Raw genomic sequence first — 100090 nt, forward strand, 5'->3', positions numbered from 1 at the left:
GCTGGCCCAGCTTGCGGTTGTAGAGCCGGATGACCAGCCGGAGGCGGGGGTTGAGGCGGCGGGCGGTCAGCGCGGCGCGGATGTTGCGCTCGTCGTCGTCGTACACCAGGGCCAGGGCTGCGGCCGAGGCGACGCCCGCCTCCTGGAACGCCTCGTCGGACGGCTCCGCCGCCGCCAGGATGCGGACCGGGTCGACCCCGGCGTTGGTGTCGTCCCCCAGCGAGTCGGCCCCGCCGCTGCCCCCGTTGCGGGTCATCGCCGACGACATCCGGCCGAACAGCGCGGACGCCAGGCCTCGTCCCGTCAGCGGGAGTTCGGGCGCGCGGTCGGCACGGCCGGGCGGCAGGACGAGGGTGACCCGCTCCCCGTACACATAACGCAGCTCGACGGCGAGCCGGCGGGCCAGCGCGTCGTCGCCGCAGACGACCATGTGTCCGCTGAACGGGGAACGTTGGGGCTGCTGGGGAAGTGGGGGCACATGACCCAGCATGCCTTGCTCCTCTTCTCGGTGGGCGTCCGGTCAGTGATCTTCGGCCGGTCCGGCGGACGGGGAAGCCGCGTGCCGGGCCGACGGCTTGGTGAGCACATGGCGGGGGTCGGCCACCCGGACGATCGCCGACTCGACCGCGGCGATCCGGTCCGCGAGCAGCCCCAGCGCGGCGACGGCCCGGGTCATCGGGTCGCCGTCCGGGCCGCCGAGGGCCTGCGTACGGACGTAGGAGGCGGTGATCGCGGACCAGCGCGCGGACTGTTCGGGGGTGAGCCGGCCGCGCAGCGCGGCCAGCTTCAGCAGGTTCGACTCCGCGCCGTTGGTCAGCGTCTGGGCCTCGCCCGTGTAGTGGTCGTCGATGACGTCGGACAGCTCCGCCTCGTTCATCACCGGCACGATCCGTTCGGCGATCTTGTTCATGTTGCGGTACGAGCCCTGGAGCCGGAACGGCGGCTCGGTGCGTGTCGCGTCCGTCTGCGCGGCCGACGCGATGTACGCGGCGTTCACGGCCAGGACGGTGTCGCGGGCGGTCAGCAGATGGCGCAGCACCGCGACGATCCGGTCCACCTCGGCGGGTGGGTACGGGTGCTCCAGCCGGTCCGCGCGGGCCGCGCTGTCGCCGGAGGCCAGCCGTACGAACAGGGCGAGATCCGCGCGGGAGCGCCCGGCGAGCGGTGCCAGCACCGGGTTGGCGGTCAGCGCGTTCTCGACGAAGCTCAGCGCGAAGACGTCCTCGCGGCCGCTCAGCACCTCGCCGAGGTTCCACACGTCGGCCCGGTTGGCGAGCATGTCGGGGATCCGGAACCGCTCGCCCGACTCCGTGTACGGATTGCCGGCCATGCACACTGCGAACCGCTTGCCCCGCAGGTCGTGGCTGCGCGGCTCGCCGTCCCGCACGCCCTCGATACGGCGGGTGGCGTCGCAGAGCGGGATGAACTTCTGGAGCAGTTCCGGCGAGGTGTGCTGGATGTCGTCGAGGTGGAGAAGCGTGTTGTTGCCGGACTCCAGCGCGAAGTTGATCTTTTCGATCTCCTGGCGGGCGGTCGCGGTGCGGGCCTGGGCCGGGTCGAGCGAGGTCACGTCGTGGCCGAGGTTCGGGCCGCTGATCTTGACGAGGACCAGGCCGAGCCGGTCGGCGACGTACTCCATCAGCGTCGTCTTGCCGTAGCCGGGCGGCGACACCAGCAGCAGCAGGCCCTGCGAGTCGGTGCGCCGGTCGGCGTCGGCGGTGCCGAGCTGCTTGGCGAGGCTGTCCCCGATCAGCGGCAGGTACACCTCGTCCAGCAGCCGGTTGCGGACGAACGCCGACATGACGCGCGGCCGGTGGTCGTCCAGCCGCAGCCGGGCCCGCTCGGCGTTCACCAGGGCGGTGCGCCGGTGCTGGTAGGCGCGGAACCCGGGGACGGTGGTGGTGCGGAAGGAGGCGGTGCGGGCCAGGAGTTCGTCGATCCGGACGGTCAGCGTGCCCCGTTCGACGCGCGGGTGGCTGCCGAGCAGCCCTTCCACCCGTGCGGTCAGCGGCGCCTCGCAGTCGTACCGGCCGAGCACCGGTTCCGGGCAGAGCTCCACGGCCACGGCCTCCGCGAGATCGCCCGGGTCGATCCCGCCACCGTTCGCGGCGGCGTACGAGGCGAGCCAGCCCTCGACGAGCTGACGGCGGGCCGGCAGGTCGTCGCCCAGCGCGGCGAGATCCTCGTCGTACGCCGAAGTGCCGGGGGTGCGACGGAACTTGTCCAGGAAGGTGCGGGTGGCGGCGCTGGTGACGAATCCCTCCGGGCCGCTGGTCAGCTCCTCGAAGAGGTACCCGGCGACGGCGGCCGGGTCCTCGCCCCCGATGACGGCCGCCCACTCCTCCTGGAGGGCGTCGACGGCCGGGGCCAGGCCGAAGGTCTCGCGGGCGCGGGCCAGCGAGCGGGCCCGCCGGGTCCATGAGGTGCGCCGGGCCTCGTCCGCGCCGTACGCCCAGAAGAGTTGAGCGGTTGCCCGGACGGCGGGCGGGCGGCGCAGCAGGCCGGCCCCGGCGTGCAGCCGCAGCAGGGCGGCGAGGATCGCGGTGGCGTCCTCGTCGTGGACGCCGCGCTGATAGCCCTCGTCGTACGCGGCTGCCGCCGACTCCCGCACGAGTGCGGCGAGTTCGGCCGGGTCCAGGGCGGCCAGGGTGTCCGCGCCCCGCTCGTCCAGGAGCCGGGCGGCCAGGTGCTCGCCCCGGTAGACCTGCGGGGACTCCGAGGGAAGGGTCTGCTCCCAGTACGGGCGGGTCGCCCCGAACTCCGGGTCGGTGACCGGCGCCCGGTAGTCCGTGCCGGTGAGGGCGAACGCGAGCCGGTCCCCGTGCGGGACGAGCGTCAGGTCGAAGGGCTGGGTGTTCACGGCGAACCGGTGCCGGCCCAGCCGGATCGTGGCGCCGCCGTCCGCGTACAGCTCACTGCGGTCCCGCAGCGCCCGCCCGGCCTCCTGGCGGGCGGCCAGCAGCTGCCCGTCGAGCTCCTCGGCCCGCACCGGATCACCGAGTCCGCGCAGCTCGTCGGCGGTGCGACGGAACTTGGCGGCCATCGGGTCGGAGGCCAGGAAGGTGTTCACGGCGTCCAGGTCGTCCAGCGCGGACAGCCGCCGGGAGACCGTCTCCAGGACCCGGGCGGCCGACTGGGCCAGCCGTTCGGCGCGCCGGGCCCGGTCGTCCTGGAGGGTCTGCTTGCGGGCCGAGAACGCCTCGTACACCTCCGACCGGCGCTCGGCCAGCTCGGCGAGGAAGTCGTCGAACTCCGCGAACCGCGACTCCAGGTTTTCCAGCTGGAGCAGCAGCCTGGAAAGTTGATCGTCGCAGGCGTCCGGGGTGTCGGCGGCGGCGATCGCCCCGGTGACGGCCTGCCCGAGCAGGGCGAACTCGGCGGCGAACTCTGCGCGGCCCTCGTGGTCGAGGAGTTCGCGGCGGCGGGCTTCGAGGGTGGCGCGGGCCCGGTTGACCCCGCCGAGCACCTCGGCGATCCGCTCCAGGATCGACGTGCGCACCGTCGTGTCCCCGATGTCGAGACCGGTGACGACCTCGGTGACGGTGCTCAGCCCGTCCGTCATTCCGGTCAGCCGGTCGCCGAGCGCCGCCGCGTCCGCGACGGTGGCGAGCCCGGACGCCTCGGCGGTGAGCCGGGCGATGTCTTCGTGGTAGCCGGCGAAGGAGTCGTCCCGGCCGAGGAACGCGACGGCGCGCTGACCGGCCGATTCGAGGTCGGCGGCGGTCGCGGCGGAGAGTTCGTCGATGCGCCCGGTGTCCGCGTACCGCATCTCGGCCAGGGTCGCCAAGTGGCCGTGGGCGCGGCGCAGTTCGGTGAGCTGGCCGACCCATGCGGCGGCCGAGCGGGGGGCCTCGCCCCGGATGCGGCGGACGAGTGCGGTGAGCCGGTCCGCCGTCTCGGTGAGCGCGTCGGCGGCCTGCCGGGTCAGCTCCCGTACGGTCTCGAACTCGGTCAGCACCTGCTCGGCGGTGGCCTTCAACTCGGCGAGCGGAGACGCGAGTTCACCGAGTTCGGAATCGGTCAGCCAGTGGTAGCGGTCGGTGGCCCGGGTGCAGTCCGCGACCAGTTGCGCGTACACGGCGGCGGTCGGCGTGGTCTCGGCGACGCTGTGCGCCAGCGCCAGGCAGTCGGAGATCCCGCGCACCAGATCGGCGTTGCCGACCCGGGCGAGCGGGCCGGTCCCGGCGGGGCGGGCGGCCGCGTGGGTGTCGGAGACGTACGGGGTCCGCCAGCGCTGAAGGGGGTGGACCCTGGCCGGTTCGTCGCCGGTGGCGGTGGTGCGCAGCAGTACGAGGGTGCCGTCGTCGAGCAGGGCGTGGCCACGGCCCTGGAGCGGGGTGGCGACCTCCTGCCGGATCAGGTTGTAGGGCAGCAGCAGACCGCGTCCGTCGTCGGGGGAGCGGAAGACGTAGAGGACGTCCTCGCCGTTCGGGGAGCGGACCGCGCCCTCGAAGACCGGGTCGGTGAGCGGCTCGGCGATGTCGAAGGTCTTGGCGGTGCCGGTGGTGAGGTAGTAGCCGCCGGGGAAGATGATTCCCTGGTCCTCCGGCAGCCGGTGGCAGGCCGGCCCGATGCCGTCGAGCCGCAGCACGGTGCCGAGCAGTGTGTTGAAGACCAGGTACCGCCAGGACTCCTCGTTGTACGGGCGTACCCGGAGCAGGACCAGTGGCCCGATCGTGGCGTGCTCGACCTCCGCGTCGGCCAGCGACTGGAGGGGCTCGGCGACCGGCTCCCGGTAGATCCCGTCCGGGGTGTCGGTGTCGTTGACCGTCTTGACGGTGAGGGTGCCGCCGAGGGTGTCGACGTAGAGCGCGGCGCTGTCCGGGCCGTCCCCGCCCACCGCGATGTGCGGATGCCGCCCCAGCACGTGCGACTCGCGGCCGGCGGCGGTCCAGGTGAAGTCGTGCGAGGGCGGGAAGACGTGGTCGCGGTCGCCGCGCGCGTCGAGGAACGCGCCCGGTGAGCCGTCCGGGGCGAGCGCCCAGCGCAGTACCCGGATGCCGTCCGCGCTCTCGCCGGTACGGAAGACGGCGAGCAGCTTCCCGTCCACCCGGCGCAGCCGCAGCAGCCGGGCGTCGCGGTAGTAGCGGTGCAGCGCGGTGAACTCGCGTACGAAGTCCTCGTCGGCGATCGGCCCGCCCTGGACCGGCTCCGCCAACTCCGGCCCGTACAGGGCGAGTACGTCGCCCACCTCGGCCGGGTCCGGTGCCCCCGGGCCGCGTTCGAAGCCGAACAGCAACTGCCCGCCGACGGCCACCAGGTCGCGGGGGACGGCCGGCTGCCCGGTGCGGATCCGCTCGGTGCCGGTGAGCCGGAGCTCGGTCGAGCCGAACTCCTCGGTGCGGCGGGCGTTCAGCTCCTCGGCCCGGCGCGCCAGCTCGGCGGCCCGGTCGCCGAGCCGGCGGCGCAGCACGTCGTACGTCCCCGCGTCCACGGGGCCGCCGGTGGACGCTGCGGTCGTGGTGTCGGTGTCCATGCGTACGACTCTCCCTGCGAGCTGTTGCGAGCTTTTGCGAGGTGTTGCGAGCAGTGTGGTCAGGGGGTGCGGAGGCGCGGGGGCGCGGGGGCGCGTCAGGCTGTCGGGTTGCGCGGCCTCCGGCCGCGCTCTGCCCTCGATCGCCGGACGGGCCGGACTCGCCCCGCCCATCCGGCAATTGACGTTCTCCCCAGGTGCCTACGTGCCCCGCGTGCCCCACGTGCCCCGCATCTTCTGCCTGCCTATGCGACCGGCGTGGATCCGTTCCGCGAGACGGGCACCGCGGAGGTGTCCACCGCCCCGGCGACCGCGGAGACATCGGCTCCCGTCACCGCGGAGACCGGCATGTCGGCGAGGCCCAGTTCCTTGGCGGCGGCCAGGAGTTGCTGTACCTGTCCCGGTGCGACCCCGGCGCCCGGTGCCCGCATCATCCGCATCAGCAGCGCGGACACCGTCAGGTTCTGCACATCGCCGGTGGACACCGGGCCGAGCACCCGGGTCAGGTCCTCGGTGAACGACGACGTGCCGTTCAGCCACGGACCCGCGAGGGCCTTCGCGGTGTCCGAGTTCTCCACGAACCCGTCGAAGCTCTTGCCCATCGACACGGCCGAGACCAGCCGGTCGAAGAAGACCGATTCCCCGCCGACGATGTCGATGTCGGCGTTCTCCAGGCCCGTGGCCAGCACCGTGGCCTGCGCCTCGGCGACCTGACGCTGCACGTCAAGGCCGGCCAGCCGGATCTCCTTCTCCGCGGCGAGCCGCAGCCGGTACTCCTCGTGACCGCGCGAGGCGTCGTCCAGCGCCGCCATCGCGGCCGCCTTCTCGGTGAGGCCCGCCGCCTCGGCCTTCAGCTTCTCGCCGATCATCGCCGCGTCGGCCGTCGCCTGGGCCTGGGTGCCCTCGGCCGCCGCGAGCGCCTTGAGCCTGGCCCCCTCGGCCTCGGCCCGGAGCCGGGCGGACGTGGCCTCGGCCTCGGCGAGACCGGCCTTCTCGATGACATCGGCCTCCGCCTCACGCACCTGGATCTCGGCGAGGCCGGGCGCCGCGGACTCCGCCTGGATGCCCTCGGCCAGCCGCAGCTTCGCCTGGGCGTCCAGGTCCGCGGTCTTCAGCCGGGCCTCGGCGAGCGTCAGCTGCTCGGCGGCCACGTGGGTGGCCGCGGCCTCGGCCGCCTCGGCGGCCTTGATGTCCTTGACCAGCTTCTCCTGGGCCTCCGCCTCGGCGGCGATGATGACCGACCTGCGGGTGCGCTCCGACTCCTCGACGGCCCGCAGCGTCTTGATGGACTCCTCCTGCTCGGCGACCGTGCGGTCCACCGCGATCCGCTCCCGGATCACATCGGCGACGTCGCGGCGCTCGGCCTCGACCTCCTTCGTCGCGGCGATCCGGTCCAGCTCGGTCTGCCGCTCGCGCCCGATGACCTCGATCAGCCGGTCCTTCTCGATGCGCTCGTTCTCCACCGCGATGACCCGCTCACGGTTCTTCTGCGCGACGGCGATCTCCCGCGCCTGGTTCTCCCGCTGGATGCCGAGCTGCTCCTCGGTGCGGATGAACGCGGCCTGGGCGCCGAGCCGTTCCTCCTCCTGGACCTTGGCGGTCGCGGCCTCCTCGCGGGCCCGCAGCGTCTCGACCTCGCGGCGCTGCTTGATCTCGGCCTCGGCCTGCCGGCGCTCCAGTTCCAGGATGGTCTCCCGGGCGTCGACGTCCTGCCGGGTGATCTCCTTCTGCTCGGTGCGCTGGAACTCGTTGGTGCGCACGTGCTCGATCGCCGTCAGCTCGGTGATCTTGCGGATGCCCTGCGCGTCCAGGATGTTGGCGCCGTCGAGCTGCGTCATCGGCGTCTGCTCAAGGAAGTCGATCGCGGCGTCGTCGAGGTGGTAGCCGTTCAGGTCGGTGCCGATGACCCGGATGATCCGGTCCCGGAACTCCTCGCGCTTGGTGTACAGGTCGACGAAGTCCAGCTGCTTGCCGACCGTCTTGAGCGCTTCGGCGAACTTCGCGCCGAAGAACTCCTGGATCGCCACCTTGTCGCTGGCCCGCTCCGTACCGATGGACTGGGCGACCTTGATGACGTCCTCGACGGTCTTGTTGACCCGCACGAAGAAGTTGATGTGGATGTCGGCGCGGATGTTGTCCTGGCAGATCAGGCCCTCGCGCCCGGTGCGGCGGATCTCGATGGTCTTCACCGAGATGTCCATGGTCTCGGCCTTGTGCAGCACCGGCAGGACGACGGCGCCGGTGAAGGTGACGTCGACCTTCTTGGTCTTGGAGATGATCAGCGCCTTGCCCTGCTCGACCTTGCGGAAGAGCCGGCTGATGACGAGGAGCAGGGCTACGGCGATGAGCAGAACGACGGCTACGAGCACACCGAAGCCCAGGGTGATGGCATCCATGACAGTCCTTGCGGCTGGTGAGGAAGGTGGTGAAGGAAGAGGAGGGGTGCGGCGGTCCCGGCGGCGAACGGCCCGACGACGGGCGTCCCGACTGGCGTCCCGGCGGCGGGCGACCGGTCGTACGACGGCGACCCGACGGACGGTCCGGGCGGCCTTCGCCGGCCTGTGCGACCGGGACGGTCAGCCGGTGCGGCGCGGGGGGCGGCGCGCACCCGTGCGTGGTCGCGGCGCCGGCGGGCCCGGGTCCAGGGCCTTGTCGTAGGGCGAGACCCAGAAGAACTCGCCCTCGTCGTCGTACGCGTACAGAAGTCCCGCACTGCCTGCGGCGAGGACCGGGCCGTCCGCCGGAGCGAGCAGCCTGACCTGGACGATCGCGGTGGAGCCGTCGTCCGCGGTGACCTCGGCCTGGCCGAAGTCGGAGCTGACGGAACCGGTACGGACCGTGCAGACCCGGCCCAGGAAGTCCTGCCGCGATGGAGGGGGTTCGTCCGGGAAGCCGCGGCGGAAGCAGCGCACCAGGATCCGCAGCACGGACCGGCCGAGCAGCAGCGCTCCGGCGAACACGGCACAGGCGAGCGCGGCCCGGGTGAGGCCGGTGGTACCGCTGCGGTGCACCAGGACCGTACCGGTGAGGGCGGCGAACCAGCCGACGACGACCATCACGGACACCGAGACGGTGACCGGCACCCCGCCGATCCCGGCAAGGTCGGTGTCGAGGTCGCCGTCGAAGGAGTGGTGGTCGGCCGCACCGGCCAGCACCAGGAGCCAGAAGAGGACGACGACGGCCAGCGCGGCGCCGAAGAGAACGGCGGGAAAGGCGGTCGCTGCGCTCAGGAACTCCTGCATCCGTCCACCCCTTCTCCTGCCGGGCGGCCGGTGGTGACTCCGGTGCTGCGGCACCGCGTGGCGCGGTGCCGCAGCAGCCGGGCCGTTTCCCCCGTGTCCCCCCGTGTTCCCCCGGTTGGTGCTGACCGGATCGTGTCATTCGCGGGCATGACGTCGCACTGCCGGAATCCGGCAATCTTTGCTCGTCCTTGATGCCGGGCACCGGCACCGGGCGGTATGCGTTGAGCGAGTGTCAACGTCGCGACAGAATTGTGAGGAGAAGGCGTGCCGGAGCCGGAGATCCCCGATGACCTTCTGGCGGGATATGACCGCATCCTGGCCGATGTGGCCGCCACCGGACGCCGGCTCACCCGGGACGAGCTGGACGACCGCCGCCTTCTGGGCAGGGAGGCCGCCGAGTCCGGATTCCAGCTGCGCGCCCTGGTCGTCCGTCACATCGCGGCGACCCGCACCGCCTGGCCGCTCACCTCCGCGGCCGACGGCGGGGCCACGGATTCGGTGCTGGCCGCCGTCGAGCAGGCCGTGGACGCCTTCGCGGACGGCTTCGAGCGGGCCCAGCGGATCACCGTGCGGCGCGAGGAGGCGGCGCGGCGCGAGTTCATCGACGATCTGCTGTACGGGCGCAGCGATCTGGGCCGGCTCGCCGAGCGGGCCACCCGGTTCGGGCTGCGGCTCTCCCGTGCGCACGCGGTGGCGGTGGCGACGGGCCCGGAGGCGTACACGGAGACCGACTCCGTGCCGCGCACGGTCGAGGCGGCGCTGCTCGCCCGGTTCGGCGGCCGGAAGATCCTGCTCACGACGAAGGACGGGCGGCTGGTCTGTATCGCCCCCGGCAGCCAGCCCGACGTCCTGCGGTACTTCGCCAAGCAGTCGCACGCGGCGACGGACGGCGGCCGGGTCGCGGTGGGCCGCCCGCACCACGGGCCCGGTGGCGTGGTCCACTCCTACGACGAGGCGCTGGACGCGCTGGATCTCGCGGAGCGGCTGGACCTGGACGATCCGGTGCTGTACGCCGCCGATCTGCTGGTCTATCCGGTGCTGACCCGCGACCGGCAGGCGATGGCCGATCTGGTCCGCAGCGAGCTGGGCCCGCTCCAGCAGGCCCGCGGCGGTGCCGAACCCCTGCTGAAGACGCTCACCGTCTACTTCGACGCGGGCTGTGTGGCCGCGGAGACGGCCCGCCGGCTTTCGCTGAGCGTACGGGCGTTGACCTACCGGCTGGAGCGGATCCACCAGCTGACCGGTTCGGATCCGTCCGACCCGATGCACCGCTACACCCTGCAGACGGCGGTCATCGGCGCACGGCTGCTGGACTGGCCGGCCAAGGAGGTATGACCCGGCGGCGGGCCCTGACGGGATCCGGCAGCGGGGCCCGGCGAGATCCGGCGGCGACTGCTGGGATCCGGTAGCAGGCCCCGGCGAGATCCGGGCGGCGGCACTGCTGGGATCCGGCGGCGGGACTCCGGCGGGATCCGATGGCAGGACCCCGGCGGGATCCGATGGCAGGACCCCGGCGGGATCCGACGGCAGGGCCCGGAGAAAAGGGTGGCCGGGGATGCGCAAAGGGGGAGTAGCGCATCCCCGGCCTGCCGGGCACCGGCCGGTGGTCAGCCGGCGGTGCTTGTTCCGGCGGTCCGGGACGCCGGACCGGGCGGTGCCGGTCCGGCGGACAGGGGGAGACCTACAGGTCGAACTCGTGCGGCGGGAGGTCGAGCGCGAAGCACGCCTCGCGGACGACGGCCTGCTCCGACTTGTCGAAGTCGCCGTCGGCGCCGCCGATGACGATGCCGATCTGGATGACGGCACGGGCCTCGGCGGGCTTCTTCTTCGCCTTGCCGATCTCCTGGAGCACGCTGACCTTGCCGAAGGCGAAGTCGGCGGTGAGCTTGTTCACGTAGTCGTTGAAGCGGCGCTGGAGGTCGTCCGCCGGGAAGTTCTGCAGGACCTCGTTGGAAGCGATCAGCGAGGCGACGCGCTGGCGCTCGGAGGGGTCGATGGAACCGTCGGCAGCGGCGACAAGGGCACACATCGCCATGCTCGCGTCGCGGAACGCCCCGCTCTTCAGGTCGTTCTTCTTGGCTTCCAGCTGCGACTGCATCGACGAGGCGGATTCCTTGATCCGATCCCACAGTGCCATGACGTCTCCATACGTTGCTTGCGTTGCGTTGCCGGATGAAGTCCAACTCTACAGACGTGTAGAAGTTAGCAGCAGGGGCGGTTGCTGTGTTCCGGAAACGGCGGTAAGTAGGATGCTGCGACGTCGCGGCCGACGCGGCATCGCAGAAGGGCGGACCCCTGATGGACCCGGCCAGGCCCGGCCACCACCCGGTCAACGAACCACCACGCGACGGAGTGCCCGCCGACGCGGATCCGCTGCCCGACGCGGATCTGCTGCCCGGCGCGGATTCGCTGCCCGGCGCGGCGTGCCCCGGCGGTGAACGTCCCGGAAGCCGGCGGCTGCGCAGGCGCGGGCAGGGCGAACTGGAGGCCCAGGTCCTCGCCGTGCTGCACTCGGCGAACGGCCCCGCGACGGCCGGCTGGGTCCAGGAGCACCTCGAAGGCGACCTCGCGTACACCACCGTCATCACGATCCTCTCCCGCCTCTACGAGAAGAAGGCCGTGACCCGGTCCCGCGAGGGCCGCTCCTACACCTGGACGTCCGCCTCCGACGAGGCCGGTCTCGCCGCCCTGCGGATGCGCCGGGTGCTGGACGGCGAACGCGACCGCGAGGCCGTGCTCGCCCGCTTCATCTCGGCCCTCTCCCCCGGCGACGAGGAACGCCTGCGCGCCCTGCTCGCGCGGGCGGCCGCCCCGGACGATCCGGTCGGCCCCCGTGACACGGAAGGCCTGTAGCCCGCCGATGGGTGTCTTCGTCTGTCTGCCGCTCGTACTGCCGTTGACCGCGCTGCCGATCGCGCGCCTGGCCGAGCAGCATCTGCATCCCCGCAGCGCGACCCGGCTGCTCGCCGTGGTCGGCGCGCTGCTGGCCCTGTGCAGCACGCTCTGCCTGGGCCTGCTGATGGTGGTGGGCACCGCGCAGCTCCCGGGCAACCCGCTGCCGGACAGCTGGTCGGACCCGGAGGTACGGGACGCGGTGCCGTACGAGGAGAAGGCGGGCATTGTCGCGATCGGGGCACTGGTGGCGGTGCTCGCGGCGTGCGGGTGGACGGTGCTGCGCCATGTCCGGCTGCGGGTCCGGGCGGGCCGTGCGCTGGCCGCCGCGCCCTCCGTCGTCTCCGACGGTGTCGCGCTGCTCCCGGACCCGGAGCCGTACGCCTACGCGCTGCCCGGAAGGCCGGGCCGGGTCGTCGTCTCGACCGCGATGGCCGAGTGCCTGGACGCCCATGAGCGGCGGGCCCTGATCGCCCATGAGCGGGCCCATCTGGCCGGCCGGCACCACCGCTATCTGCTGGCCGCCCAACTCGCGGCGCGCGCCAACCCGTTCCTGCTGCCGCTGCGTACCGCGGTGTCGTTCAGCACCGAGCGGTGGGCGGACGAGGAGGCCGCGTGCGCGGTCGGCGACCGGCGGGTGGTGGCGGTCGCGGTCGGCAAGGCGGCGCTGTACTCGCACCGGGCGCCGGACGTCTCGGCGGGCCTCGCGGCCTTCGCGGCCCCGGCGGGCCCCGTGCCGCGGCGGGTGGCGGCGCTGCTCGCCCCGGTGCCGCCGGTCCGGCTGTGGCCGCCGTCGTCCGCGTACGTCGCCCTCGCGGCGCTGGTCGCGGCGGTCGGCACGGCGGCCTCGGCGCTGTCCTCGCTCAACGCGGCCGTGACGCTGGTGGGGATCCTGCGCGCGGCGACCCCGCTATGAGCCGTACGAAGGGGATGGACTCGCCGGCCCGCCGGTAGCCGTCCGCGCTCCCGTCGGGCCCGTACCCCAGGTAGGCGCAGAGCCGGCGCGCGAGTGCGGGGTGCCGTGCCGCGTACCGCGCCATCAGCTCGCCGCCCTCCTCGGCCGGTACGAACTGCGCGGTCACCACATGGAACCGGCGGCCCACCTGCACGGTGGCCTGCGGGGTACGGACCAGATTCCGGTACCAGTCGGCGCCGGGCCCGAATCCGGACGCGACGGTCCAGCAGCGCCGCCCGTCCGTCTCCGTCGACTCGACGACCTCGATCGTGGTGCGCCGGGCGAGACCGGAGACCCGGCCGGTGTGGACGAGCAGCAGCAACCGCCCCCGGAACAGCGGTCCGAGCCCCATCCGGAAGAGATGTGACGGGAGCCGGGCGACCGTGCGCCGCCGGCCGGTCGGCAGGGGCGGACGGTGCGGTTCGGCGGGGTCGGGGAGCTGAGGCGTCACTATGCAAACGTTGCATAGTCCAAAGGTTTCTGCCACTGTCCGGTGACCCCTGTCCCGCACCGGGGGCCCAGGTCCCGTAACCGATTCGAGTACTGCGGACCGGCACGGTACAAAGGGGCATGGCCGCGCGCGAACAGGCACCCGAGGAACGGTCCCCGGACCGGGGCAGGGACGACGTCGATGAGGTGACCCGTGCCGTGCTGACGGCCTCCAGGCTGCTCGTCGCCGTCTCCGCCCGCTCGCTGGCCGCGGTGGAGGACCGGGTGACACTGCCCCAGTTCCGGCTCCTGGTAGTGCTTTCCACACATGACGAGGCCAAACTCGTGACGCTCGCCGAACGGCTCGGGGTGAACCCGTCGACCGCGATGCGGATGCTGGACCGGCTGATCGCCGCGGGCCTGGCCGAGCGGCGGGTGAACCCCGCCAGCCGCCGGGAGACCGTGCTGCGAGTCACCCCCGGGGGCCGGCGGCTGGTCGAGGACGTCACGGCGGGCCGGCGGCGGGAGATCGCGGGGATCGTCGAGCGCCTCGCCCCGGAGCAGCGCGCCGCCCTGGTCGACGCGCTGACCGCGTTCACCGTGGCGGGCGGCGAGCCGTCCGTGCCGGGGGACGGCACGGACACGTACCCGCTGGGCTGGACCTCCGGCCTGCCCGCCCGCCACGACGACTGAACTCAGAGCCTGTCGGGCGCGAGTTCCTCCTGGGCGGTGGGCGCCGGACGCGCCGCGGGGACCTCGCTGCCGTCCTTGCCGGTGCCGGCGTCCTTGGCGGTGCTGGCGTCCTTGGCGGTGCTGCCGCTCTTGGCGGTGCCGCTGCCCTTGCCGGCTCCGCCGTCCCGGCCGCGCCACGCCTGGATCTTCGCCACGACCGGCTGGGTCCAGCGGGCGGTGAGCGGTCCGACGATGACGAGGATGAGGACGTACGCGGTGGCGATGGGCCCGATCCGGGGCTCGGTCGCCACGGCCAGCCCGGCGATGACGATGGAGAACTCGCCGCGGGCGACGAGCGTGCCACCGGCCCGCCACCGCCCGCGCGAACCGATTCCGGCCCGCCGGGCCGCGTACCACCCGGTGGCGATCTTGGTGAGTACGGTGACGACCGCCAGCAGCGCCGCGGGGAGCAGCACCGGCGGGATCTCGGCCGGGTTGGTGGAGAGCCCGAAGAACACGAAGAAGACGGCGGCGAACAGGTCGCGCAGCGGCGTCAGCAGCTTGCGCGCGCCCTCGGCGACCTCGCCCGAGAGCGCGATGCCGACCAGGAACGCGCCGACCGCGGCGGACACCTGCAACTCCTGTGCCACCCCGGCCACCAGGACGGTCAGCCCGAGGACGACCAGCAGCAGCATCTCCGGGTTGTCGGAGGACACGGCCCGGCTGATCAGCCGGCCGTGCCGCAGCGCCAGATAGAGCACGAACCCGACGGTGCCGAGCGCGATGAGCAGGGCGATGCTGCCCCCGGCGAGGCCGACGCCCGCGAGCATCGCGGTGAGCAGCGGCAGATAGACGGCCATCGACAGGTCCTCGATGACCAGGACACCGAGGATGACGGGCGTCTCCCGGTTCCCCAGCCGCCCCAGATCGGTGAGCACCTTCGCGATGACTCCGGACGAGGAGATCCAGGTGACCCCGGCCAGCGCGACCGCGCCCACCGGCCCCCAGCCGAGCAGCAGCGCGGCCACGGCTCCCGGGGTCGCGTTGAGTACGAAGTCCACGGCCCCGGACGGGTATTGCGTCTTGAGACTGGTCACCAGCTCCGAGGCGCTGTACTCCAGGCCGAGCAGGAGCAGCAGCAGAATGACGCCGATCTCGGCGCCGACGGCGGTGAATTCCTCACTGGCCCCGAGCGGCAGCAGCCCGCCCTCGCCGAACGCCAGCCCCGCCAGCAGATACAGCGGGATCGGCGAGAGTCCTATCCGCCCGGCGAACCGTCCGATGAGTCCGAGGCCCAGAATGACGGAGCCGAGCTCCACCAGCAGTGCGGTCGTGTCGTGCACGGTCAGCCCTCCGCGATGATCTCGGAGAGCGTGTCGACGCCCTCACGCGTACCGACGGCGACCAGGGTGTCGCCGATTGCCAGCCGGAAGTCCGGCCCCGGGGACGGATGCGCACTGTGCGTCCGCAGCACCGCCACGATCGAGGCCCCCGTCCGGGTCCGGGCCTTCGTGTCCCCGAGCAGCCGCCCGCCGTACGGCGAGCGCGTCCCGAGCGGGATGTGCTCGGTCACCAGGTCGATGCCCTCGGTGCGGACCGCGTCGATGGGCGCGGCGTCGATGAGGTGCGCGAGGCCGGTGGCCTCCTGCGGTGTCAGGGGTACCGAGAGCAGGCACGAATCAGGGTCGTCCTGGTCGTAGAAGCCGATGAACCGCCGCCCGTCGTGGTGGACGACGACGGAGATGTGCTGTCCCGACTCGGTCGTGTAGTCGTACTGCACACCGACTCCGGGCAGCGTGGTGCGGTGGGTTCCCATGGCTTCCTCCCGAGGGTGCGGCGGCTCTTGACGCACTTGGTGATCTCTTTATCCGCCCATTACCTTATCCGGAGGGTTACTCCGTCCCGGGGGCGTGGGCTTCCGGGCTCGGAGCGCGTGCCCGACTCCCGTCGCCCGCGCCACGAAGAAGCCCCGGGCCAGTGGCCCGGGGCTTCTTCGTCCAGCCCGCGCTGGAGAGCCGTCATATGGGTGGACGGCATGGGTGGACGGCGCCGTCAGGAGATGCGGATGTCCGTCCAGTTCGTGGCCTTGCCGGCCTGTGAGCGGTTGTCGAAGCCGCCGAGGCCGTTGCCCCGGTTCAGCCAGGCGCGGCCGGTCTTGTCGAGCGAGATCAGGTCGGCCCGGCCGTCACCGGACAGGTCGAGTCCGCCGACCACGTCCTTGTAGGAGGTGCCCCAGTCCTTGAAGACCAGCGACCGGGGCTTGAAGGCGCCGGTGCCGGTCCCCCGGAAGCGCCACAGCTCGTTCGACGCGTCGAGGGCCAGCAGGTCGTTCTTGCCGTCGCCGTCGAGGTCCCCGGCGGCGATCAGCCTCTTGTAGCCGCCGAAGCCCGATCCGGCGAGCGTGCGGGCCTTGAAGCCGCCCGCGCCGTTGTTCGCGTACACGTACAGCTTCCCGGTCGAGCGGGACCGGGTCAGGAGGTCGGCCCGGCCGTCGCCCGTCAGGTCGCCGGGTGAGACGACCGTGTCGTACCCGCTCCAGTCCGAGGAGACCTTGACGCGGAACGACTGCTGGTCGGGCAGCCCGCCGCAGACCGTCGGGTAGACGAATGCCTCGCCCTTCGGGTAGCGGACGAACACGTCGTCGCAGCGGTCGCCGTCGAGGTCGCCGTACGGCAGCACGAGCGTGCCGCTCGGCCAGCTGCTCACGCGCTTCCCCGCGGACAGCTTCGTCGCGGTGCCCGCGTACACCTTCAGTCCGGTGCGGTCCCGGCCGAACAGGTCGGACTTGCCGTCGTCCGTGTAGTCGCCCCACACGGGCAGCGCGCGGCTGGTTGTGGTGGCCTGCTGGACGCCGTCCAGGACGATGCTGTTCGTGTCGGTCAGCCTGTACTCGTCCCACAGCACGACGGGCCGGCCGAGCGCGTCGGCAGCCACCTGGGGTCCCCCGGTGGACCGGGCGCTCGTCGGGCTCAGCCGCCGCGCGGCGGACCAGGTGCCGCCCTTGAAGACGGCGGCCATCGTGTACTCCTCGCCCGAGTACCCCTCCCGCCACGTGACCGTGGCCGTGCCGCCCGAGGTGGCGGCCGCGTCGACCGCGCGCACCTTCTTGTGCGTGGAGAAGGGCTGCGTGTACGGCTGCCAGGCGCCGGTGGCCGCCGAGCGCACCGCGTACCAGGGGCCGGTCGCGTAGCCGGGCCCGCCGGCGACGAAGAGGTCGCCGTTGGGCAGGCGGACGGGCGCCGACATCCCGTACGTGCTGCCGTAGTTTGCGGCGGACCGCGGGGTGCTCCACTGAGTGGCGCCGGCCGCACGGCGCGTGTGCATGAGGTGCGCGTTGTCGTCGTAGAACACGTCGAAGCCGCCCTGCGGGCCGGCGAACACCTTCGGGCGCGCCAGGTCCACGCCCGGGACCGGGAAGTCCTCGACCGCGGTCCAGGCGGACGCGCCCGGGGCCTTCTCCAGGGCGACGACTGCCTTGCTCGCCTGCCACTGCCACACCAGCAGGGCGGTGCCGTCCTCGGCCATTGCCAGGTCCATGGCAGAAATGTCCCGGCTGCCGGACGACGGCTGTTCGTTGAGGTCGGCCGGAGTGCTCCACGCGGCCTGCGGGCCGGTTTTCCCGGCGGTCTTCACCACGCCGGAGACCGACCACACGGCGACCAGCCGGCCGTTGGGGGCCGCCGCCAGGTGGTGGTAGCCCTTCTCGGGGACCGGGGCGACGTACTCGGGCTCGGAGAAGGCGGTCGCGCCGGGCGCGAGGGTGGCCACCTTCAGCCAGTAGTTGTTGTGGTCGTCGGCGCGCGCGGCCCGCCAGGCCAGGCGTACCGTGCCGTCGCCGAGCGGGACGAGCTCGGTGTTGTACCCGCCGGCGTCCGGCCAGGTCTGCGGGGCGAGCCAACGGGTGCTGCCGGCGGGCCGGATCCGGGTGGAACGGGAGCGCCCGTCGCCGGTGAGGGAGACGAGGGCGCCGTTCCCGGCCGACTCCAGGACGTTCAGCCCGCCCGACGCGGAGGCGGGGTCGGGGTTCGGGGTGTGCGCGGTGCGGGTGCCCCACGGGCCCGGCGCACGCGTCTCGACGGTGGCCGCGGTGGTGGCCGCGCCCGCGCCCGCGGCTGCGGTGGCGGTGGGGTGCGCGGCGGCCGGGGCCGCGGCCGCCAGGGCGAGGACGGGAGTGAGCGCGATGCCGAGCACCACGCGGTACTGCGAAGTCATGGGAATGCCCCCCGGCAGGCGTATCCGGTGGCACGTCGGCCCGGTGGCACGTCGGCACGGATTCGCTGAATTGTTCGATCAAATCAGGCGCAGCGTATATCAGCCAAGATCGGCCCGTGCGGGGGGATCCACCGCCTTTGCCCAGAGGAATTCGGCCGACGCGCGCGGCACCGGCGGGTCAGCAGCCAGGGGCTTGCTCGCCGCAGGGAACGGGCGGGTGGGCCCGGTCGCCCGGATCTCCGGGCTCTTCCAGGAGGGAGGCGACGCCGAGCAGAAGGTCCTCCCGGTGGTGCGGCGCCACGAGTTGTACGGCCCGGGGCAGGCCGTCGGGCGCCAGTCCGGCCGGGACGCTGATCGCGGGATTGCCGGTGTCGTTGAAGACGGCGGTGAAGGCGATGGGGATGGTCCGCTCCCGCACGGCGGTCGCCACGTCCGGCCCTTCGGCGGGCCAGGCCGTGGTGGGCACGGTCGGCATGAGGAGCATGTCGTAACGGGTGAAGAGATCCGCGGCCCACTGGTTGAGGCGCGCCCGGTGTTCCCAGTAGCGGGTGAAGTCCTCGGTGGTGAGGGCACTGCCGCGGGCCAGGACGTCGGCGAACCAGGGCTCGAAGTCTTCCCTCCGGGTGGTGAAGGCGTCGAGCCGGCTCGTGAGCCGATAGTGGGCCAGGACCTGCTGGCGGAGCAGGATCGATGCGGGAAAGCGCTCGTGCTCCGGCAACGCGCTTTCGTCGTCCGTCACTTGGTGACCGTGGCCTCGCAGGACGTCCGCGGCGCGGTCGACGGCTTCCAGGATCTCCGACCGGGGATCGGCCACCCCGAGGGTGCGGAGCACCCCGACGCGCAGCCGCGGTACGGCGCCGTCGACGCACGCCTGGTACGAGAGTCCCGGCGCGGGCAGCGAGTCCGGGTCGGCGGGGTGGTGCCCGGCGGCGATGTCGAGGTGGAGCGCGGCGTCCCGGACGGTGCGGGTGATCGCGCCGAGGACCGTGTGCCGGGGCCAGACCGGGAAGCGGGAGGGGCCCTGCGGGATACGGCCGCGGCTGGGCTTGAGGCCGACGACTCCGCACAGGGCGGCGGGGATGCGGGTGGAGCCTCCCCCGTCGCCGGCGGTGGCCAGGGCGACGAGGCCCGCGGCCACGGCCGCGGCGGCTCCGCCGCTGGAGCCGCCGGGGGACCTTTCGGTGTTCCAGGGGTTTCGGGTGATGCCGAACGCGTCGTTCGCGGTGTGGATCCCCGCGCCCATGGGCGGCATATTGGTTTTGCCGATCACGATGGCGCCGGCTTCGCGCAGTCGGCCCACGTGAATGGTGTCGTGGGTGGCCGGCGGAGCGTCGCGGAAGGCGCGGGTGCCGTGGCTGGTGGGGAAACCCGCGGCGTCCTCGGCGTCCTTGACGAGCAGGGGAAGCCCGGTGAGCGGACCGGTGCCGGCGCCGCGTGCGATGCGTTCGGTGGCCTCGGCGGCCTCGGCGAGGGCCCGTTCGGCGTCCAGCCGGACCACGGAGTTGATGGCGCCGTCGAGCTTGCCGATGCGGTCGAGGGTGTGGTGCATGAGTTCGGTCGGCGACAGCTCGCGCCGCCGCATCAGGGCGAGGAGGCCGGCGGCCGACGCGTAGGAGAGATCGGTCGGTGCGGTGGGGGCGAGGGGGTCGGTCATGAGGAGGACTTCTCCTTTTCGGTGACGGACTGGTGGGCCGGTGTGGTGGCGTCTTCCAGGCTCATGCCGGTGGTGCGCGGGCCGAAGGCGACGGCGACGCAGCCTCCGACGAGGCTCAGGGCGGCCAGGAACACGAAGACGGCGGTGTAGCCGAGTCCGGCGAAAAGCGCGGCGACCAGGGTAGGCGCGGCGAAGTTGAAGATGCGGGAGAGGGCGTTCGCGGTGCCCGAACCGAGGGCCCGGATGCGCGTGGGGAAGACCTCGGCCGAGTAGACCTGTAGGAAGGGAACGGCCATCTGGAAGAGAAGGCTGGCGACACAGCCCAGGACGACGATGGCCGCCTGGGAGCGGACGAGGCCGAACAGAACCAGTGTGACCGCGGTGAGCAGGCCGAGGACGAGTTGGGCCGTGCGGCGGTCCCACCGGTCGATGACCGGCACGGCGAAGAGGGCGCCGACGGGTGCGGCGGTGGCCAGGACGGCGGACAGGAAGAGCGTGTCGTCGAGTACGAGCCCGTTCTCCGAAAGGAGCGTGGGCGTCCAGGTGTTGTAGGCCGAGTAGGCCAGCAGTCCGGTCACCCACATCGTCGAGACGATCAGGAATGTGCGGCGGTCCGCTCCGGCCAGCAGGTGCCTGATCCGGGCCCGGGGCACCGTCCGCGCGGTGACTTCCGCGCCGTGCCCGGTGTCCGTGCTGTGCCCGGCATCTGTGCTGTGCCCGGTATCCGTGCTGTGCTCGGTTTCCGTGCCGTGCCCAACATCCACGCCCTGCCCAACACCCGTACCGCGCCCAACACCCGTGCCGTCGATCCGGACTTCGGTTTCGGGGCTTGTCACGCCGCACTGCCGCTCGATCTCCCGGACGACCGCCTCGGCCTGTTCCGTACGGCCGCGCGAGGCGAGCCAGCGCGGACTCTCGGGTACCCAGCGGCGGATCAGCCAGGCGAAGACGACTCCGAACAGCCCCAGCCCGAAGACCAGCCGCCAGCCCCACGTCCAGTGCGGTACGAGGAAGTAGCCCGCCCAGGCGGCGATCGGGATGCCGAGGGAGCCCACGGCGACCTTGTACGTCTGCAGCCGCCCACGGGCCGCGGCCGGAACGAACTCGGTCAGGACGACGATGGCGACGACTGCCATGCCCTGCGCCCCGAGGTGGGCGGCGAAGCGGGCGACCATGAGCTGCAAGGGGTTCTGCACCGCGATGCACAGTGCCGTGGCCGAGCAATAGACGGTGACAAACGCGAGCATGGTGCGGCGGCGGCCGATCCGGTCGGCCAGATAACCGCCGGCGATTCCACCGGTGAAGGCGCCGAGCTGGCTGATGCCCACGATCGCGGCGACGCCGGGCAGGGAGAGGCCCCACTGGCTGCGGAGCACGGGGGCCACGAAGGCGAAGGAGTACGTCTCGACCCATTCGAAGAGGATCATTCCGGCCAGGGCGAGGACGAGTCTGCGGTGGAACGGACCGAGCGGGAGCCGGTCGAGGCGGGCTCCGAGCGCGGAGGCGCCGGTGGTGGTCATGGTGCGGGACCTCCCGGGTGAGCAGGAAACACGGGCAGGGGGCGGTGCGGTCCGCCGGGCTCCCGGGGCTCCGGGTTCCCGGGAGCTCCGGAGGCTCCGGGGGCTCCGGGGGCTCCGGGTTCGGATGCCGGGGCGGCGGTGCGCGGGAAGCGCGGGGTCAGATGACGCCGTCGCCCCGCAGAGAGGCGAGCTGCTCCGCGTCGATGCCCAGCAGCCCCTGATAGACCTCGGCGTTGTGCTCGCCGAGCGCGGGACCGGTGGTGCGGATGCTGCCGGGGGTCTCGGACAGGTGCGGGACAGGTGCCGCCATGGGAAGTTCGCCGAACTCGGGGTCCTGGACGGTGACGAGAGTGCCGCGCTCGCGGTAGTGCGGGTCGGCGGCGATGTCGGCGATGTTCATCAGGGGCGAGGCGGGGATGCCGGCCTCGTTGAGCCGCTCGGCCAGGTCGTCGGCGGTGTACGCGGCGACCCAGTCGGCTATGGCCGCGTACAGGGGGTCGGCGTTCTCGGCGCGGGCGGCGCGGGTGGCGTACTCGGGGGCGTCGGCGATTTCCGGGGTGCCCATGAGCGCCGCGAGCCTGCGAAAGAGCGGGTCGGTGCCCGCGTGGAGGGAGAGGCGCCGCCCGTCGGAGGTCGTGAAGTCGCTGGCCGGCACGATCTTCGGGTTGCGGTTGCCGAGGCGCTCACGGACCTGGCCGGTGGTCGCGTACGAGGCGAGCGCGTCCTCGGAGGCGCGGAAGCCCGCCTCGTACAGCGCCAGGTCCACCACCTGTCCGCCCCCGCCCGCCGTGTCCCGGTGGTAGAGCGCCGTCACGACGGAGAAGGCCCCGAGATAGGCCGCCATGTAGTCGATGGTCGAGTACCCGCTGCGGACCGGCGGCCGGTCGGGGTCACCGGTCACATGGGTGAGCCCGGCGAAGGCGCTGGCGATGCGGTCGAACGACCCCCGGTCCCGGTAGGGGCCCGTCAGGCCGTAACCGGTGACGTACACGAGGATCGCGTCCGGCGCGAGGGCGCGCAGGGAGTCCGGGTCCAGCCCCCACTTCGCCAGGGTCGGCGGCCGGTAGTTGGTGATCACCACGTCGAAGTGCGGGACGAGATCGCGCACCAGGCTCCGGCCGCGCTCCGTACGCAGGTCGAGCGTCACGGACTTCTTGTTCCGGGCCTCCTGCGCCCAGTACGGGGAGCGGGCGCCTGTCGGCGTTCCACGGGTGAAGTCGCCGCGTCCGGGCTCCTCGACCTTGACCACCTCGGCTCCGAAGTCGCCCAGGAAGGTGGCGGTGACCGGCGCCGCCAGGACGGTGGAGAGGTCGAGGACACGGATGCCCTCCAGAGGAAGTGTCGCCATGGGGTGCTGCCCTTCGAACCGTAGTAACATTTCGTTATTAACGAAACGTTGTTAGCGGGACCATAGGCTGGCCACCGCACGTGGGCAAGACCCTGGGAAGGGAAAGTCGATGGACGGGGAGCCGAAGGTGAGCGAGACCGGCAGGACGCGCCGAAGGCGTCGCAGTCGCCAGGAGACCGAGGCCGATCTCCTCGACGCGGCGCGCCGGCTGCTCCAGCGGGACGGTGTGCTCGCCGGGGTCAACCTGCGGGAGATCGCCACCGAAGCCGGCGTCAACCACGGCCAGATCTACCAGTACTTCGGCACTCGGCAGGCACTGCTGCGGGCATCGGTCGCCGACCTGGTGGAGCACCAGACCGCCGACCGGGAGGGGCACTGGGAGCTAGCGTTCACCGAGCGGCGGGCGGCCATGTTCCGCCACCGGCTCACCGAGCCCGAACTCGTCAAGCTGGAGGCACTCCTGGCCCTGGACGGCGACGAGGACTTCAGCGCGCTGCCCCGCTTCGCTCAGACCAGGCGTAGCCTGGCCCGGGACCAGGAGCAGGGCGCACTGCCCGCCGACGCGGACACGGTCGCGGCGCACGTGATGACGGCCGCGGCACAGATGGGCTATGTCATCTTCCGGGAGGTCTACGCACGGGACACCGGGATCCCGCTCGCCGAGCTCGACGAACGGGCGGAACGCGTGTACGCCCGGATGGTCGCCGGTATCGCCGGACAGACGCCGGACACCGGCAGGGACGCCGGTCAAGCCGGCTGATGTGTCCCCGTGGGACTGGTCAGCCGCGCGTCGCGACGGTGTAGACGTACAGGGCGATCACACCGGCGACGCAGACGAGGATCACCCATGAGCTGAAACTGGTATGTCTCCCACGGCCTTTGGGCCGCGCGGCCTGGCCGGCCCGCTTGGATCCCCTGGACCGCCCGGCCCGCCCGGCCCGCCCGGCCCGCTCGGACCCCTTGGACCGCCCGGACGCCGACCGTCCCGGCGCGACCGGCGCCACATCGGCAGCCGCCTCGGAGAGCAGGCGGCGGCAGGTCTCGGCGAGCACGCCCGTGCCGGCGGAGAGGGGCACCACGGCCTCCAGGCGCGCCGGAGCGGTGGTGCCGCCGTCCAGAATGCGCCCTACGCGTACGAGGGTCTCGTCCCGGCCGCCGGTCGGAGCGAGGCTGATCCACCGCCGTACATGCTCACCCCGGATGACCACACCGCCGGACCGTTCCCGGTACACGGTGTGTTCCCGCCACAACAGCTTCGCCAACTCTCCGGCGATGTCCCTCAGTTGCGCGCTCACGGCTCCCCATTCCCTCCGCCCCCGGCGAATCGAACAAGCATCGCATCTGTGCCGGACCCGCCTGTCCATCCGGTTCGGCATCCGCGACCCCGATCACCAGGCGATCAGCCGCCGTCATCCCTCTGGACCGCACGGACTTCGTGCCCGGGCGGAGCCCCTTGGTTCTGCAGGCGATACGTGAGCACTTGCTTGTCGGCCGCTTGTGAAGCCTCAGCGCGCGAACTCGGGAGCCTTTTCCCCGGGCAGTCTGCGCATCGTTCGGAGCGGTGACAGGAAGTTGGGGAGGAAGCTCAGCGTCATACCGCCTGCACCGATCCACAAGGTGGTTGTTGCTCCGAACACAGAGCCCGAGGCTCCACCCAAGAGCCCGCCCACAGGAATGCCACCCCAGGACACGAATCGGGTTGTCGCGCTCATCCGGCCAAGAAGCCGATCCGGTGTCAGGCTCTGCTGGAAGCTCGATTGAGAGACGACGCGAACGACTCCACCCAGTGAAAGAGCCGCAAGTCCGACCGCGGCCGCATACAGGCTCCAGCCCGGTCGCGCCAATGGCATGAGGGCGGTCAACGGGCAGGTGAACAGCGTCGCGAGCCAGATGACCGGCCCCTGTCCGATCCACTTCGAGATCGTGGTTGCCGCCAGTGCTCCGAGCAGGGCACCACACCCCATCCCGGACAGAATGAGGCCGATGGCGAAGGGCTGGAGACCCATCTCCCGCTCCAGGAAGATCAGCAGCATGGTTTGATACATGACCAGGAAAAGGTTGAATATCGCATCCCCCAGCATGATTGAGCGCAGGGCGGGGTGCTTGAGGACGAACCCGAGTCCATCCTTGATCTCCTGCCACAGCTGAGGATTAACACTCCGCTCCGGCTTTGGTTCGCGTCTGCGGATAGTGATTGCGAGCAGCCCCGACAGAGCCATCCCGGCCGAACTCACCAAGAGCGTCGCAGGAGCTCCGACCAGGCCGATCAGCGGTCCCGCCACCGTCGGCCCGCTGATACTGGTCACCGAACGTATTGCCGAAAGCTTTGAGTTGCCTTCCACGAGGTTGCTGCGGCCCACCAGGTGCGGGAGATAGCTGACGTACGCGACATCGAAGAAGACGGTCAGCACTCCATGAAGCAGGGCGACTGTGCAGAGCCACCAGATGGTGAGCAGTCCGGCCCACCACGCGACAGGTATCGTCACGAGGGCCAGCGCGCGAACCAGATCAGTGCTGATCATTACCGATCGCTTTCGCATGCGGTCCACCCACGCGCCCGCCGGCAGACCGACCAGGAGCGAGCCTGCGGTGGTCATCGCGGCCAATAACCCGACCTGGAATTCGTCAGCATTCAATGCCACGACGGCAACCAGAGGCAACGCCAGAAAGATGATGCGGTCGCCCAGTTGCCCGAGCGCGGTGGCAGCAAACAAACGCCCGAAATCCCGATCTCTCAGGAGTCCGAGCCGGGAGGTTTTTGACATTTCTGTCCTCTGCTCTCGGAAGTGAAAGGCGCGCTACCGATTTCAAGGGCTACGGGTGGTCGACTCCGAACTCGTAGACCACTTCCCGACGCATATCCGGGATGACCATGTCGGCGGTCTCCACCGGGCGTCCGTCGGTGGCGTAGATGGTGCGCTCGATCTGGAGCACGAGGTCCCCCACGCTGATCCCCAGCAGGTTCGCCTGTGCCTGGGTGGCACGAGCGGGGCGCGGAACCTCCACAACGGTCGAGATGACCACGCCGATGGACCGCATGCGCTCGACCACCCCTTTTCCCGCCAGGGGTCCCATCTCGGGCAGCACGATCGGCGTTCCGTCCGTGATGGCCATCGGCTCCCAGGAATCGGAGAGCTGGACCGGTTGCCCGTCGGCGAGGAACTCGTAATGCGTGTTGACGCAAAGGCCTCCAGGCCTGATGCCGAGCCGCACGGCGACTTCTTCAGGGGCAGGGACGCGCACCTTGCTGTGTGAATCCCAGGCGTCGGCGCTGCCCGGTTGCCTTGCCCCGGGGCCGGGGGAGGAACCGAACCCGCGATCCCGGTGCCGCGAGCGGACCAGCCGCAGGCGCTCGCGCGGGGTACGGACGTAGGTGCCCGAGCCGGCGCGTCCTTCGAGGAGACCGTCGGTGATCAAACGGTCCATGGCCCTCTGCATGACGTTGCGCCCAACCCCGTACTCCTCGGAGAGCCGTGCCCGGGACGGCAGGCGCTCGCCGATCTGCCACTCTCCCGCGAGAATCCGCGTGCGCAGGACGTCGGCTACTGCGAGGTACGGAGCTTCTCGGGGCATGCACGGTCCTCCGGTTGTTCTGCTCTGCGGCAGCTGGCTGTTCCCAGGGGGCGTTGGCAAGTTACTGCACCCGGGGAAAGCTGCTGGAGTAGAAATACGATCGGCGCTCATGCGCCTGCGGAGGCCCACGGCATCGTGCCGGTGATCCCGATTTCGAGCCCCGGCGCGGAGTCGCGCCGGGCATCCGTCACCGAGTTCGAGAGCGCCTCGCTGCACGGGCCAACGATCAAGCTAGCGGTGCAGGTATGCGAGGCGTACGGTTTGAGGAGCGATCTGGACGGATAACGTCCTGCAACAGGGTGAAACTGCATCCGGCCAGCGAGGTAGCCATGCTTCTGAGGTTCCGCGTCACCAACCACAAGTCCATTCGTGACACCACTGAACTCGTGCTCACCAAGTCACGCTTCGAAGGGATGCGCCCCAAGGGCGGTGACTGGGGCTCGGTGACGAACCGTGTCATCGGCCTCTTCGGACCGAATGCGTCAGGCAAAACCACACTGCTGGACGCAATGGATTTCGCCGCGAAAGCCATTAACCGTTCCGCCGCATGGAGCGATCGGGACTTTTTTCCCCACGCCCCTTTCCTGCTTGACGAGGACTCAAAAAAGGAAACCTCTGCTTACGAATTCGACTTCACGGTCGAGGGGACGCGTCACGCATACGGATTCGAAAGCAGCTCCAAGGGGATCGCTTCCGAGTGGCTCTATTCGTTTCCAGAGGGGCGACGCCGTACCCTTTTTGAGAGGAGTGGGCCGAACCCGGAAGACTTGACTTTCAGTAGGAATCTAAAGGGTGAGAACGTTCGGATTTCCCGCCTGATGGGAGCCCGTAACCTGTACCTCTCCACGGCGAGCATGGCCAATCATGTGCAATTGAAAGGGATTTACCACTACCTGACCAGGCATTTGCATTATGCCGCATTCTCCGAATACTACAAACAGAGCAGAATCAGGTCGGTGAAGAAGTGGATTGAAGAAGAGGAGGCTCTGGGGCAGGCTCAGACGTTGCTGCGTTTCGCCGACCTGGGGATTCAACGCCTCTCTCTGGAAGAAATTGAGATCGACGAGAAGACTCAGTCGAACATGCGCAGGGCAATGAAGGTCGTCCTGGAGGATGGGGATGATGAAGAAAAGTTCTTCGCCGACTTCCTGGAAGAGCAAAGGAAGGTGATCAGTTTTTGGCATCGAGGATCATCCGGCGGTGACGACTCTCATAACCTGGACCTGAGCGACGAGAGTAGCGGTACGGTCGCATGGCTTTCTCTTGCGCTGCCTGCACTGCGCGAGATCAGGTACGGCGGGGTGCTACTCGTGGACGAGCTCGACTCCAGCTTGCACCCAAGGCTTGCATCAGCACTCATCGCCATGTTCAAGTCCCCCGAGATCAACCCGCTCGGGGCTCAGCTTGTATTCACTTCGCACGACACTTCACTGATGGGGCACCTCTCGGGCGATGGCCTGGACAGGGAGGAGATGTGGTTTGCCGAAAAATCGCCAGCTGGAGTCACGGAGCTGTATCCCCTGACGGATTTTCCCGTCAAGAAGGACCATAACGTGGAGCGCCGGTATCTCGGCGGAAGATACGGAGCGGTCCCCACACTCGCCTGGGAAGAGCTGCTTGCCTCGCTGCAGATGGAGAAGCAAGCATGAGCCGTCGCCAATTACGGGGACCCCAACGAATTTCAAAGTCGAAGAACAGGAGAATCGAGCACGCGAAGATTCTCGTCGCAGCTGAAGGCGTCAACACGGAGCCGCAGTATTTCGAAAAGTTTTCCGCATTAATAAAAGCAAAAGCCGTCCGGGTGGTCAGTATCAAACCGGTCGGAGTCGGTCGTGATCCTTTGAGTGTGGTAAACGAAGCGATAAGACTTCGAGATCTCGAAGGGAAGAGCGGAGACCCCTTCGACGCAGTCTGGTGTGTGGTTGATGTGGACGAACACGCCAGTCTTGAGAGGGCATGTATCGAAGCGGGCCGCGCGGGCATCGAAACGGCTGTCAGCTCGCCGTGCTTTGAAATTTGGCTACTATGGCATTTCGAGAACCGCACGTCATGGGTGAACGCGAGCACACTTTCTAAACTGTTGCGAAAAAAATGGCTTCTCCGGAAAAGATATGCCGAGTGGATTTCCCTACGAGGCATACCGGAAAGCCATGGATAATGCCTCCAGGTGCGAGAAGGTCAAGATGAAGCACGCACCGCCAAATCCACATAGTTCAGTCCCGGATCTGATCTCTGCTTTGCTCGACGCACATGGCAAGAAGTCTTGCAGCGGCTAACAGAATGAGGCGGATGACTCCTGGTATGAGCAACCGAGGAGCGAGTTGTGCGTTCGGCAGGGAGTGAGGGGCGCCGCCTGCCGGGAGGGGAGTGCTACCTCTCCTGCGTGCTCTGCGGTCTACCTCGCTCGGCGCGGAACTCGTCCAAGAGGGAGAAGAACATCTCCATCGGTGGCGTACCCGCCGACTCAGCTGCCCGTTCGATTTCGACAGCCCAGCCCAGGTTGCTGGGGTACGCCATGTTCATCCGCTTTCACAACCACTGTGAGAAGGGGCCGCTGTTCCAGAAGTCGAAACTCTCATCGCTGTCGTGGATCTCGCAGGCCACTGCGTAGCCGACAAGCATGGAGTCCAGATGCTGAAGAGAGCCGCGGCGAACCCACATTCCCGGGCGGAGCCGCACCTGGTCCAGGAACTCGTGGACATCGTGCAACTCTCGCGGCTTGCGCGGCCCGGGCCTGCCGGCCGCCAGCTCAGTCATACCTGCAGCCTACTGACAACAGCTAACACAGGAAGCGAATCTGTCGGTGAGTGATGAGGCAGCAGGCGAGTTTGAGGAACGCTTTGTGGACGTCGGCTTTTCGTTCCCAGCGGATGCGTAAGCGGCGCTACTGAACTTGAATGTGTGATGTCGGCCTGATCGTGTCAGCTGGTCAAGGTCAGGCCGGTGCCTATGAGGCAGCCGTCGATGAGGTGCGGTCGGTACTGGGTCTTCTTGAGGCTGCGCTTCACGGCGGCGGTGAGCTGGTCGAGGTTTGCGGCGGCGAGGTTGCCGATCGCCCGTTTCACCAGGGACCAGATGCCTTCCTGTGGGTTGAGGTCGGGTGCGTAGGACGGGATGTGGAAGACGGTCAGCCAGTCCTCGTTCGCAGCGATGAAGTCCTTCATCTGCGGCATGAGATGGGTGCGCAGGTTGTCCCAGACCAGGACGATGGGGCCTTTGAGCTGGTTGTGCGCCCGCACGATGAGGTCGCGGTAGTCCTGCCAGGTGAATCCCTTGGGTTCGCCCTTGCGGCCCCAGTGGACGCGAAAGCTGTAGATCAGCCTCGACCGGTCTCCGCGTCGGAAACAGACCATTCCCGCCATCGAAACCCGTCCTGAACCCCTGCCCCGGACGCGGGCGACCGGCGTCTGGCCGATGCGGCCCCAGGACCTCGCGCGTGGCGGCCTCAGCGACTGGCTGGCCTCGTCCTCATAGACGATCCAGGCCCCGCGGGCCGCCGTCGTACTTTTACCTGCGGCCACACCTCCTTCTTCCACAACTCCACAGCTCCGTCGTCACGTTCGATCGCCCGCGGGCCGGCTGCTGCCACGACCAGCCATGGCGCTTCACCAGCCGCCATGTCCCCTCCACCGTGTAGCCGACGTGGAACAAGCGTCCGATCAGAGTCTTCACCCGGGCCAGTGTCCACCGCTGGTCAGCCCAGCCATGGGCGAGCGGACCGCGCTCCAACTCCCGCTCCAGTCTGGCAATTTGGTCTGCCGAAAGCCTCGGACGCCCTGGCGATCCCTTCGACCGGACACCCTCTTCACCTCGCTCGCGCCACTGACGGCGCCAGCGCTCCACCGACCGCTCGCTCACCCGCAGCGCGGCCGCGATCTCCCGGTTCTTCGCGCCGCTCTCGAAGCGACCGACCGCTTCCAGCCGGATCCGCCGCCCTCTTGGCATCGGTCAAACCGCCGCCCTGCGCGTATCTCACACCCCGCAGCTACCGACCCGACCCAGCCGATGTCAGGCGAACGGCCCGACATCACCCAATCAAGTTCAGCAGCGCCCCAGTTTCTCCGCCCCAGTAGCCCCCTCTTCAGGAGCGCGCACTCGCAGCAACTGCGATGCACCGGAGATCCGAACGACTCACAACTGTAAACGGCAAACGCCTGCTTGCACTCACTCCAAGACGCGGGGCGGTCGCCTGAAACCAGCCAAACTGTGAATGAACCGATTCCTTGAACTCGAATTCAAATTTGAAAGGAGTCAGTGATTCCACAGATGCAAAATAGGGCAAATACGACACGCAGGCGCGCCACTCGCACGCGAAATCAACCCCTTAACCCGAAAATCCACATTGGCACATCAACAACAAGCCAAAAAATACGCACCCCGCAGCCCGATGAATGCGAGCCTTGATAGCATCTACCACCACCGAAATCGAGGAGCATTATGAGAAAATCCCTTTGGGTATCAGGGGCGGCTCTCACCGCCACGGCTCTATCTCTTTCCGTCTCCACGGCCAGCGCCGCCCCGCCCCCCGAGGCCAAGGCGTGCGCAAGCACCCAGGCGATCCAGTCCGTGCAAGCGCAGAGCAAGGCCAGCGTAAAGAAGGCAATTCGAGACGTATTCGAGAAAAGCTTTGAAACCCAGGCGATCAACGTAGCCATTTGCGAGTCCAATCTCAACCCGAAGGCGTTCAAAAAGACGCGATACACCTCCTACTACGGAATATTCCAAATCAGCATTGGCGACTGGAGGAAATGGAGCAAGAAGGGGGAGGATAAATTCAACGCAAAGGACAACGCAAAAGTCGCCCATCGAATAGTGAAGAACGAGAAGAATAAGCTCAAGTTCAGAACTTGGGGTGCGTGCGCCTATTGGCCCCATAAGGTTAATTGCAACCCCGTGATTTGCCCCTGACTCGATCGGGGCCGGGTCTGAATTCAGATTCGGCCCCAGGCGGCCCCAAAGAGCATTACACATGGGTTCGCACGTATCGCACGGTGGCACCGTCTGCCCTTTTTGGGCGAAGTTAAGATCTTTATTTCATCGTTCAGGGTAGAGTGTCGTCCAACCCGATGAACCTCTCTCTATTTGTTGGTTGAGGAGTTGACATGCCTGAGCGACCAACCATGCCGCAGTACCACGGCTTCCCTGTTGCCGGAGGGCTGGACCCGGCTTGCCCGTGTTAGCGCGAACAATGCGGCGGCATTGCGGGACCCAACATGCTTGACGAATGCCCACTGCTTGCCCGAGCCCTAAACCCTGTTCGTGCGTGGGCTCCCGTTTCTCAGTGCTGCCCGGATCTCGACTAGAGAACGATTTTGACCTTTGTGACGCGCTGGAAATTACCAGAGAGGCGAATGGTCGACAAGGATTACGCTACTGTCGAATATTGATGGCCCTCCTCTCGGCAAATTTCACGTCAACGGCATTCTTGGGCCATCCCCTCACCCCCTTCCGCTCTGGGCGGGAGGGGGTGGAATTGTGCGTCTGGGGCCGAATCCATCTGGCCGAGTAGAGATTTGGGCGGAGCTGTGTGACCTGGTTACTGAACTTGAATGTGTGATGTCGGCCTGATCGTGTCAGCTGGTCAAGGTCAGGCCGGTGCCTATGAGGCAGCCGTCGATGAGGTGCGGTCGGTACTGGGTCTTCTTGAGGCTGCGCTTCACGGCGGCGGCGAGCTGGTCGAGGTTCGGTAGACGTCGTGGTCGTAGCCGCGGTCGGCGAAATGACGTGGTGTTTCGAGCCGGCCCGGCCCCGGTCGACCGGTGAGGGGCCCGCGCAGTGCCCCCTCCACAGCGCCCTGACGTGGGAGGGGTCGACCACGCAACGGGACCAGTCCAGGCGCGCGACCACCGCCGGCCGTCTCGCGCAGGTCATGACCACCAGTGATCTCCGTCGCCTTCTCGCACTGCATGAGGCCCGGCTACGAGCGGGGCAGCAGAGTGAGGCAGCGTCGCGACAGGAGACGGATTCCGGCATCGACCAGGTCAGAACAGGCAACTTCCGGTTGTGGCGCGGCACGACGATGCGGTGGAGAAGAAGGTGCTCCTGCCGCGCGACATCCTGCCGTCCCACGTAGTCAAAGGGGTATGCACGGGGATCGCGGAAGAAGAGAGCAGGCGGGGGCCGAGTGAAATCAGCGCAGGAGGATCAGTACCTGGAGTTCGTGGCCGAGAGGGCGAAGGCGCTGTACCGGTCGGCGTACGTCCTCGCGGCCGGTGACACGCATCTTGCCGAGGACCTGGTCCAGGAGACCCTCAGCCGGGTGTACGTGCACTGGAAGCGGGTGGCCAGGGCGGACAGCCCGGCGGCCTACGCCCAGACGGTCCTGGTCCGTACTTCCCTCACGCTGCGGCGTCGGCGCAGCACCGGAGAGCGCCCCACCGGGAACATGCCCGACAGTGCGGCGGCCGGCCCGGACGCCGCGCTGCGGCTCACCCTGCTGGACGCGCTCGGTCAACTCCCGCCCCGGGACCGGGCGGTGCTGCTGCTGCGCTACTGGGAGGACCGCAGCATCGAGGAGACCGCCGGGATGCTCAAGCTGAGCAGCAGCGCGGTCCGCTCCCGGGGCACCCGGGCACTCAACAAGGTGCGTGCGTTGCTCGGCGACAGCCTGTCCGACCTGGTCCCGCACTGAACAACGGTGCACACCGGTCGAACCCGTCGCAGAACCCCCGTCAGAGACAGAGAAGGTGACGCCAGCATGCCGTTCGAAGCAGACCTCGCACACGCCCTGGACCGCACGACCGACTCCCTCGAACCCGATCTCACCACGCTCACGGACCGGGCCGTCGAGCGCGGTCGGAGCCGCAGCCGTCGTCGGCGCGGCGCCGGTGCCGTCGCCGGGGTCGGTGCCTGCGCCGCGATCGCGGCAGCCGGCCTGGTGCTTCCCGGCGTGCTCGCCGGGGCTCGCTCCGCAGGATCCGACATGGAAACGGTGGCGCTGGCGATGCCCCGTTCCGCGATCACCGGCACCCAGATGATCGACGCCGTGAAGAAGACGTTTCCCGGGAGCCGGTTCGGCCAGGAACACGGGCAGAGCAACGACCCCTCGAATCCGAACGGCGGATGGGTCGCCAACGGCGAAGTGGACGTCAACGACGGTCGCGGCGCCGCCGGCATCGGTGTCTCGGCCCTGCGGCTCAAATTGCCGCTCAGGGACGGCGACGGGCTGAACTGCGACAACATGGCCGGGCGCGCTGACGCCGGTGACACCTGCGAGCTGAGCGAGCTGCCGAGCAGCGCCGCGCTTCCCGGCGGCGCCCTGGTGGTGTCGGAGAAGATCGCGGAAAGGCAGCCGATGGGTGCCGACTCCGTCCCCGAATCCGAGATCGCGCACCGCTGGACGACGACGGTGACCCTGAAGTCGACCGGCGCCCAGCTTCAGATGGTGCAGTGGAACACCGCCGGCGATTTCAGTGACGGAAACACTCCGAAGCCGACCCGTGACGCCCCTCCGCTCTCCCAGAAGCAAGCGGTGGCCGCGCTCACCGGTCCCGCCTGGGCCCCGATCCTCGGCGCCGTCGGCTGACCCGTTGCTTTGCTCGGAGTGGCACGGTCAGTGGCTCGCGGGCGGCTTGCCGGGAAGGGGCAAGTCGCCCTGGAGCGGGTTGTTTTGGGTCGCCCGGACGGGTTGGGGCGGGGATTTCCGTTTGTGGCGCAGGGGGTCGATTTCATGCGGTACCGTGATCGCGTCATCACGCTCCGTGCGCCCCTGTGCATGGAGCGGCCCCCGGGGGTGTTACGAGCACCGCACCGAGGGCCTTCACCGCGAGTGGAAAAAGGGTCCACCGGGATGCTCTGGCATGCTATCGCGCCCTCTCGGCGCTACACGAAGGCTTCGCACGATGTCGTGCGCCATCCGCGTTTGAACAGTGACGCGAAGATGCTTCTCCTGTACGTGCAGGGGCTTCCCGAACGCCACGCCGACAAGGCGCTCAGTGAGCACGCGAAGAAGTTCGGGATCACCGGCCGGGCCTACCAGAAGGCCAAGGGGCAGCTGATCGCGAACGGGTTCGTGCATGAGTGGAAGCGGCAGGGGGAGCGCGGGTTCTGGGTGACCGACCAGCTCTTCGCCAATGTTTCCCTCACGGCCGACGAAGCCAGGGCGGTGCGGGAGTCTCGGGTGGGGGCAGTCGCCGACCGTCCGGGTACGCAGGATCCGGCGGTCGGTGGGCCGGGAGGCCGGATGGCCGGTGGCTGTGAACCGGTAGATGAAGAACTTGGGGAGAACTACTCCCGCCCACCCTCCGAAGCGGCAGAGGAGGCAGAGGAGGCCGAGCAGGCCGAGCAGGCCGAAGCTTCCGAAGTCGGGGAGGGGGAACGGGTGTTGCTCTCGTTGCGGCATGCGAATCCGCAGTTGCATCTCGGGGTGCGGGAGGCGCGGGGGCTGGCCGGGGCCGCTGCCGAGTGGATTCGGCGCGGGGTGAGTGCTGCGGATCTGCGGCGGGTGCTGACCAGTGAGCTGCCCAAGGACGGCGTACGGTCCGCCGTCGGGTTTCTGCGTCACCGGCTCGTGCAGAAGCTTCCGGCGCCGATAGCTGCCCCCGCGCCATCCGTCGCGCCGTCGCCCGTACGGGAGTTCGTGGCCTGTGAGGGGGAGGGCGAGGAGCACGTCTTCCGTCCTGTCGGGGACGAGGCCCTGTGCGGGCCGTGTGCCCGGGAGGAGAACCGGGCCTACTGGGCGGCCCGGCGGGTCGAGGTGGAGAACGGACCCGATCCGCTGCCGTGGCGGGAGCGGATCGCGGGGATCATTGAGGGCGAGCAGGGGCGGGAGCGAGGGGTGGAAGCGGGTTCAGCTGCGGATCTCGCCGCCGCGCCCGCTTCCGACGGCGTCCGTGATGCGGCGACAGGGTCCTAGGATCGCGGGCACAGTCGTCAGCGGCTACCGGTGAAAGGGGCACGCTATGGCGGGCTTTCGGGATCTGAGGTTCAAGGCGGTCACGTCGCTCCAGCGGCACGTCGTCAATCCGCTCGCCAGACGCAGCCCGGGACAGATCCTGCTGGAGACGACGGGCCGGACCTCCGGCCGGCCGCGCCGCACCCCGGTCGGCGGGCGGCGCGTGGGCCAGGAGTTCTGGCTGGTCTCGGAGTTCGGGGACAAGTCGCAGTACGTCCGCAACATCCTGGCCGATCCGCGGGTCCGGGTCCGCGTCGCGGGCCGCTGGTACGACGGGATCGCGCACCCGTTGCCCGAGGACGACGCCCGTGCCCGGCTCAGGACGCTGCCGCGCTACAACAGCGCCGTCGTGCGGGCGGTGGGTACGAATCTGCTGACCGTGCGGGTGGATCTCGCGGACTGAGGCGGAGCGGGGCCGGACATGGGTGTGCCCGGGCGGTTGCACACCACCCGGGCACGTACGGGAGCAGGTCCGCCGGATCAGTCGGTGATCTCGATCTTGCCGTTCGGCGCGGCGGCGGTCTCCGGCCGGTCCGGGGTCTTGGCCCTGGGGCCCGAGCCCTTGAGGTTCTTCAGCAGGGCGGCGATGTCGACTCCCGTGGTGGAGCTGAGGAGTTCCATGCCCTGTGCGACGTTGTCGGTGACCGTACGCGACAGCTGGCTCGCGCCGTCCGTCGAGATCACGGTCATCTTGTCGATGGCGCTCAGCGGCTCGGACGCCTTGGCGACGACCTGCGGCAGCACCTCGACCAGCATCTGGAGCACGGCCGCGTCGCCGTACCGGTCGAAGGCGTCCGCCTTCTTCTGCATGGCCTCGGCCTCGGCGGCGCCCTTCGCCGCGATGGCCGCGGCCTCCGCCTCGCCCTCGATGCGTACGGCGTCGGCCAGTGCCGAGCGGTGCAGCTTCTCGCCCTGACCGGTCAGGCGGGAGCGCTCGGCGTCCGCCTCGGCCTCCTTGACCTGGGCGATCCGGCGGGCCTCGGCCTCCTGCTCGGCCTGGTAGCGGGCGGCGTCGGCGGGCTTGCGGACCTTGGTGTCGAGCTCGCGGTCGGTCAGTGCGGCCTGGCGCTGGGCGACCTTCTCCTGCTCCTCCAGGACTTCCTGCTGGCGTGCTGCCTCGGCGAGCGGGCCCGCCGCGTTGGCCTTGGCCGCTGCGGCCTCGGTCTCGGCCTTGATCTCCGCCTGCTTGAGGTAGAAGGTCCGCTCGGCGATGGCGATCTCCTCGGCGGCCTTCAGCCGGGCCTGCTCGGAGGCCCGCTTGGCGATCGCCTCGGCGATGTCCGCCTCCTGCTTGGCGCGGGCGGCCTCCGGCCGGCCGAGGTCCTCCAGGTAGGAGCCCTCGGTGGTGATGTCCTGGATCTGGAAGGCGTCCAGGATCAGGCCCTGGCCGGAGAGGCTGGCTTCGGCCTCCTCCGCGACCTGGCCGGCGAACGCGGCCCGGTCACGGATGATGTCCTCGACCGACATCCGGCCGACGATGGCGCGCAGCGCGCCGGAGAGCACTTCCTGGGTGAAGCCGACGATGCCGTCCTGCTGCTGGAGGAACCGCTGGGCCGCGGCCCGGATCGCTTCCTCGCTGCCGCCGACCTTGACGATCGCGACGCCTTCCAGGTTGGACTTCACACCGCGCAGGGTGACGGCGCCGCGCACCGCGATCGGGATGTGCCGGCTGGAGAGGTCCAGGGTGAACTTCTGCTGGACGAACGGGACGACGAAGACGCCGCCGCCGACCACGACCTTCTGGCCGCTGTTGTCGATGCTGGTGCGGCCGGTCACCGGGTCGGTGGACTTCTTGCCGCGGCGGCCGGTGATGATGAACGCCTCGCTGGGCCCGGCGACCTTGTAGCGGGTGATGACGACGAGGGCGAGCAGCACCACGAGTACGACGACTCCGGCGACTGCGGTCACGACTGGGCTCATAAGGGTGTCCCCCCTGCCTCCCTGCGGGGACGGCAGCTAGGTTTCGGGCAGTGTGCCGCGGTGCCGCGGTGCGCCGCGAGGTGCGGGTGCGGTGCGGAGCGGTGCGGCACGGTGGATCGGTCAGGGCGGTGATCGGCGCTCGACGGCCGGACTCGGCGCTCGACGGGTCGGACTCAGCGTTCTACGGGTCGGACCGCGACCGAGGTGGACGACAGCGCGGCCTCCACCCAGATCTCGGTGCCGCGTGCGACCGGCGCCGCGCTCTTCGCCGCCAGCTTCACGTGCTGGCCCGCGAGTTGCAGCAGGACCTCTCCGTAGCCGTCGGCCGGGATGGCCGTGACGACCGACCCGGAGGTGCCCACGAGATCGTCGCTGCGCGGTGTGACGCTGGTCTGGTCCCGCATCAGGGCCCGGCTGAGCTTCCAGGTCAGCCAGGCCGCGACGAGCCCGGCCAGCACTCCGGCGGCGGTCGCGACGACCGTGCCGGCGCCGGTGGTGCCGAGCACGATCGCTCCGCCGAAGCCGAGCATCGAGAGGAACCCGGCGATGACCGGGAGGGACAGGAGGCCGTCGAACAGGCCGTCCAGTACGCCCCCGAAGAGCCCTTCGAGGACTCCGTCGAAGATCAGGGACAGTACGAGCAGAACGATTCCCGCAATGCCGAGACCGAGAAACAAAGTCATCCGGTCACCCTCCCCGATTTTCGAAATCCCCCGAGCATTTCCGTCGAACTGGCTGGATGATCCCATACGTACCGGCCGACAGGCACTGCCGGGTTCCGGCAATCTTTTACGCGTTCTTGATGCCGGAGAGCTGCTCGGTCAGTGTCGCCGCCGACTGGAACGTGGCGCCCAGCAGCGCGACGTGCTTCCAGCGCAGCACTCCGTCGGGCCCGATGAGGAACACCGCGCGGCGCACCCCGATCCCGGGTGCCGCGACCCCGTACGCGCGGGCGGTCGCCCGGTCGGTGTCCGCGAGCAGCGGCATCCGCAGGCCGTGGGTGCGGGCGAACGACTCGTGACTGTCCACACCCTGTGGACTGATTCCCCAGACCTCCGCGTCGAGCTCCTCGAAGGCCTCCAGGCCCGAGGAGTAGGAGCAGAGCTGCTTGGTGCAGACCGACGTGTTGTCGCCCGGGTAGAACGCGAGGACCACGGAACGTCCGCGCGCCTCGGAGAGGGTGTGGTCGCGGCGCTCGAACTCCTCGCCGATGAGCACACCGCCCGGGAGGGTGAAGTCCGGTGCGATCAGGCCGAGTTGCGGTGACGATGCCATGTCGTTTCCTCCGTGGTCCGGTGCTGCCGGGTTTTCCGTGCGTGTTCCGTACAGCATGCTCGGTACGGGTCCGGCTCCCCGCACCAGGAGGTACGCATGGCACGACCGCCGTCCACCGCGGGCCCTTTCGCCGTGGGCCCTTCCGCGGCGGTGCTTCTGCTGCACGGCGGGGCGGAGACGGGCCTGGCCGCGCCGCCGCCCGGTCCGCTGAATCTGCCCGCCGTACGGATGCTTCCGTTCGCCCGGTCCATCGCGGGGGCCACGGGGGGCGCGGACGGAGGCGTTCTCGTACGTACCGCCCGCTACGGCCACCGCGGCTGGAACGGCCCCCGCGAGGACCCGCTGCACGACGCCGTACGCGCCCTGGAGGCGCTGCGCCGCGAGGCCGGGGACGTCCCGGTGGTCCTGGTCGGCCACTCGATGGGGGCCCGCGCCGCCCTCCGCGCGGCCGGTCATCCGCTGGTGCGCGGGCTGGTCGGCCTCGCACCGTGGTGCCCGGCCGACGACCCGGTCGACCAGCTGGCGGGCCGCGATGTCGTCCTGCTGCACAGCACCCGCGACCGGATCACCAGCCCCCGCGCCTCCCAGCGCCTCACCGCCCGCGCCCGGCCGGCCGGTGCCCGCACCTGTCTGGTCGCGATCCGGCGCAGTGACCACGCGATGCTCCGGCGCGCCGGGCAGTGGCACGCGCTGACGGCCCGGATCGTCGCCGGGCTGCTGGGGCTGGGCCCGCTCCCCGGGCCGGTCGGGGCCGCGCTCGCGCTGCCGCCGGACGCCCCGGCGGTGGACGGCACTCTCGACCTGGACCGGCTGGAGGTGTGACGGGGCGCCGCTGCGCTGCCCGCGCACCTGGGGCGGCGCCGTGCGCACCCGCCGGACGCTGCCCGCCCGGCAGGGCGGTGCGCCCGTACAGCGGGCCGTTCCGGCGAGCGGCGACGGCGGGGCGCCGGTGATCCAGCGCAAGTCGCGCTTCAGCAGCATCACGCCCAGAGAGACGGACGCTCCGCTGCCCGTGGACAGCCTGCACACCGCGTTCGAGAAGTACTTCCAGGAAGTCCGGCTGCCGGAGCAGTACTTCTTCGCCGCGCTGGGTCTGGTCAGGGCCGCGGACTACAGGAGCGGCTTCCACCGGGCCGGAGAGGTCACGGCCGAGATCGACCCGGCGTCCCACCACAAGGCGGACGGCAGCAACCGGGACAACGGTGTGATCGGGCCGTACGGCCACTTCGGCGTCATGGAGCGGGCCATCTTCGGGCGGCAGAACCTGGGTAACACCTACGACGGCGGGCATCTGGTCGAGCACACCCTGATGGAGGCGCGGGACGCGGACGTGCACGGCAACATCGCGCCCCAGGAGAACAAGAACTTCAACCAGGGGCTGATGCGGGACTGGGAGAGAATTGCCGAGGAGCTGGTGCGTACCGGGCAGCCGTTCCGCTACCGGGTCGAGGTGAGCTACTCCTCGGACACGTACCGGCGGACGGGACGGCAACTGGTGGCGGCGGGCGTCATCCCCGGCCCGGTCCACGACGCGCTGGCGAGGACGCCGGTGCCGGCCGACCCCACCCGGACCCTGGCCGACCTCCTGTACGCGGAGACCGTCTCGTTCCAGCGGTGGGTGCCGACGCGATGGGTGGGAATGGTGGTGGAGCCCACCGGCGCGGACCTGCCCACGCTGACCCTCACCAAGGGCGCGCACTTCAGGAACCTGCACGGTACGCAGGCCGACGCCATGAACGGCGTGGTGGACCCGAACGCCCACGCGACGGCCACCGACTCCGGTGTCCCCGGCCTGCGTCGGCAGAATTCGGGGACCCTGGGCGGCTTCATCGAGACCGCCGCCGTGACGAACACCGGGCTTCTGTCGGTCGGCGGTGTCCCGTCGCTCTCGTCGTACATGTACCAGCCCGAGCCGCAGGATCTCGCCGACCAGCCCACCGCCACCACCACTCCCGCCGGAGCGGCGCCGGCGCAGCTTCCCGCGTCGAGCATCGTCGTGAACGTCCTTCCGCAACGGCTGAGCCTGGCCGAGCTGTACCGGCAGGTGATGAGTATCGAGACGAAGAAGCGGAAGCGGCCCGGCGGGGAGCTGTCGAACGAGAACAAGGCGGCCGGGACGATCGACCAGGATGCCAAGAACGCGTCGACCGGCTTCCGGACCCTGCTCACGCTGCTCGGCAACGCCGAGGACGGGAAGAAGCTCGTCCTCGCCATCAGGGGTCATGACGCGAACACCGCTTTCGGGCACAGCGCGTTCATCGACGCCATCCACCGCGCCAACCTCAACACGGCATTCCGCAATGCTCTGGTGCGGCTCGGATACGACCCCAATCTCGTGGCGTGACAACGGGCGGGTCGTCGGCGTGGCCGGGCGCGGTGCCGTGGTGCAGGGGTGGGGGAACGGGCGCACCCTGGTAGGGAGGTGATCGTCATGGTGATGACAACCGTCGGGTGGCATGTCGAACTGGAATTCGATGAGGACACTCATCGCACCCGCGCGGCCGCCCTGGTCCGGCTTCCGGACGGGACCGAGGTGCGCGCCCATGGATATGCGAGCCGCCACCCCTCCGACAAGGACCAGCCGAGGGTGGGAGAGGAGATCGCGGGAGCCAGAGCGCTCAACGAACTGGCGATGAAGATGCTGACGAAGGCGCACGACGAGATCGACGAGGTTTCCGGCCGGACCTCGCACCCGCTCACCTGACGCGGCGGCCGGGGCGTACGCGACCCGGCCCGCACGGCGGTGGCCGGCCCGGTCTGCGGATGCGCGGCGGGGGCGGGCGGCCGACGATTGAGGGCCGGGCAGCGGGTGGTCCGTGCCCGCCCAGGAGGTTGACGTGCAGGCCGATACGTACGCCGACGGCCCCGTGCCGTTCGACCCCCGCGCTCTGGCCGCGCTGGTCGACGGCACCATGGCCGGGGTGGGCGTGCTCGACACCGGGCTGCGCTTCCTCTACGTCAACCGGGCTCTCGAACGGCTCAACGGAATCCCGGCCGCCGAGCACCTGGGACGCACCGTCTCCGAGGTGCTGCCCGGGGTCGACGCGCGCGAGGACATGCTGCGGGCGGTGCTCGCCGACGGGAAGTCCCGCGAGATCACCTCCAGCGGATTCACCGCCGCGGCCGCCACGGTCCGGCGGTACTGGCACGGCGCGTACCACCGGCTGGAGATCGGCGGGCGGGTCGTCGGCGTGGCCGGGATAGTGCTGGAGATCATGCCCTCGGACAAGGGGCAGCGCGAGCTGGAGCAGGCCCGGCGCCGTCTGAACCTGCTCGACACCGCGGCCGCCCGGATCGGCACCACGCTCGACATGGACACCACCTGCGCCGAACTGGTCGATCTCGTCGTGCCGGGGCTGGCGGACCTCGCCACCGTCGAGGTGTTCCCGCCCGACGTCGCCCCGCCGGTCCGGCCCGCACCGCCCGGGGTGCTGCGGCTGCGGCGGGCGGCGCTGCGGGCGGTGCCCGCGCTCCACGACGAGCTGGCGGGCTTCGGGCTGACCGGTGAGTACATCGACTACCAGGAGGGCGCCGCCGTACAGCGCTGTCTGGCGGTCAACCAGCCGGTGGTGGAGAACCTCACCACCGACGAGCAGCTCGTCCGTTCCGCTCCCGGTCCGGAGCGGCTCGCCGCCTACCGGGCCCTCGGGATGCACTCGGCGGTCATCGTGCCCGTCACCGTGCGCAGCGGGCCGCTCGGCATCCTCGGGCTGATCCGGGCGGGCGACTCACCGGTCTTCACGGACGAGGACGTGGTGATCGCCCGGGAGCTCGCCGGCCGGGCCGCCGTCGATCTCGACCACGCCCGCCGGTACGCCCACGAGCACACCATCGCCCTGGAGCTCCAGCGCTCCCTGCTGTCCGAGCCGCGCCCGCCGCACCCGCACATCGAGATCGCCACCCGCTATCTGCCGGCCGACCGGAGCGTGATGGTCGGCGGCGACTGGTTCGACGTCATTCCGCTGCGGGACGGGCGGCATCTCAAGGCGATGGGCGATGTGATGGGGCACGGGGTGGAGGCGGCGGTCGCCATGAGCCACTACCGCTCCCTGCTGCGGCTGCTCGCCGACGACGAGCTGCCGCCGCACCGCATCCTGGAACAGCTGGACCGGATGGTCGAACGGTCCGGGCTGGACCGGGCGGCCACCTGTCTGCTGGCCGTCGTCGACCGGTTCGGCGGCGCGTGCGAGGTGGCCAGCGCCGGGCATCTGCCGCCGGTGCTGATCGATCCCCGGGAGGGTGCCCGGGTGTGCGACGAGATGTCGGTGGGGCCGCCGCTCGGCACCGGGTTCGGCGGGTACCGGACGACGCTGGTGGAGTTCGATCCGGGCACGGTGCTGTTCCTGTACACGGACGGGCTGGTCGAGCGCCGCGGCGAGGACATCGATGTCTCGGTCGACCGGCTCAGGGAACTGGCGATGCCGGCCGGCGGCAGCCTGGAGCAGCTGCTGGACGACGTCCTCGAACGGTTCGGGCCGGGTGCCGAGGACGACATCGCGGTGCTGGCCTCCCGCACCCGGCCCGCGTGGGAGGACTCGCCCGGCACCGCCCCGGATCCGACCTGATCCGAACGACAGCCCTCAGCCCAGTTCCAGGCTGGTGATGCCGAACAGGCCGGTGTGGTCGATGTCGGGCGACGGTCCTGTGTACATGCGGGCGGTCTCGAACGACGGGGTGAGGCCCAGCTGTTCGGCGAGGCGCACGGCCGCCGGGTTGACGTCCGGCACGTCGATCGCGACCGGGACGCCGGGACCGGTCGCCGCCACCGCGCTGACCAGGGCGCCGGCCACCTCGGGCGACTCCGCGTACACGGGTCCGATCCGGGACGACGTACGGCAGGGGCGCAGCACGGCCAGGCCGCACAGCTCGCCGTCGCGGACGGCGGCGAGCGAGGTGCGGGCGGGGTGGGCGATCCACGGCGCGAGGAAGCTGTCGCGGTCGGCCGGGAAGAAGCGGCGGTCGTAGGCGGCGAGCCGGGCGAAGGACACGGAGCGCCCGTCGACCAGCTCGGTGCCGGCCGGGGCGGGCAGACCCGCCGGCGGCAGGCCCTCGTAGCGCATGTTCGTCCACACGGAACGGAAGCCGGACTTGCGGTAGTTGGGCTGCTGGGCCACCACCCCGTCCAGGCCGACGTTGCGCCCGTCCAGCCGCGCCATGCCGGCCCGCCAGAGCCGGATTCCGTAACCCCGGCCGCGCAGTTGGGGCCGGGTGAGGTAGAAGCCGAGGAAGCCGAAGCCGGTGCCGTATCGGACCACCGAGACGCAGGAGACCGGTTCGCCGTCCAGGCGGCCGATCAGGAAGCCGCGCGGGTCGGTGGCGAAGAAGGCGTGACGGTCGGTCAGCCCGGGGTTCCAGCTCTCCTCGTGGGCCCATTCGGCCAGCATGGTGAGGTCGTCGGCGCTCGCGGTGGTGATCTCGAAGTTCGGCACGGGGCACCTGTACCCGCCCGGGTGGCCGTTTCAACGGATGTTTCCCGTCACCACCCGGTACGCGCCGGTACGGGTCAGATCAGCAGGAACGCGCCCGCCGTCGCGGCGCCCAGCGACGCCCCGGCGACCGTCTGGGCCACCGAGTGGTACCCGAGCGCGACCCGCGACCAGCACACCGCGACCGTCAGCGCGTAGCCGAACAGCCACCACGGCGAGTGCACCGCGGCGAGCAGGGCGACGACGGCCGAGGCGACCGCGGCGTCCACCGAGATCTTCCAGACCGTGTTGACGGCCAGCAGGACCACGGTCATCGCCCACAGGGCGAGCATCGCCACGAGAATGCCGGTGGGCGCGTGGCCCAGCACCATCACCACCGAACCGGTGCCGATGGAGCCGAGGATCACGAAGAAGATCGGCGCCCGCTTGGTGCGGTCGACGACATGGCGGTCGCCCCAGGTGCCGCGCCCGCGTTCCCATTCGATGTACCCGGCGGGTATGAGGCCCGCGCACAGGGCGCCGAGGAATCCCCAGAGCAGGCCGGTCCAGTGGCCGGCGGCGGCCAGGCCGATGCCGAGCATGCCGATCAGCAGCACGTTGCGGGGCTGGAAGACGTCGGTGACGGTGCGCGCGGTGGCGTTGTCCGGCGAAGCGGGGGTGGTGTCGGTGGTGGTCATGCTGTCTCCTCGGTGGAGGCCGTGCGGGGCGCTGCGGTCGCGGTGGACGGGCCGGTGCCGGCGGACAGGGCCGCTGCCAGCACCTGTGCCGCCCGGTCCTGCGGGACGGTCCGGTAGGCGGTGGCGACCCGGACCAGCCAGTCCACCTCGCCGTCCTGGTCGGTGGCGTGCTGGGCCTCGACCGCCGCGGCGGTGGAGGCGGGCGTCCCGCTGTTCTTCGCGGTGAGCGCGGCCTTGATCCAGTACGCCTCGGTGAGCGGGCCCGCCTTCTCCGCGTCGGTGGAGCCGTCCGCGGAACTGTCCGCGGCGGCGTTCTTCGCGGCCGGGAGCAGAGTGTCGGGCACGTAGTGGCGCAGCTTCTCCACCGCGTCGGCGATGTCGGCGGCCCAGCGGTCGATCCGCAGGTCGGCGGGGGTGCCGAAGCGGGTGAGTTCGCGGGCCAGCGAAGCCGGCGGGTCGAAGGGCTGCTCGGGGAACGCGGTCATCAACTCGCGCCACAGGCCGTGCAGTCCGGCCTGGGCCCGCCAGAGCTTCGCGCGGCGCCGCCCCTTGCTGAGGGCGGGGATGGAGGCGCCCACGGCGAAGAAGGCGAACAGCACGACCTGGGCGGCCTCGGTGATCTCGTCGAAGCGGAGCGCGAAGGACTCGCTCGGGGTGTCGACGGCGCTGACCCACAGGAACAGGGTCCGGCTGACGGTGTAGCCGACGCCGATGAACATGGCGAACGTCATCATCCCGAGGCCGATCCGCAGATGGCGCATCCCGGCACCGGCGGTGGCCAGCGCCCACTGGTAGGCGCAGACGGCGGACGCGGCACCGAGGTAGAGGTAGAACACGCTCATGTACAGCGTGGCCCCCCACTGTCCCGCGTGGTCGGCGACGAAGCGGTCCGAGGGGACGGAGCGGTCGACGACGGTGAAGAACAGCACCGTCAGCAGGACCAGCGTGGCGATCGACGCCTTGGCGGCCACCTGCTGGATGGTGCGGGCGAACCGTACGTGGCGGGGGACGGTTCCGCCGGCGGGGTACTGGCCGTAGATCGCGACGATGTAGCTGAGGATCGCCAGGATCGCGATCGTCGCCGTGTAGTGCTTGATCAGTACGGCGAGGTCGGTGACGGCGCTGTCGTTGAGCGCGATGCGCACGGCCCGGGTCTTGGTCCACAGGGCGGCGGCGAAGCCCGCGTAGCAGCCCCACAGGGCCCGGCGGCGCTTGTCCTCTTCGTCGCCCCACAGGGCAGCCGGCATGCGCCACAGGGCGACGGCCGTCATCAGGGCGGCTACCAGATAGCCGGCGAGGTCGAGCGGGGTCACGGCGGATTCCTCGGGGTGGGGGATACGGGGAGAGGTGCGGTGTCAGGAGCGGCGGAACAGGCCCCGGCGGCGGTTGGCGACCGGGCGGGACAGGGAGTTGGCCAGTCGTCCCACCATGTCGTCGCTCGACACGTCCATGGCCATGCGGGGAATGAGCGAGGCCCCGAACTCGGCCATGCGCTCGTCGTGGGTGTCGTACTGGGCACGGGCCTGCACGGCGCCGTCCCCGGACCGGAGCGCGTCGGCGATCGTGGCCACGACCGGCGACGGCGCGGGTGACGACGGCGGGGACGGCGGGGGGCCGGTCCCGAGTACCCGGGTGATCAGCGAGGTGTCGAAGACCGGCAGCAGCCGCCGCAGTTGTTCCGGATCGAGGGAGGTGCCGTGGTCGAACCACTCGTGGCACAGCTCGTGCAGGATGACGTGCTGGGTCTGGTACGCGGTCGGCCGGCGGCGGTAGAGCACGAAGCTGGTCCCGCCGGTCTTCAGCCGCAGCCCGCAGGCGGCGTTGACGCGGGCCAGCCGGTCGGGCATCTCGTGCAGCACGATGGTGCGGCCGCGGGCCGCCTCCATGTTCGCCACCAGTGCGTCGATGGAGAAGGGCGCGGGGATGGGCAGGTCGGCCAGCCCCGCCTCGCACTCCTTCCGTAGTTCGCGCAGCGACATGGCGGTCTACTGCTCCGGCTCGCCATGGACGCCGCCGCCGTCGGCCGGACCCTGCCGGCCCTTGGCGTCCGCCAGCAGCGAGAGCGCGAACTGCAGCAGCTCCGGCGGCAGACCGTCCTCGTCGAGGCCGCGCCCGGCCACTCCGCTGATCTCCCCCGTACGCCGCATCGCGAGGAACTGGAGCCCGGCGACCACGTCGTCGACGACCTCGGACTCCTCCTTGAAGAACCGCCAGTCCACGCCGAAGCCCAGACCGAGCGCCTTGAGGATGTCCTCGGACGGCTGGGTGACCTTCCCGGCAAGGATGTTGGAGAAGTAGCTGTGCGAGAGGGAGCCGCCGCGTTCCTTGACCAGATCCGCGAAGAAACGCCCCGAGATCTTCTGGCCGGGGAAGGTCTTCTCCACCATGTACTCGACCTTCTGCTGCAACGTCCGCAGCTCCGGTGTGCGTTCCTCGGCGCTGTCCATCCGGTCCCCCACGTATCCGCTCCCGTGCGATCGGCGTTCACGGTCGTCGATTCGGTCGACGGGCTCGTACTGTAACCAACCCCGGCGTGACGTTCTCATTGCGGTAGGCGTAGGCGGTACTGAAACGGGCTTGCGTAAACACGCTACGTCACTGTTAACTCGAAAAAACATGGGCAGGGGACCACGAGGGGAGTCCCCTGCCTGTGGAATCCATGGATTTCGTGCGAATTCACCACGGACAAAAGGTGCATGGCGCACATGTATGTTGCGCGGGCATAGGTGTAGCCCTTCACGACGGGGGATGCGTGAAGGGCTACACGTGCATTATGACTGTTGGTCAGGCAGTCATCAACCAGCCTCGGGTCGGCGTGCCCCGGGGCGGGACCGCCGCGGGGGCCCCGGCCGGTCGCGCGAATATCGATTTCCGGCCGAATGGAATTTCGCGCGATTCCCGGCCCGATTCGCATTCGAGTCGGATCGTGATTCGGGTCGGCATTCGAGTCGGGACGTGAATCGGAGTCCAATTCGGAGTCCAATTCGATGTCGAACTCGGTGTTGAATTCAGTGTTGAATTCGGGGTCCGATCGGAGGTTCAATCCGAATCCCGTGGATCCAATTGCTTTCCTGCCCGGGTGCTTCCGCCGTGCTATTCTGGAAGCAGTTGCAGTTGTGGTTCCCGAAGCTCCAAGTGCGCTCCCCGGCTCAATGCGCCGGGGGCTGCGCTTCTGTGTTTTCCGGTGCTTTTTCCGGATGGGGTAATCATCGCGGCGACGTGGGATCCGCACCGTGCGGCTCCCCGGGAACTGCCCCCCCATGAAGGAGACAGAACATGGCTACTGGCACCGTCAAGTGGTTCAACGCGGAAAAGGGCTTCGGTTTCATCGAGCAGGACGGCGGCGGCCCCGATGTCTTCGCCCACTACTCGAACATCGCGGCCACCGGCTTCCGTGAGCTCCAGGAGGGCCAGCGGGTGAACTTCGATGTCACGCAGGGCCAGAAGGGCCCGCAGGCGGAGAACATCACCCCGGCCTGATCCGGCCGCTCCGGCGCCGACGCGCGGAGACGACTTGCCCGATCGGGGCCCGCACCTCCGGGTGCGGGCCCCGGTCCGCTGCCGTCCGCGCGGTCCGGTGCCCGCCCGAGCCGCTCCGGCGCGGCTCATTTTTCGCAGCCGGGCTTCGTCCAGGCTTGTCCACGGCCCGTTCTTGCGATTCCTGTGCCGCCCGCCGCCGCAGTGAATTCCTCGATACGCGCCCCGTCGAGGAAGGGTCCCGCATGGACCGCGATCGCACAGCACGTTCGAACGACCGTTATTCCCGCCCCCGCTCCGGCGGCCGCAGGCCCGCCCCGGTACAGGGCGAGTTCGCAGCGCCGAAGACCATCACTCCGGCGCTGCCCGCCATTTCCGCCTTCGCGGAACTGGACCTGCCCGAGCCGCTGCTCTCGGCGCTCACCGCCGAGGGCGTCACCACGCCGTTCCCGATCCAGGCGGCCACCCTGCCGAACTCCCTCGCGGGGCGCGACGTGCTGGGGCGCGGCCGGACCGGCTCCGGCAAGACCCTCGCCTTCGGCCTGGCCCTGCTGGCCCGGATCGCGGGCAACCGGGCCGACGCCCGCCGCCCGCTGGCCCTGGTCCTCGTCCCCACCCGGGAACTGGCCCAGCAGGTCACCGACGCGCTCGCCCCGTACGCCCGCGCGCTCCGGCTGCGGATGGCCACCGTCGTCGGCGGCATGTCGATCGGCCGGCAGTCCTCCGCGCTGCGCTCCGGCGCCGAGGTCGTCGTCGCCACGCCGGGCCGGCTCAAGGACCTCGTCGAGCGCCGCGACTGCCGGCTGGACCGGGTCTCCGTGACCGTCCTCGACGAGGCCGACCAGATGTGCGACATGGGGTTCATGCCGCAGGTCACCGAGCTGCTCGACCAGGTGCTGCCGCAGGGCCAGCGGATGCTGTTCTCGGCGACCCTGGACCGCAACGTCGACCTGCTGGTACGGAATTACCTGCACGACCCGGTGGTCCACTCGGTCGACCCGGCGGCCGGTGCGGTGACCACGATGGAGCACCACGTGCTCTATGTGCAGGGCGCGGACAAGTACGCCACCACGACCGAGATCGCGGCCCGCGAGGGCCGGGTGCTCATGTTCCTGGACACCAAGCACGCCGTGGACAAGCTCACCGGCCATCTGCTCGGCAGCGGGGTGCGGGCCGCCGCGCTGCACGGCGGCAAGTCCCAGCCGCAGCGCACCCGAACCCTGGACCGGTTCAAGAACGGGCAGGTCACGGTGCTGGTCGCGACGAACGTCGCGGCGCGCGGCATCCACATCGACAACCTGGACCTGGTCGTCAACGTCGATCCGCCGAGCGACCACAAGGACTACCTGCACCGGGGCGGCCGTACCGCCCGCGCCGGTGAGTCCGGCAGCGTCGTCACGCTGGTGCTGCCGGGGCAGCGCCGGGAGATGACCCGGCTGATGGCCGACGCCGGGATCACCCCGAAGATCGCCCAGGTCCGCTCCGGCGAGGCCGAACTGAGCCGGATCACCGGTGCGCGGAAGCCCTCCGGCGTGCCCGTCGACGGCAGCGCGCCGACGACGGAACGCCCGCGGAGCGTGCCTTTCCGGGGCCGGGGCACCGCCCCCACGAAGGCGGGCCGCTCGTCCCGCCACTCCGACCTGCCCGACGCCGCGGCGCGCGCCGCCGCGAAGCAGCGCCGCACCAACCGGGCGGGGTGACGCCGGGGGCCGCGACCCCCGGGCCGGCCGGCGCCCACGCGCAGGCCGGCCGGCCGCCCGGCAGTCCGCCCGGCAGTCCGTCCGTCCGTCTCAGGCGATCATGAAGTCCTTCACCCGCAGGGCGCGTTCGACGATCCTGATGTCGCCGAGCCAGCCGTGCATCAGCTGGTCGAGTCTGCCGCCGTACTCGTAGGCGCCGAGCAGCCAGGGCAGGCCCAGGGTGGCGAGACCGGTGGTGCGGGTGGCGGGGTTGCGGGCGACCACGCAGCCGTCGATGTACATCGTCGTGTGCTTCCCGTCGTTGACGACCGCCACGTGCCACCACCGCTCACGCAGCAGTTCGTGGCTCCAGTTGGTGACGGCCCCCGGCTGGTTCAGGGGCGCCGCCGCCCACTGGAGCCCCGGGCCGTCCGACACGGAGAGCGTGGCGACGGGCTCCTCCGGGTCGCCGGAGGTCTTTCCGGCCGCCCCGAGGGTGCCGCGGCGGCCGAGTACGGCGCCCCAGGCGTTGCGTCCGGCGTCCCAGTCGGCGGGGAGGCGGAGGAAGGCTTCGACGGTGTAACCGGACCTGAAGGTCTTGGTGTTGAGCGGTGCGTTGTTCTCCGTACGCAGATACGCGCCCCGCAGCGGCGGCTTCGAGCCGTCGAAGTAGAGGCTGCCGTGGCCGGGCTGGTCGGGGTGGTGGGCGGTGGACCAGCGCAGCGCGTCGGACGCACTGCCGGGGACGGCCTCGCGCACCAGGTCGTTGCGGTGCCCGGACAGGTCGGGGACGCGCAGACCGGCTTCGGCGGCGGAGCCGTCCGGGTGCGAGGGGGAGTCGAAGCGCCAGTAGGCGACGGTGCCCGGTATCAGCAGCTGCTTCGCCGGGCGGGGGCCCCGTACGGGCACGGGCGCGAAGCCCGCGAAGCGCTTCTCGAAGTCGATGGGGACGGCGAAACAGTCCTGCGGGCCGGTCAGTTCGATCTCGCCGCGCTCCAGGTCGTTGAGCCGCTCGCCTGCCCGGCCGAGGACCCACGGGGAGATCGTCTCCACGTCGATGGTGTTCCTGGCCAGGTCGAAGCGGTAGAGGCGGATCATGGCGCTGCCGCCGTAGTAGCGGTTCTGGTAGTTGGTGATGTGCAGATGGACGTCGTTGCCCGCGGTGTTCTTGCGGGTGGTGCGTCCGGCGGGCCAGTAGTGGCCGTTGAGGGTGAGGAAGATCTGGTCGTTCCCGGCGATCAGCTCGTCCCACAGATGCTGTCCGTGGCCGGAGAGCTGGGCCTCGTCGCCGTCGGCGTTCGCGTACACCAGCTCGTGAGTGGTGAGGATGACGGGTGTCCGGGGGTGCCGGGCGATGACCTCCTTCGCCCAGGCGAGCCCGGCCGCCGACGGCCGCCAGTCGAGCGCCAGCACCAGCCACTCGCGCCCGGCGGCGCGGAACAGGTGGTACGTGTTGTAGCCGTCCGGGGTCGCCCCGCCGAATGTCGGCAGCCGCCGCATGCGCTTCGGGCCGAAGGTGTCCAGGTACGGGGTGCGGCCGCGCTGGTCGTCGGTGGAGGACTTGATGTCGTGGTTGCCCGCGACGACGCTGTAGCCGACCCGCCGCCGGTCGAGCAGCTCGAACGCCTCGCCGATCGCGGCGAATTCGCCTGCCTGGCCGCTCTCGGTGAGGTCGCCCAGATGGGACAGGAACACGATGTTCTCGTCGCGCCCGTGGTCGAGTACGTAACGCAACGACGCCTCGACCGGCGCCTTGTCGATGCTCGCCCCGTCGAAGAGGTACTGGGTGTCCGGCATGACGACGAGCGTGAACCGGGGGTTCTCGGGATCGGGCCGCCAACCGGCCGCGACGGCACCGGTGTGCTGCTGGGCCTGGGCCGCGGCGGGCGTGGCGGACGCGAGCCCGGTGGCTGCGGTGACGGCACCGGTGAGCGCGGTCGCGCGCAGGAACGTACGACGGCTCGCGCCGGGCACAAGCGGTCCGTCGGGCTGGTGGAGGGGGCTGCACATGGATGTCTCCGCGGGGGACGAGCGTAGGGACGAACGTTGGGGTGATCGTCTGCAAGCTAGCCGCGGGGTGGGGGAGGAACCGGTCCGTATGGGCCACAGCTGGGCGAAGGCTCCATGAATTCGCACAGCGCGGGACGCGCGGCACGGCGGTGGCGGGGCAGTACGGGCGGGGCGTCCGGGGGCGGGACGGCGGGACCGGGCGACGGGCTCCGGCCCCGCCCCGGGTCTGCTGTCGGCCCCGCTACCAGCCGCGCCGTGCTGCGCCGCACCGGCTGTGCTGCGCCGCACCGGCCGCGCCGTGCACCAGCCGCGCCTGCTGCTGGCCCCGCCCGCGCCGCGCTACCGGCCGCCCGTGCCGCGCCGGCCGTGCCGCGCCGCCCGCACCGGCCGTACCGGCCGCACCGCGCCTGCTGCTGGCCCCGCCCCGCCCCGCTACCGGCCGCCCGCGACCCGCAGGACCGTCCCGGTCACGTAGGACGCCTCGCCCGACAGCAGCCAGGCGATGGCGGCCGCGATCTCCGGGGCGGATCCGATACGGCCGAGCGGGATCCCGGGGACGGCCGCGTCCGCGCGGCCGGGGTCGCCCGCCGTGGCGTGCATGTCGGTGTCGACCATGCCGGGGGCGACCGCGTTGACCCGGATGCCGTCGGGCCCCAGCTCCTTGGAGAGCCCGATCGTCAGCGCGTCGGTCGCCGCCTTCGTGGCGGCGTAGTGGACGAAGTCCCCGGGGCTGCCGAGAGTGGCGGCGGCCGAGGACACATTGACGATCGCGCCCGCCCCGCCGGCCGCCATGTCCTTCGCGGCCCGGCGGCAGCAGAGCAGGTAGCCGAGGAGGTTCACGTCCACGACGCGGCGCAGCGTCTCGGCGGAGGTGTCGGCGAGCCGCCCGAGCGGGCCGGTCACGCCCGCGTTGTTGACCAGCCCGGTCACCGGGCCGAGCTGCTCGGCCGCGGTGTCGAAGAGCCGCTCCACATCGGCCTCCTCGGCGGTGTCCACCCGCACCGTGACGCAGCGCGCCCCGGCGGCCCGTACCGCCGCGGCGGTCCGCTCGGCGGCCTCGGCGTTGCTCACGAAGCCCAGGGCGAGATCGTGCCCGTCCGCCGCCAGACGGATACAGGTCGCGGCGCCGATTCCCCGGCTGCCGCCGGTGACGACGGTGACGCGGCGCGGCGACGGTGACGGTGACGGTGACGGTGACGGAGTGATGCTGCTGTCCGACGGCACTGGAGAACCCCTCGTTTCGCTCGTGGATCATGCGGTTCACGCAGCGAATCACCGTGGGCGCCGGTGGATCAAGGCCGCCGGTGGGGGTGGCGGCACCGGGGCCCGGCGCGGGTGCCTGCTGTTGGAGTGGCGCCGTGTGACGGCACCGGCGTGGTGTCCGGCGCGGGGCGTCGGCGGTTGCCTAGCGTCGACGTTTGACGGGCCGTTGTCGGCGCGGAACGGGTTGAATCGCCCGACGCTCGGTGACGGCTCCTCCTCAACGGCGTTCCCCTGCCACCGCCTCGCATTGCGGTGGCAGGGGACGCCGACCGCTCTCGCCTCTCACCACGGTCTTCCGGCTCTCAGGCCCACAGCGCCCGCGCCAGCGCGACCCCGGCGAACGCCGCGCCCAGCCCCGCCGCCACGCTCCCCACGACATTGGCCACCGCGTAGGACTTCGCGCCGTCCTCGGCCAGCCGCAGCGTCTCGTAGCTGAACGTCGAGTACGTGGTGAGCGCCCCGCACAGCCCCGTGCCGATCAGCAGTTGCAGGTGCGAGGAGGCGGCGCCGGCCGCCACCGCGCCGGTCAGCAGGCCCAGGACCAGCGAGCCCGACACATTGACCGTGAACGTCCCCCACGGAAAGACGCTGTCGTGGCGGGACTGCACCGCCCGGTCGGTCAGATAGCGCAGCGGCGCCCCGACCGCCGCGCCGACGATCACCAGCAGCCAGTTCACCGGCCCCGCTCCCGTTCGTCGCCGAAGCGCACGATCTCGCACTCGTCCAGGAAGGCCACCCCGCCGCCCGCGACCAGTTCCCCGATCAGCGGCAGGAACGCCCGGATCCGCTCCTCCGTGTCCACGATCACGACCGCCACCGGCAGGTCCTCGCTCAGCGAGAGCAGCCGCTGGGTGTGGATCATCGACGAGGTACCGAAGCCCTCGATGCCCCGGAACACACTGGCACCGGACAGTCCGGCCAGATGCGCCCGGTGCACGATCTCCGTGAAGACCGGCCGGTGGTGCCAGCCGTCGGACTCGCCGACGAGAACCGTCAGCCGCAGGCCCCGTTCCGTGTCCGGCGTCGTCATGCCTGCCTCCAGGCCAGCACGCGGCGGGTCGCCCACACCGCACTCCACACCGCCGCGAGAGCCGCGAACAGCGTCAGCCCCAGATACCCCAGACCGGCACGGACCCGGCCGCCGTCCAGCAGCCGCTGGATGTCCACCGCGTACGTCGAGAACGTGGTGAAGCCACCGAGCACCCCCGTACCGAAGAACGGCCGCACCAGCCGGTGTGCCGTCCACGCCTCGCTGATCACCACCATGAACACGCCGATCACCGCACACCCGACGGCGTTCACGACCAGCGTCGTCCACGGGAAGCCGCCCGGGGCGGTGGGCCAGAGCAGCGCGGCCCCGTAGCGGGCGGTGGCTCCGATCGCACCGCCGAGCGCGACCACCGCGACGACGGAACCTTGGGGGTTCGGGCTTCGCATGAGCGCTTTTCTCCTGCCTGCCGCACCCCCAGGCTATCGCCCGGGGGAGTGACCGGCGCGGGGTCTACCAGGTCTTGCCCGGGGGCTGCTTGGTGGTGACGTTGATGCGGTTGAACAGGTTTGTCAGACCGATCGAGAGGACCAGGGCGGAGAGCTGCTTCTCGTCGAAGTGGCGGGCGGCCTCGTCCCAGACGGCGTCCGGAACCGGGTCGTAGCGGTCGCTGAGCCGGGTCGAGTGCTCCGCCAGCGCCAGCGCGGCCCGCTCGGCGTCGGTGAAGTACGGCGCGTCGTGCCAGGCCGACACGGCGAAGAGCCGCTCGTCGCTCTCACCGGCCTTCCGCGCGTTGCGTACGTGCCCGTCGACACAGAAGGTGCAGCCGTTGATCTGGCTCACCCGCAGACCGACCAGTTCGAGCGTGATCTCCGGCAGCCCGCCTGTGTTGATGGCCTTGATCAGGCCGAAAATGGGAGGCAGCGCCTCGGGCAGGAGGTCGGCCGGGTTCTGAATACGTGCTGCCTGCATGATGTCTCTCCTTCGGTGTCCGTCTCACGGTCGCGGCCGCGTTCCCGCCGCGCCCTCACTGCACTGACGGACGGCGGAGCGGAAGTGTGACGAGCGCGGCGGCCGAGATCCTCACCGTGTCCGCCGGAGCGAGCTGCGCAGCCCGTTCTCCTCGGCGACCCTGGCCCGGAGCCGCCGTCGCGAGGAGTGCGGGGTCAGTAGCACCCCGACGAACGCACCCGCATCCGCATCCGCGAGGCCATAGACCGGCTGCTGAAAAGTCAGGCCACCGGCTCCACGGCAGCCTGACCGTCGCCGCCCTCTCCGCCGTCGCCGGCGTCCACCGCATGGCCCTCTACACGCGGCACGTCGATGTGAAGGAGTTCGGCGAACGCGTCCGCGCCGAGACGGGCCGAACAACGCGGAGCCGGGCTCCCGGCCTACCCCGGGGCACCCGGCTCTACTTCCGGTAGTCCACGGCGACTGGCGATGTATGTTCCGGTTTCGCATGCTGCGGCTGTTGCGACGACGACGGCAGGGCCTGGGGCGAGGCAGTGGTCCGTAGTTCGAGTGCGAGGGCCTGGAGGCGGGCTGCCACGGCGCTCGGGCCGAGCATCGCCAGTGCCCACAGGGCACCGAGGCGGCGGCCGGAGGACCAGACGCCGGTGGCGGGCGGCCGGAACGGGGCCACAGCGATGTTCCGGGCGGCGAACGGGGCGGGGTCGAGATAGGACATGCCGCCGGTCCCGGACAGATATGCGCGGGCGCCGGTCGCCGCGGCCAGGTTGGCGAGCCGGAGGGACCGGCCGGGCCGGGCAGGCAGGCGGCTGCTGGTGAGGATCTGTCCCTTCCAGCCGAGCAGGTCCAGCAGGACGCGGGTGGACATCTCGGCGACCGTCGCGGTCTTGCCAGTGGTGAAGGCGTCCAGCACCGGGTCAAGGGCCTGGGCGAGGGCAGGCCAGTGGGGGCTGGCTCCATAGTGCTGTCGCAGCATCCCGGCGGTCCTGCGGCGGGCAAGGTCGGGGTCGTCGATCAGGGCGTCCCGGATGAGGGTGGGCCGCCCGCTGGGCAGGTGGGTGGGGATGGTGAGCCACCGCTGGCGGACTGGGTCGCCAAGGACGGCGAGGCGGGCTCGGTGCTGGTAGTCGCGGCGGGTGAACTGCACGTCGTCCAGGACGATCCAGCAGTCCGCCGCGAACAGCTTGGCCAGCGTCGTCAGCCGTGGCAGGAAGTTCGGCTGGTGGATGGAGCACAGCCCGCCCGGTTCGGGCAGGTCAGGAGTCGATGAGGCGGCTGGTGAAGCCGTCGCGGATGAGGGATTCGTACGCGGCATGCACGTCCTTCGGGACTTCTTGCTCGATGGCGAATCCGAGCTTCGGATACTCGATGACCCGCTGGAGATCGCCGACGAGCATGTCCAGGACGAGCTTCTCGTCGCCGATGGACTTGAGATAGTCGTCGAACCCCAGCGGCTCCGACGCACAGAGGATCTCGAGGTCGGGCCACACCTTGCGGGCGGTCGCGAACGATCGCCTTTCCATATAGGGCTTGGAGACCAGCAGCACCGACCTCGGGTGGATGCCGGCGGCGGCCAGGACCTCGCGGGAGAGGGTGATGTTCTGCCCGGTGTTCGCCGCGTTGGGCTCCAGCAGGATTGCATCGGCGGGGACGCCCAGCTCGATGGCGTGCTCGCGGAAGTGGATGGCCTCACCGCGCGGGAAACGGGCCTTGGTGGTGGGGCTGTTGCCGCCAGTGAATACCAGGGCCGGGAAGAGTCCGGCGCGATACAGCTCGGCGGAGTGGGCGGCGACGCCGAGGTCGTGGCTGCCCAGCCCGATCGCCACATCCACGGGCCTCAGCTCGTGCCGCATCTGGTGGTAGTCCCAGATCAGTTTGGCCCCTCGCCACTGGTCTTCGGTGACGTCCTGCTGGTCGTTGCGCACGCGTGTTCTCCCTGGTCACCGTTGCCGGGGCCTTCTCGGCCCCTCGCTGCTGGCCTTGACGCTCTCGATACTGCGCAGTTGGTGCACGAGTCCGTACTGCGCGGCCGTCTTGGCGGCCTGATCGAGGACGAGGAGCCCATCATCCCGGGTCGCCGCGTCGGAGAGCAGGATGTGGCCATGAGCGGTGTCCAGTCGCACGCGTTGCATCGGTGATTCGGTGGTCCCGCTGCCGCGGGCGATGTCGATGAAGTGCAGGGCCTGGGTGAGGTCGCCGGCTCCGCGGCGGGCGAGGGCGATTTTCTGGTGGGCCACCGACCAGTCGTCGGGTTCTTCCAGATCTTCGAAGTCGCGGGTCGCGGCCTGCATGACGCGGGTCGCATAGTCGTGCTGGCCGCCCTTGCTGAGCGCGGTTCCCACCCACAGCCGGGCTCTTGCGCGGTCTCGGCAGGAGAGCCGGTCGTCGACGGCGAGGGTTTCGTAGTGACGGGCAGCGATCTCCAGCTTGTCGGACATCTCTGTGACGACCGCGAGGAACAGGTCGAGCTGGGCGACGCGGCGGGGGATGCCGAGCTGGGTGAACACCGCGCGGGCTCCGGCATACGAGTACTGGGCTGAGAGCGGGCCCAGCACGGCGCCCTGGTCGCGCTTGAGGTCGCCGAGCAGGGCGGTCGAGCGGGCGAACAGATACAGGCCCTTCTCGTCCAGCTCGGGGGCCTTGAACCGGCTCAGCCACCGCGTCAGGAGGCTGCTGGCGAAGGTGAAGTTCTGCCGGGACAGAGCGACCACGACCCGGTCCAGATCATCTGTCCAGGACTCGTACTCCCAGGCCCTGGGGCCGGCGGCGGTGACGCGTCGCCGGGCAGGGGGCACGGCGCTGGTCGTCTCGGACAGGAGCGTCTCGAACCGCAGGTGGACCGAGGCGTCCGCGCGGCCGAGGGCGGTGTCGAGGATGGCCTGAGTGTCGGGTCTGGGCTCGGTGTCGGCGAGCTTGCTCTCCCACTTGGAGACGGTCGCGACCGCCACACCGAGGTGCTCGGCGAAGGCCCGCACGCTCAGCCGCAGAGCGAGCCGCAGGGCCTTGGCTTCCAGGCCGGTCCAGTGGTGCACGGTCGCCACACGTCACTCCCTTCCACCGGTCATCGAAGCAGATGCGTGCAGTCGGTGGGACGGAAGTGGAACGGAAGTAGAACGGCCGGTGATTGGCCCGGAGTCCGGCGGCGGCCACGCTCGAAGTGTCACCACTTGTCGAGTCTTTTGGGCGGTCCTGAGCATGGAACCCCTCACGGAGCATCGCCCGGTCAGCGGCCCGGTCGTTTACGGTTTCCTGCGGCTGGTGCGGGTCTCCCCCGCGCGGCAGGAGGCGCTTGTCGCCTCGCTCACCGAGTACTGCCGCAGCCACGAGTTGCAGCTGTCCGGCCTCTTCACCGACCGCGAGGTGAGTGGCGCGGCGTCCTCCGCGGCGTTCACCGGGCTGCTGGACGTGCTGGCCCTGCCGGTTGTCCATGGCGTGATCGCCCCGGCCATGTCCCACCTGGGGCCGAAGGCCATAGCAGTCGAACGCGAACGCCGGATCGAAGCGGCCGGCTCGCGGCTGCTGCTGATTCGCAAGCTCCGCATTCCGCACCACTCCGTCTCCCGCAGTGGCCCCGTCCGCCGCCGCAGTCCCGGAACCGACCACGTCCTGGACGCCGAGTCATGAGGGCCACCATGGCCGAGACCATCCAGCAGTTCTTCGACGCCCGGCCCGAGTCCATCGGCCAGGCACGGGCGTTCACCGCCGAGGTCCTGACCGGCTGGGGCCTGCAGGGACGGGCCGAGGACATCCGGCTCTGCGTCTCCGAGCTGGCAACCAACGCCCTGGTCCACGTCACTGCCCCCGGGCACGGCTTCCTGGTCAGACTCGACCTCGACGAGGAAGCCGTACGCCTGGAAGTGCACGACAGCCGCCGCCAGCACCCGAAGGCCCGCCAGGCCGCCGACACGGACACCTCCGGACGCGGACTGACGCTGGTGAGCATGCTCGCCGACGGCTGGGGAGTCGAGAACCGTACTCCGTCCGGGAAGATCGTCCGGTCCTGCTTCAAGGCCGCGGGAGGGACGACAACATGAGCGTCATCCTCACCCCGCCCGGCCCGGAGTTGCGGCTGCTGGTGTCGCTCGCGTCCTGGACCTGGCCGGGCACCGGACCGGACGGCCGCGAGGTCGCCCACATCCTGATCACCCACACCCCGCACCTGACCGGCCTCGTCACCACCGAGGCGGTCGAGGCCCGGATGCGGCGACTGTCCGACAGTCTCGGCGGCCTGGCAGGCCCCCGGGAGACCGTCCCGGAACTCGACCGCTGCCTGCAGACCGTCGGTGGCCAGGTGCTGGTGCACTTTCGCGGCGCGTCCCGCAGTCTGCGGCTGCCGACCCGCCGGTCCTGGACCGAGCTGGTCGCCCGCAACGGAGAGGCGATTCTCCTGCTCGGTCTGGAGCAGCTGCCGCGGTCCGCCGGAGCCGACCAGCTCGACGCCTACCTGGACGCCGCGCTCGCAGCCGATCGGCTGCTGTTCGGACGTGCTCGCACCCGCTGAACCCCGGATCTTCCCGCACGGCCCCCCTGGACGGAACGGATGAGAGGAAACACCGCTATGGAAACCTTCGAACGCGCCCGGCTGGACGCCTACTTCACCCGGATCGCCAACCAGTTCAACCCGGCTGAGCAGCCCGCATCGTTCCTGATCACCCATCTGCTGGCCGAGCGTCCCGCGTTCGTCCGCGCCATCGCCGCGATGACCCGGCTCACCGCAGTGCTGCCCAAGCCGAAGTCCATCCACCCGGCCGCGAAGCGCGAGGTCGAGCAGACCGTCCCCGTCGACACCCTCACCCGCGAGATGTTCACCGACGACGCCACCGCGCTGGACTACTTCGAATCCCGGGCCGCGGGCGGGACGATCTCTCTGCTGGACGTCGGCGGCTACTTCGCCCCCTCACTCGAAGAGGTCCACAGCCGCTTCACCGGCCGCATCACCGGCGTCATCGAGGACACCGAGAACGGGCACCGCCGCTACGAGGACCTCGGCAAACTCCCCTGCCCCGTCATCTCCGTCGCCCGGTCCCCGCTCAAGGACCCCGAAGACTTCCTCGTCGGCCAGTCCGTGGTCTTCTCCACCGAAGCCGTCATGCGCGACCGCGGTGACATCCTCCACGGCCGCCCCGCCCTGGTGATCGGCTTCGGCAAGCTCGGCTCCTCCATCGCCCGTCTGTTGCACGCCAAGGGCGTCCAAGTCACCGTCTTCGACATCGACCCCGTTCGCCGCACCCAGGCTCTCTCCCAGGGCTTCACTGTCGCCCGCGACCGCGAAGCCGCCCTGACCGGCGCCGGCCTGGTGCTCTGCGCGACCGGCGCCGTCTCCCTGCGCGGCGAGGACTTCTCCCACCTGCGTAACGGTGCCTACGTCGCCACCGTCACCTCCAGCGAAGACGAACTCGACCTAGCCGGACTCCCCGACGTCTACACCCGCGCCAGCGTCGGCGACCACGTCACCCGCTACCAGACCACTGGCCACTACTTCTATCTGGCGAACGGCGGCAACGCCGTCAACTTCATCCACGGCGCCAGCGTCGGGCCATTCATCTTCCTGGTCCAGGCCGAGATCCTCGCCGCGATCAGGATGCTCACCCGCGGCGACCTCGCCCCCGGCATCCATGAGGTCCCCGCACCCGACCGCGAAGCCATCGCAGCGACCTGGCTCTCCTACTTCAACAGGTGATCACCATGACCATCACAGCCGACCACATCCGCACCACCATCGCCGCCTACCTCGATGAGCACCCCGAGACCAAGCGCGAACTCGGTGTCGTCCTCAGCCTGCTCGACGGCGGCGACGACCTCACCAGCCGCAAATCCCTGCCCGGCCACGTTACCGCCGGGGCGATCCTCGTCGGCCCCGACGGCCGCATCCTGCACATTCTTCACAACGCGACCCAGAAGTGGCTGCTGCCAGGGGGACATCTGGAAGCCTCGGACGCGACGCTCCTGCAAGCCGCCTGCCGCGAACTAGCCGAGGAGACCGGCATCCCGCCCCACGTCGTCACCCCGCACGGAGAAACTCCACTTCACGTCGACATCCACCCCATCGACGCCAACCCCGCCAAGGACGAGCCCGCCCACCAGCACTTCGACTTCCGCTTCCTCTTCCGCACCACCGCCGACATCGGCGGCCTGCAGACCGAAGAGGTCTCCGACGCCGCCTGGCGCGGCCTCGACACCCTCCGCGACCTCCGCCTCCGGGACCGAATCGCCCAGGCACTTCGCTGACACCCCAACCGGCCGCCCCCGCGATCCGCCGTTCCACGGCGCGGGGCGGTCGCATGCTTTCCTTGACCGAGTGGTCAGGGCGTTAATGGAAAGATCCTCCAGCGGCCCCTCACGCCGGCCCCGAGCAGTCCGCCGTGTTCCGGTGGTGCCGGAGCAGTGCCCGGCAGTCCGTCGCCCTGCTGTAGTCGCGCTGATCGTTGGCGAGGGCTTCGGCCAGGCGGACGCTCTGTTCGACATGGGAGACCGTCACCCGCTCAGCTTGCCGCTCTATGTCCTGACCATGCAGAACCGGTCCCTGGTTTCCTACGCGGAGTCCGCGCAGCGGGGTCGGCTCGAACGGGAAAGCACTTCCGTGGTGCCCCTGTTGACCACCTACCATCAGTTGCAGGCTGAAGCACTTTCCCAGGCGGCATCCGTGGCCGTGATCGAGCAGCTGCGAAAGGGCACCCCGTGACGACCGAATCCCTCCGTTGGTTCATGTCCTCGTACAGCAACAACGGCGGCCAGTGCATCGAGGTCGCCGCGAACCTCGTCGCCCCGCGCGGCGTCGTCCCCGTTCGCGACTCCAAGAACCCCGGCGGCCCGGTGCTGACCGTTCCCGTAGCCTCGTTCGCCTCCTTCATCGAGGGCGTGAAGGCCGGAGAGTTCGCCGGGGGCTAACCCCACCGCATACCGTCATGCCTCCCGGATGGGTTGATGGCTCGCTCTCAACAAGCCTTGTGGCATGAGGACTTACGGGAAAACCGCCGCGTTCGTCGCCCTGTCCGTCACCACCGTTCTCACCGGGGCCGCCAGCCCGCGGGCCGTCGCGTCGGCCGGCCCCGCGCCCGCCCTCGACTGGCGGCCCTGCGCCACGGACGGCGGGCCCGCCGGGCAGGAGTGCGGCGAGTTGTCCGTACCGGTGGACTACCGGGATCCGGGCGGTCCGCAGCTCTCGCTCGCGGTGACCCGGGTCCGCAGCGACCGGCCCGGCGCGCGGCGCGGGACGCTGGTGGTGATCGCCGGGGGTCCGGGTACCTCCGGGGTGCAGCGGGTGAAGGAGAAGGGGGAGCGGCTGCGGCAGGAGACGGAGGGGCGGTACGACATCGTGAGCCTCGACCCGCGTGGGGTCGGCGGCAGTACGAAGGCGGGCTGCGGGCTCGACCCGGAGGACCGGGAGCTGGTGAACATGCGGTCCTGGCCCGCCGCCGACGGCTCGATCACCGAGAACGTGGCACGCTCCCGGCGCATCGCCGAGGCCTGCGCGCGCAACGGCGGAGCGGTGCTGCGGAGCCTCACCACGGCCAACGAGGTGCGGGACATCGACCGCTTCCGGCAGGCGCTCGGAGAAGAGAAGCTGTCGGCCTGGGGGATCTCGTACGGGACCTACGTCGGCGCCGTGTACGCGCAGAAGTACCCGCAGCACACGGACCGTTGGGTTCTGGACAGCAGCGGCGACCCCGATCCGTCGCGCGTCGCGCAGGGCTGGATGGCGAACATGGCGGTGGGCGCGGAGGACCGGTTCCCCGACTTCGCGCGGTGGGCCGCCGACCCGGCCAGGGAGGAGGCGGGGCTGCGGCTCGCGAAGCGGGCCGAGGACGTGCGGCCGCTGGTGCTGGAGCTGGCGGCGCGGCTGGACCGGGAACCGAGGGAGTCCACCACGGCGGGCGTCCCGCTGACCGGCAACCGGCTGCGCCAGGCGCTCCAGATGGGCATGTACGACGACGATGCCTTCGCCGGGTTCGCGGAGCTCGTCCAGGCGGCCCGGAGCACCTCGGTGAAGCCCGTGCTGCCTGCCGCACTGGCCGGGCCGCTGCCGGACGCGGATGCGGCGGTCTCGATGGCCGTGGTCTGCAACGACGTGCGCTGGCAGGGCACCGTCCCCTCGTACCGGCGCGCCGTCGCCGCCGACCGGGCGAAGCACCCGCTGACCGCCGGGATTCCGGTGAACGTCACCCCGTGCGCCTTCTGGAAGGACGCCCCCGCCCAGGCGCCGACCAGGATCACGGACACGGGACCGTCCAACGTTCTGATGATCCAGGGCCTGCGCGACCCGTCGACGCCGTACTCCGGCGCGCTGAAGATGCGGGCGGCCTTCGGGGACCGGGCCCGTATGGTCGCCGTCGACCACGGCGGACACGGCATGTACCTGGGCAACGGGAACGCCTGCGGCGACCGCGCGGTCACCGAGTTCCTGACGACGGGGACGCGGCCGGAGCGCGACACGTACTGCGCGAACTGACCGGGACGCCGGGACACCGGGACACCGGGCCGCGACTGGGCAAGCGCCCCCGCTCAGTCGCAGCCGGGTGTCACATGTCCGCTGTTCCTGGCCTGTGCCAGCAGGGTGACGACCTCCTCGTCGGAGGTCTGCGAGAAGTCCCGGTACCACTCGCCGACCGCGTAGAACAGCCGCGGCACCGACAGGCACACCACCTCGTCCGCACTTCGGCGCAGCCGCACGACCGCGTCCGGCGGCGCCACCGGCACGGCCGCCACCACCCGCGCCGGCTGCTGGGCCCGTACCACCAGGCAGGCCGCCTCGGCCGTGGCGCCGGTCGCGATGCCGTCGTCCACGACGATCACCGTCCGGCCGCCGAGCGGTATCCGCGCCCGCCCGGCCCGGTACACCTGCGCCCGCCGCCCGAGCTCCGCTTCCTCGACCCGTTCGACCGCCGCGAGATCCTGTTTTCCGGCCCGCAGCCGGGAGACGACGTCGTCGTTGAGGACCCGGACCCCGCCCTCGCCGATGGCGCCGAACGCCACCTCCTCGTGGTGCGGCACGCCGAGCTTGCGGACGACGATCACATCGAGTTCGGCACCGAGCGTCTGCGCCACCTGGAACGCCACGGGGACTCCGCCCCGGGGCAGTCCCAGCACGACCGGGTGCTCCCGTTCGAGGTGGTGGAGCGCCTCGGCCAGTTGTTGGCCCGCGTCCTCGCGGTCGGCGAACAGCACGGTGATTCACCCCCAACCAGGGGAGAGGGGGCCGCCTGCGTATGCCACATGCGTACGCCGCCTGCGTACGCCGCACACGTACGCGCCCCACCGGCTTCCTTACCTTCGAAACAACCCCATGTGCGGCGTCCCCGCAACTCGGGCAAGGTCGGTTGTATGGGACGAGTCGGAGCGGTTCTGATCGATATCGACGGGGTGCTCACGGTGGCGTGGAAACCGCTGCCCGGCACCGTCGCGGCGATGCGGCGCCTGCGCGAGGCGGGCGTCCCGCTGGTCCTGGTCACCAACACCACCTCCCGCACCCGCGCCTCGATCGCCGCGAAACTGGCGGAGCTGGGCTTTCCCGTCACGGCGGAGGACATCCTTACCGCCCCTGCCGCCACCGCGGCGCACCTGCGCGAACACCACCCCGGCGCCCGCTGTCTGCTGATCAACTCCGGGGACGTCCGGGACGATCTGACGGGTGTGACCCTGGTCGACGAGGAGGGCGAGACGTCGGGCCAGGGCCACGGCGAGGGCGAGACGTCCGGCCACGGCGAGGCGCCGGACGTCGTCGTCATCGGCGGGGCCGGGGACGCCTTCGGCTACGCGGAGCTGAACCGCGCCTTTCGCCATCTGCGGCGCGGCGCCCGGCTCGTGGCCATGCACCGGAACCTCTACTGGCGCACGGCCACCGGGCTCGACCTCGACACCGGGGCCTTCCTCCTGGGGCTGGAGCGGGCGGCCCGGGTCGAGGCGGAGATCACCGGCAAACCGGCCGGATCGTTCTTCGCCGCGGCCCTGGCCCACCTCGGCGTCACCGCGTCCGAGGCCGTGATGGTGGGCGACGACATCGAGTCCGACGTACTGGCGGCCCAGGCCGCAGGGGTCACCGGCGTACTCGTCAGGACCGGCAAGTACCTCCCCGAGACGCACCAAGCGGCCGAGGGCACCCCGGACCACGTGATCGACTCCTTCGCCGACCTTCCCGAACTGCTGGAGCGGCTACGGGCGTGAGGGCCGGACCGGCCGGATCCGAAGGACGTCCGGGGCGACGGGTGGTCCGTTCCCGTCAGGACACCGGCGACATCTTGGGCACCTCGCCCTCGGTCGTGTTGACGTCGATGACGGAGAACGCCGCGCCCTGCGGGTCGGTCAGTGCGGCGAACCGGCCGAACGGCATGGTCATCGGGCCGAACCGCAGGACGCCGCCGCGCTCGGTGGCCTTCGCGACCGCCGCGTCGCAGTCCGCGACGGTGAAGTACACGTTCAGGTACGGCGGAACCTCGGGCGGGAACTCGTCGCCCATCTTCATCCGCCCCATGACGGTCTTGTCGCCGAGGTTGAACAGCCGGAAGTCGACGTGCTCGTCCTCCATCTTCACCATCGTGTAGGGGAAGACGGCGGGGAAGAACGCGTCGGACTTCTCGGGCTCCCGGGTGAAGACCTCGGCCCAGCAGAACGCGCCGGGCACCCCCTGTGCCTCGAAGCCCTCGTGGGTGCCGGCCTGCCACACACCGAAGACGACGCCGCTGGGGTCACGGGCCAGCAGCATCGTGCCGAACCCACTCACCTGCATGGGGTCCATCAGTGTCTCGCCGCCGTTGTCGCGGATCTTCGCGGCGGTGGCCTCGGCGTCCGGTGAGGCCAGGTACAGACACCAGGCCGACTGGCCCTCCTGGCCGGGCATCGGGGGCACCACCGCGGCGACCGCCTTGCCGTCGGCGTACGCCTGCGTGTAGTTGCCGAACTGGGACGAGGACTCGCCGAACGTCCAGCCCAGCACATCACCGTAGAAGCTCTTCGCGCCCTCCAGGTCGGCGAACATCGCGTCGGCCCAGCACGGTGTGCCCTCCGGTTGTACAGCCATGACCCTGACTCCTTCGCGCTAGGTGGGGGTGGCCCGGCCTTTCACGCTAGCCAGCCCGCCGCCTCCCCGCGCGTTGGAAGCGCGGGCCCTGGCCGGCCGCGCCCCGGCCCTGCGGCGGGTCCACCCGCACCAGGCCCGACTGATAGGCCATGGCGACCAGCTGGGCCCGGTGCCGGGCGCCCAGCTTCGTCATCGCACGCCCCACGTGGGTGCGTACGGTCAGCGGGCTGACGTGCATCCGGGCGGCGATCTCGTCGTTCGACAGACCCTCGGCGGCCTGCGCCATGACCTCGCGCTCGCGGGCGGTCAGCACGTCCAGGGACTCGGGCGCGGCGACCCCGCCCTCCGGGCGGGCGAGGTAGCGGGTGATGAGGGCCCGGGTGGCGGTCGGGGACAGGAGCGTGTCGCCCGAGGCCACCGTCCGGATCGCGTCCAGCAGCTCCTCCGGGCCCACGTCCTTGCCGAGGAAGCCGCTGGCGCCCGCGCGCAGCGCGCCCGCCACGTACTCGTCGATCTCGAACGTGGTGAGGATGAGGATGCGGGTCTGCCGCAGCGCCTCGTCGCGGCAGATCTCCTCGGTGGCCGCAAGACCGTCCATCCCCGGCATGCGGATGTCCATCACGACCACGTCCGGGGCGGTGGCGCGGGCCTTCTCCACCGCCTCCCGGCCGTCCGCCGCGACACCGACCACCTCCATGTCGTCGTTCGACTCGATCAGCAGCCGGAAGGTCCCGGCCAGCAGCGCCTGGTCATCGGCCAGCAGAACCCGGATGGTCACCGCGCCGTCCTTTCCTCGTCGTCCTGGTGGGTGTCGGGTTCCGCCGTCTCCAGGGGAAGCTCCGTGGTCACTTCGAAACCGCCGCTCGCCCGGTGCCCGGCGGCCAGCCAGCCGCCCGCGGACAGGGCCCGCTCCCGCATTCCGATGAGGCCGTAGCCCGGCTCGCCCGTCGTCCGCGTTCCGCGTCCGTCGTCGGTGATGGTGAGGGAGAGCAGCCGGCGCGTGTAGCGGAGCCGGACCGAGGCCGTCGCGGAGCCCGCGTGCTTGGTCACGTTGGTCAGCGCCTCCTGCACGATCCGGTACGCGGTCAGGTCCGTGCCCGGGGACAGCGCCCGCCGCTCACCCTCCACCGACACCGAGACGCCGAGACCGGTCTGCTCGAACGAGGCGATCAGCTCCGGGAGCTGAGCCAGCCCGGGGGCGGGTTCCAGAGGCGTCTCCGGGTCTCCCTCGCGGCGCAGCAGCCCCACGGTCGCCTTGAGCTCGCGCAGTGCGGAGGAGGTGGTTCCGGCGAGCTGGTCCATCATGTCCTGCGCCTGCTCGGGACGGCTGCGCAGCAGGTACGCGGCGGTGGCCGCCTGCGCGTGGGCGAGGGCGATGTGGTGCGCGACGATGTCGTGGAGCTCGCGGGCGATCCGGGTGCGTTCCTCGCTCACCCGGCGGCGCGCCTCCTCCTCGCGGGTCCGTTCCGCCAGTTCGGCCCGCGCCTCCACGGCGGCGAGATGGCCCCGCCGGTTGCGTACCGACTCACCGATGGCGCCCGCCAGCAGGGCGCAGGAGAGGGTGCCGATCTGATCGGGCCGCAGTGGCTCGCCCCTGCCCAGGAAGATGGACATGACCATGAGGGTGACGGCCGCCCCGACCGAGTACACGATGGCCGTGCGGAGATCGGTACGCAGGGCCAGGAGGTAGAGGGCGACCAGGGCGGCACCGGCGACGCTGGGGCTGGGGTCGAACCCGATGCGGGCGCCCATGAGGGCCAGGACGCCACCGCACACCGTCGTCACGGCCACCACCGTGCGCGGGAACCTGCGGTGTCCCAGCAGCAGAACGACGGAGGGCACGACGGCGGCCAGGGAGAAGGCGAGCGTCGGGCCGCGGACGATCCGGGCGCCGGTCAGGGTGCTGGAGAAGACCGCGAAGAGCCACAGCACCACGGCGATCGCCACGTCCACGGCCCGGGGGTGGCGCCGGGCCCACTGCCACCAGTCTCTGAACACGCAGTCTCTCTTCCTCTTCCGCCATCCATGGTCCCCGACCCGTCCGTCGGCCCGCCCGTCCGCTCGCGCGGGCGGGCGGGCGGCCGCGGGCCCGTCCGTCACACATACGACGGACGGGCCCGCGGCCGCTTCATGTCACGCCACCGCGACTCACACGCGTACGGGATCGGGGGCCGGATCGTGGGCGGGTTCCGCCGCCGGCCCGCCGCTGTTCAGCTTCTCGCCCTCCACGTCCACCTGGGGCACGACCTTCGCCAGCCACTCCGGCAGCCACCACGCCCGGTGGCCCAGGAGGGCGAGCACCGCCGGGACGACCGTCATCCGGACGACGAAGGCGTCGAAGAAGACCGCCGAGGCGAGGCCGACGCCCATCATCTTGATCATCGACTCGTCCATCCCGATGAACCCGGCGAACACCGCGATCATGATGACGGCCGCGGCGCCGACGACCCGCGCACTGTGCCGGAACCCGGTGACGATCGCCTCGCCGGGCCGTTCCCCGTGGACGTACGCCTCCCGCATCCGGGTCACGAGGAAGACCTCGTAGTCCATGGCCAGGCCGAAGACCACCCCGATCAGGAAGATCGGCATCATGCTCATCACCGGGCCGGTCTGCTCGACGCCGAGGGCGTCGGCGAGCCAGCCCCACTGGAAGACCGCGACGATCGTGCCGAAGGCCGCGGCCACCGACAGCAGGAAGCCGAGCGCCGCCTTGAGCGGGACCAGCAGCGAGCGGAAGACCACCATCAGGAGCAGGAAGGCCAGGCCGACGACGAGTGTCAGGTAGGGCAGCAGCGCGTCGTTGACCTTCTGCGACACATCGATGTTCACCGCGGTCGCGCCGGTGACGAGCATCGTCGCACCGGTGTCGGACTTCAGCCCGCGCGCCTCGTCGCGGATGGTGTGGACGAGGTCCGTGGTGTCCTCGGAGCTCGGCCCGGTGGACGGTACGGCGGTGAGCACCGCAGTGTCACCGGCCTCGTTGAAGGCGGGGGGTGTCGTGGCGACGACGCCCTTGGTGGCCGTGAGCTGCTTCGCGGCCTCTGCCGCAGCGGCCTTCGGGTCGTCCGAGCCCTTGGTGTCGACGACGACGGTCAGCGGGCCGTTGAAGCCGGGGCCGAAGCCGTCGGCCAGGGCGTCGTAGGCGCGGCGCTGGGTGGTCGAGGTGGACTTCGACTCGTCGCCCGGCATGCCGAGCTGGAGGTCGAGCGCCGGTACGGAGATCAGTCCGAGGCCGAGGACGGAGAGCACCAGGACCGCGAGCGGCCGGCGGATCACGAAGCCCGCCCAGCGGGTGCCCAGGTTGGGCCGGGCGGCCTTGGCGCCCTTCGCGCGCTGCCCGCCCCGGGGCCTGCGTGCGGCGCGCGGCAGGACGGCCTTCTGGAAGAAGCCGAGCAGCGCGGGCAGCAGCGTCATGGCGACCAGGACGGCGATCACGACGGTGCTCGCCGCGGCGAGCCCCATCTTGGTCAGGACGGGGATGCCGACCACGGACAGGCCCGCCAGGGCGATGACCACGGTGAGGCCCGCGAAGACGACCGCGGAGCCCGCCGTTCCCACGGCCCGTGCCACGGCCTCCTCGGCGTCGTGCCCCTCCACGCGTTCGGTCCGGTAGCGCGAGACGATGAACAGGGCGTAGTCGATGCCGACCGCGAGCCCCAGCATCAGGGCGAGCGTGGTGGTCGTCGTGGACATCCCGACGGCGACGATCGAGGCCACGCCCACGCCGATGCCGACGATCGCGGTGAGCAGCGGGAGGCCCGCCGCGGCGAGCGACCCGAAGGTGATGAGCAGGACGACCGCGGCGGCGGCGACGCCGACGAGTTCGGTGGTGCCGCCGAGTTCACCCTCGGGTACCAGGGCCGAGCCGCCGAGCTCCACGGTCAGCCCGGCGTCCCGCCCGGCCTTCGCGGTGTCCTCCAGCGCCTTCGTGGTGGCGTCGGTGAGATCGATGCTCTGTACGTCGTACGAGACGGTGGAGTACGCGGTCCTGCCGTCCTTGCTCACCGCCCCGGCCATCTTGAACGGGTCGAGTACGCCCTTGACCTGGTCGCCGCCCGCCACGTCCGCGACGATCTTCTCGATGGCCGCCTTGTTCGCGCTCGCCGTGACCTTCTGGCCCTCGGGCGCAACGAAGACGATGCGGGCGTCGGCACTGTTGGAGTTGCCGCCCGGGAAACGCTGGTCCAGCAGGTCGAACGCCTTCTGCGACTCCGTCCCGGGCATGGAGAACCCGTCCTCGGGGGCGGCCGGAGCCTTGGCGGCGGCGAACGCGCAGGCGGCCAGGACCACCACCCAGAGCAGGGCGACGAGCCGGCGTCTCCGGAAGGAGAAGCGGCCCAGCCGGTAAAGGAAAGTAGCCACGAGGAGGCGCTCCAGTCTCTCGAAGGGATGCCTCGATCCTTCGTGAACGCGCACGTCATCGTCGTCGTGCGGCTGCATGGAGTCCTGCGTACTGTCGATGCAGTACGCGGCCGGTCCCGCCTGCCCCCTGGGCGGGACGTCCCGGCGTGTCGCACCATCCTCGGGGTGGGGCTCCGTTTCCTCGGGACGGGTGTCCCGCATTCCTCGGGGCGGGCGCCCTGTTGCCTCGGCGGGTGGGTGCCGGTTCTGGATCAGACCTGGGCTTCGGCCGGCAGCGCGGGCACGATCGCTCCGGAGCGGACGAGCGCCCGGTGCAGGCCGGACATCGGTACGCCGGTGATGTCCGTCCCCCGGTCCGCGGACAGCGCCGCGAGCGCCCCGGCCGCCTGCCCCGTCGCCATGGCGGTGGCCTGCACCCGCAGCGCGGAGTTCGCCGCCTGGTCGGAGCCGACGCAGCGCCCGGCGACGACGGCGTACGGGTTGCCGGCCGGGACCATCGCGTCTCGGGGCACGGTGGGGACCACGCCGTGGCGCAGATGGGTCTTGTCGATGCCGTTGCCGTCCGGGCGGTGGATGTCGATCGGGTAGAAGCTGTTGCAGACGGAGTCCGCCCAGACCCGCCCCGCCAGGTAGTCCTGGCCGGTCACCGTCGTGCGGGCCGCGATCGTGACGCTCTCGCGGACCCCGACCTCCGACGCGCGGAAGTCGAGCCGGAGGTCCTCCAGCCCCGGCAGGGTGCGCAGGAACCGGTAGATGCGCAGGACCGCCGCGCCGCCCGCGAGCTCCCCGGCGGTACGGCCCTCGCTGGTCGCGCCCTCGATCCCGACGAGGTGGATCGCGTTCTCGCCCCGCTTCGCGAGGAACGGCAGCAGCGGCCGGCCCCGGGAGCCGAGGTCCGAGGCGAGCAGTTCCCCGGACTCGACCGCCAGGGCGTGCCTGCGGTCGAGCTCGTCGTGGTCGAGGCCGTCGACGTCGTAGCCGGACAGCCGGATGTCGATGGTGCCGGGCTGACGGGCCGGATTGCGGCGGCGCTCCAGCCCCGCGAGGCCGATCACGTCCGCGTCACCGGTGCAGTCGACGAGCCGCCGGGCGGTGACCGTTTCGAGCCCGCCCTTGCCGCACAGCTGGAGCTCCCACAGGTCACCGGTCCAGCGCGCCGACGCGGGCATGGTGTGCAGCCGCAGACCGATGCCGCTGTTGTGGACCTCCTCCAGGAGCAGCGCCCCGTACAGCGGTGCGTTCACCCGCACCTGCCGCTGCCAGTGCGGACGCTCGTCGTGGCGGAAGTCCGGCAGCTCGTCCCCGCTCAACTCGACGGCCCTGCACACCAGTTCCCAGCCGATCCCGGCGATGACCTGCTCGCCCCAGGCGTGGAAGAGCCCCGGGAACGCGACGTTGGCGCTGGTGGTCGTGCCGCCCAGCCCGGCGTTCTTCTCCACCAGCAGCGTGCGCGCACCGAGCCGGGCGGCTTGGACGGCTGCGGGGACACCGGAGGGCCCACCGCCTATGACAACGATGTCGTACTCGTGCTTTCGCATGGATGCCTCACGCCTGGATCGCGGATTGATACGTTTCAATCGTACCGATCGAACCCCGCCGCAGGCGAGGGCAATGGCGTGATCACGTGAAGTTCCGTCCACGTGGCGAGAGATGGAGAACGTGCGCTACGGTGACCACGTCATCACGCTCTGTGTGTAAACGCGCACATAGGGCGGCCCTCGGCGGTGCGACAACACCAATCCGAGGGCCTACACCACCAGTGGACAAGGCCCCCACCGGAAATGTTGCGTCATGCTATCGCGCCGTCCGCGCGCTATACGAAGGCATCGAACGATGTCGTACGCCATCCGCGTCTGAACAGCGACGCGAAGATCCTCCTCCTGTACGTCCAGGGCCTCCCGGGCGAAGCCATGTGCAAGCCCCTGGGCGAACTGGCCCGCAAGATGGGCATCAAGGGCCGCGCGTACCAGAAGGCGAAGGTCCAGCTCGTCGAGCACGGCTACGTCCACGAGTGGCGGAGTCAGGCCGAGGGGGGCCGCTGGCTGACCGAGCAACTCGTCACGAACAACCCCCTGACGAGTGAGCAGGCAGGCCGCTTACGGACAACCGTGCCCACAACCCCGTTGCCGGGTGCGCGATTTCCGACGGTCGGTGGACCGGCCTCTCGGGCGGCCGGTGGCTATAAACCCGCAGAAGACCACCGTGATAAGACAACTCCCCACCCACCCTCCGAAGCCGAAGCCGAAGCCGAAGCTGAGCCCGCGCCGGGTCCGGTGCCCATGCCGGAACCCGTGCCGGAACCGTTGCCGACGGCGGGCCCGGCACTCACGCCAGGCCAAGTGCCCGTGCCGGAGCCCGTGCTGGAATCCGTGCCGAGGCCGGAGCCCGTACCGGAACCCGTGCCAACGCCGGAGCTCATGCCGGGGCCCGTGCCCGTACCGGCCTCGCGGGCCGCCACGACGGACCCCGCCCAACTGGCCCGAGCGGAACGGGTCCTGCTCTCCCTGCGCCACTCCCGCCGCGAACTGCACCTGGGCGTGCGCGAGGCCGCGAAGCTGGCCGCCGAGGCGGTCAAGTGGCTGGAGCGCGGCCTGAGCGAATCCGACCTCCGCCACGCCCTGCTCGCCGAACGCCCGAAGGACGGTGTCCGCTCGGCCGTCGGCTTCCTGCGCCACCGCCTGATCCAGAAACTCCCCGAACCTCCCATCCAGCACGCGCCTCACGAACGCCCACCCCTCCCCGGACTCGTCGAATGCTCGGGCCCCGGCGAACCACACCTCTTCCGCCCCCTGTTCGGCGAATCCGAATGCCCTTCCTGCCGCCGGACCGCCGCCGAAGCGGAACCCGAACCCGAACCCCTCCCCTGGCGCGAACGCGTCGCCCGGATCAACGGCGCACCGACGGCATCACCGGCCGATGCCTGACCGGGGTGCGTACGCCAATGCGCAGAACTCCCCATGTGATCTCCTTGCGCCACCCGGCAGGGTTGGGCATGCGAGCAGGCGCCACGGGGGATGGTGGTGATAGCGCGTCGGCTCACTCGGCTTGTTCGCCCGGCGCCGTCTGTAGCGGCCCTCCGCTGTGTCGCCTGCTCGCATGCCCACCACTGCCGGGCTCGGGGCGTGATCGCTAATGGCCCGTCGTACGGAGCCACCGCAGCGTTGCGACGAGCTCTTCGCCGAAGTCCTCGCAGAGCGCGAGCAACGCGCGTCCCGCAGATGAGTCGAGCAGCCCTTCGGAATCGGGAAGGGTCCGGAGGGCGCCGTGGCAGGCCGACTCGACAGCGAAGTTGCGCGAGGCGAAGTAGCCCTCGCCGCTCGTCCGGTCCGCCAGGTTGGCGAGGTACTGGTGGTGCGTTTCCTCCGAGGGATGGGCGTAGAGCGAGCCCTCGACGAGGCTGTCGAGGTAGCTCGCCAGGCCGGACGACAACTCGACTGCTCGCTCAACAGCGTCCAGGACCGGCGTGTCCAGCAGCTCGCCGAAGGCCAGCAAGCCCCCGATGGTCTCCAATTGGACGAGCTGGACCGTGTCCGGGTCGACCTCGGACTCGAAGAGCGGGGCGGTGGACAGCACAGCGACTGCCTGACCGTACGCGTGACGCGACTGTTCACCAGCAGGCTCTGCTGCCAGCCGGAACAGCGACACCAGCACATGCGGATCGACGCCCCAGTCCGCATCCATTTCGAACGCGAGCACCGGCGTACGCCACCGCCACAGGGCCAGAGCGGCGGCCCGACGCCGGTGAACCGGATTGAGGCCGGCCAACCGCTCGATCTGCACCACGTCCGTGCGCTGACCTTTCCGATCGCCGCGTCCTCGCCCCTTCGTTTCGGGACACCTCAGAAGCTGCCGGCGGACCGCGTGACCGCCCGGGACCCCCGCCGCAGGAGCCACGATCGTACTCGCGGGAGGCCTGGCCTCCGCCGCCGGCGGCGGAGGGTACTGGCCCACCGTGTGCGCCTTCGGTCGAGCGTTCCTCAAGCTTTCGGGCGGAAGCCCGGGCCTTCGCAGTGGTCCGCCGCGTCTACCGCCGCCGGGTGGCCGCCGCGACGGTGGCCATGAGCTCCGCGTCCAGTACGGACGGGTCGGCCAGCCGGGTCGGGGCGGCGTAGGAGTTGAGGAGCGCCTTGGTGACGCGCAGGGCGGCCTCGGGACGGCGCACGATCGGCTTGGTCCACGCGGTGACCGCCGAGTCGAGTTCGACCTCGGGCACGACGCGTTGCAGGACCGACAGCTCAAGCGCCTCGATGGCGTCGAAGGCGCGTCCGGTGAGGATGAGTTCGCGGGCGCGGGCGGCGCCGACCTCGTGGATGAGCCGGGGCAGTACGCCGCCCCAGGCGGTGGGGAGTCCGAGCGCCAGTTCCGGCAGCCGGAATCCGGCGGTGTCGGTGCCCACCCGCAGATCGCAGGCGAGGGCCAGCGCGAGGCCCGCGCCGATGGCCTTGCCCTGGATCCGGGCGATGGTGACGGCCGGGTTGGCGGAGATCGCCTCGCAGACCCGGCGGGCCTTGTCACCGGCGATCCGGATGCCACGCCCGGTGGGGTCGTCGTCGAGCCAGTCGGCGAACTCGTTGCGGTCGCCGCCCAGGCAGAAGTCGTCACCGGCCCCGCTGAGCACCAGCACCCGGACGTCGGGGTCCGGCACCGCCAGGACCGCCAGCAGGTCGTCCAGCATCGCCTCGGTGACCGCGTTGCCGGTGGCGGGGGTGTCCAGTTCCACGCGGAGGACGGCGCCCTCGCGTTCGGCGCGTACCGTGCTCGGCCGTCGGAACGGTGTCAGGTACTGCGGGAGCGAGAGCTTCATACCGTCACGCCCAGCGAGGTGATCCGCCGGAAGACCAGCCGGGACGCGTAACCGGCCGGGGAGACGGCGCGCAGGGTGGGGAAGCGTTTCAGCAGCTCGGCCAGGAGGGTGCGTGCCTCCAGGCGGGCGAGGGCCGCGCCGAGGCAGTAGTGCACGCCGCCGCCGAAGGTCAGGTGCGTCCCGCCGCGCCCGACGTCGAAGGTGTCCGGGTCATCGTTGCGCCGGGGGTCGTGGTTGGCGGCGCCGTACATGACGTGGACCATGCTGTCCTTGGCGATCGGAACGCCCGCCAGCACGGTGTCGTCGGCCGCGATCCGGGTATTGATGTGGATCGGCGGGTCGTACCGCAGCACCTCGTCGACAGCGGAGTCGATGTACCCGGGGTTCTCCCGGAGCCACTCCCACCGGCCGGGCTCCTTCAGGAGCAGGTCCACCATGGCCGACAGCAGGGTGGCGGTGGTCTCCAGCGAGGCGATGGTGACGAACATGGTGAGCCGGTAGAGGATCTCGTCCGCCACGTCCCGGTCGGGTTCCCGCGCGTCCCAGGTGTGGATCCAGCCGGTCAGGACATCGTTGCCGGGACTGGCCCGGCGCTGCCTCACGAGCTCGGTGAAGTAGCCGCGCAGCTGCTCGGTCGCCTCGGCGGAGACGGCGAGCTGGCTCTTGGTGGGCAGCAGCTCCTGGGCGTGCACCTGGTTGTGGGTGATCTCCAGGATGTGGGCGTAGTCCCCGGGCGGTATCCCCAGCCACGAGCCGATGGTGCTGATCGGGAGCTGCTCGCTGACCGTACTGACGAAGTCGGCCTCCCCCCAGCGCATCTTGTCGGCCAGCTCGTCGAGGAGCCGGGTGACGTGCTCCTCGACCTGCGGGGTCAGCCGCGCGATGGTCGACCGGTCGAAGAGGTTGCCGAGGCTGCGGCGCTGGCAGGTGTGCTCGGGGGCGTTGAGCCGGGAGAGGGTCTTGGTCATTTCCTGCGTGGCGACGGCCTCCCAGCGCTCGGTGTCCGCCTGGCGTTCCTGCCAGGCGAAGTCGGGCGCCAGCCAGTTGCGCCCGCGCAGCACCTCGCTGCACGTGTCGTAACCCGTGACGAAGTACGCGTCCCAGGGAGCGCGTACGACATCGCCCATGTCTCTCAGATCGGCCAGCAGGGGGTAGGGATCAGCCTGCCCCTCGGGCGATTTGAGACGTCTCAGGAGGGAAATGAGGGCACGGCGGTCTACGGGGGGCCTGTCTGTGCCACATATAGCGCTCACGCAGAGTTCCTTGACCTGGGCTCATGGTTACCGGCAGAACCTACCCCTCCGCATATGCCGCCCATGCGTGGATCCATGTTGCCCGTATCACAGAGAAACCCTGCTTCAGCCTCTTGCCAGCAGCCCCGCGTGTCTCAACTTCCTCGTGCGTCACTCCAGTTACATGGGTGGTGGGCCGGGTCATGGGTACGCGTCGCCCGGCCCACCATGATCATGTCCGGTGTGTCACACCTGATCAGGTCGGGTGCGTCACGCCTGATCAGGTCCCGTGCGTCACACCCTGAACACGTCCAGGAAGGAACTCCACCAGCCCTTGGTCTTCTTCTGCGGCTCCGCGTGGTCGTAGTGCGCGGCCGGCGCCTCGTCCGGGACGGTGTTCCGGGACGGCACGGGCGACTGCGCCGCCGGCGTGGTGGTCGTCCGACGGGCCGGGGCCGGGCTGAAGACGACGGGCAGCGACACCAGGGCCCGGTGGAACGGGCCCGGCCGCCACTCGACACCGGAGGGGTGCACCGCGAGGGCGAGGTCGGGCACCGTGTTGAGGATCTTCTCGATCGCGGTGAGGGCGATCAACTGCGCGGGAGACTTCGCCGGGCAGACGTGCGGGCCCGCGCCCCAGGCGAGATGGGCGCCCTTGCTCAGGGTCTGGCGGGCGTCGGTGAGCGCGGGGTCGCTGTTCGCGGCGGCGAAACTGATCAGTACCGGGGTGTCCGCCTTCAGCGTCACCCCGCCCAGGTCGACGTCCTGGACCGGGTAGTGCGTCGCGTAGTTGGCTATCGGCGGGTTGTTCCACAGCACGTCGTCGAGGGCGTCCTCGACCAGCATCCCGGTGCCCCGCCGCTGCGCGATCCCGGTGTCGCTGGACAGCATGAGGAGCAGCGCGTTGGCGATCAGGTTGCGCTCCGGCTCGACGCCCGCACCCATCAGCATGACGAGCTGGTCCTTCAGCTCCTCGTCCCGCAGGCCCGCCGGGTGCTGGATGAGCCAGGAGGTGATGTCCTCGCCGGGCTGCCGCCGCTTGAGCGCGACGAGCTCCATCAGACACTCGGTCAGCTCGGCGTTGGCCCGGAGCACGTCCTCGCCGTCGAAGATCGCGGACATGCTGCGGGTCAGCCGGTCGCCGATGTCTCCGGGGCAGCCGAAGAGCTGGTTGAACAGCAGCAGCGGCAGCAGCTTGGCGTAGTCGCCGAGCAGGTCCGCGCTGCCGCGCTCGATGAACTGGTCGATGAGATAGTCCGCGATCCGCTCCACGTCCCGGCTGAGCCGGGTGGTGTTGAGCCGGCCGAGGCTCTCGGTGACCGCCTTGCGCAGCCGCAGGTGCTCGGTGCCGTCCGTGAACAGGCAGTTGGGCCGGTACGCCATCATCGGCAGCACCGGGCTGTCCAGCGGCACCCGGCCCTCCCGCAGCGCGCCCCAGCGCCTCGCGTCACGCGCGAAGAAGGACGGATTCTGCAGCACCCGGAGCGCGGCCTCGTGCTGCACGATCAGAGTGGCATCCACACCGGGGGCCAGCTCGATCGGGGCGGCGAGTCCGTGCGCCCGGAATTCGTCGTACACGCGCTGCGGATCGGACGCGAACTCCGGCCCGTAGAGCGACGTCTGCCGCTCACCGCGCATCGGGCACCCGGTGGGGGCGCTGTACGGGGTGGATCCCGGCGACGAGTCCATGTGTGATTCCTCGATGTGATCGCGGACCCGAAGGCCCGGACGGAGTACGGCAGTCGGGTGGCAGCTTCTCAGGCCGCGTGTGCCAGCTCTCAGCCGCGTGGGCCGGCTCTCAGGCCACGTGGGCCAGAAGGTGCTGGACCAGGGTGATCAGGGCCTGCGCGGACGACTTCTCGTCCCGGGCGTCGCAGTACACCACCGGGGTGTCCGGCAGCAGATCGAGCGCCTCGCGCAACTCCTCCTCGGCATGCCGGGAGTACGGATCGAAGCTGTTGACCGCGACCGCGTACTCCAGCCCGTACGTCTCGACCAGGTCGATCACCGGGAAGGTGTCGGCGAGACGGGCCGGGTCGACCAGGAGCAGCGCGCCGAGCGAGCCGCGCGCCATGTCCTCCCACAGCTCGACGAAGCGCTGCTGGCCGGGCGTGCCGAACAGGTACAGCACCAGCTCGTCGCTGAGCGTCAGACGGCCGAAGTCCAGCGCGACCGTCGTGGTGACCTTGTCGGGTGCGCCCCGCAGGTCGTCGATGTGCGCGCCGGCCTGCGTCATCCGCTCCTCGGTGCGCAGCGGGGTGATCTCGGAGAGGGTGCCGATCAGCGTCGTCTTGCCCACGGCGAAGTGCCCGACGACGAGGATCTTCGCCGCGCGCCGCACCGCGTCCGGGACATAGATGCTGTCAGCCGAACCGGACGTGGAGTCCATGCAACACCTCTTCGAGGATCTTCCTGTCAACGAGCTGAGCCGCCGGTGGCGCCTTGCGGCGCATCAGATGACCTTGTTCAGCTAAGTCGTTCAGCAGCAGCCGCGCCACCCCGACCGGCTGGCCGAGGTGGCCCGCCACCTCGGCCACCGACAGATAGCCGCCGGAGCACAGCTCCCAGATGGCCCGGACCTCCGGGCTCGGGTTCGGCGGCGGCTGCCGGTCGGGGGCGATGGTGACCAGGGTGACGAGGGAGAGGTCCTCCGCATCCGGCAGGCCGCGCCCGCCGGTGATGACGTAGGACCGGACGAACCCGCTGCTGACCGCCTGCTCCTCGCCCGGCGCCGTCATACGTCGATACCCGCGTCCTGGCGGGGAGGTGTGGTCATCGCCTTCCCCAGCGCGGCGACCTGCTGCTGCATGCGGAAGGACATGGCCTCCATGTCCACATCGGCCGCGGCGGCCGCCGCCAGATAGGCGCCGGTGCCCGCCGCGATCAGGAAGATCCAGCCGTGGTCGTACTCCAGCAGCGTCTGACGCCAGCGGCCCGGTGCCCGGGCGCCGATGAAGGGCGCGACGGCCCGGCTCAGCGACTGCATGGAACTCATCGCGGCCGCCACGGTCTCGGCGTCGTCCCGGCCGATCTGACTGGAGCTGGCCAGCAGCAGACCGTCGGCGGAGACGAGGATCGCGTGCCGTGCGCCGGGTACCTGGAGCACATCGTTGAGTACCCAGGACAGGTCGGGGTTCACTGGAACTCGGGTCCTTCCGTCGTCGTCATGTCACGCCCGGACCGCGTTCCGCGCTGGAACGCGCCCAGACGGGAAGCGGTCTCCTCGTTGCTGCGCACCGGACCGGGCTCGGCCGACGGCACCACCGACACCGGGCTCTTGCGACGACGCTTGGGCAGGCCACCGGCGGTGGTGGTGGCGGGCCCGGTGGGCTGCGGAGCGGCGGCCGGCTGCCCGGCCGGGGGGAACAGCGGCGTCGGGGACGGCACGGGCGCCTGGCGCCGGGGGAGTGCCGCCACCTCCGCGTCGTAGTGGCCGGCGGCGACCGGGGGCGGCGAGGGCACATCGCCGGTGAGCAGTTCGTCGGGCAGGAGAACCACCGCGCGTACGCCTCCATAGGGGGATACGGAGTCCACCGAGACCCTGAACCCGTAGCGGGCGGCCAGCACACCGGAGACCGCGAAACCGAACTGCGGGGGAATGCCCAGGCTGGAGACGCTGATCGCGGCCTGCGGCGCGAGGAGGGCCGCCGCGCGGTCCTTCTCCTCCTGGCCCATGCCGAGACCGGCGTCGTCGACGATGAGGCAGACACCCGTCGGGACGGCCTGGATGTTGATCTCCACCGGCGCACCGGGGGCGGAGTAGTTGGTGGCGTTGGCCAGCAGCTCGGCCAGGACGACCGCGACGGGCTCCACGGCCTTGCTGACGACCGAGAAGTTCACCTGCCCGTTGACCCGCACCCGGTCGAACTGCCGGATACGTCCCTGGGCGCTGCGGGCCACGTCGAAGACGGAGGCGACGGTCTCCCGGCGCCCGAGCCAGCCGCCGCACAGCACCGCGATGCCCTGCGCCCGACGGCCGAACTGGCTGTTGGCGTGGTCGATGGCCATCAGGTCGGCGAGCATGCCGGGGTCGTCGCCGTACTTCTTCTGGGCGTTCTCGATGACGACCTGCTGCTCGTCCGCGAGGCCCTGGAGGGTACGCACGGCGGCCTTGAGGACCGCTTTGGTCTCCTCCTCGGCGTCCCTGCGGACTTCGGCCAGCTCGGCGGAGTGCTGATGCGTCAGACCTGTGTGCGCGACATGGAGTTCGTCCCGCTGGCGCTGCAACATGTCGCGTTGCTGGTGTAGTTCGGCATTCTGTCTACGAAGCCCGATATTGGTCTTGCGAGCCCGCAGAACGGCACCTACGGCGATCAGCGCAACGACAACCAGCGCCCACAGAAGAGGGCCCTGTGCAAATGTCATGAGACTCACTTCAAGTGCCATGGCTATGGATACGGCTTGACGCTCCCTCATGTGCCGCAGTTGCCGGGCCGGTCGAGCCACGTCTTGCGCCACCCCAGGGAAGGCCCCTCCGGATGTGGGGCCGAGGAATCCATTCCTCCCGGAATGCCCCCATACGCCATCAGCCCACTGGAAGTAAGATGATCTTAACATCGGGCAGGCGGGCAATTGTCAAGACCGACACGCCAGTTGCACTCTTGGTGCCGAATGTTCACAAGCGGGCTGGGCGGCGGCCTGGATGGCGGCCTGAATGACGGGCCGGGTGGCGGCCTGGGCGGCAGGCCGGATGGCGGCCTGTTCGCGGGGTCGTCCGATTGCCCTTTGTCCCGCGCCGGGACTGGCGAGTCGATGCGGATCGCGCCCCCGGTGAGGGATTCGGCGGAGGCTCCTCGGTAAAGGTGATGCCCGCTATTCGAGACGACCTGTCTTGAATAGTGGATGCGATGTCATGGTTGCACCCTGCACACACATCTGCCGGGGAGGCTGCCGTGCACCGTTGGACGATGCTCGCTCTCGGGACCGCGGCGCAGACCGTCGCCTGCACCTTCCTCTACGGGCTTCCGTACACCTCGGAGGCATTGCGGCGGGAGGACGGACTGAGCCTCGGCGAGGTGGGGCTGCTGATCGCCTGCCCCACCGTCGGCCTCATGCTGACGCTCATAGCCTGGGGAGCCCTGGCCGACCGTTTCGGCGAGCGGATCGTCATCACCTCCGGCCTGGCCATGACCGCCGTACTCCTCTCCCTGGCGGCCACGGTGAACGGCCTGGTACCGCTGGGCGTGCTCCTGGCGCTGGCCGGGGCGGCGAGCGCATCCGTCTCCGCGGCCAGCGGCCGGCTCGTCATCGGATGGTTCTCCGCCCGGGAGCGCGGCCTCGCCATGGGGATCCGGCAGACATCGACCCCGTTGGGCATGGGCATCGCCGCCCTGGTGGTCCCCACGCTCGCCGCGCACGACGGAGTCGGGGGGACCGTCCTGTTCTGCGCGGCGCTGTGCGGTGTCGTCGCCGTGCTCGTCGGCTCGCTGGCCACGGACCCGCCCCGCACCACGCGGCCGGCGGGACAGGAACCGGCCGCCAACCCCTACCGTCACTCCGCGCTGTGGCGCATCCACGCCTCCAGCGCCCTGCTGTGCGTACCGCAGTTCGCGACGAACGCCTTCGCGATGGTGTTCCTGATCGACGTACGCGGCTGGAGCGCCGTGCACGCGGGTCAACTCCTGGTGTTGTCACAGGTGTTGGGGGCGGTGTCGCGGGTGCTGGCGGGCCGCTGGTCCGACCGGGTCGGCAGCCGGGTGCGGCCGATGCGGCAGCTGTCGGTGTGCATCGCCGTCGTCATGGCCGCGACCGTGCTGGGGGCCCTCCGGCCCTCGCCGCTGACGGATCTCGCCGTGGTCCTGGCCTGCGGCATCACCGCGAGCACCAACGGCCTGGCCTTCACCGCCACCGCCGAACTCGCCGGGAGCGCCTGGTCGGGGCGGGCCATGGGCGTCCAGAACACCGGCCAGAACCTCGCCGCATCGCTCACCCCGCCGCTGCTGGGCGGCCTCATCGCCTCGGCCGGATACGCGCGGGGCTTCATGCTGGCCGGGGCGCTGGCGGTCGCGGCATGCTTCGTGATCCCCACGGTGCGAATCCCGGCAGCCCCGGATCCGACCGCTGCCCCGGCCCCGGAGCACGACAGCCGCACCGACTGACCGCCCGGGGCCTCACCCGTGTTCGTGCCCCCGCTCCTCACCGGCGTACGGGTAGACCGGCCGCTCGAAAAGGGTCACGGAGCCGTCGGCAACCGCAGCCCCGTGCACTTCCCGCGCCGCACCTGGTCCTTCGCGAACGCGCCCACGTACTCGCGCAACAGCGCGCTCCGCTCGCCGCGTTGCTTCTCCGTGGGAGGGCCGGACTTCCCGTCCGCCTTCCGGAGGGAGTAGCCCTCCCCCCACTGCGCGCCGAAGCCGATGTTCTCGCCGTCGCATTCGGCGACGGCCCACGCCAGGGAATCGGTGGACGAGGGGTGCCGGAAGACGCCCTCCCCCTTCAGCGAGCCCGTCACGCGCAGGTCGGCACCCCAGTCCCCGAGCCAACTGGTGAGTTCCACCAGCGGTTCGCCCCGCTGCGTGCCGTCGCCGTCCCGCGGTGATGCGTACAGGGTGCAACGTCCGACGACCCCGCCGTCCGCGACGGCGACGCGCACCCGCCCGTCGCGCCCCTCCGCCGGTACGGGGGCGGTGGCCAGAGCGCCGCAGGCGGTGCCCTTCGTCTCCGCGCGGGGCACGTACGCACCCGTGTCCGGCACCGCCCCGTCTTCGGGCGCGGGCAGCGGAGCGCCCCCGCAACCGAGCTTCCCGGTCACCTCGTTCGTCATCCGCACCGCGAGCCGCAGCATGGCCGCCTTCTCCTCGCGGCTCTCGGCGAAGAAGGCCCAGGTCCCCACCAGCAGCCTGCGGTGTTCCGCGGCGGCTCCCTTGCCACCGCGCGGGCACTCGGGCATCAGGTAGACGACGCTGTTGTCGGTCCCGAAGCCGGGCAGCCCGCCCGGCAGCACGGCGTACGGCGGCCGGGCCTTGCCGATGAACGACATCTCCTTGTCCCGGCCGGGCCCGTCCGGATAGGTGTCCACGGAGACCACGACCCTGTCCTTGTCGGTCGTCAGTACGCAGTGGTACTCGCCGAGTTCCTCGTCGAAGGACTCCTCCTGCTTCCCGAGCCGTGTGTCCGGCCGTACGGTCTTCAGGTCACCGCCCGGCAGCTTGCCGCCGCACGCCTCACGCGCCAGCCACCAGTCCTTGAGCGGCGCCCGGACCGAGGCCCCGACGACGGCCAGTACGGCCAGCGTGCAGACCACCCCCCACAACAGCCCGCGGTGCCGCCGCGCCCAGTTCTCCACCCGTTCCCCCGGTCCACTCGTGCTCCACTCCGACCCCACTCCGACCCCACCAGTGTGAACAGCCCGCCGGAACGCCCGCAGGGCGGGTGCCGATGGGCAGGGGCTGGTGGGCGTGGGCGCCGGTGGACGGCTGCCGGTGGGGGGTTACGCCTGCGGAGGGGTGAAGATGCGGTCCAGATGGTGGCGCAGCACCTCCGCGGCCGACTCCGGCGGCCGCTGGCCCACCAGAACGCTGGTGCCCATGCCGGCCGCCATGGCGAGCAGGCTGATGGCCTCGGTGCGCGCGTCCACGCCGGGATCGGCGAGACCGTCCTCCTGCGCCTGCCGCAACAGTCCGGCCAGGGCGTCCTCGGCGGCGTCCGGGCTGTCGATGAACGGCTGGGCCGCCAACGCCTCGTCGGTCACGGAGAGGATCGCGTACGAGCTGTAGAGGAGGTGAAAGGTCCGGCTCTCCTCGTCGGCCGGGAGGGAGGTCAGGAGCAGCGCCTCGGCGGTCGCGCGCGGCCCCGGGTTCTCGCCGATGGCCCGCAGGCGGGCGCCCACGCGTGCGGTGAACCGGTCGGTCAGCTGGCGGAGCCCGTGGAGCAGCAGCTTCTCCTTGGTCCCGAAGTAGTACTGCACCAGCCGCAGCGATACGCCGGCCTCGGCCGCCACGTCCCGCATGCCGACCGCGTGCAGCCCGCGCCGCCCGGCGACCCGCACGAGCGCCTCGGCGATCTGCCCCCGCCGTTCTTCGTGGTCCACGCGTTTCGGCATGCTCTCGTGTTCTCCACCCGTCGGTCGTGCCCGCACTGCCCGCACTGCCCGCACTGCCCGCACTGCCCGGCTGTTCGTCTGTCGGCCCGCCGGCCTGCGCGTCTGATCGGACGCCTTCATGATACCGCCGTATTATCTCGGGGATCGACTGCGCCGACGCCGCCGCCCCGCCACCTACTCCGGCGGATTGAGCCTGCGGAAGTACGTCCAGCTGGTCTCGTTCGGCTCGCTCCACTTCTCCGGGGCCCGGGCGAACTCCGGGTGGTGGCCGGCGATGTAGGCACGGGTCCGCTCGGGGACCTCGGCGTACGAGCCGAGCTTGCGGCCCCGGCAGTGGAAGGTGAGGCCACCGGGCCGCTGCCCACGGGCCATCCACGGCAGCCACGGTGACATCCGGGACCACGACATGGTGGCCGGGACACTGGGGGCCGGACCGGCCAGGTCGGCCCGGTCGGCGAAGAACTGGAAGAGCTCCAGGGCCTTGTACGTGTCACCGGCCGAGTGGACCGGGTACTGCGCCACCGGCAGCGGCGAGGGGTAGGCGAGCGGGATCTCCAGGCTGAAGCAGACCTGTCCGCCGAGCTCGGTCGTCGGGATCGGGAAGGGACGCCACTTCTGGTTCGCCGGGTCGTTCCAGACGTGCACCACCGGCAGGTCCTGCCAGGTCTCCAGGATCTCGCGGGTGGCCGGGTCCAGGTAGAAGGCGGCCTCGCGGGTGAGCAGCTGGTAGGCGTCCGGCCCGGCTTCGGCGTCCTGGACCAGGCGGGAGACGTTGAGTCCCTCGAAGCCGAAGACGCGCTGATAGGGCTCGTCGGGCGCCCAGGAATGCACGTCGCCGGACCACCAGTACGTGACCTCCTCGCCGTCGAGCGATGCGCGGGTGCGGACGAAGGAGCGGAGCAGCTCTGCGGGTGTCGTCATACGGACCACTCTGCGCGACCGCCGCCCCGGTCCGAGGGGAAACACCCTGAGCCGGAGCGGAAGCGGCTGGAAGAAGTCGCTCCCACCGGAAACCGCCGCGATCGGGAATTGACAAGTAGCTCCGGACAAAAGGCAAATGACGAATAGTCACCTCCGATAGGCTGGTCATTCTTGATCAGCCACTGTCTCTGGAGGTTGCACGGTGTCCGAACCCGGTGGTGCGGGTCCTTCGCCCGGCGCTGTTCCCCCGCCCCCGGCCCACGCGCCCCGCCCATCGGTCCCGCCCCCGCCCCCGCCCACCCCCGCGACTCGGCCCGGCCCGGCGCCCGCGCCTTCGCCCGGTCCGATGCCCGCTCCTGGTCCGACGCTCCCGCCCGCGCCGCCCGGCCCGCCGCCCCCCGCCCCGAGCGGCGGGATGAACAAGGGTGCCGTGATCGGGGCGATGGTCACCGCGGCGGCCACCATCGTGGCCGCCGTCATCACCGCCGTAGCCGTGGGCGGCGACGACAGGCCCGCCGCGCAGCCGGGTCCGGCCGCCTCCACCCAGCCGTCCGCCACCGCGCCGTCCCGGTCCAAGTCCGGGTCCCCGCCCGCGTCGCAGCCGGTCCAGTCCCTTCCCGCCCAGAACCCGGCCCCCGAGGTGTCGGCGAATCCCCGGATCGAGGCGAACCCGGACAGCGGGGCCGTCGGTTCGGTGGTCACCCTCACCGGCTCGGGCTTCGCGTCGGGCGAGCGCGTACGCATCACCTTCTACGGCAGCTACAGCGCGGACTGGGACCTCCGGGACGTCACGGCCTCGTCCGACGGAGGCTTCGTCGCGGAGATCAAGGTCCCCGCGACCTATGCGGACGACCAGCAGAAGTCGGTGGAGGCCAGAGGGCTGGACAGCGACAAGCGCGCGGACACCCCCTTCACCGTCACCGAGTGACCCCGGCCGCCGGTAGCCGGCGACGGCCACCGATGGCCGCCGGCGGCCGGCCAATGGCAGGTGAATGGGCGGCCGGGAACGCGGCTGAACCCGGACTGTAATCTTTTCGTCTTCCCTTGTCGGGCGGACTGTTCTTCGTGAGGGAGAAAGCGGTCCGATCGGAAGGCGGCGAGCGGAACCAGCCTTTACATCTGACCAAAATCTAGAAAATCGGCCGAAAATTGAGAAATCGAATATCGCAGGACCTTTCGCGAATGGATTCCGGACCCCCGCTCCCCTTGTGGCGCCGACCACGGGCGAGGCTCTGGGCCCTGGCGGGTGTCGTGACCCTCGGCTTCCTCATCGCGCTGGAGATCGCCGCGCATCACTACGGCCTGCCGGGGCCGATGGCCAGCCAGGCGAAAGAGGTGGTGGTCGCCCCCAAGTCGGGCTTCCTCCTGTACTCCGGCATGGCGCTGATGATGCTGGTGCTCACCTGGCGGCAACGGTTCATCGCGGTTGCCGCCGCGATCGGTATCGACGTCGTCTTCCTGGTGGTCCGGTGGGCGGCCGGCATCGAGGTGACCGACGGGCACCCCTTCGGCAACGGCGCGCTGTGGGTGCTCCTGGGCGTCGCGGTCATCGCCCTCACCCGCCGCACCGGCCCGGAACGCGCCCTGCTGCTGAAGGGCGTCGGGCTGGGCCTGCTGCTGGTGGCCGGCCGCAAGACCGGTGACACCTGGCTGCTCATCACCTCCAAGTCCCGCCCGATGGTGCTCGACCAGTACGTGGCGGTCGCCGATCACGCGCTGGGCAACCCTTCATGGCTGGTGGGCCGGCTCGTCACGGCCACCGGCCCGATCGGCTTCAACTTTCTCGACATCGTCTACGGCCAGCTCGCGGTGGCCGCGGTCCTCGTCGCCCTGTACCAACTGCGCAACGTGGCCGTCGAGCGCCGCTTCCCGGTCCACCACCTGGTGCGCACCTTCCTGGTGATCGGCCTCCTCGGGCCGGCCATCTACATGATCTTCCCGGTGGTCGGGCCGCTCTACGCCTATGGCACCGGCACCGAGCACTGGGCGTCCGTCAGCCTGTGGTGGTCGGACACGCCGTCCAGCGCGCCCTGGTCGCTGGGTGACCTGTGGCCGGTGACGCCGCCGCCGGTCGATGCCCCGCACGCCATGCCGTTCGACGGGATCACCCCGCGGAACTGCATGCCCAGCCTGCACACGGCATGGGCCACCGCGATCTTCATCCATTCCCGCAAGGGCCCGCGGTTCCTGCGGTACGCGGGCACGTTCTGGCTGATCGCCACACTCACCGCAACGCTGGGATTCGGCTACCACTACGGCGCGGACCTCATCGCCGGCGTGGTGTTCACCCTCACGATCGAGGCAGCCCTGCGCTCGTTCGACCGCGGCTGGGACCGATCGGGGCTCCGGCTGGTCGCCTACGGCACAGCCGTCTTCGCCGCGCTCCTGGTGTCCTACCGCTACCTGCCGTTGGAGATGGCCGAGCTTCCGTGGGTGTCCGGACCACTGCTCGTGCTGGCGATGGGCTCGGTGATCTACGGCTACGTAAGGACCACCGCACGATGGGAGCCGGCCTCCTCACCGGCCCAACACCCGGAAACACAACCCGAGAAGGTCTGAACCGAGCCGGGCCGGGCCGCCGAGTTGAGCCGGGCGGAGGGCGGGCGGCGCCGTCAGCACCCACGAGCGACCCTGCTCGGTCGGCCATGGTCACACCGACCGAGCAGGACCTGTCGCGGAACCCCTGCGTTTGTCGCCGACCCCCTGCAGATTTGTCCGCGATCGGTAACCGAGGCAGCCCATCGGGCCATTCGTATGTCTAGATGGGCGCACGGCATCGGCGGAGACGGCAAAGGGGCGGGCGGACATGGCGAAGCACAAGAGGGGATGGCACGGCCGGATTCTCGCGGCGGCACTCGGGGTGACGGCGATGGCCGCTGCCACCTCGGTCTGGACCGCTCAGGCCGACACCGCCGGAGGGCCGCAGCCGCAAGGACGTGTCTCGTCGCCGGACGCCCGGCACCAGGACCGGAACGTGACCAAGGTGGCGGAAGACATCGCCCACGCATCGGACAAGGGCGCCCGGGGCGTCAACATCACCATCGACGACGGACCGGACCCGGTCTGGACGCCGCAGGTGCTGCAACTCCTGAAGGACAACGGCGTGAAGGCCACGTTCTGCATGGTCGGCACACAGGCCCAGGCGCACCCGGACCTGGTCAAGGCGGTCGTGGCGGCCGGGCACCGGCTGTGCAACCACACCGTCTCGCACGACACCGCCATGGACCACAAGTCCGAGGCGTACCAGTCCCAGCAGATCCTGGACGCCGAACGCATGATCACCAAGGCGTCCGGAGGCGTCCACTCGCAGTACTACCGGGCCCCGGGCGGTGCCTTCACTCCGTACAGCCGACACCTCGCCGCGTCCCGGGGCATGCGCCCGTTGGGCTGGAACGTCGACACCAAGGACTTCGAGCGCCCCGGCGCGGATGCCATGGTCGCCACCATCAAGCGCGAGATCTCCGACGGCCCGACCGTCCTCTTCCACGACGCGGGCGGAGACCGTTCCCAGACCCTGGCCGCCCTGCGCGAGATCCTGCCCTGGCTGAAGCAGCAGGGATACTCCTTCGGCTTCCCCGTACGGTAATTCCGGCTCCCCGTACGGCTCCTCGCACGGCTCCTCGCACACCTTCTCGTACGACTTCCCCGTACGGCGACAGAGGTCCGTCCGCACCGCCGAGGACGGAGACGAGCCCCGATCCCGGCCCCTGCCGCCTCGCGTTGCCCCGCAGCCGGTCCACCTCGCCCCGGCAGGCCACCGCCGCACGCTCCTCAAGCGCCCGCTGCACCACGTTCATTCATTGGACGCCCGCCATTTCGAGCAGGCGGCTCATGTCGTGGAAGCCGTGCACGCAGGCGTCGAGGACGCCGGGGTAGCGTCCCGTGGTCTCGGCGAAGCGCAGGAGGAAGTACGGGTCGACCGAGTCGGGGGCATGGGTGTGGGCCTCGACGATCACGCCGGTTTCGAGGTTCTCGAAGCGGCAGTGCTCGCCGTGCGGAGCAGCCCACCAGACGTTCTCGTCGAGCGTGCCCAGCTCGAACCTCTGGGTGAGGGTGTGTGCCAGGCTGCGGAAGTCGGCGACGAGGGTTTCCAGCTCGGGGCGGGTGCGCCGGGCCTCGTGCGCATCGACCAGTTGCAGCGCCGTGCAGGTCGTCGGTCCGGAGACGAACACCCGGATGTCCCGCCCGGCGAGCTGCTGGTTGAGCCTTCTCGCGGTGGCAGATGCCTCAGCTTCGGACACATCGAATGTGGCTCCACGGCCACGAGCGACCGCGCGGCGGACGGTCTCGGCGGACGGTTCGTCGGGCACGCGTGGATTCTAATCCCGGACTCGCGCTCTCGACTTTCGACGTTCTGACAGGCGCGTTCGCGGCGTTCGGCGGCGTCGCCGGGGTGGTGGCCGTGCAGCGCGTACACCGGTGAGCATCCCGGTCACCGTGCACCGCCCCGTCTGCGCGATCAGCCCCGGCGCGGCCCGCGCAACGCCGAAACGATCAACCCGAACCTGAGCCGATGGAACCGGGGTTCAGTCCCAGTCTCCGGGGTCGGTGGCCTCGATCAGCGCGGCCAGCTTCGCGCGGTCGTGGAAGGCGCCGCTGAGAATCAGCCCAAGCTCCCGCAGAGCCGCCTCGTCCTTGCCGTAGACGCACATCATCCCGGCCTCGGGATCGAAGCCGCCGATCCGGTCGGCCAGTTCCGGCGCGTGGATGCGCACCGCCGTGTGCGCGACCGCGTCCCAGCTGTAGCCGCCACCCTCCTGGCCGACGGCTTCGAAGAGGTCGGCCAACTCGACAACGTGGTGGTCGCTGAGGATCAGGCTGTAGTTGCCGGGCGATGTGCCGAACAGTCTCAGCGGGCTGAGGTCCGCGTGATCGATTGTTTCAGTCATGCGGGCATCCTGGCATGACCCACTGACAGGTCGGCCTGCTCGCCGAAGTGGAGCGCGAGCTGCCTCTGTTCCGTGCGCTTTGGGGATGCCACTTCGACGGCGAGCGGACCTGGACGGTCACGGGCGGTTGCTGCTGCCCGCCCTGCCCGGCAGGCAGTGGCAGGCGCCGTTCGGGCTCGTGCCCCGCGACAGTACGAGAGCATGTGCATGCCGATACGTAAGGACTTGTCTTAGGGGGACAGCGTGGCCTTGGACGTGTGGACTTCGTTCCTCGGCCCGCTCCGCGGAGCGGGCCGAGGAACGACGGCTGAGGGCGGCCACCGGCGAGGCGCGCCGGTCCGAACAGCTGCATGCGATCAAGGAATTCATCGCATGTGCCCAGGAGGCCGAACGAGCGGGCTACAGCCGCCCTGATTCACGGGGCGGTGACGACGACGGCTGGAGTGGGTCCGCCGGCGCCACCATGACCACACTCTGGGTCGCCGAACGGCACCTCGTGCTGCTCTGCGATCCGGACCTGCACTCCTCTGTCCATGCGTATGCTCGCGCGCTCAACCAAGCGGTATGGCGCGAGATCGGCGACACCGAGGTCAACGAACACTTGGAGGAACACAAGGCCGCCTTCATGACCGCGGCCCGCGCAAGCCTGTCCTCCACCTCGTCCTCCACCCTGTCCTCCACCGGTGCTGAGGCGGGCGACTGACGGGCGCGTGCGACGATCGTGGCGGGGAGCGGCTGGGGGATACCGATTTTTCCCGGGAGCGGAGTCAGGTGAAGGACGACGAGATACGCGCGCGCTTCGACGGCCGCGCCCGCGTAGAACTGCTGCCCGGCCGTGCCGGCGCCTCGAATCGGCGCCGGATCGAGGAGATCGCCCACGCGCTCGGCTACCGGCTGCTCGCGACCGAGAGCCTCGCCGAGTTCGGCATCCGGCTCGTCTGCGAACGCGACGATGCCCCGATCGCACGCCGCCGCGCCGAGCTGACCATTGCTCGGCTGCGCGCGGGTGGGCCGCTGCTGCCGGCGGTGGAGCCGCCTCCGCCTCCGCCACCGGGCCCGCCGCCTCCGGCCCCGTCACAGCACCGGCCCCGGCAGCCCAGCCGTCCTCGGTGGGGGGCGCCACCACCACCGCCACCGCCCGCCACGGGAGTTGCTCCAGCCCGGCCGCGGTTCCCACCCCCGCCACCGGGCCCGCCGCCGCCTCCGCCGCCCATCGCCCCAGCCCCGTAGCGGCGTTCGCCGGTGCGTAGCCGTCGCGCCGGGGCCAGTGTTTCCGACCGCAGGTCCTACGCGTCGACCGGGCCGTCGGCCGCGCTGTCGACGGCGGCCGGCTCGGGAGAGTCGACGTCCTCCATGAAGCCCAGCATCCGGGCGTTGACGACGTCGGGGTGGTCGATCTGCGGTCCGTGGCCGGTGGCGGCGATGATCTCGGCGCGGGCGCCCGGGATCAGACGCGGAACGCGCTCCAACTGCCGCTGCGGGTGCACCAGGAGACTGTGCCTTCCCATGATGAGGTAGAGCGGGGTCCGGATGGAGCGCAGCGCGTCCTCGGTCAGCGGAAGAGGAGCGGGACGGCGAATCCGGAAGGCCCGGGCGCCTGTCTGGACCGACTTCCGCAACTCGGGAACGGCGATGACCGGCTGCTCCAGCCAGGAGGCGAGGTGCGGACGCAGCGCCTTGGGAGCGAAGCTGGCGAAGAGGCTCACGAAGACCCAGGTGAAGAAGCGCAGGCCCACCTTCTCCAGGCCGCCCGGGTCGAGGGCGGTGACGGAGGCGAGCCGTCCGGGCCGGCGGTGCGCCTGGTTGAGCACCAGCCAGCCGCCGTAGGACGAGCCGACGAGGTGGACCCGGTCGAGGCCGAGCGCGTCGAGGGCCTCGTCCATCCACTGCGCGGCGCGCTCGGGCTGCCACATGGGCTCGCGGTGGACGCTGCGCCCGGCGTCGCCGGGGGTGTCGAGCGCGTAGACGGGCCGTTCGGCGCTGAGCTCGGGGGTGTTGGGGTACCACATGGCCGAGCAGTAGCCCGCGCCGTGGATCAGGACCACCGGAGTGCGGGACTCGGCGGCCGGGTCGGTGGGGCCGTACCGGTAGACGTGCGTGGTGCCGAAGCTCGTCTCGACGTCCGTCTCGGAGCGGGCGGGCGCACCCATCGCGTAGACCGCGTCGCAGGCGGCGAAGTACCGGTCGCGCAATGTGTCGTTGACGTAGCGGCCGACGTCGCGGCGTACACGGGTCGGGTGGTCGGGCACGGTGGCACCTCCTGGAAGATCCGTTCTTCGTAATACGACCGTACCACGATGTTGATACATCGGTACCATGAAAAGAGCCCGCCGCCCATCGCCGACGGGCGGAGCGCGAGGGCGCGCACCGGCATTGCCGTGGGGCGAGGCCCCTGGCGCCCGGCCGGGGCCTTCATCAAAGAGCGGTTGAGGCGGTTTACGGTCACCGATATGCCACTGAAATCGGAAAGCCCACCCGGCTGCGACTTCGACAGGAATTGTCACTCCATGCGTGCAGTCCGGTGCTTTGTCTTGGCACGTAAACCGGACCGCACATCGAATGCGCAACCCGCTTGCGCCGCCTCCGGCCTGCGCGGCCCGCACGGTCCTCATGTCGGATATCCGGCCCGACCGCACCCCGGTGACCGGTGCCTTTTCTGAAAAAGCGCAGAAATGGGACGGCGCCTCCTGAGTGCAGTCGCATTTCTCTGCGTGCGCCGCGATTCTGCGGTGATGCAGGGGGAGTTGGCCGTCACCCTTCCAGAGGGAATTTCCCGCAGGTTTGGCCGGTGTCATCGCGGCTGCGAAGGTCTGTGCAATGGGAAGTGGCTGATCATTTTCGTGGTAGAGTCTTAATGAATTCACAGGACGCCGCGATTAAAAGGGGAATGGCGTGAATACCGAGAAGGTTACGGCTCGACGTCTTACGGCCGAAGAGATTTCAGGCTTGGGCGTCCAGGACGCTATCTTCGTCCCGGCAGGGATGAGCGGCCTTCCTCTCGACTGCTACGCCCCGGCTTTCCTCACGGAGCCGGGAAAGAACTTCGAGGGGGGATCCTTCGCTGCGAGGACGGTATTCGGTGAGGAGATTCACGTCCTCCCGGACAATGCCGAAGAGAGTGGGATCTGGATCGCCGACAAGGCGGGGGAGGAAATCGAGGTTCTCCAGAGCGCCGGCGTCCTCCTGAACCTCGCCCTCTTCGTGCCCGGCGGGAGCAAGGAATCCCTGGAGTCGCTCTACTCCGCCGCGCGCGACGCGTTCGGTGCGGGGGTCGTTCAGCGCTGGAGCGAGGAAGTCGCCGCGGTGCCGGACGTCAAGGTCGACCTGTACGAAGAGCCGGCCCGGGCGCGGAAGAACACGAACAGCCAGAACCGCGACCGCCGTGCCCTGGACATCTACCCGACCCGAGTGAGGTTCCTGGAGCCCAGCGAGGGCTGGAAGTTCATTGTCGAACCGCACAAGGAGATCGTCGACGACACGCCGACGATCTGACCTTCTCCAGGCGCTGAGGAAGCCCCGGGCCACTGGCCCGGGGCTTCCTCGCTGCCTGAAGCGGGTGACGAGAACCGAACTCGCGCTCCGAGCCCGGGAATCACCGGAGCTCACGCCGACCGGATGCCGCCTGACGCAGTGACGCGTAGTTCAGGACGCCGCCTCATGCCCCCGAATGCCGGAGGGTGTGCAGGAACTGCTCTGCGAGCTGCTCGGTGTCGATGTCGTCCGCGCTGCGCCCGGACAGGATGTGGAAGAAGGGCGGGCCGATCAGGAGCGCGGTCGCCTGTTCGAGCGAGAGGGCGGTGCCGCTCGACTCCCGCGCCGCCGCCACGACCCCTGCGGCGCTCTCCCCGAGGATGTCGCGGGAGGTGAGCAGCGCGGCGACGTCCGCGTCGTGCTGGGCTTCCCCCATGAGCGCGCGATAGGCCGCGCCTGCGTGGGAGCGGGAGCAAGAAGGTGACGAGGGCGTCGAGATATGCCTTGAGGTCCTTGCGGGGGTCGTCGCTGCCGGGTACGGACAGTTCGTGCCGGGCGTCGATGGCGCTGGCCTCATAGAGGACTTCCGCCTTGTTCGACCACCAGCGGTACACGGTCTGACGGCCCACGCCCGCCCGCTCGGCGAACTCACCAGCGCCGGCCTGCTCGGCCTCTCGTACGCCTCGACCATGGCCTACCCCCGTGTACGCGGCCGGTCTGTTCGTCATCGGGCTCGGCATCATGCTGGCCGCGCCCTGTCTGACCGCTCAGATCGCGTCGGCCCTGCCCGTGGCTGTCGTCGGCACCATCCTCACAGCCGGGTTCACACACCACCTGCCCGCCGACCTGGGCCGGCACACGCCGCTCCCGCGTACGGTGCAGGAAGCGCTCACGCTGGCCCCGGCCGACCACACCGCCATCACCGAAGCGTTCACCCACGGCGCCGACACCGCGCTGCGCGCCGCGGCCCTCATCGTGTTCCTGGCCGTCGCCGGCGCCCGCCGCGCCGACCGGACCGCCCCGCGATAGCGCAGGGCTTCACGCCGTACAAGGTCTCGAACGTGGGCCCATGTGCCCATGTGCCCACGTGCCAGGCGGAACGGGCTCGGGCGCAGGGTTCGGTGCGTGCCTCCTCAGCAAGGCCCCTCGGCCGGTGGCGCGGTGACCGGGCGGGGTACCACGCCGGTCGGCGGAAAGGCCACAGAGGTGCGGAACACGACGAGGGTCTAGGTCCAGCTACGTCTCATGTACGAGCCGGGCCTCACCCCGCTCCTCGCCGTCTTCAGCCCGGCTTTGTCGGTGAGTTACGAGAGCGCCTGCAGCTCAGCGGCGAGAGCAGCCTCTTCCACGAGAGCACCTGGATGATTGCTTCGGGACCATGGTTGTGCTCCGCACGACGAGGGGCCCAGGTGCTGCCGAAGTCCAAGGTCGATCCGTACGCGGCGATCCGCCGTGAATCGCGTCGAGGGCTCTCGAACCGTGCCCTCCAGCGGAAGTACGGCACCGAGTTCCTGACCGTGCAGAAGGCGTTGTCGTCGGCCCGGCCTGAGCCGTGGAAGAAGCTGCCGCCGAGGGCGACCCGGCTGGATCTGTTCAGACCGCTGATCGGCGAGATGCTGCGGGCGGACCTGGACGCGCCGCGCAAGCAGCGCGACACGGTGAAGCGGATCTTCGAACGGCTGCCGGATGAGCATGATGCGGACGAGATCTCCTACCGGATGGTCCGCGAGTATGTGGCCACGCGCCGTGAGGAGATCCGGGTCCGGGCCGGCCGGGGTGCGGCGGAGGCTTACGTCCCGCAGCCCCAGCCACGGAGGCACCAGGTCTCTTGCCGAGGCGGCAGCGGATGCTTCCGGCGAAATTCGTTGTCAACCCGCGGATGTCGAAGGCCGAACTTGCCTCTCCCTCCGCTCAGCGGCCCATCAGCCGCAGCAACCGGGCCTGTCGGGCCTCCCCGGCCACGGGGGGAGCCCCTGGGGCGGCGAAGAAGCGGTGGGTGGTGTCGGCGGAGACAGGTGACTCCGCCAAGCCGGCGTAGATTTCGGCGAGGTGGTCTTCGATCCAGGCGACGAGCTCGGGAGGGAGCTTCTCGGGAGCGTTGACGGCTCGGGCCAGGTCCCAGGTGTGAATGGTCGCATCCGTGGTGCGCACGGCGAGGGCTTGTTCTCCGGACACCGGGCCGAGGGGGTAATCCAGGATCTGCCGGAGGGCGCCCGGCCTCCGGAAGGCCTCGGCGCACTCCCGTACCGACCGGATGTAGGCGCCCACCGGATCGCGGCCCAGGGCGTCCTCGTCCCGGAGCCGGAGGAAGTCGTCGGCCGAGCCGCCGTCCAGCAGGGAGACGTAATTGAGGTTTCCCCGGGTCATGTGGTTGACGAGTCGGCGTACGTCCCATTCTGCGCAGGGGGTGGGCGCCGACCACTGCTCGGGCCGTACCGCGCGCAGCCTGCGGGTGAACTCGGAACCGGAGAGTAGATAGCGGTCGATGATGCCGGCGAAGCGGTATGACATGGCCGCAGCGTAGGAGTGCCAAAGGCGATGTGCTGGCGGAAATCCGTCGCCGAGCCCATCAGTGGAACGCCCGCCTGCCACTTGCCCGAAAGGCGGGTCTCCCGGACTGGGCCGGCAGCGCCGTCACTTCTCATCGACACGCACGGCCCCACTGATCAGCAAGTGACTCCGAAACCGATCGACAAACGCTGTACCGAGAGATCTGTGCGGCTGCTCGTCATGCCGGCGACGGAGGCCATGGACGCGTCGCGGCAGTACGGCTTCGCTGACCGCAGACCGGACATGGAGGAGCACGCGCAGGTGATCCTGTCGCGCTTCCCGGAAGGCTCGCGGTTCCTCACGAACACCCGCCATGGCGGCGACCACCCCGACTTCTACGAACGGGCCACCGGCTGCCGGCCGATGACCGGTACGCCTGGGACTTCGGCCGGCTGGGCGTACAGGGCCTCGGCCGGTTCGGCGTCGCCCAGCCTTATCAACGGCGAGCGTTCCAGGGCCGGCCGCCATGCGGTCGAGACCACCCTCCCCGGCGGTGCCGCTTCCAGCGGGCTCGCCGCGCCTCAGGTCGCTGACCCGGGGCTTGAAGCCACTCTGTGCCGGGCCGTTGGACGGCCGCCGCGCGGGGTGGGGTGCCCGGTCGGCACCCCACCTCATGCATCAGGCGTGGGAGCCGGCCTTACGACGTCGTACGAGGAACACCGCGCCCCCGCCGATCGCCATGGCCGCGCCGCTCGCGAGGGCAAGCTGCGGCATCGCGGAGGACGAGCCCGTGGCGGCGAGGCTGCCGCTCACCGGACGGGACGAGCTGCTCTGTGTCTTGACGTCCGAGGTGTTCGGCTTGGTGGTGCCGGGCTTGGCGTCGTCGACCTTGCCGGGCTTGCTGCCCGCGGCGGCGATCAGGAACTCGTAGCCTTCGAGGTCCGGGTTCCCGCCGCAGGTGCCGTTGTCGTTGAAGTAGTCACCGGCGACGAAGGTGATGCCGTTGCCCGCGGGGGCCGAGGCGTCGACCTTGAGGCGCATCTTGATGTCGGCGTGGGCGCCGGCCTTCAGCGGGCTGATGGCGTCCATGTAGTGCTTGTTGTCGACGGTCTTCCACTTCGAGGACGAGGCGGAGGACCACTGCAGGTGCACCAGGTCGTCGGTGGACTTGAGCCCGCTCCGGTCGGTCGCGTGGACGTAGGCGAACGGGAGCACCTTGTCCATCGTCTTGTCGGTGCCGTTGGTCACCCGGAGCTTGAAGTCGACCTTCGTGCCGGCGACAACGGTGGACGGCAGACCCGTGACGACCGTGGTGAGCTTGGCCTCCGGGACGCAGTTCTCACCGTCCTCACCGCCCTCGCCACCCTCCTCCTTGGCCTTGGCCAGCGCCTCGTCGGCGGCGGTCTTGTCGGCGAGGGCCGCCTTGGTGGCCTTCTGCGCCTGGCCCAGCTTCCGGGCCGCGGCGACCCGCTCGTCGTCCCGCGCGTCCACGGCTTCCACGACCGCGGCATCGGCGGCGGCCTTGGTCTCCTGGGCGGTCTCGGCGGCGGCCTTCGCCTCGGTGAGCTTGGTCGCGGCGGCGGCCTTCTCCTCCTCGGTGGCGGTCTCCGGAAGGGCGTCGACCACGGCCTGGGCGTCGACGACCGCCTGGTCGGCGTCCACCTTCGCGGCGGCGGCCTCCGCCGCCGCGGTCTCGGCGGCCTTGGCGGCCACGGCCAGAGGACTGGTTTCGGACAGGGTGGCTTCCAGAGCCGCCTCGGCGGCACTCTCGGCCTCTACGGCATCGTCGTATGTCGCCTGCGCGGCGGCAGCGGCCTTTTCCAGCTCCGCGATGGACGGCTTGTCCTGCGTCTTGTTCTGCGTCTTGCTCTGTGTCTTGTCCTGCGTCTGTGCTGACGGCTTGTCGTCGGCGAACGCGGGGGTGACCGACAGCAGGAGAGCAGGCATGGTCACTGCGGCGGCAACAGCTGTGGCAAGAACTGGGCGAATCTTCACAAGAGCCCTTCGGTGTCCGAAAAAAGAAGAAGGGGTCGCAGCGGGAGGGGGACACGCAGATGCGACTTGAAGGGATCGTATGGCCGGGCCAACGGTCCATCACCACGAGTTCTTCACCTGTTCCGGCCAATACCACGGAACCCTGAGTGACAGAAAAGGCAAAAGGGTGCAGTTGCGTTCACCGCCTGCGTTTTCGCTGTGATCAATGCCATAGGCGCCCTGGATGCGGTGTTCCACGCCTCCCCGGCCCGGCCGCCCCGCGAGCGCCTGCACCTCCGCATACGCACACGCCCGGTGGCCGTCGCTGAACGATTCGGTGCACCGGTGACCGTGCTGCGCGTACCCCGGAACGAGGCGGGCCTTCTCGTACAGAACCGAGGAGCGGGAGAGGAACGACGACTCTGCTGCGGACATCGGCGCTCACGCCGCCACCACGAGACGGGACGCGAACAATGCCCGGCCGCGCGGGCACGGCGCCGCCTTCGTGTACGACGTCCCCGGTCGCGGTGCAAGGGGTCACGCCTGCGGAAGCACCCGGCAGTTCACGTTCTGCCGACCCGCGTTGCTCCCCACGAGCGCGCACCGAGATGCGATGGAATCCGCATGCCGCACAGCCGTCTGCACTGACCACTCTTCACCGTGGCTGCTGGCACGTTGCGGCACGGTCACCGCTGGTGCGACCGCGGGATCGCCGCCTGGCAAGTGACGCGGGCATCGGGCTCCGTACCGATCGAAACAGATACCCGGCGTTCTGCGACAGCGGCGGCGGTCTCCCCGGCATCCCAGTGATCGGGGCCATTGGCGTCAGCCGTCGATGGCCCCGATCACCGAGGTCTTGCCGGCGGCTGTTGCGGCCAGCCTCCTTCGATGGCCGGGCCACTACCCGCAGGAACGTTCGCGGCCATCAGCGCTGCGGCCTCACGAACGCCGAGGCGGGATCCGAGCACACGCGACGGAATGTGCGGTGACCACAGCGACCAGTGGAGAACGACGTTCCACAGTCCGTCTCCGCTCGGCACCGCACGTGGAACCTCTTCATAGAAGGGATCAGCAGTGCTGCTGAGAAGGCTGAACTCCCCGTGCGACGGAAACGGGAAGAACACACGCAGGGCCGGCTGGGCGTACAGGGCCTCGGCCAGTTCGGCGTCGCCCAGCCTGATCAACGGCGAGCGTTCCAGGGTCAGCCGCCATGCGGTCGAGACCACCCTCCCCGGCGGTGCCGCTTCCAGCGGGCTCGCCGCCGGCAACGGCCACTCGCACCGCAGTTGACCGATCGACGCCCCCTCACGCCAGGCGTGCAGAATGGCGTCGACCACCGCGAGGTCACCGGTACTGCCGAAGGCTTTTCAACGGGACCCAGCGGCTGGGCGCAGCGCCCGCGCCGAACCGCCTCGCGAGCCAGCGCCTCTCTCAGGCCGCCCGACTCAGCCAGCTCCGGATAGAGCTCGGGCAGCACTTCGCTTGAGCGTTCGGGCATGTGCACACCTTAGGCAGTGACAACGAGGCCAAGCGGGCTGATCGCGCCGAACCGCGAACGGGCAAGCAACGGGCACGAGCGACACAGCGCGGTCGAGACAACAAAGAAGCCCCCGGCCACTGGCCTGGGGCTTTTCATGGAACTGGTGGCGAGCATCGAACTCGCGCTCCGAGCTTGTGAACCACCCGGCACTGAGCAGGCTTACATGCCATCTGACCTGTGGAAACGTGCCCCTGGGGGTGTGTCGCAGTGGCTTCGTCCGGGCCTCTGCCGACCCTGTTCACCGTCCTGACCGGCACCCAGTGGCACGCCCGTTCTCGGGCGGGCGGCCGAGACGCGGGTGGTCGGCCGAGAGCTGAGCGGTACCAGCCGTGCCTGGTGCGGCAGCAGAGCCCTGGTACGGCAGCAGGGCCTCGGTACGGCCGCAGGGCCCCAGTACAGCAGCAGAGCCCCGGTACGGCCGCAGGGTCCGGACCGTGCGTCGCGGTCCGGACCCTGCCCCGTGCGGTGCCGCCCTGCGGCGGCGGTGCGTCAGCTCTGTGCGGTGTCGTCGCGCGTCTGCCCGGCGCCCTCGACTGCGCCTGCCTTCTCGCGCATCATGCGCACCAGCTCCGCCTTCCGGTCGGCGGCACCCTTGCGGTCGAGGTTGCGGTGCGGACCGTTGTTCTGCCGTTCGGCACGGGACAGCCTCTTCCGCTGGCCGCCGCCCATGCCCACGGGGTTGTTGATGTTCTTGCTCACGGTCATGGGGTCTCCGTAAGTTGTTAGTCGGCCCGGGAGGGCCGGGTGTGGCTGATGGGGTCTTGCCTTCAGTGGCTTGCCAGGAGTGGCCGCCCGGCTCTCTTGG

At 70.4% G+C, this 100090-nt stretch carries 95 protein-coding genes and 4 pseudogenes (1 of these 99 only partly in view); 35 read left to right on the top strand and 64 right to left on the bottom strand.

All coding sequences use genetic code 11. From position 1 onward, the window contains the following. From ABZ622_RS08155 to ABZ622_RS08170, 4 genes are all read right to left on the bottom strand, one after another. Positions 1–490: the 5' end (the start) of an NAD-binding protein gene (locus tag ABZ622_RS08155; RefSeq protein ID WP_360541543.1), read on the bottom strand. It extends 1502 nt beyond the left edge of the window; the window shows 490 of its 1992 coding nt (coding positions 1–490); it begins with the start codon at positions 488–490; the stop codon falls past the left edge of the window. Between the two features lie 30 nt (positions 491–520). Beyond that, positions 521–5476 (bottom strand): DNA repair ATPase, encoded by a 4956-nt coding sequence (locus ABZ622_RS08160; protein WP_360541545.1) that lies wholly within the window; start codon positions 5474–5476, stop codon positions 521–523. Positions 5477–5718: 242 nt separating this feature from the next. Then, the gene (locus tag ABZ622_RS08165; protein WP_360541547.1) at positions 5719–7869 is read right to left on the bottom strand and encodes a flotillin family protein; all 2151 of its coding nucleotides are present in this window, start codon (positions 7867–7869) and stop codon (positions 5719–5721) included. A 180-nt stretch (positions 7870–8049) separates the two neighbouring features. Beyond that, positions 8050–8715: a hypothetical protein gene (locus tag ABZ622_RS08170; RefSeq protein WP_360541549.1), complete on the bottom strand. Its 666-nt coding sequence runs from the start codon at positions 8713–8715 to the stop codon at positions 8050–8052. A 264-nt stretch (positions 8716–8979) separates the two neighbouring features. Between ABZ622_RS08170 and ABZ622_RS08175 the strand changes: the two genes are divergently transcribed. Next, on the top strand, positions 8980–10050 hold the full coding sequence (locus ABZ622_RS08175) for a helix-turn-helix domain-containing protein (protein WP_360541551.1): 1071 nt from the start codon (positions 8980–8982) through the stop codon (positions 10048–10050). 346 nt (positions 10051–10396) lie between these two features. Here ABZ622_RS08175 and ABZ622_RS08180 read toward each other — a convergent pair whose 3' ends face one another. After that, on the bottom strand, positions 10397–10852 hold the full coding sequence (locus ABZ622_RS08180) for a TerB family tellurite resistance protein (RefSeq protein ID WP_093899464.1): 456 nt from the start codon (positions 10850–10852) through the stop codon (positions 10397–10399). Between the two features lie 272 nt (positions 10853–11124). On the opposite strand from ABZ622_RS08180, the gene ABZ622_RS08185 reads away from it, so the two are divergent. Together ABZ622_RS08185 and ABZ622_RS08190 are read left to right on the top strand one after the other, a co-directional pair. Continuing rightward, positions 11125–11568, top strand: a complete 444-nt coding sequence (locus ABZ622_RS08185) for a BlaI/MecI/CopY family transcriptional regulator (RefSeq protein ID WP_360541651.1) — start codon at positions 11125–11127, stop codon at positions 11566–11568. A gap of 7 nt (positions 11569–11575) precedes the next feature. After that, a complete protein-coding gene (locus tag ABZ622_RS08190) occupies positions 11576–12523 on the top strand; it encodes a M56 family metallopeptidase (protein WP_360541553.1) in 948 nt (315 codons plus the stop codon). On the opposite strand, the gene ABZ622_RS08195 is transcribed toward ABZ622_RS08190, so the two are convergent. Continuing rightward, positions 12471–13013, bottom strand: coding sequence for a nitroreductase family deazaflavin-dependent oxidoreductase (locus tag ABZ622_RS08195; RefSeq protein WP_360541555.1), 543 nt, complete (start codon positions 13011–13013; stop codon positions 12471–12473). The two genes, ABZ622_RS08190 and ABZ622_RS08195, sit on opposite strands and share 53 nt — an antisense overlap. 119 nt (positions 13014–13132) lie before the next feature. Here ABZ622_RS08195 and ABZ622_RS08200 point away from each other — a divergent pair, with 119 nt between their 5' ends. Next, entirely contained in the window at positions 13133–13684 is a 552-nt protein-coding gene (locus tag ABZ622_RS08200; RefSeq protein ID WP_360541557.1) for a MarR family transcriptional regulator, read from the top strand. 2 nt (positions 13685–13686) lie between these two features. Here the strand turns inward: ABZ622_RS08200 and ABZ622_RS08205 are convergent, their stop codons facing one another. The 6 genes from ABZ622_RS08205 to ABZ622_RS08230 all read right to left on the bottom strand — a co-directional run bounded on the left by ABZ622_RS08205 (position 13687) and on the right by ABZ622_RS08230 (position 22397). After that, on the bottom strand, positions 13687–15006 hold the full coding sequence (locus tag ABZ622_RS08205) for a cation:proton antiporter (RefSeq protein WP_360541559.1): 1320 nt from the start codon (positions 15004–15006) through the stop codon (positions 13687–13689). A 2-nt stretch (positions 15007–15008) separates the two neighbouring features. Beyond that, a complete protein-coding gene (locus ABZ622_RS08210; protein WP_124719734.1) occupies positions 15009–15479 on the bottom strand; it encodes a TrkA C-terminal domain-containing protein in 471 nt (156 codons plus the stop codon). 236 nt (positions 15480–15715) lie between these two features. Beyond that, entirely contained in the window at positions 15716–17875 is a 2160-nt protein-coding gene (locus tag ABZ622_RS08215; protein ID WP_360541561.1) for a VCBS repeat-containing protein, read from the bottom strand. 178 nt (positions 17876–18053) lie between these two features. Beyond that, on the bottom strand, positions 18054–19529 hold the full coding sequence (locus tag ABZ622_RS08220; RefSeq protein WP_360541563.1) for an amidase: 1476 nt from the start codon (positions 19527–19529) through the stop codon (positions 18054–18056). Next, positions 19526–21049 (bottom strand): MFS transporter, encoded by a 1524-nt coding sequence (locus ABZ622_RS08225; protein ID WP_360541565.1) that lies wholly within the window; start codon positions 21047–21049, stop codon positions 19526–19528. Before ABZ622_RS08225 ends, ABZ622_RS08220 begins: the two co-directional genes overlap by 4 nt. A gap of 157 nt (positions 21050–21206) precedes the next feature. Further along, positions 21207–22397 (bottom strand): CoA transferase, encoded by a 1191-nt coding sequence (locus ABZ622_RS08230; RefSeq protein ID WP_360541567.1) that lies wholly within the window; start codon positions 22395–22397, stop codon positions 21207–21209. 109 nt (positions 22398–22506) lie between these two features. Between ABZ622_RS08230 and ABZ622_RS08235 the strand changes: the two genes are divergently transcribed. Then, positions 22507–23157 carry a helix-turn-helix domain-containing protein gene (locus tag ABZ622_RS08235; protein WP_360541568.1) on the top strand — a complete coding sequence of 217 codons (651 nt, stop codon included), beginning with the start codon at positions 22507–22509 and terminating at the stop codon, positions 23155–23157. 19 nt (positions 23158–23176) lie between these two features. Here the strand turns inward: ABZ622_RS08235 and ABZ622_RS08240 are convergent, their stop codons facing one another. The 3 genes from ABZ622_RS08240 to ABZ622_RS08250 form a co-directional block, all read right to left on the bottom strand. After that, positions 23177–23692 (bottom strand): hypothetical protein, encoded by a 516-nt coding sequence (locus ABZ622_RS08240; protein WP_360541569.1) that lies wholly within the window; start codon positions 23690–23692, stop codon positions 23177–23179. A gap of 210 nt (positions 23693–23902) precedes the next feature. Continuing rightward, entirely contained in the window at positions 23903–25162 is a 1260-nt protein-coding gene (locus tag ABZ622_RS08245; protein WP_360541570.1) for an MFS transporter, read from the bottom strand. A 49-nt stretch (positions 25163–25211) separates the two neighbouring features. After that, positions 25212–25970 (bottom strand): GntR family transcriptional regulator, encoded by a 759-nt coding sequence (locus ABZ622_RS08250; RefSeq protein ID WP_360541571.1) that lies wholly within the window; start codon positions 25968–25970, stop codon positions 25212–25214. Positions 25971–26269: 299 nt separating this feature from the next. Here ABZ622_RS08250 and ABZ622_RS08255 point away from each other — a divergent pair, with 299 nt between their 5' ends. Further along, on the top strand, positions 26270–27619 hold the full coding sequence (locus tag ABZ622_RS08255; RefSeq protein WP_360541572.1) for an ATP-binding protein: 1350 nt from the start codon (positions 26270–26272) through the stop codon (positions 27617–27619). Further along, a complete protein-coding gene (locus tag ABZ622_RS08260) occupies positions 27616–28128 on the top strand; it encodes an RloB family protein (protein ID WP_360541573.1) in 513 nt (170 codons plus the stop codon). Before ABZ622_RS08255 ends, ABZ622_RS08260 begins: the two co-directional genes overlap by 4 nt. Positions 28129–28499: 371 nt before the next feature. On the opposite strand, the gene ABZ622_RS08265 is transcribed toward ABZ622_RS08260, so the two are convergent. The 4 genes and pseudogenes from ABZ622_RS08265 to ABZ622_RS08280 form a co-directional block, all read right to left on the bottom strand. Beyond that, positions 28500–28727 (bottom strand): hypothetical protein, encoded by a 228-nt coding sequence (locus tag ABZ622_RS08265; protein WP_360541574.1) that lies wholly within the window; start codon positions 28725–28727, stop codon positions 28500–28502. Between the two features lie 22 nt (positions 28728–28749). Beyond that, positions 28750–28854, bottom strand: a pseudogene (locus ABZ622_RS08270) (IS5/IS1182 family transposase); the annotation flags it as partial. Positions 28855–28891: 37 nt separating this feature from the next. Continuing rightward, positions 28892–29449 carry a transposase gene (locus ABZ622_RS08275; protein WP_360541652.1) on the bottom strand — a complete coding sequence of 186 codons (558 nt, stop codon included), beginning with the start codon at positions 29447–29449 and terminating at the stop codon, positions 28892–28894. A gap of 28 nt (positions 29450–29477) precedes the next feature. After that, the gene (locus ABZ622_RS08280; protein ID WP_360541575.1) at positions 29478–29915 is read right to left on the bottom strand and encodes a winged helix-turn-helix domain-containing protein; all 438 of its coding nucleotides are present in this window, start codon (positions 29913–29915) and stop codon (positions 29478–29480) included. A gap of 492 nt (positions 29916–30407) precedes the next feature. Here ABZ622_RS08280 and ABZ622_RS08285 point away from each other — a divergent pair, with 492 nt between their 5' ends. After that, a complete protein-coding gene (locus tag ABZ622_RS08285; protein WP_360541576.1) occupies positions 30408–30878 on the top strand; it encodes a hypothetical protein in 471 nt (156 codons plus the stop codon). Positions 30879–31688: 810 nt separating this feature from the next. Here the strand turns inward: ABZ622_RS08285 and ABZ622_RS08290 are convergent. Further along, positions 31689–31805: pseudogene (locus tag ABZ622_RS08290) on the bottom strand (IS5/IS1182 family transposase); the annotation flags it as partial. Positions 31806–32094: 289 nt separating this feature from the next. On the opposite strand from ABZ622_RS08290, the gene ABZ622_RS08295 reads away from it, so the two are divergent. From ABZ622_RS08295 to ABZ622_RS08310, 4 genes are all read left to right on the top strand, one after another. After that, positions 32095–32601 (top strand): SigE family RNA polymerase sigma factor, encoded by a 507-nt coding sequence (locus ABZ622_RS08295; RefSeq protein ID WP_360541577.1) that lies wholly within the window; start codon positions 32095–32097, stop codon positions 32599–32601. A gap of 66 nt (positions 32602–32667) precedes the next feature. Beyond that, the gene (locus ABZ622_RS08300; RefSeq protein ID WP_360541578.1) at positions 32668–33495 is read left to right on the top strand and encodes a hypothetical protein; all 828 of its coding nucleotides are present in this window, start codon (positions 32668–32670) and stop codon (positions 33493–33495) included. Positions 33496–33759: 264 nt separating this feature from the next. After that, positions 33760–34824 (top strand): hypothetical protein, encoded by a 1065-nt coding sequence (locus ABZ622_RS08305; RefSeq protein ID WP_360541653.1) that lies wholly within the window; start codon positions 33760–33762, stop codon positions 34822–34824. Between the two features lie 46 nt (positions 34825–34870). Continuing rightward, entirely contained in the window at positions 34871–35266 is a 396-nt protein-coding gene (locus tag ABZ622_RS08310; protein WP_360541579.1) for a nitroreductase/quinone reductase family protein, read from the top strand. 77 nt (positions 35267–35343) lie between these two features. Here ABZ622_RS08310 and ABZ622_RS08315 read toward each other — a convergent pair whose 3' ends face one another. The 3 genes from ABZ622_RS08315 to ABZ622_RS08325 form a co-directional block, all read right to left on the bottom strand. Continuing rightward, on the bottom strand, positions 35344–36783 hold the full coding sequence (locus ABZ622_RS08315) for an SPFH domain-containing protein (RefSeq protein WP_360541580.1): 1440 nt from the start codon (positions 36781–36783) through the stop codon (positions 35344–35346). Between the two features lie 173 nt (positions 36784–36956). After that, the gene (locus ABZ622_RS08320) at positions 36957–37466 is read right to left on the bottom strand and encodes a hypothetical protein (protein WP_360541581.1); all 510 of its coding nucleotides are present in this window, start codon (positions 37464–37466) and stop codon (positions 36957–36959) included. A gap of 106 nt (positions 37467–37572) precedes the next feature. Next, on the bottom strand, positions 37573–38058 hold the full coding sequence (locus ABZ622_RS08325) for a peroxiredoxin (RefSeq protein ID WP_360541582.1): 486 nt from the start codon (positions 38056–38058) through the stop codon (positions 37573–37575). A 96-nt stretch (positions 38059–38154) separates the two neighbouring features. Between ABZ622_RS08325 and ABZ622_RS08330 the strand changes: the two genes are divergently transcribed. The 4 genes from ABZ622_RS08330 to ABZ622_RS08345 all read left to right on the top strand — a co-directional run bounded on the left by ABZ622_RS08330 (position 38155) and on the right by ABZ622_RS08345 (position 42623). After that, on the top strand, positions 38155–38880 hold the full coding sequence (locus tag ABZ622_RS08330) for an alpha/beta hydrolase (protein WP_360541583.1): 726 nt from the start codon (positions 38155–38157) through the stop codon (positions 38878–38880). 40 nt (positions 38881–38920) lie between these two features. Continuing rightward, positions 38921–40402, top strand: a complete 1482-nt coding sequence (locus ABZ622_RS08335) for a hypothetical protein (protein WP_360541584.1) — start codon at positions 38921–38923, stop codon at positions 40400–40402. Positions 40403–40489: 87 nt separating this feature from the next. Next, positions 40490–40762, top strand: coding sequence for a DUF1876 domain-containing protein (locus ABZ622_RS08340; RefSeq protein ID WP_266914821.1), 273 nt, complete (start codon positions 40490–40492; stop codon positions 40760–40762). Positions 40763–40895: 133 nt separating this feature from the next. After that, positions 40896–42623, top strand: a complete 1728-nt coding sequence (locus ABZ622_RS08345) for a SpoIIE family protein phosphatase (RefSeq protein ID WP_360541585.1) — start codon at positions 40896–40898, stop codon at positions 42621–42623. A 15-nt stretch (positions 42624–42638) separates the two neighbouring features. Here ABZ622_RS08345 and ABZ622_RS08350 read toward each other — a convergent pair whose 3' ends face one another. The 5 genes from ABZ622_RS08350 to ABZ622_RS08370 all read right to left on the bottom strand — a co-directional run bounded on the left by ABZ622_RS08350 (position 42639) and on the right by ABZ622_RS08370 (position 46608). Beyond that, a complete protein-coding gene (locus ABZ622_RS08350; RefSeq protein ID WP_360541586.1) occupies positions 42639–43487 on the bottom strand; it encodes a GNAT family N-acetyltransferase in 849 nt (282 codons plus the stop codon). 74 nt (positions 43488–43561) lie between these two features. Then, on the bottom strand, positions 43562–44161 hold the full coding sequence (locus ABZ622_RS08355) for a hypothetical protein (protein WP_360541587.1): 600 nt from the start codon (positions 44159–44161) through the stop codon (positions 43562–43564). Next, positions 44158–45474, bottom strand: coding sequence for an MAB_1171c family putative transporter (locus ABZ622_RS08360; RefSeq protein WP_360541588.1), 1317 nt, complete (start codon positions 45472–45474; stop codon positions 44158–44160). Before ABZ622_RS08360 ends, ABZ622_RS08355 begins: the two co-directional genes overlap by 4 nt. A 42-nt stretch (positions 45475–45516) precedes the next feature. After that, the gene (locus tag ABZ622_RS08365) at positions 45517–46140 is read right to left on the bottom strand and encodes a toxin (RefSeq protein WP_360541589.1); all 624 of its coding nucleotides are present in this window, start codon (positions 46138–46140) and stop codon (positions 45517–45519) included. A 6-nt stretch (positions 46141–46146) separates the two neighbouring features. Continuing rightward, positions 46147–46608 carry a hypothetical protein gene (locus ABZ622_RS08370; RefSeq protein ID WP_360541654.1) on the bottom strand — a complete coding sequence of 154 codons (462 nt, stop codon included), beginning with the start codon at positions 46606–46608 and terminating at the stop codon, positions 46147–46149. A gap of 829 nt (positions 46609–47437) precedes the next feature. On the opposite strand from ABZ622_RS08370, the gene ABZ622_RS08375 reads away from it, so the two are divergent. Beyond that, positions 47438–47641, top strand: a complete 204-nt coding sequence (locus ABZ622_RS08375; protein ID WP_093547863.1) for a cold-shock protein — start codon at positions 47438–47440, stop codon at positions 47639–47641. 242 nt (positions 47642–47883) lie between these two features. Next, positions 47884–49338, top strand: a complete 1455-nt coding sequence (locus tag ABZ622_RS08380) for a DEAD/DEAH box helicase (RefSeq protein WP_360541590.1) — start codon at positions 47884–47886, stop codon at positions 49336–49338. A 90-nt stretch (positions 49339–49428) separates the two neighbouring features. Here ABZ622_RS08380 and ABZ622_RS08385 read toward each other — a convergent pair whose 3' ends face one another. The 9 genes from ABZ622_RS08385 to ABZ622_RS08425 form a co-directional block, all read right to left on the bottom strand. Then, the gene (locus tag ABZ622_RS08385) at positions 49429–51327 is read right to left on the bottom strand and encodes a LamG-like jellyroll fold domain-containing protein (RefSeq protein WP_360541591.1); all 1899 of its coding nucleotides are present in this window, start codon (positions 51325–51327) and stop codon (positions 49429–49431) included. A gap of 432 nt (positions 51328–51759) precedes the next feature. Then, entirely contained in the window at positions 51760–52533 is a 774-nt protein-coding gene (locus ABZ622_RS08390) for an SDR family oxidoreductase (protein WP_360541655.1), read from the bottom strand. Between the two features lie 359 nt (positions 52534–52892). Beyond that, complete coding sequence (crcB, locus tag ABZ622_RS08395; protein WP_266914839.1) at positions 52893–53267, bottom strand: fluoride efflux transporter CrcB; 375 nt, start codon at positions 53265–53267, stop codon at positions 52893–52895. Continuing rightward, entirely contained in the window at positions 53264–53620 is a 357-nt protein-coding gene (locus tag ABZ622_RS08400) for a DUF190 domain-containing protein (protein WP_360541592.1), read from the bottom strand. Before ABZ622_RS08400 ends, crcB begins: the two co-directional genes overlap by 4 nt. Then, complete coding sequence (locus tag ABZ622_RS08405) at positions 53617–54027, bottom strand: CrcB family protein (protein ID WP_360541593.1); 411 nt, start codon at positions 54025–54027, stop codon at positions 53617–53619. The genes ABZ622_RS08400 and ABZ622_RS08405 overlap by 4 nt, the downstream gene beginning before the upstream one ends. A 64-nt stretch (positions 54028–54091) precedes the next feature. After that, a complete protein-coding gene (locus ABZ622_RS08410; RefSeq protein WP_266914845.1) occupies positions 54092–54550 on the bottom strand; it encodes a carboxymuconolactone decarboxylase family protein in 459 nt (152 codons plus the stop codon). 439 nt (positions 54551–54989) lie between these two features. After that, on the bottom strand, positions 54990–55757 hold the full coding sequence (locus ABZ622_RS08415) for a WbqC family protein (protein WP_360541656.1): 768 nt from the start codon (positions 55755–55757) through the stop codon (positions 54990–54992). A 46-nt stretch (positions 55758–55803) separates the two neighbouring features. Then, a complete protein-coding gene (locus ABZ622_RS08420) occupies positions 55804–56472 on the bottom strand; it encodes a YdcF family protein (protein WP_360541594.1) in 669 nt (222 codons plus the stop codon). 15 nt (positions 56473–56487) lie between these two features. Further along, positions 56488–57588, bottom strand: a complete 1101-nt coding sequence (locus tag ABZ622_RS08425) for a helix-turn-helix domain-containing protein (RefSeq protein WP_360541595.1) — start codon at positions 57586–57588, stop codon at positions 56488–56490. 154 nt (positions 57589–57742) lie between these two features. Here ABZ622_RS08425 and ABZ622_RS08430 point away from each other — a divergent pair, with 154 nt between their 5' ends. The 8 genes and pseudogenes from ABZ622_RS08430 (at position 57743) to ABZ622_RS08465 (ending at position 62996) form a co-directional block, all read left to right on the top strand. Next, positions 57743–58171, top strand: a complete 429-nt coding sequence (locus tag ABZ622_RS08430) for a hypothetical protein (protein WP_360541596.1) — start codon at positions 57743–57745, stop codon at positions 58169–58171. Positions 58172–58179: 8 nt separating this feature from the next. Then, complete coding sequence (locus tag ABZ622_RS08435; protein WP_360541597.1) at positions 58180–58581, top strand: ATP-binding protein; 402 nt, start codon at positions 58180–58182, stop codon at positions 58579–58581. Further along, on the top strand, positions 58578–59048 hold the full coding sequence (locus ABZ622_RS08440) for a hypothetical protein (RefSeq protein WP_360541598.1): 471 nt from the start codon (positions 58578–58580) through the stop codon (positions 59046–59048). The genes ABZ622_RS08435 and ABZ622_RS08440 overlap by 4 nt, the downstream gene beginning before the upstream one ends. A 57-nt stretch (positions 59049–59105) precedes the next feature. After that, the gene (locus tag ABZ622_RS08445) at positions 59106–60227 is read left to right on the top strand and encodes an adenosylhomocysteinase (protein ID WP_360541599.1); all 1122 of its coding nucleotides are present in this window, start codon (positions 59106–59108) and stop codon (positions 60225–60227) included. A gap of 5 nt (positions 60228–60232) precedes the next feature. Then, on the top strand, positions 60233–60775 hold the full coding sequence (locus ABZ622_RS08450; protein WP_360541600.1) for an NUDIX domain-containing protein: 543 nt from the start codon (positions 60233–60235) through the stop codon (positions 60773–60775). A 223-nt stretch (positions 60776–60998) separates the two neighbouring features. Beyond that, positions 60999–61229 (top strand): annotated as a pseudogene (locus ABZ622_RS08455) (transcriptional regulator); the annotation flags it as partial. Beyond that, the gene (locus ABZ622_RS08460) at positions 61226–61435 is read left to right on the top strand and encodes a DUF397 domain-containing protein (RefSeq protein WP_360541601.1); all 210 of its coding nucleotides are present in this window, start codon (positions 61226–61228) and stop codon (positions 61433–61435) included. The pseudogene ABZ622_RS08455 and the gene ABZ622_RS08460, both read left to right, overlap by 4 nt. Positions 61436–61499: 64 nt before the next feature. Continuing rightward, the gene (locus ABZ622_RS08465) at positions 61500–62996 is read left to right on the top strand and encodes an alpha/beta hydrolase (protein ID WP_360541602.1); all 1497 of its coding nucleotides are present in this window, start codon (positions 61500–61502) and stop codon (positions 62994–62996) included. 83 nt (positions 62997–63079) lie between these two features. Here ABZ622_RS08465 and ABZ622_RS08470 read toward each other — a convergent pair. Further along, a pseudogene (locus ABZ622_RS08470) lies at positions 63080–63712 on the bottom strand (phosphoribosyltransferase family protein); the annotation flags it as partial. 156 nt (positions 63713–63868) lie between these two features. Here ABZ622_RS08470 and ABZ622_RS08475 point away from each other — a divergent pair. Beyond that, the gene (locus ABZ622_RS08475; RefSeq protein ID WP_360541603.1) at positions 63869–64708 is read left to right on the top strand and encodes an HAD-IIA family hydrolase; all 840 of its coding nucleotides are present in this window, start codon (positions 63869–63871) and stop codon (positions 64706–64708) included. A gap of 55 nt (positions 64709–64763) precedes the next feature. Here ABZ622_RS08475 and ABZ622_RS08480 read toward each other — a convergent pair whose 3' ends face one another. The 5 genes from ABZ622_RS08480 to ABZ622_RS08500 all read right to left on the bottom strand — a co-directional run bounded on the left by ABZ622_RS08480 (position 64764) and on the right by ABZ622_RS08500 (position 71461). Beyond that, positions 64764–65561: a VOC family protein gene (locus tag ABZ622_RS08480; protein ID WP_360541604.1), complete on the bottom strand. Its 798-nt coding sequence runs from the start codon at positions 65559–65561 to the stop codon at positions 64764–64766. A gap of 46 nt (positions 65562–65607) precedes the next feature. Beyond that, positions 65608–66339 (bottom strand): response regulator transcription factor, encoded by a 732-nt coding sequence (locus ABZ622_RS08485; protein WP_360541605.1) that lies wholly within the window; start codon positions 66337–66339, stop codon positions 65608–65610. Next, positions 66336–67559 carry a histidine kinase gene (locus ABZ622_RS08490; protein WP_360541606.1) on the bottom strand — a complete coding sequence of 408 codons (1224 nt, stop codon included), beginning with the start codon at positions 67557–67559 and terminating at the stop codon, positions 66336–66338. Before ABZ622_RS08490 ends, ABZ622_RS08485 begins: the two co-directional genes overlap by 4 nt. A 150-nt stretch (positions 67560–67709) precedes the next feature. After that, positions 67710–69923, bottom strand: a complete 2214-nt coding sequence (locus tag ABZ622_RS08495) for an MMPL family transporter (protein WP_360541607.1) — start codon at positions 69921–69923, stop codon at positions 67710–67712. 251 nt (positions 69924–70174) lie between these two features. After that, positions 70175–71461 (bottom strand): FAD-dependent oxidoreductase, encoded by a 1287-nt coding sequence (locus ABZ622_RS08500; protein ID WP_360541608.1) that lies wholly within the window; start codon positions 71459–71461, stop codon positions 70175–70177. Positions 71462–72340: 879 nt separating this feature from the next. Here ABZ622_RS08500 and ABZ622_RS08505 point away from each other — a divergent pair. Then, entirely contained in the window at positions 72341–72847 is a 507-nt protein-coding gene (locus tag ABZ622_RS08505; protein ID WP_360541609.1) for a hypothetical protein, read from the top strand. A gap of 205 nt (positions 72848–73052) precedes the next feature. On the opposite strand, the gene ABZ622_RS08510 is transcribed toward ABZ622_RS08505, so the two are convergent. The 8 genes from ABZ622_RS08510 to ABZ622_RS08545 form a co-directional block, all read right to left on the bottom strand. Beyond that, entirely contained in the window at positions 73053–73706 is a 654-nt protein-coding gene (locus ABZ622_RS08510; RefSeq protein ID WP_360541610.1) for a hypothetical protein, read from the bottom strand. Between the two features lie 241 nt (positions 73707–73947). Continuing rightward, on the bottom strand, positions 73948–74727 hold the full coding sequence (locus ABZ622_RS08515; protein WP_317862045.1) for an enoyl-CoA hydratase/isomerase family protein: 780 nt from the start codon (positions 74725–74727) through the stop codon (positions 73948–73950). Next, the gene (locus tag ABZ622_RS08520; protein ID WP_360541611.1) at positions 74724–75854 is read right to left on the bottom strand and encodes a cytochrome P450; all 1131 of its coding nucleotides are present in this window, start codon (positions 75852–75854) and stop codon (positions 74724–74726) included. The genes ABZ622_RS08515 and ABZ622_RS08520 overlap by 4 nt, the downstream gene beginning before the upstream one ends. Before the next feature lie 399 nt (positions 75855–76253). Further along, positions 76254–77648, bottom strand: coding sequence for a cytochrome P450 (locus ABZ622_RS08525; protein WP_360541612.1), 1395 nt, complete (start codon positions 77646–77648; stop codon positions 76254–76256). 109 nt (positions 77649–77757) lie between these two features. Next, positions 77758–78348 carry an ATP/GTP-binding protein gene (locus tag ABZ622_RS08530; protein ID WP_072487819.1) on the bottom strand — a complete coding sequence of 197 codons (591 nt, stop codon included), beginning with the start codon at positions 78346–78348 and terminating at the stop codon, positions 77758–77760. Beyond that, a complete protein-coding gene (locus tag ABZ622_RS08535) occupies positions 78323–78697 on the bottom strand; it encodes a DUF742 domain-containing protein (protein ID WP_259927769.1) in 375 nt (124 codons plus the stop codon). Before ABZ622_RS08535 ends, ABZ622_RS08530 begins: the two co-directional genes overlap by 26 nt. Further along, the gene (locus ABZ622_RS08540; protein ID WP_360541613.1) at positions 78694–79098 is read right to left on the bottom strand and encodes a roadblock/LC7 domain-containing protein; all 405 of its coding nucleotides are present in this window, start codon (positions 79096–79098) and stop codon (positions 78694–78696) included. The genes ABZ622_RS08535 and ABZ622_RS08540 overlap by 4 nt, the downstream gene beginning before the upstream one ends. After that, a complete protein-coding gene (locus tag ABZ622_RS08545) occupies positions 79095–80324 on the bottom strand; it encodes an ATP-binding protein (RefSeq protein WP_360541614.1) in 1230 nt (409 codons plus the stop codon). The genes ABZ622_RS08540 and ABZ622_RS08545 overlap by 4 nt, the downstream gene beginning before the upstream one ends. 542 nt (positions 80325–80866) lie before the next feature. Here ABZ622_RS08545 and ABZ622_RS08550 point away from each other — a divergent pair. Beyond that, on the top strand, positions 80867–82057 hold the full coding sequence (locus tag ABZ622_RS08550; protein WP_360541615.1) for an MFS transporter: 1191 nt from the start codon (positions 80867–80869) through the stop codon (positions 82055–82057). A 74-nt stretch (positions 82058–82131) separates the two neighbouring features. Here the strand turns inward: ABZ622_RS08550 and ABZ622_RS08555 are convergent, their stop codons facing one another. The 3 genes from ABZ622_RS08555 to ABZ622_RS08565 form a co-directional block, all read right to left on the bottom strand. Beyond that, a complete protein-coding gene (locus tag ABZ622_RS08555; protein ID WP_360541616.1) occupies positions 82132–83244 on the bottom strand; it encodes a hypothetical protein in 1113 nt (370 codons plus the stop codon). 144 nt (positions 83245–83388) lie between these two features. Then, a complete protein-coding gene (locus ABZ622_RS08560; RefSeq protein WP_360541617.1) occupies positions 83389–84000 on the bottom strand; it encodes a TetR/AcrR family transcriptional regulator in 612 nt (203 codons plus the stop codon). Positions 84001–84174: 174 nt separating this feature from the next. Then, the gene (locus ABZ622_RS08565) at positions 84175–84921 is read right to left on the bottom strand and encodes a DUF1838 family protein (RefSeq protein ID WP_360541618.1); all 747 of its coding nucleotides are present in this window, start codon (positions 84919–84921) and stop codon (positions 84175–84177) included. A gap of 415 nt (positions 84922–85336) precedes the next feature. On the opposite strand from ABZ622_RS08565, the gene ABZ622_RS08570 reads away from it, so the two are divergent. The 3 genes from ABZ622_RS08570 (at position 85337) to ABZ622_RS08580 (ending at position 88507) form a co-directional block, all read left to right on the top strand. Further along, positions 85337–85849, top strand: coding sequence for a hypothetical protein (locus ABZ622_RS08570; protein WP_360541619.1), 513 nt, complete (start codon positions 85337–85339; stop codon positions 85847–85849). Positions 85850–86103: 254 nt separating this feature from the next. Next, positions 86104–87480, top strand: a complete 1377-nt coding sequence (locus ABZ622_RS08575; protein ID WP_360541620.1) for a phosphatase PAP2 family protein — start codon at positions 86104–86106, stop codon at positions 87478–87480. Positions 87481–87727: 247 nt separating this feature from the next. After that, entirely contained in the window at positions 87728–88507 is a 780-nt protein-coding gene (locus ABZ622_RS08580) for a polysaccharide deacetylase family protein (RefSeq protein ID WP_360541621.1), read from the top strand. Between the two features lie 211 nt (positions 88508–88718). Here ABZ622_RS08580 and ABZ622_RS08585 read toward each other — a convergent pair whose 3' ends face one another. After that, positions 88719–89231 carry a hypothetical protein gene (locus ABZ622_RS08585; RefSeq protein ID WP_360541622.1) on the bottom strand — a complete coding sequence of 171 codons (513 nt, stop codon included), beginning with the start codon at positions 89229–89231 and terminating at the stop codon, positions 88719–88721. A 216-nt stretch (positions 89232–89447) separates the two neighbouring features. Further along, the gene (locus ABZ622_RS08590; RefSeq protein ID WP_360541623.1) at positions 89448–89810 is read right to left on the bottom strand and encodes an Imm51 family immunity protein; all 363 of its coding nucleotides are present in this window, start codon (positions 89808–89810) and stop codon (positions 89448–89450) included. A 463-nt stretch (positions 89811–90273) separates the two neighbouring features. Here ABZ622_RS08590 and ABZ622_RS08595 point away from each other — a divergent pair, with 463 nt between their 5' ends. Beyond that, positions 90274–90513: a hypothetical protein gene (locus tag ABZ622_RS08595; protein WP_360541624.1), complete on the top strand. Its 240-nt coding sequence runs from the start codon at positions 90274–90276 to the stop codon at positions 90511–90513. Between the two features lie 583 nt (positions 90514–91096). Here ABZ622_RS08595 and ABZ622_RS08600 read toward each other — a convergent pair. Beyond that, entirely contained in the window at positions 91097–92059 is a 963-nt protein-coding gene (locus ABZ622_RS08600; protein ID WP_360541625.1) for an alpha/beta hydrolase, read from the bottom strand. A 643-nt stretch (positions 92060–92702) separates the two neighbouring features. Here ABZ622_RS08600 and ABZ622_RS08605 point away from each other — a divergent pair. Next, positions 92703–93302: a hypothetical protein gene (locus ABZ622_RS08605; RefSeq protein ID WP_360541626.1), complete on the top strand. Its 600-nt coding sequence runs from the start codon at positions 92703–92705 to the stop codon at positions 93300–93302. Positions 93303–93465: 163 nt separating this feature from the next. Here the strand turns inward: ABZ622_RS08605 and ABZ622_RS08610 are convergent, their stop codons facing one another. After that, positions 93466–93717, bottom strand: a complete 252-nt coding sequence (locus ABZ622_RS08610; RefSeq protein ID WP_360541627.1) for a hypothetical protein — start codon at positions 93715–93717, stop codon at positions 93466–93468. A gap of 266 nt (positions 93718–93983) precedes the next feature. On the opposite strand from ABZ622_RS08610, the gene ABZ622_RS08615 reads away from it, so the two are divergent. After that, positions 93984–94310 carry a hypothetical protein gene (locus ABZ622_RS08615; protein WP_360541628.1) on the top strand — a complete coding sequence of 109 codons (327 nt, stop codon included), beginning with the start codon at positions 93984–93986 and terminating at the stop codon, positions 94308–94310. Positions 94311–95192: 882 nt separating this feature from the next. Here ABZ622_RS08615 and ABZ622_RS08620 read toward each other — a convergent pair. From ABZ622_RS08620 to ABZ622_RS08645, 6 genes are all read right to left on the bottom strand, one after another. Beyond that, on the bottom strand, positions 95193–95792 hold the full coding sequence (locus ABZ622_RS08620; protein WP_360541629.1) for a TIGR03086 family metal-binding protein: 600 nt from the start codon (positions 95790–95792) through the stop codon (positions 95193–95195). A 374-nt stretch (positions 95793–96166) separates the two neighbouring features. After that, positions 96167–96313 (bottom strand): hypothetical protein, encoded by a 147-nt coding sequence (locus ABZ622_RS08625; RefSeq protein WP_360541630.1) that lies wholly within the window; start codon positions 96311–96313, stop codon positions 96167–96169. 136 nt (positions 96314–96449) lie between these two features. Then, on the bottom strand, positions 96450–97766 hold the full coding sequence (locus ABZ622_RS08630; protein WP_360541631.1) for an LAETG motif-containing sortase-dependent surface protein: 1317 nt from the start codon (positions 97764–97766) through the stop codon (positions 96450–96452). 99 nt (positions 97767–97865) lie between these two features. After that, the gene (locus ABZ622_RS08635; RefSeq protein WP_360541632.1) at positions 97866–98180 is read right to left on the bottom strand and encodes a hypothetical protein; all 315 of its coding nucleotides are present in this window, start codon (positions 98178–98180) and stop codon (positions 97866–97868) included. A 410-nt stretch (positions 98181–98590) separates the two neighbouring features. Further along, entirely contained in the window at positions 98591–99082 is a 492-nt protein-coding gene (locus ABZ622_RS08640; RefSeq protein WP_360541633.1) for a DUF6193 family natural product biosynthesis protein, read from the bottom strand. Between the two features lie 692 nt (positions 99083–99774). Further along, positions 99775–99990, bottom strand: a complete 216-nt coding sequence (locus ABZ622_RS08645) for a DUF6243 family protein (RefSeq protein ID WP_360541634.1) — start codon at positions 99988–99990, stop codon at positions 99775–99777. Positions 99991–100090: the final 100 nt, after the last annotated feature.

Source organism: Streptomyces sp. NPDC007164, assembly GCF_040634135.1.
Classification (GTDB): domain Bacteria; phylum Actinomycetota; class Actinomycetes; order Streptomycetales; family Streptomycetaceae; genus Streptomyces; species Streptomyces sanglieri.

Excerpts from the sequence above, each read along its gene's own strand:
- ABZ622_RS08160 (WP_360541545.1), bottom strand. The coding sequence starts at position 5,476 with ATGGACACCGACACCACGACCGCAGCGTCCACCGGCGGCCCCGTGGAC.
- ABZ622_RS08165 (WP_360541547.1), bottom strand. The coding sequence starts at position 7,869 with ATGGATGCCATCACCCTGGGCTTCGGTGTGCTCGTAGCCGTCGTTCTG.
- ABZ622_RS08170 (WP_360541549.1), bottom strand. The coding sequence starts at position 8,715 with ATGCAGGAGTTCCTGAGCGCAGCGACCGCCTTTCCCGCCGTTCTCTTC.
- ABZ622_RS08180 (WP_093899464.1), bottom strand. The coding sequence starts at position 10,852 with ATGGCACTGTGGGATCGGATCAAGGAATCCGCCTCGTCGATGCAGTCG.
- ABZ622_RS08190 (WP_360541553.1), top strand. The coding sequence starts at position 11,576 with ATGGGTGTCTTCGTCTGTCTGCCGCTCGTACTGCCGTTGACCGCGCTG.
- ABZ622_RS08200 (WP_360541557.1), top strand. The coding sequence starts at position 13,133 with ATGGCCGCGCGCGAACAGGCACCCGAGGAACGGTCCCCGGACCGGGGC.
- ABZ622_RS08210 (WP_124719734.1), bottom strand. The coding sequence starts at position 15,479 with ATGGGAACCCACCGCACCACGCTGCCCGGAGTCGGTGTGCAGTACGAC.
- ABZ622_RS08215 (WP_360541561.1), bottom strand. The coding sequence starts at position 17,875 with ATGACTTCGCAGTACCGCGTGGTGCTCGGCATCGCGCTCACTCCCGTC.
- ABZ622_RS08220 (WP_360541563.1), bottom strand. The coding sequence starts at position 19,529 with ATGACCGACCCCCTCGCCCCCACCGCACCGACCGATCTCTCCTACGCG.
- ABZ622_RS08225 (WP_360541565.1), bottom strand. The coding sequence starts at position 21,049 with ATGACCACCACCGGCGCCTCCGCGCTCGGAGCCCGCCTCGACCGGCTC.
- ABZ622_RS08230 (WP_360541567.1), bottom strand. The coding sequence starts at position 22,397 with ATGGCGACACTTCCTCTGGAGGGCATCCGTGTCCTCGACCTCTCCACC.
- ABZ622_RS08235 (WP_360541568.1), top strand. The coding sequence starts at position 22,507 with ATGGACGGGGAGCCGAAGGTGAGCGAGACCGGCAGGACGCGCCGAAGG.
- ABZ622_RS08245 (WP_360541570.1), bottom strand. The coding sequence starts at position 25,162 with ATGTCAAAAACCTCCCGGCTCGGACTCCTGAGAGATCGGGATTTCGGG.
- ABZ622_RS08250 (WP_360541571.1), bottom strand. The coding sequence starts at position 25,970 with ATGCCCCGAGAAGCTCCGTACCTCGCAGTAGCCGACGTCCTGCGCACG.
- ABZ622_RS08260 (WP_360541573.1), top strand. The coding sequence starts at position 27,616 with ATGAGCCGTCGCCAATTACGGGGACCCCAACGAATTTCAAAGTCGAAG.
- ABZ622_RS08265 (WP_360541574.1), bottom strand. The coding sequence starts at position 28,727 with ATGACTGAGCTGGCGGCCGGCAGGCCCGGGCCGCGCAAGCCGCGAGAG.
- ABZ622_RS08280 (WP_360541575.1), bottom strand. The coding sequence starts at position 29,915 with ATGCCAAGAGGGCGGCGGATCCGGCTGGAAGCGGTCGGTCGCTTCGAG.
- ABZ622_RS08285 (WP_360541576.1), top strand. The coding sequence starts at position 30,408 with ATGAGAAAATCCCTTTGGGTATCAGGGGCGGCTCTCACCGCCACGGCT.
- ABZ622_RS08300 (WP_360541578.1), top strand. The coding sequence starts at position 32,668 with ATGCCGTTCGAAGCAGACCTCGCACACGCCCTGGACCGCACGACCGAC.
- ABZ622_RS08305 (WP_360541653.1), top strand. The coding sequence starts at position 33,760 with ATGCTCTGGCATGCTATCGCGCCCTCTCGGCGCTACACGAAGGCTTCG.
- ABZ622_RS08310 (WP_360541579.1), top strand. The coding sequence starts at position 34,871 with ATGGCGGGCTTTCGGGATCTGAGGTTCAAGGCGGTCACGTCGCTCCAG.
- ABZ622_RS08315 (WP_360541580.1), bottom strand. The coding sequence starts at position 36,783 with ATGAGCCCAGTCGTGACCGCAGTCGCCGGAGTCGTCGTACTCGTGGTG.
- ABZ622_RS08320 (WP_360541581.1), bottom strand. The coding sequence starts at position 37,466 with ATGACTTTGTTTCTCGGTCTCGGCATTGCGGGAATCGTTCTGCTCGTA.
- ABZ622_RS08325 (WP_360541582.1), bottom strand. The coding sequence starts at position 38,058 with ATGGCATCGTCACCGCAACTCGGCCTGATCGCACCGGACTTCACCCTC.
- ABZ622_RS08330 (WP_360541583.1), top strand. The coding sequence starts at position 38,155 with ATGGCACGACCGCCGTCCACCGCGGGCCCTTTCGCCGTGGGCCCTTCC.
- ABZ622_RS08340 (WP_266914821.1), top strand. The coding sequence starts at position 40,490 with ATGGTGATGACAACCGTCGGGTGGCATGTCGAACTGGAATTCGATGAG.
- ABZ622_RS08355 (WP_360541587.1), bottom strand. The coding sequence starts at position 44,161 with ATGACCACCACCGACACCACCCCCGCTTCGCCGGACAACGCCACCGCG.
- ABZ622_RS08365 (WP_360541589.1), bottom strand. The coding sequence starts at position 46,140 with ATGTCGCTGCGCGAACTACGGAAGGAGTGCGAGGCGGGGCTGGCCGAC.
- ABZ622_RS08370 (WP_360541654.1), bottom strand. The coding sequence starts at position 46,608 with ATGGACAGCGCCGAGGAACGCACACCGGAGCTGCGGACGTTGCAGCAG.
- ABZ622_RS08375 (WP_093547863.1), top strand. The coding sequence starts at position 47,438 with ATGGCTACTGGCACCGTCAAGTGGTTCAACGCGGAAAAGGGCTTCGGT.
- ABZ622_RS08380 (WP_360541590.1), top strand. The coding sequence starts at position 47,884 with ATGGACCGCGATCGCACAGCACGTTCGAACGACCGTTATTCCCGCCCC.
- ABZ622_RS08385 (WP_360541591.1), bottom strand. The coding sequence starts at position 51,327 with ATGTGCAGCCCCCTCCACCAGCCCGACGGACCGCTTGTGCCCGGCGCG.
- ABZ622_RS08400 (WP_360541592.1), bottom strand. The coding sequence starts at position 53,620 with ATGACGACGCCGGACACGGAACGGGGCCTGCGGCTGACGGTTCTCGTC.
- ABZ622_RS08405 (WP_360541593.1), bottom strand. The coding sequence starts at position 54,027 with ATGCGAAGCCCGAACCCCCAAGGTTCCGTCGTCGCGGTGGTCGCGCTC.
- ABZ622_RS08410 (WP_266914845.1), bottom strand. The coding sequence starts at position 54,550 with ATGCAGGCAGCACGTATTCAGAACCCGGCCGACCTCCTGCCCGAGGCG.
- ABZ622_RS08430 (WP_360541596.1), top strand. The coding sequence starts at position 57,743 with ATGGAACCCCTCACGGAGCATCGCCCGGTCAGCGGCCCGGTCGTTTAC.
- ABZ622_RS08435 (WP_360541597.1), top strand. The coding sequence starts at position 58,180 with ATGGCCGAGACCATCCAGCAGTTCTTCGACGCCCGGCCCGAGTCCATC.
- ABZ622_RS08440 (WP_360541598.1), top strand. The coding sequence starts at position 58,578 with ATGAGCGTCATCCTCACCCCGCCCGGCCCGGAGTTGCGGCTGCTGGTG.
- ABZ622_RS08445 (WP_360541599.1), top strand. The coding sequence starts at position 59,106 with ATGGAAACCTTCGAACGCGCCCGGCTGGACGCCTACTTCACCCGGATC.
- ABZ622_RS08450 (WP_360541600.1), top strand. The coding sequence starts at position 60,233 with ATGACCATCACAGCCGACCACATCCGCACCACCATCGCCGCCTACCTC.
- ABZ622_RS08465 (WP_360541602.1), top strand. The coding sequence starts at position 61,500 with ATGAGGACTTACGGGAAAACCGCCGCGTTCGTCGCCCTGTCCGTCACC.
- ABZ622_RS08475 (WP_360541603.1), top strand. The coding sequence starts at position 63,869 with ATGGGACGAGTCGGAGCGGTTCTGATCGATATCGACGGGGTGCTCACG.
- ABZ622_RS08480 (WP_360541604.1), bottom strand. The coding sequence starts at position 65,561 with ATGGCTGTACAACCGGAGGGCACACCGTGCTGGGCCGACGCGATGTTC.
- ABZ622_RS08500 (WP_360541608.1), bottom strand. The coding sequence starts at position 71,461 with ATGCGAAAGCACGAGTACGACATCGTTGTCATAGGCGGTGGGCCCTCC.
- ABZ622_RS08505 (WP_360541609.1), top strand. The coding sequence starts at position 72,341 with ATGCCGGGGCCCGTGCCCGTACCGGCCTCGCGGGCCGCCACGACGGAC.
- ABZ622_RS08515 (WP_317862045.1), bottom strand. The coding sequence starts at position 74,727 with ATGAAGCTCTCGCTCCCGCAGTACCTGACACCGTTCCGACGGCCGAGC.
- ABZ622_RS08520 (WP_360541611.1), bottom strand. The coding sequence starts at position 75,854 with ATGGGCGATGTCGTACGCGCTCCCTGGGACGCGTACTTCGTCACGGGT.
- ABZ622_RS08525 (WP_360541612.1), bottom strand. The coding sequence starts at position 77,648 with ATGGACTCGTCGCCGGGATCCACCCCGTACAGCGCCCCCACCGGGTGC.
- ABZ622_RS08530 (WP_072487819.1), bottom strand. The coding sequence starts at position 78,348 with ATGGACTCCACGTCCGGTTCGGCTGACAGCATCTATGTCCCGGACGCG.
- ABZ622_RS08535 (WP_259927769.1), bottom strand. The coding sequence starts at position 78,697 with ATGACGGCGCCGGGCGAGGAGCAGGCGGTCAGCAGCGGGTTCGTCCGG.
- ABZ622_RS08545 (WP_360541614.1), bottom strand. The coding sequence starts at position 80,324 with ATGACATTTGCACAGGGCCCTCTTCTGTGGGCGCTGGTTGTCGTTGCG.
- ABZ622_RS08550 (WP_360541615.1), top strand. The coding sequence starts at position 80,867 with ATGCTCGCTCTCGGGACCGCGGCGCAGACCGTCGCCTGCACCTTCCTC.
- ABZ622_RS08560 (WP_360541617.1), bottom strand. The coding sequence starts at position 84,000 with ATGCCGAAACGCGTGGACCACGAAGAACGGCGGGGGCAGATCGCCGAG.
- ABZ622_RS08565 (WP_360541618.1), bottom strand. The coding sequence starts at position 84,921 with ATGACGACACCCGCAGAGCTGCTCCGCTCCTTCGTCCGCACCCGCGCA.
- ABZ622_RS08570 (WP_360541619.1), top strand. The coding sequence starts at position 85,337 with ATGAACAAGGGTGCCGTGATCGGGGCGATGGTCACCGCGGCGGCCACC.
- ABZ622_RS08575 (WP_360541620.1), top strand. The coding sequence starts at position 86,104 with ATGGATTCCGGACCCCCGCTCCCCTTGTGGCGCCGACCACGGGCGAGG.
- ABZ622_RS08580 (WP_360541621.1), top strand. The coding sequence starts at position 87,728 with ATGGCGAAGCACAAGAGGGGATGGCACGGCCGGATTCTCGCGGCGGCA.
- ABZ622_RS08590 (WP_360541623.1), bottom strand. The coding sequence starts at position 89,810 with ATGACTGAAACAATCGATCACGCGGACCTCAGCCCGCTGAGACTGTTC.
- ABZ622_RS08595 (WP_360541624.1), top strand. The coding sequence starts at position 90,274 with ATGACCACACTCTGGGTCGCCGAACGGCACCTCGTGCTGCTCTGCGAT.
- ABZ622_RS08610 (WP_360541627.1), bottom strand. The coding sequence starts at position 93,717 with ATGGGGGAAGCCCAGCACGACGCGGACGTCGCCGCGCTGCTCACCTCC.
- ABZ622_RS08620 (WP_360541629.1), bottom strand. The coding sequence starts at position 95,792 with ATGTCATACCGCTTCGCCGGCATCATCGACCGCTATCTACTCTCCGGT.
- ABZ622_RS08635 (WP_360541632.1), bottom strand. The coding sequence starts at position 98,180 with ATGTCCGCAGCAGAGTCGTCGTTCCTCTCCCGCTCCTCGGTTCTGTAC.
- ABZ622_RS08645 (WP_360541634.1), bottom strand. The coding sequence starts at position 99,990 with ATGACCGTGAGCAAGAACATCAACAACCCCGTGGGCATGGGCGGCGGC.